General features: G+C 44.9%; 97 protein-coding genes and 1 tRNA gene. 35 read left to right on the top strand and 63 right to left on the bottom strand.

Annotation, left to right across the window (positions count from 1 at the left end; all coding sequences use genetic code 11):
* Positions 1-73 precede the first annotated feature (73 nt).
* The gene (locus AB4623_RS11360) at positions 74-2,200 is read right to left on the bottom strand and encodes a methyl-accepting chemotaxis protein (RefSeq protein WP_372102861.1); all 2,127 of its coding nucleotides are present in this window, start codon (positions 2,198-2,200) and stop codon (positions 74-76) included.
* Positions 2,201-2,393: 193 nt separating this feature from the next.
* Positions 2,394-3,314, bottom strand: a complete 921-nt coding sequence (locus tag AB4623_RS11355; RefSeq protein ID WP_136973525.1) for a histone deacetylase — start codon at positions 3,312-3,314, stop codon at positions 2,394-2,396.
* 262 nt (positions 3,315-3,576) lie between these two features.
* Here AB4623_RS11355 and AB4623_RS11350 point away from each other — a divergent pair, with 262 nt between their 5' ends.
* Complete coding sequence (locus AB4623_RS11350) at positions 3,577-4,263, top strand: SDR family oxidoreductase (RefSeq protein WP_102332520.1); 687 nt, start codon at positions 3,577-3,579, stop codon at positions 4,261-4,263.
* A 7-nt stretch (positions 4,264-4,270) separates the two neighbouring features.
* Positions 4,271-5,272: a DUF3080 domain-containing protein gene (locus AB4623_RS11345; RefSeq protein ID WP_372146407.1), complete on the top strand. Its 1,002-nt coding sequence runs from the start codon at positions 4,271-4,273 to the stop codon at positions 5,270-5,272.
* An 18-nt stretch (positions 5,273-5,290) separates the two neighbouring features.
* On the opposite strand, the gene AB4623_RS11340 is transcribed toward AB4623_RS11345, so the two are convergent.
* From AB4623_RS11340 to AB4623_RS11330, 3 genes are all read right to left on the bottom strand, one after another.
* Entirely contained in the window at positions 5,291-7,285 is a 1,995-nt protein-coding gene (locus tag AB4623_RS11340; protein WP_372146405.1) for a DNA topoisomerase III, read from the bottom strand.
* An 815-nt stretch (positions 7,286-8,100) separates the two neighbouring features.
* A complete protein-coding gene (locus AB4623_RS11335) occupies positions 8,101-8,649 on the bottom strand; it encodes an NAD(P)H nitroreductase (RefSeq protein ID WP_017059376.1) in 549 nt (182 codons plus the stop codon).
* A gap of 207 nt (positions 8,650-8,856) precedes the next feature.
* A complete protein-coding gene (locus AB4623_RS11330; RefSeq protein WP_372146415.1) occupies positions 8,857-10,866 on the bottom strand; it encodes an FAD-dependent oxidoreductase in 2,010 nt (669 codons plus the stop codon).
* Positions 10,867-11,145: 279 nt separating this feature from the next.
* Between AB4623_RS11330 and sppA the strand changes: the two genes are divergently transcribed.
* Together sppA and ansA are read left to right on the top strand one after the other, a co-directional pair.
* A complete protein-coding gene (sppA, locus tag AB4623_RS11325; RefSeq protein WP_372122685.1) occupies positions 11,146-12,996 on the top strand; it encodes a signal peptide peptidase SppA in 1,851 nt (616 codons plus the stop codon).
* Between the two features lie 118 nt (positions 12,997-13,114).
* Entirely contained in the window at positions 13,115-14,131 is a 1,017-nt protein-coding gene (gene ansA, locus AB4623_RS11320; protein ID WP_019823767.1) for an asparaginase, read from the top strand.
* A gap of 143 nt (positions 14,132-14,274) precedes the next feature.
* On the opposite strand, the gene AB4623_RS11315 is transcribed toward ansA, so the two are convergent.
* A complete protein-coding gene (locus tag AB4623_RS11315; protein ID WP_010437067.1) occupies positions 14,275-14,556 on the bottom strand; it encodes a YeaC family protein in 282 nt (93 codons plus the stop codon).
* A 113-nt stretch (positions 14,557-14,669) separates the two neighbouring features.
* On the opposite strand from AB4623_RS11315, the gene AB4623_RS11310 reads away from it, so the two are divergent.
* Entirely contained in the window at positions 14,670-15,476 is an 807-nt protein-coding gene (locus AB4623_RS11310; RefSeq protein ID WP_017059380.1) for a DUF2989 domain-containing protein, read from the top strand.
* A 175-nt stretch (positions 15,477-15,651) separates the two neighbouring features.
* Here the strand turns inward: AB4623_RS11310 and msrB are convergent, their stop codons facing one another.
* On the bottom strand, positions 15,652-16,089 hold the full coding sequence (gene msrB, locus AB4623_RS11305; protein ID WP_080582205.1) for a peptide-methionine (R)-S-oxide reductase MsrB: 438 nt from the start codon (positions 16,087-16,089) through the stop codon (positions 15,652-15,654).
* A 319-nt stretch (positions 16,090-16,408) separates the two neighbouring features.
* Between msrB and gap the strand changes: the two genes are divergently transcribed.
* The 6 genes from gap (at position 16,409) to AB4623_RS11275 (ending at position 23,126) form a co-directional block, all read left to right on the top strand.
* The gene (gene gap, locus AB4623_RS11300; protein WP_017059382.1) at positions 16,409-17,404 is read left to right on the top strand and encodes a type I glyceraldehyde-3-phosphate dehydrogenase; all 996 of its coding nucleotides are present in this window, start codon (positions 16,409-16,411) and stop codon (positions 17,402-17,404) included.
* Positions 17,405-17,646: 242 nt separating this feature from the next.
* Positions 17,647-18,531 carry a D-hexose-6-phosphate mutarotase gene (locus AB4623_RS11295; protein ID WP_017059383.1) on the top strand — a complete coding sequence of 295 codons (885 nt, stop codon included), beginning with the start codon at positions 17,647-17,649 and terminating at the stop codon, positions 18,529-18,531.
* Positions 18,532-18,642: 111 nt separating this feature from the next.
* On the top strand, positions 18,643-19,458 hold the full coding sequence (gene rlmA, locus AB4623_RS11290; RefSeq protein WP_017059384.1) for a 23S rRNA (guanine(745)-N(1))-methyltransferase: 816 nt from the start codon (positions 18,643-18,645) through the stop codon (positions 19,456-19,458).
* Between the two features lie 75 nt (positions 19,459-19,533).
* Positions 19,534-20,487, top strand: coding sequence for a ChaN family lipoprotein (locus tag AB4623_RS11285; RefSeq protein ID WP_017067181.1), 954 nt, complete (start codon positions 19,534-19,536; stop codon positions 20,485-20,487).
* Positions 20,488-20,763: 276 nt separating this feature from the next.
* Positions 20,764-21,117 (top strand): hypothetical protein, encoded by a 354-nt coding sequence (locus tag AB4623_RS11280; RefSeq protein ID WP_017059386.1) that lies wholly within the window; start codon positions 20,764-20,766, stop codon positions 21,115-21,117.
* Positions 21,118-21,239: 122 nt separating this feature from the next.
* Positions 21,240-23,126 carry a BCCT family transporter gene (locus AB4623_RS11275; RefSeq protein WP_017063436.1) on the top strand — a complete coding sequence of 629 codons (1,887 nt, stop codon included), beginning with the start codon at positions 21,240-21,242 and terminating at the stop codon, positions 23,124-23,126.
* Positions 23,127-23,231: 105 nt separating this feature from the next.
* On the opposite strand, the gene AB4623_RS11270 is transcribed toward AB4623_RS11275, so the two are convergent.
* Positions 23,232-23,669, bottom strand: a complete 438-nt coding sequence (locus AB4623_RS11270) for a YcgN family cysteine cluster protein (RefSeq protein WP_229647121.1) — start codon at positions 23,667-23,669, stop codon at positions 23,232-23,234.
* Between the two features lie 159 nt (positions 23,670-23,828).
* On the opposite strand from AB4623_RS11270, the gene AB4623_RS11265 reads away from it, so the two are divergent.
* The 3 genes from AB4623_RS11265 to AB4623_RS11255 all read left to right on the top strand — a co-directional run bounded on the left by AB4623_RS11265 (position 23,829) and on the right by AB4623_RS11255 (position 25,909).
* Positions 23,829-24,077, top strand: a complete 249-nt coding sequence (locus tag AB4623_RS11265) for a YkgJ family cysteine cluster protein (RefSeq protein ID WP_017059389.1) — start codon at positions 23,829-23,831, stop codon at positions 24,075-24,077.
* A 100-nt stretch (positions 24,078-24,177) separates the two neighbouring features.
* The gene (gene aqpZ / locus AB4623_RS11260; RefSeq protein ID WP_048610468.1) at positions 24,178-24,867 is read left to right on the top strand and encodes an aquaporin Z; all 690 of its coding nucleotides are present in this window, start codon (positions 24,178-24,180) and stop codon (positions 24,865-24,867) included.
* A gap of 373 nt (positions 24,868-25,240) precedes the next feature.
* On the top strand, positions 25,241-25,909 hold the full coding sequence (locus tag AB4623_RS11255) for an outer membrane beta-barrel protein (RefSeq protein ID WP_136981673.1): 669 nt from the start codon (positions 25,241-25,243) through the stop codon (positions 25,907-25,909).
* Positions 25,910-25,963: 54 nt separating this feature from the next.
* Here AB4623_RS11255 and recR read toward each other — a convergent pair whose 3' ends face one another.
* From recR to AB4623_RS11220, 7 genes are all read right to left on the bottom strand, one after another.
* Positions 25,964-26,563 carry a recombination mediator RecR gene (recR, locus tag AB4623_RS11250; protein WP_019823189.1) on the bottom strand — a complete coding sequence of 200 codons (600 nt, stop codon included), beginning with the start codon at positions 26,561-26,563 and terminating at the stop codon, positions 25,964-25,966.
* A gap of 77 nt (positions 26,564-26,640) precedes the next feature.
* A complete protein-coding gene (locus AB4623_RS11245; protein WP_017062338.1) occupies positions 26,641-26,970 on the bottom strand; it encodes a YbaB/EbfC family nucleoid-associated protein in 330 nt (109 codons plus the stop codon).
* 153 nt (positions 26,971-27,123) lie between these two features.
* Entirely contained in the window at positions 27,124-29,340 is a 2,217-nt protein-coding gene (dnaX, locus tag AB4623_RS11240) for a DNA polymerase III subunit gamma/tau (protein WP_372146402.1), read from the bottom strand.
* Positions 29,341-29,358: 18 nt separating this feature from the next.
* Complete coding sequence (gene apt / locus AB4623_RS11235; protein ID WP_017062340.1) at positions 29,359-29,904, bottom strand: adenine phosphoribosyltransferase; 546 nt, start codon at positions 29,902-29,904, stop codon at positions 29,359-29,361.
* A gap of 161 nt (positions 29,905-30,065) precedes the next feature.
* A complete protein-coding gene (locus AB4623_RS11230; protein WP_029225617.1) occupies positions 30,066-30,437 on the bottom strand; it encodes a YbaN family protein in 372 nt (123 codons plus the stop codon).
* A gap of 74 nt (positions 30,438-30,511) precedes the next feature.
* Positions 30,512-30,649, bottom strand: a complete 138-nt coding sequence (locus AB4623_RS11225) for a hypothetical protein (RefSeq protein ID WP_017067606.1) — start codon at positions 30,647-30,649, stop codon at positions 30,512-30,514.
* Between the two features lie 148 nt (positions 30,650-30,797).
* Positions 30,798-31,901, bottom strand: coding sequence for a response regulator (locus AB4623_RS11220; protein WP_102332530.1), 1,104 nt, complete (start codon positions 31,899-31,901; stop codon positions 30,798-30,800).
* Positions 31,902-32,129: 228 nt separating this feature from the next.
* Here AB4623_RS11220 and AB4623_RS11215 point away from each other — a divergent pair, with 228 nt between their 5' ends.
* A complete protein-coding gene (locus tag AB4623_RS11215) occupies positions 32,130-33,005 on the top strand; it encodes a LysR family transcriptional regulator (RefSeq protein ID WP_017062344.1) in 876 nt (291 codons plus the stop codon).
* Positions 33,006-33,105: 100 nt separating this feature from the next.
* Here the strand turns inward: AB4623_RS11215 and purF are convergent, their stop codons facing one another.
* The 10 genes from purF to fabB all read right to left on the bottom strand — a co-directional run bounded on the left by purF (position 33,106) and on the right by fabB (position 48,086).
* Positions 33,106-34,620, bottom strand: coding sequence for an amidophosphoribosyltransferase (gene purF, locus AB4623_RS11210; protein ID WP_017062345.1), 1,515 nt, complete (start codon positions 34,618-34,620; stop codon positions 33,106-33,108).
* 34 nt (positions 34,621-34,654) lie between these two features.
* Positions 34,655-35,146 (bottom strand): CvpA family protein, encoded by a 492-nt coding sequence (locus tag AB4623_RS11205; protein WP_009848678.1) that lies wholly within the window; start codon positions 35,144-35,146, stop codon positions 34,655-34,657.
* A 61-nt stretch (positions 35,147-35,207) separates the two neighbouring features.
* A complete protein-coding gene (locus AB4623_RS11200; RefSeq protein WP_017063432.1) occupies positions 35,208-35,783 on the bottom strand; it encodes an SPOR domain-containing protein in 576 nt (191 codons plus the stop codon).
* A complete protein-coding gene (gene folC, locus AB4623_RS11195) occupies positions 35,784-37,046 on the bottom strand; it encodes a bifunctional tetrahydrofolate synthase/dihydrofolate synthase (RefSeq protein WP_017062347.1) in 1,263 nt (420 codons plus the stop codon). It lies immediately after the preceding gene.
* A 42-nt stretch (positions 37,047-37,088) separates the two neighbouring features.
* Positions 37,089-38,015, bottom strand: coding sequence for an acetyl-CoA carboxylase, carboxyltransferase subunit beta (gene accD, locus AB4623_RS11190; RefSeq protein WP_017062348.1), 927 nt, complete (start codon positions 38,013-38,015; stop codon positions 37,089-37,091).
* Positions 38,016-38,191: 176 nt separating this feature from the next.
* A complete protein-coding gene (gene truA / locus AB4623_RS11185) occupies positions 38,192-38,986 on the bottom strand; it encodes a tRNA pseudouridine(38-40) synthase TruA (RefSeq protein WP_372146400.1) in 795 nt (264 codons plus the stop codon).
* Positions 38,987-39,180: 194 nt separating this feature from the next.
* Positions 39,181-44,007, bottom strand: coding sequence for a FimV/HubP family polar landmark protein (locus AB4623_RS11180; RefSeq protein ID WP_372146398.1), 4,827 nt, complete (start codon positions 44,005-44,007; stop codon positions 39,181-39,183).
* Between the two features lie 207 nt (positions 44,008-44,214).
* The gene (locus AB4623_RS11175) at positions 44,215-45,228 is read right to left on the bottom strand and encodes an aspartate-semialdehyde dehydrogenase (RefSeq protein ID WP_017062350.1); all 1,014 of its coding nucleotides are present in this window, start codon (positions 45,226-45,228) and stop codon (positions 44,215-44,217) included.
* Positions 45,229-45,240: 12 nt separating this feature from the next.
* On the bottom strand, positions 45,241-46,374 hold the full coding sequence (locus AB4623_RS11170) for a 4-phosphoerythronate dehydrogenase (protein WP_017062351.1): 1,134 nt from the start codon (positions 46,372-46,374) through the stop codon (positions 45,241-45,243).
* 485 nt (positions 46,375-46,859) lie between these two features.
* Positions 46,860-48,086: a beta-ketoacyl-ACP synthase I gene (gene fabB, locus AB4623_RS11165; protein WP_017070308.1), complete on the bottom strand. Its 1,227-nt coding sequence runs from the start codon at positions 48,084-48,086 to the stop codon at positions 46,860-46,862.
* Between the two features lie 56 nt (positions 48,087-48,142).
* On the opposite strand from fabB, the gene mnmC reads away from it, so the two are divergent.
* Positions 48,143-50,293: a bifunctional tRNA (5-methylaminomethyl-2-thiouridine)(34)-methyltransferase MnmD/FAD-dependent 5-carboxymethylaminomethyl-2-thiouridine(34) oxidoreductase MnmC gene (gene mnmC / locus AB4623_RS11160; RefSeq protein ID WP_080582254.1), complete on the top strand. Its 2,151-nt coding sequence runs from the start codon at positions 48,143-48,145 to the stop codon at positions 50,291-50,293.
* Positions 50,294-50,438: 145 nt separating this feature from the next.
* Here mnmC and AB4623_RS11155 read toward each other — a convergent pair whose 3' ends face one another.
* The 3 genes from AB4623_RS11155 to AB4623_RS11145 all read right to left on the bottom strand — a co-directional run bounded on the left by AB4623_RS11155 (position 50,439) and on the right by AB4623_RS11145 (position 51,940).
* Complete coding sequence (locus tag AB4623_RS11155; RefSeq protein ID WP_017062355.1) at positions 50,439-50,960, bottom strand: NADPH-dependent FMN reductase; 522 nt, start codon at positions 50,958-50,960, stop codon at positions 50,439-50,441.
* A 176-nt stretch (positions 50,961-51,136) separates the two neighbouring features.
* Entirely contained in the window at positions 51,137-51,400 is a 264-nt protein-coding gene (locus tag AB4623_RS11150) for a YfcL family protein (RefSeq protein ID WP_017063425.1), read from the bottom strand.
* A 9-nt stretch (positions 51,401-51,409) separates the two neighbouring features.
* On the bottom strand, positions 51,410-51,940 hold the full coding sequence (locus AB4623_RS11145) for an elongation factor P hydroxylase (protein WP_017063424.1): 531 nt from the start codon (positions 51,938-51,940) through the stop codon (positions 51,410-51,412).
* 298 nt (positions 51,941-52,238) lie between these two features.
* Here AB4623_RS11145 and AB4623_RS11140 point away from each other — a divergent pair, with 298 nt between their 5' ends.
* Positions 52,239-52,862: a trimeric intracellular cation channel family protein gene (locus AB4623_RS11140; protein WP_017062358.1), complete on the top strand. Its 624-nt coding sequence runs from the start codon at positions 52,239-52,241 to the stop codon at positions 52,860-52,862.
* 150 nt (positions 52,863-53,012) lie between these two features.
* Here the strand turns inward: AB4623_RS11140 and aroC are convergent, their stop codons facing one another.
* Together aroC and AB4623_RS11130 are read right to left on the bottom strand one after the other, a co-directional pair.
* The gene (aroC, locus tag AB4623_RS11135) at positions 53,013-54,098 is read right to left on the bottom strand and encodes a chorismate synthase (protein WP_017062360.1); all 1,086 of its coding nucleotides are present in this window, start codon (positions 54,096-54,098) and stop codon (positions 53,013-53,015) included.
* A gap of 269 nt (positions 54,099-54,367) precedes the next feature.
* Positions 54,368-54,444, bottom strand: a tRNA-Arg gene (locus AB4623_RS11130).
* Positions 54,445-54,655: 211 nt separating this feature from the next.
* Between AB4623_RS11130 and folD the strand changes: the two genes are divergently transcribed.
* Complete coding sequence (gene folD, locus AB4623_RS11125) at positions 54,656-55,513, top strand: bifunctional methylenetetrahydrofolate dehydrogenase/methenyltetrahydrofolate cyclohydrolase FolD (RefSeq protein ID WP_017062367.1); 858 nt, start codon at positions 54,656-54,658, stop codon at positions 55,511-55,513.
* Between the two features lie 125 nt (positions 55,514-55,638).
* Here folD and AB4623_RS11120 read toward each other — a convergent pair whose 3' ends face one another.
* From AB4623_RS11120 to AB4623_RS11100, 5 genes are all read right to left on the bottom strand, one after another.
* On the bottom strand, positions 55,639-57,453 hold the full coding sequence (locus AB4623_RS11120) for a cation:proton antiporter (protein ID WP_372146396.1): 1,815 nt from the start codon (positions 57,451-57,453) through the stop codon (positions 55,639-55,641).
* Positions 57,454-57,617: 164 nt separating this feature from the next.
* Entirely contained in the window at positions 57,618-58,817 is a 1,200-nt protein-coding gene (locus AB4623_RS11115) for a NupC/NupG family nucleoside CNT transporter (RefSeq protein ID WP_372146394.1), read from the bottom strand.
* 205 nt (positions 58,818-59,022) lie between these two features.
* A complete protein-coding gene (locus AB4623_RS11110; RefSeq protein WP_372146413.1) occupies positions 59,023-59,943 on the bottom strand; it encodes a LysR family transcriptional regulator in 921 nt (306 codons plus the stop codon).
* Between the two features lie 135 nt (positions 59,944-60,078).
* Positions 60,079-61,077, bottom strand: coding sequence for a lytic transglycosylase domain-containing protein (locus AB4623_RS11105; protein WP_372146392.1), 999 nt, complete (start codon positions 61,075-61,077; stop codon positions 60,079-60,081).
* Positions 61,078-61,107: 30 nt separating this feature from the next.
* On the bottom strand, positions 61,108-61,398 hold the full coding sequence (locus AB4623_RS11100; RefSeq protein ID WP_017062372.1) for a YcgL domain-containing protein: 291 nt from the start codon (positions 61,396-61,398) through the stop codon (positions 61,108-61,110).
* Between the two features lie 219 nt (positions 61,399-61,617).
* On the opposite strand from AB4623_RS11100, the gene minC reads away from it, so the two are divergent.
* From minC to minE, 3 genes are read left to right on the top strand one after another with little or no spacing between them, the layout of a single operon-like run.
* A complete protein-coding gene (minC, locus tag AB4623_RS11095) occupies positions 61,618-62,280 on the top strand; it encodes a septum site-determining protein MinC (RefSeq protein WP_017063419.1) in 663 nt (220 codons plus the stop codon).
* Positions 62,281-62,301: 21 nt separating this feature from the next.
* Positions 62,302-63,114, top strand: a complete 813-nt coding sequence (minD, locus tag AB4623_RS11090) for a septum site-determining protein MinD (RefSeq protein ID WP_009848498.1) — start codon at positions 62,302-62,304, stop codon at positions 63,112-63,114.
* 6 nt (positions 63,115-63,120) lie between these two features.
* Entirely contained in the window at positions 63,121-63,384 is a 264-nt protein-coding gene (minE, locus tag AB4623_RS11085) for a cell division topological specificity factor MinE (RefSeq protein ID WP_010436847.1), read from the top strand.
* 129 nt (positions 63,385-63,513) lie between these two features.
* On the opposite strand, the gene rnd is transcribed toward minE, so the two are convergent.
* The 8 genes from rnd to AB4623_RS11045 all read right to left on the bottom strand — a co-directional run bounded on the left by rnd (position 63,514) and on the right by AB4623_RS11045 (position 71,502).
* Positions 63,514-64,632 (bottom strand): ribonuclease D, encoded by a 1,119-nt coding sequence (gene rnd, locus AB4623_RS11080; protein ID WP_017062374.1) that lies wholly within the window; start codon positions 64,630-64,632, stop codon positions 63,514-63,516.
* Positions 64,633-64,775: 143 nt separating this feature from the next.
* Complete coding sequence (fadD, locus tag AB4623_RS11075; protein ID WP_017062375.1) at positions 64,776-66,470, bottom strand: long-chain-fatty-acid--CoA ligase FadD; 1,695 nt, start codon at positions 66,468-66,470, stop codon at positions 64,776-64,778.
* Positions 66,471-66,576: 106 nt separating this feature from the next.
* Positions 66,577-67,428, bottom strand: a complete 852-nt coding sequence (locus AB4623_RS11070) for an alpha/beta fold hydrolase (protein WP_065583833.1) — start codon at positions 67,426-67,428, stop codon at positions 66,577-66,579.
* 49 nt (positions 67,429-67,477) lie between these two features.
* A complete protein-coding gene (locus AB4623_RS11065) occupies positions 67,478-68,038 on the bottom strand; it encodes a Slp family lipoprotein (protein ID WP_017067373.1) in 561 nt (186 codons plus the stop codon).
* Positions 68,039-68,073: 35 nt separating this feature from the next.
* Entirely contained in the window at positions 68,074-68,379 is a 306-nt protein-coding gene (locus AB4623_RS11060) for a hypothetical protein (RefSeq protein ID WP_017062378.1), read from the bottom strand.
* A 72-nt stretch (positions 68,380-68,451) separates the two neighbouring features.
* Entirely contained in the window at positions 68,452-69,153 is a 702-nt protein-coding gene (gene tsaB / locus AB4623_RS11055; RefSeq protein ID WP_048615073.1) for a tRNA (adenosine(37)-N6)-threonylcarbamoyltransferase complex dimerization subunit type 1 TsaB, read from the bottom strand.
* Between the two features lie 59 nt (positions 69,154-69,212).
* A complete protein-coding gene (locus AB4623_RS11050; RefSeq protein ID WP_372097940.1) occupies positions 69,213-71,141 on the bottom strand; it encodes an ATP-dependent DNA helicase in 1,929 nt (642 codons plus the stop codon).
* Positions 71,142-71,301: 160 nt separating this feature from the next.
* A complete protein-coding gene (locus AB4623_RS11045) occupies positions 71,302-71,502 on the bottom strand; it encodes a hypothetical protein (protein ID WP_017062381.1) in 201 nt (66 codons plus the stop codon).
* A 301-nt stretch (positions 71,503-71,803) separates the two neighbouring features.
* On the opposite strand from AB4623_RS11045, the gene purU reads away from it, so the two are divergent.
* Positions 71,804-72,637, top strand: a complete 834-nt coding sequence (purU, locus tag AB4623_RS11040) for a formyltetrahydrofolate deformylase (RefSeq protein ID WP_372146390.1) — start codon at positions 71,804-71,806, stop codon at positions 72,635-72,637.
* Between the two features lie 315 nt (positions 72,638-72,952).
* Here purU and AB4623_RS11035 read toward each other — a convergent pair whose 3' ends face one another.
* The gene (locus AB4623_RS11035) at positions 72,953-73,549 is read right to left on the bottom strand and encodes a VOC family protein (protein WP_102398069.1); all 597 of its coding nucleotides are present in this window, start codon (positions 73,547-73,549) and stop codon (positions 72,953-72,955) included.
* 347 nt (positions 73,550-73,896) lie between these two features.
* On the opposite strand from AB4623_RS11035, the gene argS reads away from it, so the two are divergent.
* Positions 73,897-75,630 (top strand): arginine--tRNA ligase, encoded by a 1,734-nt coding sequence (argS, locus tag AB4623_RS11030; protein ID WP_017070297.1) that lies wholly within the window; start codon positions 73,897-73,899, stop codon positions 75,628-75,630.
* 383 nt (positions 75,631-76,013) lie between these two features.
* Entirely contained in the window at positions 76,014-76,442 is a 429-nt protein-coding gene (locus tag AB4623_RS11025; protein ID WP_017061937.1) for an HIT domain-containing protein, read from the top strand.
* 132 nt (positions 76,443-76,574) lie between these two features.
* Here the strand turns inward: AB4623_RS11025 and AB4623_RS11020 are convergent, their stop codons facing one another.
* The 5 genes from AB4623_RS11020 to znuA form a co-directional block, all read right to left on the bottom strand.
* Positions 76,575-76,805, bottom strand: coding sequence for a FeoC-like transcriptional regulator (locus tag AB4623_RS11020; RefSeq protein WP_017061938.1), 231 nt, complete (start codon positions 76,803-76,805; stop codon positions 76,575-76,577).
* Positions 76,802-79,075, bottom strand: a complete 2,274-nt coding sequence (gene feoB / locus AB4623_RS11015; protein ID WP_017067378.1) for a Fe(2+) transporter permease subunit FeoB — start codon at positions 79,073-79,075, stop codon at positions 76,802-76,804. The genes AB4623_RS11020 and feoB overlap by 4 nt, the downstream gene beginning before the upstream one ends.
* Positions 79,076-79,297: a FeoA family protein gene (locus tag AB4623_RS11010; RefSeq protein WP_004734203.1), complete on the bottom strand. Its 222-nt coding sequence runs from the start codon at positions 79,295-79,297 to the stop codon at positions 79,076-79,078. It abuts the gene before it with no gap.
* Positions 79,298-79,933: 636 nt separating this feature from the next.
* Positions 79,934-83,296 (bottom strand): helix-turn-helix domain-containing protein, encoded by a 3,363-nt coding sequence (locus tag AB4623_RS11005; protein WP_372146411.1) that lies wholly within the window; start codon positions 83,294-83,296, stop codon positions 79,934-79,936.
* A 269-nt stretch (positions 83,297-83,565) separates the two neighbouring features.
* Positions 83,566-84,456: a zinc ABC transporter substrate-binding protein ZnuA gene (gene znuA, locus AB4623_RS11000; RefSeq protein WP_017067380.1), complete on the bottom strand. Its 891-nt coding sequence runs from the start codon at positions 84,454-84,456 to the stop codon at positions 83,566-83,568.
* Positions 84,457-84,539: 83 nt separating this feature from the next.
* Between znuA and znuC the strand changes: the two genes are divergently transcribed.
* Positions 84,540-85,319 carry a zinc ABC transporter ATP-binding protein ZnuC gene (gene znuC, locus AB4623_RS10995; protein ID WP_017061943.1) on the top strand — a complete coding sequence of 260 codons (780 nt, stop codon included), beginning with the start codon at positions 84,540-84,542 and terminating at the stop codon, positions 85,317-85,319.
* Entirely contained in the window at positions 85,319-86,104 is a 786-nt protein-coding gene (znuB, locus tag AB4623_RS10990) for a zinc ABC transporter permease subunit ZnuB (protein WP_372146388.1), read from the top strand. The genes znuC and znuB overlap by 1 nt, the downstream gene beginning before the upstream one ends.
* A 113-nt stretch (positions 86,105-86,217) precedes the next feature.
* Here znuB and sucD read toward each other — a convergent pair whose 3' ends face one another.
* The 8 genes from sucD to sdhC all read right to left on the bottom strand — a co-directional run bounded on the left by sucD (position 86,218) and on the right by sdhC (position 95,833).
* A complete protein-coding gene (gene sucD / locus AB4623_RS10985; RefSeq protein WP_004734209.1) occupies positions 86,218-87,090 on the bottom strand; it encodes a succinate--CoA ligase subunit alpha in 873 nt (290 codons plus the stop codon).
* Positions 87,090-88,256 carry an ADP-forming succinate--CoA ligase subunit beta gene (gene sucC / locus AB4623_RS10980; protein ID WP_019820479.1) on the bottom strand — a complete coding sequence of 389 codons (1,167 nt, stop codon included), beginning with the start codon at positions 88,254-88,256 and terminating at the stop codon, positions 87,090-87,092. The genes sucD and sucC overlap by 1 nt, the downstream gene beginning before the upstream one ends.
* A 206-nt stretch (positions 88,257-88,462) precedes the next feature.
* On the bottom strand, positions 88,463-89,671 hold the full coding sequence (odhB, locus tag AB4623_RS10975; RefSeq protein ID WP_017056410.1) for a 2-oxoglutarate dehydrogenase complex dihydrolipoyllysine-residue succinyltransferase: 1,209 nt from the start codon (positions 89,669-89,671) through the stop codon (positions 88,463-88,465).
* A gap of 21 nt (positions 89,672-89,692) precedes the next feature.
* Complete coding sequence (sucA, locus tag AB4623_RS10970) at positions 89,693-92,509, bottom strand: 2-oxoglutarate dehydrogenase E1 component (protein ID WP_017061946.1); 2,817 nt, start codon at positions 92,507-92,509, stop codon at positions 89,693-89,695.
* A gap of 97 nt (positions 92,510-92,606) precedes the next feature.
* Positions 92,607-93,320 (bottom strand): succinate dehydrogenase iron-sulfur subunit, encoded by a 714-nt coding sequence (locus AB4623_RS10965; RefSeq protein ID WP_010436773.1) that lies wholly within the window; start codon positions 93,318-93,320, stop codon positions 92,607-92,609.
* 12 nt (positions 93,321-93,332) lie between these two features.
* Positions 93,333-95,099 carry a succinate dehydrogenase flavoprotein subunit gene (gene sdhA / locus AB4623_RS10960; protein WP_048606450.1) on the bottom strand — a complete coding sequence of 589 codons (1,767 nt, stop codon included), beginning with the start codon at positions 95,097-95,099 and terminating at the stop codon, positions 93,333-93,335.
* Positions 95,100-95,447 (bottom strand): succinate dehydrogenase, hydrophobic membrane anchor protein, encoded by a 348-nt coding sequence (gene sdhD, locus AB4623_RS10955; RefSeq protein ID WP_010436768.1) that lies wholly within the window; start codon positions 95,445-95,447, stop codon positions 95,100-95,102.
* Entirely contained in the window at positions 95,441-95,833 is a 393-nt protein-coding gene (gene sdhC, locus AB4623_RS10950) for a succinate dehydrogenase cytochrome b556 subunit (RefSeq protein ID WP_017061948.1), read from the bottom strand. Before sdhC ends, sdhD begins: the two co-directional genes overlap by 7 nt.
* A 417-nt stretch (positions 95,834-96,250) precedes the next feature.
* Here sdhC and AB4623_RS10945 point away from each other — a divergent pair, with 417 nt between their 5' ends.
* A complete protein-coding gene (locus AB4623_RS10945; RefSeq protein ID WP_017061949.1) occupies positions 96,251-97,540 on the top strand; it encodes a citrate synthase in 1,290 nt (429 codons plus the stop codon).
* A gap of 248 nt (positions 97,541-97,788) precedes the next feature.
* On the opposite strand, the gene AB4623_RS10940 is transcribed toward AB4623_RS10945, so the two are convergent.
* Positions 97,789-98,547 carry a Nif3-like dinuclear metal center hexameric protein gene (locus AB4623_RS10940; protein WP_372105235.1) on the bottom strand — a complete coding sequence of 253 codons (759 nt, stop codon included), beginning with the start codon at positions 98,545-98,547 and terminating at the stop codon, positions 97,789-97,791.
* Between the two features lie 90 nt (positions 98,548-98,637).
* Between AB4623_RS10940 and AB4623_RS10935 the strand changes: the two genes are divergently transcribed.
* Positions 98,638-99,396, top strand: a complete 759-nt coding sequence (locus AB4623_RS10935) for a DUF1853 family protein (RefSeq protein ID WP_017061951.1) — start codon at positions 98,638-98,640, stop codon at positions 99,394-99,396.
* A 122-nt stretch (positions 99,397-99,518) separates the two neighbouring features.
* On the opposite strand, the gene pgm is transcribed toward AB4623_RS10935, so the two are convergent.
* Both pgm and seqA read right to left on the bottom strand, forming a co-directional pair.
* Complete coding sequence (gene pgm / locus AB4623_RS10930; protein ID WP_017061952.1) at positions 99,519-101,165, bottom strand: phosphoglucomutase (alpha-D-glucose-1,6-bisphosphate-dependent); 1,647 nt, start codon at positions 101,163-101,165, stop codon at positions 99,519-99,521.
* Between the two features lie 92 nt (positions 101,166-101,257).
* Positions 101,258-101,797, bottom strand: a complete 540-nt coding sequence (seqA, locus tag AB4623_RS10925; RefSeq protein WP_017061953.1) for a replication initiation negative regulator SeqA — start codon at positions 101,795-101,797, stop codon at positions 101,258-101,260.
* A 93-nt stretch (positions 101,798-101,890) separates the two neighbouring features.
* Between seqA and AB4623_RS10920 the strand changes: the two genes are divergently transcribed.
* The 3 genes from AB4623_RS10920 to fldA all read left to right on the top strand — a co-directional run bounded on the left by AB4623_RS10920 (position 101,891) and on the right by fldA (position 103,571).
* Positions 101,891-102,652 carry an alpha/beta fold hydrolase gene (locus AB4623_RS10920; protein ID WP_372146409.1) on the top strand — a complete coding sequence of 254 codons (762 nt, stop codon included), beginning with the start codon at positions 101,891-101,893 and terminating at the stop codon, positions 102,650-102,652.
* 108 nt (positions 102,653-102,760) lie between these two features.
* On the top strand, positions 102,761-102,979 hold the full coding sequence (locus AB4623_RS10915; protein ID WP_004737900.1) for a DUF2788 domain-containing protein: 219 nt from the start codon (positions 102,761-102,763) through the stop codon (positions 102,977-102,979).
* A 58-nt stretch (positions 102,980-103,037) separates the two neighbouring features.
* Positions 103,038-103,571, top strand: a complete 534-nt coding sequence (fldA, locus tag AB4623_RS10910) for a flavodoxin FldA (RefSeq protein WP_010436745.1) — start codon at positions 103,038-103,040, stop codon at positions 103,569-103,571.
* 96 nt (positions 103,572-103,667) lie between these two features.
* On the opposite strand, the gene AB4623_RS10905 is transcribed toward fldA, so the two are convergent.
* Positions 103,668-104,174, bottom strand: coding sequence for a DUF4442 domain-containing protein (locus AB4623_RS10905; protein WP_017061955.1), 507 nt, complete (start codon positions 104,172-104,174; stop codon positions 103,668-103,670).
* A 207-nt stretch (positions 104,175-104,381) separates the two neighbouring features.
* On the opposite strand from AB4623_RS10905, the gene fcrX reads away from it, so the two are divergent.
* Both fcrX and AB4623_RS10895 read left to right on the top strand, forming a co-directional pair.
* Positions 104,382-104,828 carry a ferric iron uptake transcriptional regulator FcrX gene (gene fcrX, locus AB4623_RS10900; protein WP_017061956.1) on the top strand — a complete coding sequence of 149 codons (447 nt, stop codon included), beginning with the start codon at positions 104,382-104,384 and terminating at the stop codon, positions 104,826-104,828.
* A gap of 57 nt (positions 104,829-104,885) precedes the next feature.
* A complete protein-coding gene (locus tag AB4623_RS10895) occupies positions 104,886-105,503 on the top strand; it encodes a prepilin-type N-terminal cleavage/methylation domain-containing protein (RefSeq protein WP_372146386.1) in 618 nt (205 codons plus the stop codon).
* A 132-nt stretch (positions 105,504-105,635) separates the two neighbouring features.
* On the opposite strand, the gene glnS is transcribed toward AB4623_RS10895, so the two are convergent.
* On the bottom strand, positions 105,636-107,303 hold the full coding sequence (glnS, locus tag AB4623_RS10890; RefSeq protein WP_017063407.1) for a glutamine--tRNA ligase: 1,668 nt from the start codon (positions 107,301-107,303) through the stop codon (positions 105,636-105,638).
* A 299-nt stretch (positions 107,304-107,602) separates the two neighbouring features.
* Positions 107,603-109,153, bottom strand: coding sequence for an N-acetylglucosamine-specific PTS transporter subunit IIBC (gene nagE, locus AB4623_RS10885; RefSeq protein WP_032545860.1), 1,551 nt, complete (start codon positions 109,151-109,153; stop codon positions 107,603-107,605).
* 475 nt (positions 109,154-109,628) lie between these two features.
* On the opposite strand from nagE, the gene nagA reads away from it, so the two are divergent.
* Together nagA and AB4623_RS10875 are read left to right on the top strand one after the other, a co-directional pair.
* Positions 109,629-110,765: an N-acetylglucosamine-6-phosphate deacetylase gene (gene nagA, locus AB4623_RS10880; protein WP_017062193.1), complete on the top strand. Its 1,137-nt coding sequence runs from the start codon at positions 109,629-109,631 to the stop codon at positions 110,763-110,765.
* 2 nt (positions 110,766-110,767) lie between these two features.
* On the top strand, positions 110,768-111,982 hold the full coding sequence (locus AB4623_RS10875) for an ROK family protein (protein ID WP_017062194.1): 1,215 nt from the start codon (positions 110,768-110,770) through the stop codon (positions 111,980-111,982).
* Positions 111,983-112,025: the final 43 nt, after the last annotated feature.

The raw sequence follows: 112,025 nt of genomic DNA, 5'->3' as shown, positions 1-112,025 counted from the left end.
TTAAAGAAAGCCGCTGAGAAATCAGCGGCTTTTTTGTATCTGGCGTTTGCGTAAAGAACTTACGTATTTTCCACTACGCCACCTTTCGGCTCACTTCAAAACGCCCAATCAATTGGTCTAAACGGCTCAATGCATTGCCCATCAAGGACACTCGACGTGCGAGTTGCTTAGTAGACAGTTGTAAGTCAGATATTGAACGTTGGGCTTTATCTGCCGTTTGTCCATTTTTCTGACTGTTTTCATCTAAGTTAGACATCGTGGTAAAGAGGTCACTCACCGCTGATTGAATTTGCTCACTGCGAGCATTTGAGTCGACTGTTAAGTTTCCTTTACTCACATTCTCGACACCTCGCTCCATGGACTCAACAGCACTGCGAGACTTACTATGCAGCTCTTTCATTAGGTCACTAATATGGTTAGCAGCTTGTGAAGTTCGGTCAGCCAGAGTTCTTACTTCAGAAGCGACGACAGAGAACCCTCTCCCGTGTTCACCTGCTCTTGCCGACTCAATGGCCGCATTCAAGGCCAAAAGGTTAGTCTGCGCGGTAATGTCAGTAATGATATCTATAATGTCAGACACCTTAGTCATTTCATTATTTACCTCATTCACGCTATGCGCCGAGCTTTCTACGATATTGCGAACAATCTCCATGCCTTCGACGGACTGATTGTACTCCTTCTCTGCGCTCAGGACGGCTTGTTTCATCACCGTGTCCATTTGCGTTGCTGAGACACTCGCATGAGTAATTTCGCTCTGTTGATACTGACTCAACTGAAGCATATTGCTTAACGCTTGTGATGCATCATCACTGGTTTGCTTCATCACGACACTGCGACGAAACATCGATTCCGAAACCTCTCTAACTTCGTGACTCGCATGGATCAACTCACTCACCGTGTTATCTAAATTGTCGATAAAACTGTTAGTCCAGCGCCCTAAGTTGCCAAGTTCATTATGACTGAATGTGGTGGGATCAAGTCTCCGACTTAAGTTGCCATCACCTTCGGCTAAGGTCTGCATTACCCCGGTCATTTCATGAATCTTCTTCGCTAGTGGTTTGGCGCTAACTAAACGGAATAAGCCCAATGAAAGCAACGCGCAAGCGAACATAATACCACTCTGCATAAAAGGTGTGAGTGTATAAAGGTTGGCAAACAGTAATGGAACAAATAGAGGCAGTAGCATGCAGCTGATAAAGTGCTTAGATAAGGTATAACTTAGACTTCGGTCTCTGTAGACCTCTTCTAAATCGGACTCACACATCATGCCAAAGGTATCTGGTGAACCATCTAATTGAAAAGTGATACCTTTGCCAATAACGGGTATGTGGCGATAGTCAGAATACCCCGGATAACCAATAAACAAGTTATTGCCATTTTTAATGGTTTCTCTGACGCCTGGGTGAAGCTGATTAGTGGCTGGGTCTGTAAAGCGAATCTCAAATTCGGTGTGGTGCTGGATCTTAACCGTTCCCCAATCAGTATGAATCCCTTGCTTTAAGTTCTCGCCGTGTGAAAAGGTATTATCTTCAAAGCGAGAACGAGAGAGCGCAACACCCGGCTGAGTATTAGGATCATGAATGGAGTCGACCATAAAGATATAGTTATCACCCGACTCGCTATAAATATGCCCCGCTTCTCTTTGAATAATGTCACCAATAACATCATTTGGAACACGACCACATAGGAATTGCGGCGCCCCTTCATCCCGAGAAAAGGGGACATAAAACATCAGCGTTACTTGGTCATGAAACGATGAACTCGAAGCCCCTACGTTCAACGTGCGCTGATCCATATACGGCCCATGCAGATAACGCTTTGAAGCCCCTTCAACTAAAGCCTTCTTGTCTCCAAGGTTAACCCCTACATGCTCATGATAACTCGATGCTTGTGCTATCCCCTTAGCATCGACGATCGCCAACTCAGAAAAATCCGTACTGCGTTTAAGAAGGCTAGATAACGTCCCCTGTGCTTGCTCTTCCGTTCGACTTGCCAAATAAACAGCAGAGTCTTCTAAAAAGTCCCATTGATTCTTGACCCAGTTATGCAGAAGTTGAACTCGCGTGTGAGCAATACTTTCAAAAGCTTGTTCAAGCTCCTCCGTCCTACTTCGATTGAGGAAACAAGCTCTGCGCATAGCCAGTTTTCCTGTTGCGCCAAACCAATTAAGCCAACTACGTTCCTTGTCCGTCAGGTTCATTTTTATCCCTTGTGTTTTTATAGACACATGGGTCAAGCAATTTACAGACCGCAATTAACCACACAAATACGTAACTAATTAATAAAAAAGTACTTTATATGAGTCACAATGGTGCAAGCGTGTCTTTTATGGTGCAAAAGGCGCTTATTTCACACCATCATTTCAATGAACTATCAGCCGCTAATTTGAGAGGTTAACCGTGAACATGATAGGCCGCTTTTAACAGCTGCATGTGAATCGGCACCAGATCTTGGTGTTTAGTGCGGTACCCGCCACCGACTACGCAAGCCATCGGAATAGACTCTGATTTCGCTAATTCAATCATGAAACAGTCGCGCTCAAATATCCCTTGTGTCGAGACATTCAAATAACCCAGTTCATCGTCTTGATGAATATCTATCCCCGCATCATAAATAATCAGATCAGGTTGATGGTGAGCAATCGCTAACTTAGTGACTTGTTCAAAACAACGTAGGAACTCTTCATCTTCTGTTTCACGACTTAATGGCACATCTAAATCGGATAGCGGCTTTCGTGCAGGGAAGTTTTTATCGCAGTGGAACGACAGAGTAATGATGTCGTCGTTGTCTTGGCAAAGAGTTGCTGTGCCATCACCATGATGAACGTCGCTATCAACGATCAGCACTTTATCGATATGTTCAAAGGTCAGCGCGTGTTTTGCCGCTAAAACCAAATCGTTCAACAAACAAAAGCCACTTCCAAAATCATGATGCGCATGATGATAACCACCACTCAAATGAATCGCTAAACCAGTCTCTATTGCCATTTCAGCGGCCAAGCAGGTTCCACCACTTGAGTAGAGTGTTCTTTCGATAAGTTGCTCGCTCCACGGGAAACCGATACGTCTCATCTTTGCTGCAGGTAACTTACCAGACACGAGCAAATCAACATATTCGCTATCATGTACCTGTTTTACTTGCTCAACCGAAACCGGCGTTGGTTGGCACACTTCAAACTTGCACTTCCATCGAGGTTCGCTATTCATCAGCGCCTCAACAGCACTATGCAACAACTGATATTTGTTGATTGGGTAGCGATGACCTTCTGGTAAAGGTAACTGTGAATAGATTGGGTGGTAAATTAAAGGAATCATAATCAGGCTAATTGCGTATCTTTCTCAAAATCATAACAGCCTCAAACTTGGCGACAACCTTAATTAATGATAATGGTTATCATTGTTATTAATTATAAAGTAGAGACCATAATGAAAAACGTAATACTCATCTTTGGGGTGATCTGCGGCTCAGCGGCAGCAGTAATGATTTTTGTAGGAATGCTAATGGCCAGTTGGTGGAGCGTTGATTTTCTCGTGTTAAGCCATCAAACTTAACTAATTGAACTGAAAAGGAATCACCATGAGCGTTATTTTTATTACTGGAGCGAACCGCGGCATTGGCTTAAGCCTGACTCGACAATACTTGGAAAGTAATCACAAGGTGTACGCGACTTATCGTGATGACAATTCAGCAAAAGAACTGCTCTCACTCGCAGACCACAACACCAACCTTACCTGTATTCAATTAGAGATAACCGATTACCAAGCAGTAAGCCAACTCCCTTCGCAAATAGAGTCGATTGATATCTTGATCAACAACGCTGGCTACTATGGCCCTAAAGGCTATGGGCTAGGTAATACCGATGTCGAAGAGTGGCGTCGTGTATTCGAAGTTAACACTATTGCCCCACTCAAGCTTGTCGAAACGCTATTGCCTCTACTAGAAGGCAGCCATATCAAAAAGGTCGCTTGTTTATCCTCTAGAGTCGGCAGCATGACCGAGAACACCTCAGGCGGAGGTTATATCTATCGCTCCTCTAAAGCCGCTCTAAACTCCGTGGTTAAGAGCTTAAGCAACGACTTAACCGATAATGGCTTTACGGTGTTAGCACTGCATCCAGGCTGGGTACAGACCGAAATGGGTGGCCCTAATGCTCTGATCGATACCAACACTTCAGCTTCCGGCCTTATTAAAGTCATCGAGTCCGCGAATACCGGAGTAAGTGGTCACTTCTTCAATTTCGATGGCAACGAAATAGACTGGTAATCCACAGATGAATGCAGGCTCTCTCTCAAACCTAGTTAAGCACTCAACGCTGTTTTGTCTAACAGTGATGCTAGCTGGCTGTTTCAGTGATGGCCCCGGCGACTTATTCGACGACTATCAAACTAAGGTCGCTAGAGTACAAGATGCTGAAGAACTCAAAGAGGATTGGGAGTTTGAAAGCCTACCGAGAAAAAGAGAACTGCTGCTTGACGTGCCATCGCTTTCTATCGGTTTAATCGACAGTTACCAGCTTCGTCAGTGTGGACTGTTCAATCTGATAGCAGAAAGAAATTCGGTTCTGGGCAAGGTCGCGGATGAGTTTCGTAATTACGATTATCAAGTCGCGCTACTTGAAGGCGTGGGCAAATGTTTATCCAGTAATGAGTTAGAACCAGAGAGAGTAGAATTACTAAGAGAAATTGAGCAACAGAAACTCGCACAGTTTCCACTGCATCAATGGAATCTCATCTATACCAGCGATGCTATGCAGTCTCAGATGCGTGGTAGTCAGTGGTTACGCACTGATATCGGCGATCAGGTACGACAAACCAGTGATGCTTTAGAACATATCAACCAAGCGTTAAACGTTCCGCTCGTCTCGGGCAAGACTACTGAAGTTCAAGAAGTATTAGAGAAGAGTTCGACCCTTGGGGATTTATACTACTCGCTCACGCGAGCTTCGGCCGAACTTGATACCATCACCAAACAGCTGACAACTTTTGATGCCAACATCATCTGCGGCAAGCAGCGAGACACCACTAAGTTTCGCTATCTCAACAATGTGTTCGAGCAGCAATACATAGGTAAGGTTCAGCCCTACATGGCGCAGCTGGATGGCTACTATCAACAGTTAGCCCCGCAACTAGGAATGTTTGACGCGCAACCTGAACTGCACAGTTATTACTTTCCCATCCAAGATGCACATCAAGCCTTTCGATCATCCACTCGTCGCCATGTTGACTATTGGCAGCAACTGTTTAAACGTTGTGGGCGTAAAGTCGGTCGTTAATCCTAACCTCAATAAGTCTTAGCTTTTGGTGCTCTTTTTAGCGGAAGTACCTTTCTTAGCATACGAACCTGTCTTGGCATAAGACTTCTTCGCACCACCGCCTTTACGACGTTTAAACGCTGGTCTTTCGACTTTAGGAAGGTGGCGAAGTGATTCAGGAACTACTCCCGTTTTTACCTTGCCCATCAAACCATCAATTTTGCTTTCCAGCGCTTGCATAAAAGGTTGATACGCTTGATTGCGTTCTGCCATGCCTTGCAACTGGTGCTCCCAGTGCGCTGTCATGTCTGGAAAGGTAGAATCCTCAGGTAAGGCATGAATCAAGCCTCTGCCCGCAGGGCTACTGTGAATACTCTTACCTTGGCGCGTTAGCAGCTGCCTTTTGAATAAAGTATCGAGAATACCCGCACGGGTGGCTTCTGTGCCAAGGCCATCGGTCTCTTTCAAAATGGCTTTAAGGTCTTTGTTCGCAACAAAACGCGCGATACCTGTCATCGCTTGAAGCAATGTAGCTTCCGTGAAGTGCTTTGGTGGTTCGGTTTTCTTATCGCCAATCACGCCTTCACGACACGTCAACACGGTACCTTTATCCAATGGAGGAACCGTATCCGTGCCATCACCTTTCTCTTCGGTATCTGTTTTGCCCATCAACACCTTCCAACCCGGGTTGATAAGCTGACGCCCTTTTGCGATGAACACACCACCAGCAATATCAAAGACCAGCTTAGCATCAGCAAAAACCGCAGGTGGGTAAAACTGCATTAGATACTGGCGAGCGATTTGCTGATAGATCTTCATCTCATTAGCAGACAAACCATTCACCGATGATTTCTTCGGAGTAGGAATAATCGCGTGGTGAGCATCAACCTTGCTGTCGTTCCATGCTTTTGATTTAAGTGAAAGATCCGCGCCTTGAGCACCACTTTGCAGCTCTTTGGCATTGTTAGCGATAGCATCCACGACCGACTCTCTTTGTGAGTAGTGATCTTTAGGTAGATAGCGACTGTCAGAACGTGGGTAAGTGATGAGTTTATGTTTCTCGTACAATGACTGACACGTGTCTAACACCTGTTGAGCACTCATACCAAAACGCTTAGACGCATCAATCTGCAAAGCTGACAGCGAGTAAGGCAGTGGCGCAGCTTGTTTACTTTGCTTTTGCTCTGATTCCGTCACCGTCGCGGGTTGATTCGCAATTCGGTTAGCCACATTCTCAACCAGCTTTCGATTGAGCACGCGCCCTTCTTCATCTTGCCATGGTTTACATGCTTCGCTTGGCTTCCAACGCGCACGAATATCAAAGCTCTGGCCGTGATTTTGATAAGGGATCAAAGCGTGCAAAGTGAAGTAATCTTTCGGAATAAAGTTTTCGATCTCTTCATCGCGCCTTACCACCAAACCAAGTACAGGCGTTTGTACTCGCCCGACCGACAACACACCTTGGTAGCCAGCCTTTTGACCGAGTAAGGTATAAGCACGAGTCATGTTCATGCCATACAGCCAATCGGCTCTAGAGCGCGCTAATGCGGAAATAGAAAGCGGAATAAAGTCACGGTTGCTGCGCATTTGAGAAAGTGCACGTTTTACGGCAGGTAAGTTCAAGTCGCTGATCAGTAGCCTGTCCATCGACTCTTTCTTAGCCTTAGAGACTTTGCAGTAATCAATCACTTCATCAACCAGCAACTGCCCTTCTCTATCCGGGTCTCCGGCGTGAACAATTTGAGTGGCGTCCTTCAGTAGCTTTCGGATCACCGTAAGCTGTTTGCTGGATGTCTTACGAGGTCTTAGCTGCCACTGCTCTGGCACGATAGGAAGATCGGCCAAGTTCCATTTCTTATAACGGTCGTCATAAGCGTCTGGCTCAACCTGCTCCAATAAGTGTCCAATACACCAAGTCACCACATCACCATTACCACATTTGATAAACCCTTGGTCCTTCTTCTGTGGATTAGGCAATGCAGCGGCAATCGCGCGGCCTAGGCTTGGTTTTTCAGCAATAATAAGGCGAGACATGTTTTTCCAGATGCTACAAACAATTAGGGCCACATTATCTAATGTGGCCCTAATAAATCAAGAAAAACTGGTTGTTTATACAGTTAGCATTCAAAAAACTACTGACTACTAAATATGCACGACTAAAACATGCCTAATACAAGCTTTCGTAACTAGCTGCCTTGTTTTGTATCTCCCAATAACTACGCGGGCCACTGCCTGCAATGGCTCTAGAAAAAGCAACGATTTTGACACTATATAATTGGTTTTATTTATTTTTTCCTAAAGAGAGAACTAACGTAATAATAATGAATTGAACTTAGTCAGCTTGGGGCTTTTATTGACCTAAATCAATACTCAAAGTTGGTGGTTCTCGTTTAATTGGGCACAATATGTTGTATTAGAAGTGCAAGTTAAGGCTATATGTAGTCTAAGGACAAATCGAATTTAGGGAGGTAACATGACTTATTCTAAGCAATAAAAAAGCCCACTCAAAGCGGGCTAATTTATCTGTATCACTCACGTTGTAATAAGCAGAGTTCAAAGTCTTTGTAGGAGAAGACTTTAAACTTTAAGACAACGATTATGATGGCTTGTTTCACGGCGAATCATATCAAAGTCTATGTAAAAAACAACGTGCTAAACTTACTTAAACGAGTATATGGGCATGTTTCAAAAGTTAAACTCTTTACTAGATGTAATAGAATCAGTTTTAGCGATTATCGACTTCTTAGTTGCTGAAGACTTTCAACTACCTACAGCTATTATGGCTTTTATCACCAGATTTAGTTTTTAGATTTAGTTGGGCAGCCCTATCTTGGGCTGCTTTTGCTCACTTATAAAAACTCAACGAACTTAGAGAAGTCGCGCTCTGGCACTTTCATTGGTGTACAGCCTGGAGTGCCTAGGTATAGGAAGCCAACAATTTCATCGTCGCCTTCTAGGCCAAATGCTTGGTGTACTTCTGGGTGGAACATCCATTTACCTGAGCGCCAAAAGCCTTGGAAACCTTGTGCGACTGCGGCCATTTGCATCGCCTGTGCAGCACAACCCGCAGACAGATGTTGTTCGATAGCAGGCACTTTCTCGTGCTCAGTTACTTTGGCAATCACAGTAATCACCATCGGAGCTCGGAACGGCGCTTTTTTTACTTTTTCGATAACCGCTTCTTCGCTGTCATCCGCTTCAGCGGCGCGCACCAAGATGTCTGAAAGCTTTTGTAGGCCTGAACCTTGCGCGATAACAAAGCGCCATGGTGTTAGTGCACCGTGGTCTGGAGCACGCAGCCCTGCTTTGATGATGTTTTCTAACGCCACACCTTCAGGTGCCGGATCAGAGAGTTTTGCGATTGAGCGTCTGTTGAGCAATAGATCCAAAGCATCCATTTGAAGTCCTTACTATTTCTTTATTATTTGTATACTTGAACTTTAGCACAGAATACAAACGATAATAAATCTCAACGGCTGTCCATTTAGGCTAGATTAGAAACAATAAAGGCTCCTAAATCTATGACTTAGGAGCCTTGTTCAAAATCTAACTCAGCAAATTAAGTAACAATATCTACTGATAAGATTACAGTTTGATAGCTGATTCTATAACTTAATCGCTAGCTCAACACCTTGACGAATTGCGCGTACTGCATCCAATTCACCCGCGTAATCGGCGCCGCCTATCACATGCAGTTTGCCACCAAACTCTTGCCACATGTCTTCGAATGGACGAACTGACACCTGACCTGCACATACGATAACCGAGTCAACATCCAGCACCTGCTCTTTCTTACCAACGCTGATATGCAGACCTTGGTCATCAATCTTGTTGTAGCTCACGCCACCCAGTAGATTAACACCGCGTTTTTCTAGTGTGCGTTTGTGAATCCAGCCTGTAGTTTTGCCCGGACCTTTACCAACACGACCCGCTTTACGCTGCATCACCCACACCGTTTTATCGCTGAATGAATCAGGGTAAGGGTAAAGTCCGCCTGGGTGTTCCATATTCTTATCGATGCCCCACTCATGCAGCCAATCGTCTAGGCTGTGTGAAGTCGGTTCTGTCAGCATGGTTGCCACATCGACACCAATACCACCAGCACCAACAATCGCGACCTTTTCGCCTACTGGTGTCTTTTCACGAATCAAGGTTTGGTAATCGACCACGTTTTCTTGGTCAATGCCCTCAATATCGAGCTTTCTTGGCTCTACGCCAGCCGCCATCACGACTTCATCGTACTTCAACAACATCTCAAACGTTGCCTCAGTATCCAGTTTCAGGTTCACGCCTGATGCGTCGATTTGGTTAGCAAAGTAGCGAATCGTTTCTCTGAATTCTTCTTTACCCGGAATCTGCATTGCTAATCTAAACTGGCCGCCGATACGGTCATTTTTCTCAATCAAGTCAACCTTGTGTCCACGCTGGGCTAGTGTCGTCGCACAAGCTAAACCGGCTGGGCCTGCGCCAACAACCGCAATGGTCTTAGTCGCTTGCGCTGGCTGAACAACAATTTCAGTCTCGTAACAAGCGCGTGGGTTCACCAAACAGCTCGCACGTTTACCTTTAAACACGTTATCAAGGCAAGCTTGGTTACAACCGATACAGGTATTGATGAACTGAGCTTGGTCTTGAGCTGCTTTATTAACAAAATCCGGGTCTGCCAAGAATGGACGCGCCATAGACACCATATCAGCCTGCCCAGAGCTAAGAATACGTTCGGCCTCTTCTGGCGTATTAATTCGGTTACATGTCACCACTGGGATCGACACGTATGGTTTCACTTTTTCCGTCACCCAAGAGAATGCACCACGTGGTACTTGTGTCGCGATAGTCGGAACACGCGCTTCATGCCAACCGATGCCGGTATTGATAATAGTCACGCCTGCTTCTTCCAGCTTTTGAGCCAATAGAACAACATCTTCAAAGGTGCTGCCTTGCTCAACCAAATCCAGCATCGACAGTCGGAAAATAATAATGAAGTCGTCACCCACTGCTTCGCGAATCGATTTAACAATCTCCAGCGGGAAACGCATGCGCTTCTCATAAGAACCGCCCCATTCGTCGTAACGCATATTGGTACGTTTACAGATGAATTGGTTAATCAAGTAACCTTCAGATCCCATAATCTCAATGCCGTCGTAACCCGCGACTTGGGCGAGTTCGGCACTGTTGGCAAAGGCACCAATGGTCTTTTTAATTTGGCGAGGGCTCATCTCACTCGGAGCGAACTTGGCGATAGGCGCTTTAATGCCAGACGCACTTTGCGCGAATGGGTGCATCGCATAACGACCAGCATGCAATAGTTGAAGCGCAATTTTACCGCCGTGCTTGTGGACGGCTTCGGTAACAACTTGGTGCGCTTTAGCGTGCTTTACTTTACTGAATTCAGCACTGAATGGGGTTAATCTGCCACGTAAATTAGGAGAGAAACCACCGGTAACAATAAGGCCAACGCCTCCTTTTGCTCGCTCTTCATAAAACGCGGCGAGTTTGTGGAGACCTTCTTTATTTTCTTCTAAACCTGTGTGCATTGATCCCATCAATACACGGTTACGTAACTGAGTAAATCCAAGATCGAGTGGTTCAAGTAAATGTGGGTACATGGCAGACATCACTTCTATTATTTTATCCTTGTGGTCTGACCACAGTATAGTTCAATTACCAAAAGTTCAAACAACCGTTTACATTTTTGTAACACCGATCATAATGCAGAGCGTATTAATCGTTCAGAAGCCCTTAATTTGACTACACTTAATGAGAATATATATCGATTAACAATTCTTGGTGTAGTTTGAGCTTGGGAATTATCGTAGGATACTAAGCAGTTCATATTATTGAGATTAATGGTACTACGGCTTATTAAAGCGACGTGATCTCACTGCGGAGACAGAATGAAAAAAATATTCAAATTTATAGGCATGATCTTTAAAGGGATTTGGAAGCTCATTACGTTTGTACGTCTTGCGCTGGTTAACCTAGTCTTTTTACTCAGTATCGCCATCATCTACTTTGTGTACTTCCATTCAGATACGGCTCAGCCCACTGTTCCACAGGATTCGGCTTTAGTGCTTAACCTGTCTGGCCCTATTGTGGAACAAAGCCGCTATATCAATCCGATGGATTCGGTCACAGGTTCACTGCTTGGCAAAGACCTCCCAAAAGAGAACATCCTGTTTGATATCGTTGAAACGATTCGCTACGCAAAAGACGATGACAAGGTTACAGGTATCGTTTTAGCACTCAAAGAGTTGCCAGAAACCAACCTGACCAAGCTACGCTACATTGCTAAGGCATTGAATGAGTTTAAAGCATCAGGCAAGCCGATTTATGCGGTGGGTGACTTTTACAACCAAAGCCAATACTACCTAGCCAGCTATGCAACTAAGGTCTTCCTATCACCAGATGGTGGGGTTCTTCTTAAAGGCTATAGCGCTTACTCGCTTTACTACAAAACGTTGTTAGAGAAACTAGACGTAAACACGCACGTGTTCCGTGTGGGTACTTACAAGTCAGCTATCGAGCCTTTCATTCGTGACGACATGTCAGACGCAGCGAAAGAGTCCGCTTCTCGTTGGTTAAGCCAACTATGGGGTGCGTACGTTGATGACGTCAGCAACAACCGTCAAATAGACGCTAAGACACTGAACCCAAGCATGGACACCTTCTTGAAAGAACTTGAGTCTGTGGACGGTGACATTGCAAAACTGGCCGAGAAACTTGGCTTAGTGGATGAGCTAGCGACACGCCAGCAAGTTCGACTAGAGCTTGCCGATGTTTTCGGCAGTGACGGCCAAGACAGCTACAACGCGTTTGGTTACTACGAATACCGTACAACCATGCTTCCAAACATGACTAGTGAATCACACGACGTTGCCGTGATTGTAGCGAGCGGCGCAATTATGGATGGCAAGCAACCACGTGGCACCGTTGGCGGCGATACCACAGCAGCCCTACTGCGCCAAGCACGTAACGACGATAAAGTGAAAGCGGTTGTACTTCGTGTCGATAGCCCAGGTGGCAGTGCCTTTGCTTCTGAAGTTATCCGTAATGAAATAGAAGCGATCAAGCAAGCGGGTAAACCGGTTGTTGTGTCGATGTCGAGCCTTGCTGCTTCGGGTGGTTACTGGATCTCGATGGGTGCGGATAAGATCCTAGCTCAGCCAACCACACTAACGGGTTCAATTGGTATCTTCAGTGTTATCACCACCTTCGAAAAAGGGTTGAACGATATTGGTGTTTACACTGATGGCGTTGGCACCTCACCTTTCTCTGGTCTTGGTATTACAACTGGACTTAGCGATGGCGCGAAAGACGCGTTCCAAATGGGCATTGAAAACGGATACCGTCGATTCATCAGCCTAGTTGGAGAAAATCGCGGCCTGGAAGTCGATGCGGTCGACAAGATTGCTCAAGGTCGAGTTTGGACAGGTCAAGATGCGATTCAGAAAGGCTTAGTCGATGAGATTGGTGATTTCGATGATGCGGTTGCAGCTGCGGCTTCACTTGCAGAGCTTGAAAGCTACAACATCTACTGGGTAGAAGAGCCACTTTCGGCCACTGAACAATTTATTCAAGAATTTATGAACCAAGTTCAGATGTCGATTGGCCTAGATATTCAATCGATGATACCAAGCAGTTTACAGCCGGTTACTCAGCAGTTAGCTCAAGATAGCCAGCTGTTAGGCAACTTTAACGACCCACAAGGCCGATACGCTTTCTGCTTAAATTGCCAAGTTCAATAAGTTGAGCCAATAACTCAAGGACTAAGGGGTGCCTCTGTGTGAGGTGCCTCTTTTTATTGCATGATAATTCGCTATAATCGCCCCCCTGTTCCCTACATCACACTAAGTATTAATCGCCATGGAAAGAAAACACATCTATATCGCGTACACCGGCGGCACAATTGGCATGCAGAAGTCTATTGACCACGGCTATGTTCCAGTCGCAGGTTTCATGGATAAGCAGCTAGCTGGCATGCCTGAATTCCATCGCCCAGAGATGCCTGAGTACACCATTCACGAATACTCTCCATTAATGGACTCTTCAGATATGACGCCACTTGATTGGCAGACTATCGCTGATGACATTCGCGCGAATTACGATAAGTACGATGGTTTCGTTATCCTGCATGGTACAGACACTATGGCTTACACTGCCTCAGCACTGTCTTTCATGCTTGAAAACCTCGGCAAACCTGTGATTGTTACGGGCTCTCAGATCCCATTAGCAGAGCTTCGTTCAGACGGACAAGCAAACCTGCTGAATGCGCTACACATTGCAGCAAACTACCCAATCAACGAAGTGACACTGTTCTTCAACAACAAGTTGATGCGTGGTAACCGCAGCACAAAATCACACGCAGATGGCTTCAATGCGTTTACGTCTCCAAACCTGAATCCTTTGCTAGAAGCGGGTATCAATATCCAACTTAGCAATAACGTAAAGGTAAACGAACAACCTGAAGGTGCTTTCAAGGTTCATAACATTACTCCGCAACCTATCGGCGTAATCACAATGTACCCAGGCATCTCACACGAAGTTATCCGTAACACGCTATTACAACCTGTTAACGCGATGATTCTGCTTACTTTTGGTGTGGGTAACGCACCACAAAACCCAGAACTGCTTCAGCACCTGAAAGATGCCTCAGAGCGCGGTGTTATTGTGGTGAACCTAACTCAATGTTTGGCTGGTAAAGTCAACATGGGTGGTTACGCGACAGGTTGTGCACTAGCAGAAGCGGGCGTGGTGAGTGGTTACGATATGACACCAGAAGCGGCACTGGCGAAGTTGCATTATCTATTAAGCCAAAACCTAGGCTACGAAGAAGTGAAGGCTCAGATGCAACAAGTATTGCGCGGTGAGATGAGCTTATAACCTGTTCAAGGATTCACGTTAAAGCCAGTTATTCTATGAAAGTAACGGCGGCTTAACGTGAACTAAATCGTTTTATTGCTTATAAATAAACGAGTTAAACTAAAAGGGGTGGCACATTGCCACCCCTTTGTTGTAATTTAAGCTTAATGATTCGGGTTAACCCTAACAATGTCTTCTTGATCTGACTTAAACTGTTTCTTTAGTTCAGACTTAGATTTAAAGCTAATCTCACCACCAGCTGCAATTGTCATATGTTGAGCTTCAGAGTTATGTTTAGATTGGTATAACATAACCGCTTGCATACACGAGTCGCGCTGTTCTTTTGAGAGCGCCGTACCTTCTGGCCATTTACCCGTTTCAACTGCGTAGGTTAAACGTTCGTAGACCTCGGGTGTCATTGCGCTAAGAAGTTGTTCTGCATCCATGGTAAAGCCTTAGTTTTAACAATTTTCACCAGAAAATAACCCGTAACAGAATTGAGTCAAGAACCTGACCGATAATAAGTGCATCTGATCACAAGTGAAGGAATATGAAAATTATGAAATGGTTGGCGATTAGCCTATTGCCTTTCACTCTGGTTGGGTGTCTTGAAGGGAACAAAAATACCGATCAACTGTGCCAAAGCAATCCGGGTCTTCAGTGTGAACAATTGAACATGAACGATGGGCAATGTCGTGTCGCACGTACCGACCTCATCTGGCATCGATTTGAAGTTCAGAAGCAACCCACCGAAATCAACAAAATTAAAGAATTCGAATTAGTCACTGCCTACAAAAAGTGCCTAGAGCTCGCGGCACAGATCGAAACGATCGATCAATCTAAGCTGCAAGAGCGTCGCTTTACCTCTTTAATGCACAGTATCGAAGAGTCTGAGCGCATTGTTGATGAGCTATCGAAATCTGATACACCGGAAACGCTTTACTTCTTGTGGTCGCAAACTGGGGACACCAATGCCAGACGCAGTTTCCTACAACTAGAAGGCTCTGAAGCGTTAAACACAGCTGAGATGCAATATGCCTTGGCAACCTTCTATACCACCCGCAATCATATAAAGACACTTAAGCTACTCAATAATGCGCTAACGCTTTCTAATGGCTCGGTAGCCAACACTGAAATCTTCAAGTCGATGGCCAGTATCAACCACAGCCTGGGACATATGGAAAAAGCGTACGTTTGGGCAATGGTTGCCAAAGACTTTGACGTGCCGATTGCTTCTGAAGCCGAGCTCACGGTGTTGTACCATTTCGACAAGGCAACCTATAAGAAGCTAAATAAAGACGCAGATAACATCGTCGAAGCGATTGAGGATGGAATTTACAGCCCTTCAATCGTCCCGAGTTACTGATCGCTTCATTTATAGTGTTCTTACTTAAGCTTGTTATTCACCTGCTTTCAAATAAAAACAGCTACCTTTTTAGTAGCTGTTTTTATTTGTACTAGAGTTAAATCTGAAACCTTGGGCGTTTCAGCATTCCTAAATCGACAAATGCGACCTGTAAGGATTAGACAATAGTTACAAGTTATTTCGTACTTTCGTCATTTTTGTTGAAAATTAACGACACTGAATTAACACAGAACCGTTCACCTGTGGTCTTTGGGCCATCTGGAAAAACGTGACCTAAATGGCTATCACAGGCGGTACAACGGATCTCTACACGCTTCATTCCGTGACTTAGATCTTCTATATAGCGTACTGCTTCATCATTCACTGGGGCATCAAAGCTTGGCCAACCACACCCAGAGTCATATTTGTTATCCGACAGAAACAAAGGGCTTTCACAGCATGTGCAGCTATAGACGCCAGTCTTATGGTTGTGCAGTAACTTGCCGCTATATGGGGCTTCAGTACCACGCTCACGACACACTGAAAATTCGTCGTCCGTTAGGCGCTCACGCCAGTATTCATCAGGCTTTATCATATTTCCTCCCTTTTGAATCACGTTAATATCTCTCCACATTCTCAGTTATTATATTTACTTTTTTCTATAAAGGCTTGCATATGAGTCGTTTTGTAGCACATACTTTCTCACCAGGAAACATTGTACATATACACTCATAAGTGAATCATCATTTAGGGGTATTTTACCCAACTGGAAGGGTACAGAGCCACTTGCAATGGTCAATTTTCAATCACTTACACCCAATTGTTAAGAAAAGCGTCGCTTTTTTTTGACATTAAACAAGTTAAGTCGGATTATCTATTGCAGATGTATACTGGATTCTGTAATTTTACTACCAGTTATCTTTAATCAGAAATTAAGTTGTGGAGCAACTACAATGACTATCAAAGTAGGTATTAACGGTTTTGGCCGTATCGGCCGTTTCGTATTCCGCGCAGCTCAAGAGCGTGCAGACATCGAAGTAGTAGGTATTAACGATCTAATCGACGTAGAGTACATGGCATACATGCTTAAGTACGACTCAACTCACGGCCGTTTCAACGGTACTGTTGAAGTTGAAGGCGGTAACCTAATCGTTAACGGTAAAACTGTACGTGTTACAGCTGAGCGTAACCCAGAAGACCTTAAGTGGGATGCTATCGACGTAGACGTAGTTGCTGAAGCAACTGGTCTTTTCCTAACTGACGAGACTGCACGTAAGCACATCACTGCTGGCGCTAAGAAAGTAGTTCTTACTGGTCCTTCTAAAGATGCAACTCCAATGTTCGTAATGGGCGTTAACCAAGCATCTTACGCTGGTCAAGACATCGTTTCTAACGCTTCTTGTACTACTAACTGTCTTGCACCTATCGCTAAAGTACTTAACGATAAGTGGGGCATTGAGTCTGGTCTTATGACTACAGTTCACGCTACTACAGCAACTCAAAAAACTGTAGATGGCCCTTCTGCTAAAGACTGGCGCGGTGGCCGTGGTGCTTCTCAAAACATCATCCCATCTTCAACTGGTGCTGCTAAAGCTGTAGGCGTTGTTCTTCCAGAACTAAACGGCCTTCTAACTGGTATGGCTTTCCGTGTACCAACTGCTAACGTATCTGTAGTTGACCTAACAGTTAACCTAAAAGAAGCTGCATCTTACGAAGAAATTTGTGCTGCAATGAAAGAAGCTTCTGAAGGCGAAATGGCTGGCGTTCTTGGTTACACTGAAGACCAAGTAGTATCACAAGATTTCATCGGTGAAGTTCAAACTTCAGTATTCGATGCTAAAGCTGGTGTTGCTCTAACTGACAAATTCGTTAAAGTTGTATCTTGGTACGACAACGAAATCGGTTACTCAAACAAAGTTCTAGACCTAATCGCTCACATCTCTAAGTAATTTCTTTTTAGAAATCGCTTTAGATAAGCATTAGCGAAGGCTGTTTTGAGCAGACTTTGAAAAAGGCGACCTTAGTGTCGCCTTTTTAATGCCTGCTATCTTTTAAACCGCGTCTGTCTAAGCTCATCAAGATAGCCCAAACGCAAAATTCAATTCTAATACTGACTCTGCTTGTTACTCATGAAAACACAAGCATCACTCTAGTCAGCATTTGAATTCAATTTCCTTAGAAGGATCATGTAATGGATTTATCTACTCTACCTGCACTGGCGGTACTTTCTGACAACGTCACTATCGTTGAACACGAAGGTGTAAAACTGGTTCGCGTTATCCACGATAAAGCAAACGCAGCGATTTCACTGTTTGGTGGCCATGTGGTGTCATTCCAACCGCAAGGTCAAGAAGACCTAATTTGGATGAGCCAACAAGCTAAGTTCGATGGTAAAACGGCTCTGCGTGGTGGTATTCCAGTATGTTGGCCTTGGTTTGGTCGCATTGCAGCACCAGCACATGGTTTTGCCCGTTCAAGTGAATGGCAATTGGTTGAACACCGTGAAAGCGAAGCTGGCGTGATTGTTAGCTTAGGTCTGAAGCCAAGCGAAGAGACGCTAGCAGTATGGCCTCATCAGTTTGATGCTCGCTTGAATGTTGAGATCGGCGAACAACTAAAAGTAACGCTGGACGTGAAGAACACTGATTCTCAGCCATGGACTTTCTCTGGTGCACTACACACTTACCTAAACGTTGGCGATATCCACAACACAACCACCACTGGTATGGGTGCTGAGTACATTGATAGCCTGCAAGGTGGCAAGAACTGCCAAGGTGGATCTGAACTGGTACTGACCGACACGATTGACCGCGTTTACACGCAACCAGAAGCGCAAATCTTTGTTGCTGACAAGAAGCTGGATCGCACGCTAACAGTTGAAAACCACGGTCATAACTCTGCAGTACTGTGGAACCCGTGGGCAGAAGGCGCTGCAAGTATGGGCGACATGCAAGACGATGGTTACCTAACTATGATGTGCGTAGAATCAACACTGCACGCGCCAAGCCTAGAAGCCGGTAAAACACTCCGGCCGGGTGAAAACCACCAACTGATCACTGTGATTAGTGCCCAATAACCGTATAAATACAGTTATAAAAAACGATTTTTGAGCGGCTTTATGTCGCTCTTTTACTTTTTGGTTTTAGCTCGTTACACTTGCGCTGTCTATTCTCCTTTAGAGGTCTCCATGACTTACCAATGCCCTTTGTGTCACCAACCTTTATCTCAAAACGATCGTACGTTTAAGTGTGAAAAGAACCATCAGTTCGACCTAGCGAAAGAAGGCTACGTCAATTTGATGCCTGCGCACCACAAACGCTCAAAAGATCCAGGTGACAACAAAGAGATGATGCAGGCACGTCGTCGCTTCCTTGAAGGTAACCACTATGACCCAATGCGCCAAGCGGTGGTGACGTTGTGTTCTCGCTATCTACCAGAAGAGACGCCTAGCCTATTGGATATTGGTTGTGGCGAAGGTTATTACACCAACGAAATTGCTGTGAATCTTCAAGAAAAGAAAGGGGCTACTTTTGGCCTAGACATTTCTAAGATTGCTATCAAATACGCCGCTAAACGCTACCCTGCTGTCGACTTCTCAGTTGCATCAAGCCATCGCCTACCCTTTGCTGAAAACAGCTTAGACGGAATTCTACGCATTTACGCGCCTTGCAAGGCTGAAGAGTTACAACGCACCATCAAAGATAATGGTGTGGTGATCACCGTGACACCAGCTAGCCGACACCTGTATCAACTGCGTGATGCAATTTATGATGGCGTTCGCTTGCACGACGAAGATCCAGAAGTGATCGAAGGTTTTACGCTTGAGCATCAAGAGCAACTAAACTATATGATGGAACTATCGGGGTCAGATGCATTCGACCTGCTACAGATGACGCCGTTTGCTTGGAAGGCGAGTGAAGAGTTTAAACTACAACTCACCGAGGCAGAGCAATTCAACTGTGAAGCTGACTTTATGCTGCGAGTGTACCGCAAACAAATTTAATTGATATTGATTATCGTTTGCATTGAAATCTTATCTTGCCTCCTTTAGTATGCGTGTTCTTCAAGGAGGCATTTCATGCAACGTATTATTCTTATCGGATTAGCTACTCTTCTCACGGCTTGTGCTAGTCAACCTGCAAAAGACACTTCTCAAAAAGTGGCTCAAACGGAATCCGTTTCCACATTCTATGACTACCAGTTCGCTTCTCCACAAGGCGAAACACTTTCTCTCGATGCATTACCCGAGCAGCTGATTGACGCTGATGTGGTTCTAATTGGCGAATGGCACACGCATTCTGCCATTCACCGCTTCCAAACCGACTTCTTAAAAGCGCGCCGCAACTCAACATCAAACATTGCGCTTTCAATGGAACAGTTCACTCGAGAGCACCAAGCCACACTTGACCAATACTTAAACGGCGAAATTGGCGAACAAATTCTCATGTCTCAAGCGGCAGCTTGGCCAAATTACGAAAGTGATTACCGCGCGTTAGTTGAGTTCGCAAAAGCCAACGACGTCGATGTTATTGCGGCAAATGCACCAAAGCCATTCGTGCAGTGTATTGGCCGTAAAGGATTGCCTTACCTAGACCAATTATCGACCGAGCAACGCCAATGGATTGCTGCCGAAGTGGATACTGGCGATAGCCCTTACAAAGAAAAGTTCATGGCTTCTATGCATCACGGTACGCCAGAGCAAACAGAAAAGCAGTTTGCCGCTCAGGTTACCTGGGACGAAACCATGGCTGAGTCGATTGTGGATTACCTAGCATCAAACCCTGATAAACAAGTGATTCACGTGGCTGGAAAGTTCCACACCGAGGGTGGTTTAGGGACGGCGGCATCAATTCTACGTCGTAACCCTGATTTAAAAATCGCCATCATCAGCCCGGTTGAAGCGATCTCATCGGATAGCGGTGATTATCAGCTTGAAGTGCTTTCGCCGCCGGCTCGCTTTGTAAAGAAAGAGAACCGAATGAAGGCATACAAGCATCTGTCAAAACGTAGCGCTAGCCTAGAGTGTGAGTAGGATCTGTTGATCCACTCTTCTAAGCTAAAGAGTCGATGGGCTAATCCTAGATAATTAGCCCATCGTCACAACTTGATCACGTTCCCGTCATTCATCCTAACTCTATCTAAAATCAAACATTCTTATCGGCACAAGACTTGCTTAGTAAATAGACGATTTAACCAAGCAGACGAAAATGTAATGTGCGAATAAAAAAACATCACTATCGATGATTAATTGCACAAGTTTTTCACACCTCTGCCGATACTATATTTAAGGATAGGTAAGGAGAGCTATATGACGCCAGTAGGAACGAGTAATACTCAGCTGTATTCGCCTTCGCAGATGAACGCTAAGAGTTCAGCTAACGAAGCTGAAAAGCCGACACCGCTTAAGGTTGAGCAAAATACGGTTAGGCTTTCTGATGAAGGCAAAGCACTCTTATCTGCCCTAAAAGAAATTGATAAAGAAGCGAAGAAAGTCGAAGCAGAAAACGCGACAGTTACCGATAAAGTTGAGTCATTCGCTCATGGTGCCTTGGGTATGGATCACCCAGATAAGATTGAAGAAGAAGATGATGGTTCTTATTCAGCGGGGCAATACCTGTCCGCAGCGGCAACCGTAGGCGGTATTCTTCTCGCACTCATTTAGCCTTGCCAACCTATCGCATTCTCTAGAATAAAAGCGATTTATCGTTACGACAATAGACCCGATTAGGTCTAAAAAACGAGTTCATTCCATAATTCCGCTCTCATTTTAATGGAATAATACTCGTGAAAAACACTTTTGAGCTTATCGATAAGCCAACCTTTTTTGGTGCTATAGCACTCCTACTCACGATAGTTTTCCCGCTCATTTTGTTCCCTGCACAGGGCGCAGACTGGATTGCGGTTGCGAAAACATTCATGACTGATCAACTCGGATTCCTGTATCTTGCTCTAGGTCTCGCAGCCTGTGCATTTATGGTGTACGTAGTATTCAGTGATATGGGACAAATTAAACTGGGCGAAGCTGATGAAGAGCCTGAGTTTAAAACTGCATCATGGGCTGCCATGCTATTTTGTGGCGGTATCGGTGCAAGTATCTTGTATTGGGGCTGTATTGAGTGGGCTTACTACTACCAATCACCGCCTTTCCAACTAGAACCTGGCAGTGAAGAAGCAGTACGCTGGGCTGCGACCTACGGCCTATTCCACTGGGGACCAATCGCATGGTCTATCTACCTAATCCCGGCAATTCCTATCGCTTACTTCTTCTACGTACGTAAACAACCTGTTCTAAAGATTTCAAGCGCATTAATGCCTGTTCTTGGTGAACACCGTAGTAAAGGCGTACCAGGAAAGATCGTTGATATCCTATTCATTTTCGGTCTATTAGGCGGCGCTGCAACAACATTAGGTTTAGCCGCTCCTCTGATCACTGAAGGTCTAAATCACCTATTTGGTCTACCTAAAAATAACCTAACGCAAGTGATGGTGCTTTTAGTGTGTACTGCGATTTTTGCTTACTCATCTTATGCTGGATTGGAAAAAGGCATCAAGATCCTAAGTAACATCAACTTCTGGGGTGCGATGGGTCTACTGGCTTTCGTTCTGATCGCGGGTCCAACAATCTTCATGTTAGAAACAGGCTTAGACTCAATTGGTCGTCTACTGTCTAACTTCTTCGTGATGGCAACGTGGGCTGAACCATTTGGTGGTTACGGTACATTCGAAAACACTCACTTCCCACAAGACTGGACGATTTTCTACTGGGCATGGTGGCTAGTATTTGCACCGAGTATGGGTCTGTTTGTTGCGCGTATCTCTCGCGGCAGAACCATCAAACAAATGGTGTCAGGGTCGATCTTCTTTGGTTCTCTAGGTTGTTTCCTGTTCTTCATGATCTTAGGTAACTACGGCCTATCACTGCAGCTTTCTGGTGAGCTAGATGTCGTTGCCATTTTGAATGCGGAAGGCGCAACCAAAGCTATCTTCTCGATGCTTGCACAATTGCCAATGAGCACGCTGGTTATCGCTGTATTTACAATGCTGTGTATCATTTTCACGGCAACAACATTTGACTCTATCTCATACATCCTAGCGTCTGTTGTACAAAATAACGTGACCGAAGAGCCAATGCGCTGGAACCGTATGTTCTGGGCATTTACTCTGTCGTTCTTACCAACGATTCTAATGTTCTTAGGCGGTCTAAGTACGCTACAAACGGCGGCGATTGTTGGTGGCTTACCACTGCTTGCTATCTCTGTGATGCTGATGATTTCAGCGGTTCGTGCGACTAACCTCGACCTACGCCATCAAGATGCGTATATCGAGCCAACGATCAACATCGAAGAACTGCCAGACATGGACCCTTGGTCTGCTGAAGGTATGGCGTTGGCTCAGTTTGAGAAAGAAAGAGATGCAGCACAAGAAGCCGCAGAACTTGAGCGTGTTGCTTACACAGAACTTGCCGCAGTGAAGAAAGAAATTCGCGCTTATGTGCTAGAACAAGGTTCACAAATGGAAACTCACGAGTTACCAGAGAATCTACAACAAGCACTTGAGCAGGCCGAGAGTAATCTTAGTGCCGCACAAGCGAAAAAGATCGAGTTATCTGAGCAAGCTCAGAATGCTCGTATCACGTTCAATCAGGTGGTTGCAGACTTACCGCTTGCTTGACATTAGCCATGACACAGTCCATTGATTTGGACCCTCCTAAATAAGACAAAGGCTCACAGAAATGTGAGCCTTTTTTTATTCGGGTGATTGACTAGTCTTCGTTAACTAGCGGTTCGGGTGGTTCAAGATGTGTTCTTCCCAATCGACAACATCGATTTCGTATACCACTTTGTTACGAACGCTTTCACCTGCTGCATGCATCTCTGTTTTTGATCCGGTGATCAACGGGTGCCATTCAGGAATCGGCTTAGATTCTGATAAAAGGCGGTAAGCACAAGTGTCTGGTAGCCAGTGAAACTCATCGATCTTGTCACGAGTCAGCTTCAAACACTCTTCACCTGAAGTGAAGCGGTTCGGGTAATCTTTACACGAACATGTTTTGTCGTTTAACCAGCTACACGCCACATTGGTGTAGTAAACTTCATCGCTATCTTCATCCATTAGTTTATGTAGGCAGCACTTACCACAACCGTCGCAAAGTGATTCCCACTCATTCTCGGTCATCTGTTCTAGTGTCTTTTCTTGCCAAAATGGATTCGTCATAGGATTACTTCTTACTCTTTTACTGGGGTGCGTGTTATACCGCTAGCCCATAAAAAGTTCAAGGATAATAATTGTTCATTCTTTGATTCAATCAACAGCTGTCACTTTCATCATTTTTTGCTACTATCGCGCACCCTGTTATTTAGTGAGTTTAATTTGATGGAATGTCGCCTAGGTTGTGGAGCATGCTGTATCGCTCCAAGTATTACATCTGCTATTCCTGGAATGCCTAATGGTAAGCCTGCTGGGGTACGCTGCATCCAATTAAATGAGCAAGATCTCTGCAAATTATTTGGTCAACCTTCACGCCCGAAGGTATGTCACCAATTCAAAGCTTGCCCTGTCATTTGTGGTAAAACCGACCAAGAAGCCCTTGATAACCTGATCGAGTTAGAAGCCATTACCTAAGATTATCTGACCTTTTCTTCCTCTTATATATCTAAGATTTCACAATTCTTCGAAATCTAAACTATCTTGTTGATACTGGTACAGATTAATAAGGATCGTTATGAATAGGTATATCGCAGAAATGTTCGGTACATTTTGGTTGGTGTTAGGGGGTTGTGGTAGTGCCGTCTTGGCCGCTGCTTTTCCCGATGTAGGTATCGGCTTACTCGGGGTTTCCCTCGCGTTTGGTTTAACCGTACTCACCATGGCTTTTGCTATTGGCCATATATCCGGCTGTCATCTCAACCCTGCTGTGACAATAGGTCTTTGGAGCGGTGGTCGCTTTGATGCCAAAGACGTCGCACCTTACATTATTGCCCAGGTCATTGGCGGTATTATCGCGGGTGGTGTGTTATTCGTGATTGCTTCAGGCCAAGCAGGCTTTGACGCTGCGGCATCTGGTTTTGCTTCAAATGGTTACGGTGAACACTCACCGGGCGGCTATTCACTTACCGCTGCACTGGTCTGTGAAGTGGTCATGACCATGGTGTTCCTGTTCGTGATCATGGGCGCAACTGATTCAAAAGCGCCTGCTGGGTTTGCACCCATTGCGATTGGTCTCTGTTTGACCTTGATTCACCTTATCAGTATTCCTGTAACCAACACCTCTGTGAACCCTGCTCGAAGTACCGGCGTGGCTGTATTTGTCGGTGATTGGGCCGTTTCGCAATTGTGGCTATTCTGGGTTGCACCGATTATTGGTGCCGTGATTGGCGCGATGATATACAAAGCGGTAAGAGGTTCAGATTAGTGTACAACTAACTTATTGTAATCAGTTAAGTTTAATCTATTGAAGCAGCTTAACTGATTACATATTCCTAAAGAATCAACCACCTCTATCCGGCAACTCAATATTATCATCGCTACACAAGTGGATAGCAAAAGCCATTAGATACAAAGCTCTAACTTCACACTAATGAAATAGAATTATTATTCTAAATCACAAACTTTAAAACACACCTACAAACCATGCTCAATGTTGTATATATTTCTTTAGTATTCAAATACACATGAAATGACTCATTACAATAACAAAACCAAAAAAGCTAATAAAAACAAAATATTACCAGTATTATTCCGCTCAACCGCAGTGGTCGATATAACTAAAATTATCGGAATATACAGTGAAAAAAACAATTATAGCGCTAAGCACTTTGGCATTAGCTTCAACTTCAGTTTCTGCACTTGACCTTAACCCTGAGTTTTTTGTTGGTGGCGGTGTTGGTTATCACCATGCAAAGTTTGAAAGTAAATACTCTGAAGTTTACGAGGGTGATAGCTGGTCAGGTAAAGAGTCAAATACAGCAAAAGGTGCAGCTTTCAGTATTCGTACTGGTGCTTACTTAACACCAAACCATCGTGTAACGTTGACTGCAAATTTTACAGGTGACAATGAGCTTTACTCTGATAGTGATGAGTATGGTAAATATACTGAAAACCTAAAGCAGTCAGAGTACCTTGCGTCGTATGACTATTTACATTATCTGACTTCTGAATTTGCACTATTTGCAGGTGCTACAGCTGGCGTTGTACAAAATACTCTTACTTTTGAAGACAAATACAACGGAGAAACTTCTAAAGATAAATACAAAGAAACCGACTTCACATATGGTCTACAGGTAGGTGCTCAATATAAGATCAATTCAAATTGGTCTGCAGATCTTCAATACCGTCATATGTTTGAGTCAACTTCGGTTTCTCAATCAGAGTCTTGGGACAATGGTCACTACAAAGATACACACACTGTGAAAAACCACGGCGAGTTGACACTGAGCGTAGATTACCGTTTCTAATTTTCGCTAGCAATTCCCCCAAAAAAATAAAAAGCCGCTCAATGAGCGGCTTTTTTAGATCTTATGACGACCGAGTAAGGAGTGCGAAAGCGTGGTGCCATCCACCAGCTCTAGCTCACCACCAACGGGAACACCATGAGCGATACGGCTTGCGTTCACTTCATGGGCATTACATAGCTCAGCAATGTAGTGCGCTGTCGCTTCCCCTTCAACTGTCGGGTTGGTCGCTAGGATTACTTCAGAGATATCACCACGGCGTAAGCGGTAGTCCAGAACATCGAGACCGATATCACTTGGACCAATACCATCAAGTGGTGAAAGGTGACCCATAAGCACAAAGTAACGACCAGAATATTGGCCTGTTGCTTCGATAGCTGCAATGTCTGCTGGGCTCTCTACTACACAGATTTGACCATTTTCCTGACGTTTAGGATTGGTACAAATGTGGCAGGTATCTTCTTCAGTAAAAGTACGGCACTCATTACAGTGACCAATTTCGGTCATTGCTTGGCTAAGAGCTTCAGCCAACTGTAGGCCGCCTTTTCTATCGCGCTGTAACAAATGAAAGGCCATACGCTGCGCCGACTTGGGGCCAACCCCAGGTAGACAACGTAAGGCCTCCATCAAATGCTCCAGCATATGACTGGTACGCATATTTAACCGTTCTAATTTTCAAGTAACGATTTACTCAAGATAAACCGCAGCCTGAATAAACCTTTAGAAATAGTTTCTTAGAAAGGCATCTTCATACCTGGTGGAAGTTGCATTCCGCCAGTTACGCTAGCCATTTTCTCTTTTTGAGTTTCTTCAACGCGACGAGCCGCATCGTTGAAAGCAGCAGCGATAAGATCTTCAAGCATCTCTTTATCGTCTTCCATTAGGCTTTCATCGATATCAACACGGCGAACGCTGTGGCTACCAGTGATCGTTACTTTTACAAGGCCAGCACCTGACTCACCTGTAACTTCCATATTTGCGATTTCTTCTTGAAGCTTTTGCATGCGCTCTTGCATTTGCTGGGCTTGCTTCATCATGTTGCCCATACCGCCTTTACCAAACATGTTAATACTCTCTGGTCTAATTGGTTTATTAAAAATTAATTAAGCTATACGAGCTTAAATGGGGGTTAAAACAGTGTGATTCAACCCCTCGATGTTCAGTTCTCAGATTTGCTTATCTGGGATGATACGCCGGTCACTAAACAAGAAAACGTTCTAGATAGGACGAACGCTGTCTCTGTCGAGTTCAGCGGCAAAACGTCTTTCAATGAACTGTACGTTGGCATCGTTTTCTAAAGCGGTAAACGCGTCTTTCAACTTACCTTGATACAGTCGTTCTCGTAATTCTAGCGGCGTTTCTCCACCATCACCGATTTCAACACTCAAATGACACTCTTCTCCAAGCACAGTATTGAGAGACTGCAATAACTCACTCTGCGCGCGGTCGGTATTCAAGTGAGCTTGGCTCGCTCTTAACGTTAAAGTGATTGATGTGTCGTTTTTAGCAAACACTGAGTTCAATGCTAACTGTTCAACAAGCTTGGCTGTGTCTAGCTTTTGAATCGTGGCTGACCATTCATCTTGAGCAATCGACTCTTGAAGCAATTTATCGACCATTTCTGGTGTCTTAATATGCTCCAACGCACGTTTGATCTGAGTAGGTGTAAGCTCTTTGCTCACCTCTTTCACTACAGGTTTAGACGGTTTCCAGCGATAAGGTTCATTATCGTTGGTCACATTTTCTGTCGAAGAGGCTGATAAAGAAGCTGGCGACACCCGCTCAGAACCACCGTGTTGCTGAGCAACTCGATCAAGAACTGAAGTTTTAGCTGGTGTCGCTTTAGCCTTTTTTGGCGCCGAGCCTTTGTTTTCTGTTGCCGCGCTGCCTCTACGTTGAGAACGTAATTGGTGGCGTAAACCACTCACAGGCGAAGTTGCACGCGCCGGCTGCTCTTGCGGAGCAGAAGGTGCAACGCTTGGCTGTTGAACCGGGCTCTGGTTTTGATAATTCGTTTGTTGCTGCTGAGGTTGCTCTGCACCGTAGCTTGGACGCTCATCATAAGCAGGAGGCGCGTCATACTGGCTATGCGGGTAATCCTGCTCAGGATAACCTTGGTTGCCTGAATGTTCAGCGTAACCTTGCGAATCTGAATACTGTGCTGGATTCTGCTGCACGGGTGGCTGCTGCATAGCTTGCTGTTGAGGCGCCTGTTGTTGCATCTTAGGCTGTCTCGGAGCTGCCATTGGCGCAGGTTGACTCACTGACTGAGCAACGTTCTGAGCTTGAGCTGCTGGAACTGGCGCTGGGCTTGCCGACTGAGTCGAGATTGCCGTAGCAACCGCTTGTTCAGCTGGTCTAAATGCCAACATGCGTAAAACCACCATCTCAATACCAACGCGAGCGGTTGGCGACAATGGTAAGTCTTCACGACCTTTCAACACGATCTGGTAGTAGAGTTGAATGTCTTGTGGGCTAAGCGCTTTGCTCAGTAGTTCAAGCTTCTCAGCGTCAGGCTGTGCCTTATCTAGTGTAGATGGTAAAGCTTGGAACATCGCAAGACGATGCAGTTGAGTCGCAAGCTGATTCAGCAAACCATCCCACTCGACACCGTTCTCAGCAAGGCTTTGGATACACGCCATCGCTTGCTGTGGCTGCTTACTGCTAATCGCTTCAAGCAAGTGGATAGCTTGGTCGGTATCCAGTGTTCCTAGCATGTGAGCAACAGTATCTGTTACGACATTGCCGTTACCTAATGCGATAGCTTGGTCTGTAAGGCTTAGTGCATCACGCATACTGCCATCAGCAGCATGAGCAATCATTCCAAGCGCACGAGACTCAGACGTCACATCTTCTTGTTCAAGAATATGATCGAGCTGCTCGTGAATATTATCAACGCTGATCGGCTTAAGATGGAACTGCAAACAACGCGACAAGATCGTTACTGGAAGCTTCTGTGGATCCGTTGTTGCGAGCAAGAATTTCACATACTCAGGCGGCTCTTCTAAGGTCTTTAGAAGCGCATTAAAGCTGTGCCTAGAAAGCATGTGGACTTCATCGATTAGGTAAACCTTGAAGCGACCACGTGCAGGCTTGTACTGAACATTGTCCAGAAGCTCGCGGGTATCTTCTACCTTAGTTCGTGATGCCGCATCGATCTCGAGCAGGTCAACAAAGCGACCTTCATCGATTTCTTTACAGGTTGCACATTCACCACAAGGTGTTGAGGTAATGCCTGTTTCACAGTTGAGTCCCTTAGCAAACAAACGACCGATGGTTGTTTTACCAACACCTCGTGTACCGCTGAACAGGTATGCGTGGTGCAACCTATTCTGGCTAAGGGCATTCTCTAATGCTGTTAAAACATGGGCTTGACCAACCACTTCTTTGAATTTGGTTGGTCGCCATTTTCGCGCTAACGCAAGATAGCTCATGAATAATTCCGAAAAGGATTAATGACCGTCGAATTCGCAGATGCTAAACACTTCTAGACCTAAGCCTTGTAAGCGCTTGTCACCACCGATTTCTGGAAGGTTAATAACAAATGCAGCGTGTTCTACCACACCACCAAGCTGACGAATCAACTTTGTTGTTGCTTCAATCGTACCGCCCGTTGCTAGCAAGTCATCAACCATAAGCACTTTATCGCCTTCAACGATAGCATCAGTATGGATTTCTAGAGTGTCGGTGCCGTACTCAAGCTCATAAGATTGTGCCACAGTTTGACGAGGCAGCTTGCCCGGCTTACGAACAGGAATGAAGCCAACACCTAGCTCAAGTGCCAAAGGCGCACCAAATAGGAAACCACGAGCTTCAGTACCAACGATCTTAGTAAAGCCCATGTCCTTGTATGTTTCCGCTAGCAGGTCGATAGTCGCTTTGTAAGCTACTGGATCTTCCATCAAGCTTGTTACGTCACGGAACAAAATACCCGCTTTAGGGTAATCAGGAATGCTTTTGATGCTTGCTTTGATCAGAGAGATTTTTTCTGTGTTCATAATCTTATGCACTTCATTAGGCCGCTTTCCAAACTCTCGTTAACGAATCAAACATCAACGCTCGGAATTAAGGAAAGGTACGATTGGTATTCATTGCAACGAGAGTCATAACTCTGATTGCTGAAATAATAAACGCCCGCTATACAAGCAGGCACACTGGCTTAATGGTAGTGATTTTCTTTGCTGTCAGCAACCAACTCATGGGTTGGAAGTCGCATAAACCATGTGAGAAGAATAACAAGTACACAAATTAGGAAAGCCTTGACCCAAATGATAGGGGCAAAGTAGATGGATAACGCAAAACTCAACAAGATAAAGAATACGCCACGCGTTTTAACTTGTTTGGTGACGGCACCGTGTTGATACCAATTGTTCAGCAAAGGACCCAGCGTTTTGTGCTCATGCATCCATTTATGAACTTTCGGATTGCTTCGCATGAAGCATGCGCTGGCAAGAAGGAGAAAAGGAGTGGTTGGCAGAACGGGCAAAACTATCCCTAGAACTGCGAGAAATATACAAAGGCCACCAGCAATATTGAGGCTTAAAACTCGAACGCTAATTGTGGCCTCCTTGAGTTAGCTATCACCAATCGGCGACGACAGCTTAACTAGAATGTTGCGTAACCATTGAATACGCGGATCAACGTAAGTGTTGCTGGTAGCAATGGAATCATTAAAAATGCGGCTAAAAATCCTAAAAAGTAGAATACATTAAACGGGTCTTGAAAGTCTTTGTTATCTGCCATGATTGCTTCTTGTTTTTGTTAGTGAAGGTAAGTATCCGGCGAACCAAACCCGCTTTGCTAAATCGACATTTAACAAAAAAGGCATAGCCACACCATTTGCGCAACTATACCTTAATCAATTATTCACAAAAACCGAGGAAATATAGGGTTAATCAGTAGACCCTTGGTGTATGTCTAAACTAAAACTTGCCGCTCCAAGTAGGCTCAACGACAGTTGGCAGCCCTGTTCGATCGGAAGGTCCCGCGTAATAAAGTTCTTCTTGCAGTTCTCACCCAAGCGCTCACCTGCTGCAATATATTGATTCAATTCACCATTCGACCATTGCCCGTCTAGACCCGCAGGCAAAATGGAGATGGTTCCCTCGGCAAGGTCAGCAACACCAAACAAGGCATTCACTGGGGTGGAGCATTTAGAGCAACGAATCCCCTTCTCTAAGATTTCAGCAATATCTTTGAGATCAACATTAAAATCTTTTCTGTTTCTTATGTAATCGTGGAACAGCGCTCTCACTAACAATGTTGTCGCGGAGCCGCCATTATCAGACGACGATGAATCGACGAGGTAAAAAGCAAACTGCCCGTTCATCATCCACGCATAGTCAAACACAAGTGGCATCATCTCTGTTGATTGCAGTAACCGGTAACTGCAACGCCATGAGCCTTGTCGCGTATCTTTCTCTGGAAGCAGCGCATGCAGTAAGTCTTTTGCTGCGCTTGGGTTATCTTGAAGGTAATTCAGGTGCCAATGCAGTTCTTGGTCTTCAGGGATCTCTCCCCCATCATCCACACAGAACCATTGGCTCGAAAAATCTCGTTGGTCTGAAATGTTATCGAACGAATCTGTCAATGTATTCGCAATCGCACTTCCTAGGTGACGGTGATCCTCTAACGGCTTCGCCAAGAAGTCTTTAATACCAAATCGCAAGGCTTTCGCCACGTCAGACATATCATCAGTGCCAGACACAACGATCATAGGCAGTGACGGGTACTCTAAACTGAGCTCTTCCACAAGCTCTATGCCATCAAGTATTGGCATTGATAAGTCACACACAATTAAATCTGGCGCTGAGTCTCTAAGTTTCTGCAAAGCGTCCAGTCCATTTTCAGCCTCAACCACTTTATAACCGACCTTGTCTAGGTACGCGCTGGTTATACGGCGAAAAATAGGATCATCATCAACCAACATCACGCATTTCTGGTTAATTACTTCCTGAGCCGAGGTCATTACTGGCTGACTGTGAGTTTTGTACATAATCTATAACCTCACAAAACTAAGTCGAATTATTATTGTTATCTGTTCTAAGAACTAATATAAAACTTAGTAATAAAATGCTAAATACACAAATTTGCACTCTTTACTGGTAATTCGTGACGAGGGTTGGAATACTTGTAAATAGTGTAACGAGTTGACGTAACGCAAACATTGATCTCACTGTTACGTATAAATTAGATGAGATTGTAAACAAATGTGTCTGGATTTATGAAATTAGATGATTTAAACCTCTTTCGACTCGTCGTTGAAAATGGGAGCTACACCGCAACATCGCGCAAGACTATGATTCCGGTTGCGACCATCACACGACGCATCCAAGCCTTAGAAGATTCTTTGAACCTTAGGCTTCTCAATAGACACGCGCGTAAACTTTCTTTAACAGAGGCAGGCGAACGTTTCTTCAATGAATGCTCTCCGCTGTTGCAACGTCTCTCTTCTACTGCAGAAGAGTTAACTGACGTGTGCAAAGGCGCTTCCGGTAAGATTCGTATTACGGCACCCTCAAACCTGACCAAGCGCATGATGATGCCAATGTTCAGTGAATTCATGATTCAATACCCTGATATCAATATTGAGCTGATGATGAACAACCAAGCGGATCAGCTGGATCCAACGGAGTGGGACGTAATTTTCCGAGTCGGCCCTCAGCGTGATTCAAGCCTAATCGCTCGAAAAATCAGTGAAGTCAAAGATATTCTTATCGCGAGCCCTGAGTACTTAGCGAAGAACCCAGCTCCAAGCCATGCTGAAGAGCTAGCGAACCATTCGCTACTCAAAGGCTACCCGCTGATTAAGTGGCAGCTGAGTAATTCGAATGAAGAGACGGTGGTGAATAGCGAGAAAGGCCGTTTCAACGCCAATGCGCTTAATGTCGTAAGACAAGCGTGCTCAGAAGGCCTAGGTATCACCCTGATGCCTGACGTGATGATTCGTGAATACATTGAAGATGGCAGCTTAGTGCAAGTCTTAGAAGACTGGAGCGCTAACCCTCGTGATATTTACATGCTTTATAACCACAAAGACCATCTACCAGAGAAAGTGAGATTGTTTATTGATTTTGTGATCGCATACCACATTCATTAAGGTCAATCCCCTTCTCTATAAACAAAAAACCAGAGCCGATGCTCTGGTTTTTTATTTTCTGTATCGCTAGCGAAACTCTGTACGACTAACGAAACGCTAGTTAAGCGCCTTCGTTGTGTAACTCTAAGTTAGCAAGATCTTGTTGAATCTCACGCTGAACCTTTGAGTCGTCATTACGCAAAGAGTCTAGGAAATCTAGGTACACTTGGTCGATATCGCCCGTTACATACTCGCCGTTAAATACAGAAGTATCAAAACGAGAGATGTCTTGATTGCCCATGCCCACTGCAGAAATCAGATCTGGTAGCGTTTGGAAAATCAAGGCGTCTGCGCCAATCTGCTTACAAATCGTTTCGTTATCACGACCATGAGCAATCAACTCTGTCGCGCTCGGCATATCAATGCCGTAAACGTTAGGGAAGCGAACCTCTGGAGCAGCTGAAACCATGAAGACCTTATTTGCGCCAGAATCACGAGCCATCTCAATGATCTGCTCTGATGTTGTGCCGCGAACGATAGAATCGTCAACCAGAAGAACGTTCTTACCTTTAAACTCAGAGCGAATTGCGTTGAGCTTACGGCGAACCGACTTCTTACGTTGTTGCTGACCTGGCATGATGAATGTGCGGCCAACATAGCGGTTTTTCACGAAACCTTGACGGTATGGCTTATTGATCGCTTGAGCGATTCGTAGCGCAATATCGTTTGATGTTTCAGGGATTGGAATAACTACATCAATGTCTAAGTCTGCGTACTCTTCTTTAATACGCATACCAAGCATCTCACCCATCTCAACGCGTGCGCTGTAAACCGAGATTTTGTCGATGAATGAATCTGGGCGTGCAAAGTATACAAACTCAAAGATACATGGGTTTAGTTGTGGGTTGTCTGCACATTGCTTAGTGAAAAGCTCACCGTCAAACGTTGCGTAGATAGCTTCACCTGGTGCTACGTCGCGCATGAAGTCGAAACCAACAGCATCGAGTGCTACCGATTCAGACGCAACCATGTACTCTGTTTTACCTTGAACTTCACGCTTACCAAGACACAATGGACGAATACCATGTGGGTCACGGAATGCGATCATACCGTGGCCGATGATCATCGCCGTTACGGCGTAAGCACCACGAATTGTACGATGCACATTTGCCACAGCGCGGAAAACGTCATCTGAAGTTACGTTACCTTTAACAGTATCGATCTCATGAGCTAATACGTTCAGTAGAACTTCAGAGTCAGAGGTTGTGTTTACATGACGACGGTCTTTTTCGAACAACTTCTCACGAACTTCGTTTGCGTTCGTCAGGTTACCGTTGTGCGCCAACGTAATGCCAAAAGGAGAGTTTACGTAGAAAGGCTGAGCTTCAGACGCACTTGAACTACCCGCAGTAGGATAACGAACATGGCCAATACCAACTTCACCTTGTAGGCGCTGCATGTGTTTTGCTTCAAAAACATCTTTTACTAAACCGTTCGCCTTACGCAGACGGAAACGATTGCTTTCTATGGTACAAATACCAGCGGCATCTTGGCCACGATGCTGCAATACCGTTAAAGCGTCATAAATAGACTGGTTTACAGGTGTTGAACCCACGATTCCAACAATACCACACATGTCCTAATCCTCGATTTTTCGACATTAACTGGCGCTAGAGCGCGCCAGATAAGAAACTAGATGTTGCTTGTAAATGCTCGAAGAACGGCGCAATGATTCGACTAAATTCTGGAACCAATTGCGAATTCTTCCACCACTCAGAACTTGGGAATGCAGTAAACGCATCCATGAAAAACAACACTGCAGAAACAATCAAAACACCACGTAAGCCACCAAAGACGACACCGAGGATTCTGTCTGTACCTGACAGGCCTGTTTTCTGAACTAGTTGACCGATGACATAGTTAACTAAGGCACCCACAACTAACGTTGCAACAAACAATGCTGCTATCGCAGTTCCGTTTCGAAACATCTCATCTTCGATATTGGTGAAGTACATCGCTAATTTAGCGTAGTACTGGCTAGCAATAAAAAATGCTCCAAACCAAATAACGAGTGACAAGGCTTCTTTAGCGAAACCACGAACTAAACTGATCACGGCAGAGAAGCCGATCACGCCTAAAATGACAAAATCTAACCAATTCATGAATTCTTCATCTTAAGTTGGCGCGCATTTTAACAGAAAAAATGCTGACGCAAACGTTTTCTTATGGATTTAACGGTTTAAATTTGAGCAACTGGCCTTTTGAACCCGTAATTTTTTCTAATTCCTTAATTTGTCGCTCAAGTTTGGATTTAGAGACATCCGGGCCAATAATTACTCGCGTAAAAGTTTTTTCTTGCTTGGTGTGAGCCTGATAACCGCGCTTTTGCAGATCCTTAACAACGTTTTTTGCGTTGTCAGCATTCTTCAAAGCCATCAATTGAATAATCCAAGCACTGTCTTGGTATTCATTTTTTTCAGGTACCGGCTTAACCACAACTGCCACTTTGTCTGCTTCTTTATCATTAGAAGAAGACGCGGTTTGCGTGTTTGAATTATCAGTACGACCACTTTCAACCACTTGCTCAACCGGAGAATCCGGTAGCGCTATCTGATCTTCAACGGGATCGAGTACTTCAAACACTTCAACATTACTATCAAGCTCAGGCTTAATTGGAATGCTTGCAAACTCTTCTTTGTAGTGGAGCTTCTTACCATCTAGTACATCGGGCAATACAATCACACCAATGGCCACTAAAATGATGGTGCCGACTAACCGGCTTTGGAATTTACTTGCCATTTAGTTTCCTTTTTTCTGCCAATGCTCCAACACTTCACCCACTGTATGGAAAGAACCGACAACCAACACAACATCGTCACCTTTAACAGAAGCTAAAGCCGCTTCAAACGCTACAACAGGGTTTGAATACCGCTCTACACCTTCAGGTAAGCTTTGACACAATTCAGCGGCTGTTGCGGCTCGTGGGCCGTTCAGCGAAGCTGGGTACCAATGTGTTGTTATTGGAGCTAATACTTCCAATGTCGCGGGGATATCTTTGTCATGAAGCATGGCGACTACAACGTGTAAATTTTTGCCTGCATACTTCTTCGCGACTTGCTGCGCAAAGTACTCAGCAGAATGCGGGTTGTGTGCTACATCAAGCACAATCACCGGTTGTTCGCTAATTTGCTGCATACGCCCAGGAAGCTGCGCATTCTTCATGCCGTTAACCACGTTCACGTCGCTAATACTAAGCTCTGATGTGCCCAATGCCATCAACGCTGTTGCAGCGTTAGGTAACGGCAGGCTTGGAATAGGTAGCGATTCTAGTTGGAATGCACCACTGCGCCAGTTCCACGTATCACCGTCAACATCATAAGTGTATTGAATACCGACTTGGTAGAACTCAGCCTTAATGTCATCAGCGTGCGCTGCAACCGTAGCCGGTGGCTTGGGTTGACCACAGATAGCGGGTTTACCGCTACGATAAATGCCCGCTTTCTCAAAACCAATCACATTGATGTCATCACCTAGCCAGTCAACATGGTCGACAGCCAAACTAGTAATCACAGAAACATCATGCTCAACGATATTGGTCGCGTCTAAACGCCCGCCTAAACCCACTTCTAAAAGCACAACATCAACCGCTTCAGTTTGAAATGCACGTAACGCGGCTAAAGTGCCATATTCGAAAAAACTCAGGCTGATTTCGCCACGCTCTTTCTCAATGAAATCGAAAGACTGAACCATCTTTTCATCAGATAGATCTTGGCCGTTGATACGAACACGTTCGTTATAGCGAATTAAGTGAGGAGAGCTGTAGACACCAACTGAGTAACCAGCGTCCAATAGAATCGCTTCCATCAGTGCACATGTTGAGCCTTTGCCATTGGTTCCGGCAACAGTAATAACATGTTGAGCAGGTTTGGTGAGGTTTGCCTTAGAGGCGACGGCCTGAACTCGGTCTAATCCAAGATCAATAGCGCTTGTGTGGATGTTTGATAAATAATCAAGCCACATCTCCAAAGAGGATGTGGCTTGAGGAATAGGTTGTTGACTCATCTAACTCATAACCATAATTAAGTTGGTTTGTTAGAAGGTACTTTACCCTTTTTCTGGCGCTTCTGGTACTTCATAAGTAGCTTCATTCGGTGAATCGTTCACAGAAACTACTAATGGTGAAGGCTGGTTGGTCATTTTAGCAACAAGGCTTGCAACGCGCTGACGCATCTCACGACGGTCAACAATCATGTCGATAGCACCGTGGTCTAGTAGGAACTCACTGCGTTGGAAACCTTCAGGAAGGTCTTCACGTACCGTTTGTTCGATTACACGACGTCCAGCAAAACCGATCAGTGCTTTTGGTTCACCAATATTGATATCGCCAAGCATTGCCAAACTTGCAGAAACACCACCCATTGTTGGATCAGTCATAACTGAAACAAACGGTAGGCCTTTCGCAGATAAACGCTCAAGCGCAGCACTGGTTTTCGCCATTTGCATTAGAGACATCAATGCCTCTTGCATACGAGCACCACCACTTGCAGAGAAACACACTAAACCACAGTTGTTCTCGATAGCAGCATCTACCGCTTTCACGAAACGAGCACCAACAACAGAACCCATTGAGCCGCCCATGAATGAGAATTCAAAAGCACACGCTACGATAGGTAAACCCAATAGTTCGCCTTTCATTGCAACTAATGCGTCTGTTTCACCACTGTTCTTTTGAGCAGCAGAGATACGTTCTTTGTAACGCTTAGAGTCTTTAAACTTCAGCTTGTCTTGTGGCTCAAGATCAGCACCTAGTTCAACACGCTCACCTTTGTCTAGGAATGTATCCAGACGACGACGTGCTTTCATGCGCATGTGATGGTCACATTTTGGACATACTTCTAGGTTACGCTCTAGTTCAGCATGGTACAGAACCTGCTCACAAGAAGTACATTTCGTCCAAACACCCTCAGGGATAGACGCTTTACGAGATGTTACGATGTTGCTTTTTTCTAAAATCTTTTCAAGCCAACTCATGGAAGACCTTTTTGTTTCGATTCTTCCGCTTGATTGCGAAAGAAATAAATTTGGGAATTATGCGTGGGAATTAAAGCACATAAAACAGCGACTGTAGATAAAAAACTGGTTGTACCTATTTTCTGGGACTATCTTACGCACTAAACCGTAATAATTTTTGAACCTAAGTCTCACATTTAGTTCAAATTATCCGGTAAAAATAGAGGACCAATTGGCTCTCGTGGTAGCTCAAAATGTTCAGGATAATCAACCTCCACCAGATACAAACCTTCCGCTTTTGCAGTTGCGCCGGCTACTTTTCGATCTTTAGCTTCTAAAAGCCACTGGATCCACTCTGGTTTCTGCTCACCTTTACCTACGGCAATAAGGCTACCCGTAATATTCCTCACCATGTGGTGAACAAACGCATTCGCTTTAATATCGATCACAATGTAGTGTCCATGACGAGTCACGTTCAAGTGAATCATGTTTCTCCATGGGCTACGAGATTGACAGTGTGTTGCCCTGAACGAAGTGAAGTCATTCTCACCAAGTAAGTACTGACCCGCTTCATGCATTTTTTTCTCATCAAGATGACCATGATAATGGCTCACACCTGAATTCAAAATGCCTGGGCGTAGTGCATGGTTAAAGATAATGTAGCGATAACGGCGGGCAGTAGCCGAGAAACGAGCATGGAAATCCTCATTCACTTCTGTCGCCCAACGAACCGCAATATCTTTTGGCATGTTGGCATTCGCGCCCATTGTCCATGCCACCATTTTACGATCGACATTAGTTTCAAAGTGAACGACTTGTCCCGTACCGTGAACACCGGCATCTGTACGACCTGCGCACATAACTTCTACAGGGTGATTCGCGACAACTGAAAGAGCCTTTTCCAATTCTTCTTGGACACTTTTCACGTCTCGTTGGCGCTGCCAACCAAAGTAGTGGGTACCGTTATATTCAATACCTAAAGCAATTTTCATGTTCTTGTTCTCTTTGAAAATGGGCGAGAAGTATATACGGAAATCAGTGCTAGCCCAAATAGGATGGGGCTAAAACTTCAATAAACAATCAGCATCGACCGAGACGATGCTGTTGAAAAACCAAATGAAACGATAGCGCTCTGTATCGCCTTAAAATAAAGGGTAGCCAACGCTACCCTTTCTGATTTGTAAATTTATCGACCGTTTAACGTATCGATAAGATTTTTTGCCTCTCGACGAATATCATCGCTGCCGTCAACGATTGCCTCTTCTAGAAGCTTAATTGCCCCTTGCGAGTCACTCATCTCGATGTAGATTTTGGCCAAATCAAGCTTACCCGCAGCTTCTGCATTGCTGTCGACATCATAATTGCCAATATCACCGATAACATCAGGGAATTCGTTAAGACCCACATCCAGTTTAAGCTCTTCATCGTCTGGATTAATGACTTCTTCACCTTCTTGCTCGACTTGAGCCATTAGCTCATCAATCGTCATGTACTGCTTATCACGACTGTTGCCTGATTCGGTTAGATTGTCTTGTTCAGCCCAATTCTCTTCTTTGATTTTCGGTTCAGCTTGCTGTTCAGCCGATGCCCAAATCTCTTGTTGGTCATCAGGCACATCATTATGCATGCTCGATTGTTGTTCTGGCGCTAGGTTAAAGCCTTTCCAGTCTTCGCCGCCGACTTCAAGCATGGCGTCAATATCTAACCCTGCGCTATCAATCGAAGTTGCGTCCAATGGCTTATCGAACATGTTGTCGACAGAGTCTTGAACATCTTCAGAAAGCAACTCAGCTAATGCTGTCTCATCAAAGTCATCAAAGCCTTCTAGTGGCTCGTCTTGAACCGCTGCAGGCGTTGAGTTTGGCTCTGAAGCCGCGCTCAGTGATTGTTCTGGCTGTGCAAAACCAGCCGGTTCAGAGTCTTCAGCATTCGAGAAATCATCAGCCTGACTATAGCTCTGCGGATTTGAGAACAGATCATGCAACGCATCTTGCTCTTCGCCTTGTGGGCTGAAAGAAGTCAGTGGTGTTGGCTTCTCAGCAAACGCATCAGAGATGGCTTCATCTTCACCATATTCCGGTAAATCAAACTCATCGAACTCTACGCCTTGGGCTTCCGCCACCGGCTCGGCATTGCTTTGCTCAATATCATCTAAAACAGAGTCTGCTTTTGCGCTTTCTTCATCGTACTCCGGAAGATCAAGGTCATCGAACTCGAACTTCTCTGTGTCAGGCGCTAAGTCTTGCTCTAACTGTGCTTCATCTGGTTCACTCACCACTTCCGCTAACGCATCGTCTTCACCAAACTCTGGTAGTTCGAAGTCATCAAGCGAGAATTCTTCTTCGCTTTCTGGTTTCGCAGTTTCAACTTGTGGTGCAGCATCTAACTGAGGCTCAGCGGTAGGTTGCGATTCAACACTTGATTGAGAGTCTATAGCAGGCGTTGCTGGCTCTGTTGTTGATTCAGCATCAGCTTCCGCTAGTGCGTCTTCTTCACTAAACTCTGGTAAGTCGAAATCATCAAACGAAAACTCTTCGTCGTCTTGCGCCTGAGCTATAACTTGGGCTTCAGTTTGAGGCTCAACACTTGGTTGAGCATCAATAGCTGGCGTTACTGGTTCTGGTGTTGATTCAGCATCAGCTTCCGCTAGTGCATCTTCTTCATTAAACTCTGGCAATTCGAAGTCATCAAACGAGAATTCTTCTTCGCCTTCTTGTCCTAGAACTTCAGCTTGTTCTGCTACTTCCGCTTGTGGTGTAGCTTCAACTTTCGGTTCAGCGACAGGTGTCACTAGCTCTGGTGTTACGTCAGTTTCCGCTAATGCTTCTGGTTCAGACGCCTCATCTTCAATCAGCCAATCATCGTCTTCTGGCACACCAAATTCATTTGGAATGATCTCTGGCATGTTTGCAGCACGAACTGGCTCTGGCTCTGGCTCTGGCTCTGGCTCTGGCTCTGGCTCTGGCAAGGATTCAACGACATCTTCAAGCTGATCGCTACCTTGGATTTTCGGTTCAAAGTCAAAATCAGAGTCAATGTTCGCTGGCGACTCTACATCGTCGATGGCTTCAGCTAACCAGTCTTCAACCGTTCCTTCTTCATCTTCAGAGATATCGTTCAAAGACGATGGCGAAGCTTGCTCTTGTACGTCGGCTTCTTTCGGCTCTGGTTCTTGTTGTGCGGTTTCTTCTTTAACTCGCTCTTCAAAATCTGGTTTGTCAAAATCAGAATTCTCAGATAACAGCGAGTCGATATCCAGTTCATCATCTTCAACCGATGATGCGGTTTCTTGCGCTGATACTTCGTCGCTGTCTAAAAGAGACGCTTGCTCTGGTTCAACCGTATTGTCAATTGATGGTTCAACAGGCTCTTCTATTGCTGGCAACAAATCATTGTCATCAGAAGTCATTAACTCATCAATCAACGCTTCGTCTGTTGTTTCTAGCGAGTCATCAAGCAAAGCATCCGTTGCCGGTGCGACACCGAACAAATCATCGATAAAACCATCACGATTAAAGGCTTCATCATTTTCTGGCTTAATGTCAGAACTTTCTTGAGTCATTTCAGAATCTAACGATTCATCAGTAACGACTTCAGGTTGTGGTGTTTCACTAATGTCCGGATCTTGCTCAGGCTCACCTTCAGAGGTTAACGGAGTAAGCTCAACGTCTGAGTCCTTTTCAGGCTCCTCATTGGCGTTGTCCAAACCAAAGGCTGCGTCTAACTCTTTATCAAACGTCTTATCTTCAGATTCAAGCTCGTCTTCAATGCCACTTGTCAGTAAGTCATCAAATGGGTCTAGAGATTCTGATTTTGATGCATCCGCTAAAAGCTCATCATCTGACAATTCACTATCAAGGAAATCATCCAATAAGTCGGTACTTTCGGCGTCGAGTTCGAAATCATCCTCGTCAGAGTCACCTATTAATTCATCCAAGGTTTCCGTGCTGTCTTCTGCGATGTTGAGGTCATCATCGGTCGATAAACCAGAAAGCTCTTCAAGCTCAGACAGAGAATCAAAGCCAAGAGGTTCGCTTTCAGACTCATCATCCGAATCGTCCCCTAGCATCTCATCAAGAAGGTCTGTCGAGTTACTTAGGTCTACGTCATCGCCTGCCAGTTGCTCATCAAGCAGATCAACGCTGTCTTGAGGTTCTTCATTTACGATGGGCTTATCGAACTGAGACAGAATGTTTTCGATATCATCATCAGACGCCAAACCACTGTTTAGGTTAGTGGCAATCTCATCGTCGCTATCGAGGTTGAAAGGGTCATTCGCTTGATCGTTCTGAGCAGCAACTTGGGCAAAGATGTCATCAATATCATCATTCGCTGTCGGTGAAGCTGGCTCAGGGGACTGTTGTTCAGAGATTAGAGCATCAATATCAAAATCGTCATTGCTCAAATCAACAGGCTTAGTCTCACTTTGTTGCTCAGAGATAAGCGCATCGATGTCAAAATCATCGCTTGCTGGTGTTTCAGTGCTAGAAGGCGAATCACTTTGCTCTTCCGAAATCAGAGCATCAATATCGAAGCTGTCGTCATCTTCGTCATCAAGAGCAAACAGATCATCTAATAAAGATTGGTCTAGCTCGTTGGAACCGAGATCTTCAGTTTCAGACTCTTGAGATAGTAAAGCTTCAATGTCATCAGCAGACATTGCGTTATCATCAGAAAGATCAAAGTCGACATCATCAGTATCGACGGCGCTTTCCGCTGTTTTGTCTAGCGCACGTTCCATCTCTTCAAGGCCAAGCGCTTTCTCTTCACCATTAACACTAATGCCGTTGCTGCTGTCTAAATCTAGATCGTCGAAGTTGGTGTCTAAATCACCGTTTTCGCCAATGCTAGCAAATGGGTCATCGTCTTCACCATCTAGATTGAAATCGAGATCAGATTCATCTAAACCAGCAAAGACATCATCCTCTTCGGCTAGCGCTTGATCGTCAAACAGCTTGTTGGCGTCATCTTCCGTACCAAACAAGTCATCATCTAAAGACAGCTCGTTAAGGTCGTCCATCTCGTCGCCCAATGTAATAGGTGCAACGGTACTTGGTTCTGGCTGGAGCGGTTGTTCTTGAGTCGTCTGCTGTTGCTCATCATTTTTAGAACGACGGCCTAACAGCATCACAACGATCAAACCAATGAGCAGACCTGGAATAATCGCAAGAGCCGCCACTAACCAACCATTCGATAACAGTTCGTCCATGACACTTGGTGCCATCTTTTCAATTTCGGCGTTCTTTCTGCGCTCTTCATCAAGCAGCTTTTCCACTTCGCTACGAATGCGGTCTTCATCACTGAGCTCTGTTTTTAGCTCATCCACTTCCGATTGAACATTCGATAACATCAAACGAAGTTGGTGATTTTTCTCTTCAAGTGACAGCAGTTCAGTTTCTGAAAGCTCTAGCTGCTTCTCTAACTTGTTCATCTCTTGGGTTGGTGCAGATTGAGCTAGAGATGATTGAGTTGGAGACAATGGCTTTTTAGCAGTTTCAGTAGTGCTTACTTGCTTAGCAGGAGTAACATTTTTTGCATCAGAACTCGGCGCTTTGGGTTTTGAAGCGACAGGCTTACTTGCAGGAGCATCAAGCTTAGCAAGATGTGAGTTCATGATGTTGATAGCTTGCTGCGTCGAGCTTGCACGTGCTTGCTCTAAAGAAGGCACGCGTAGATTGCTCGCAGGCAGCAGGCTATGGATATTCTGGTTTTCAAACGCTTGTGGGTTTAAGCGATAAATAGCCAACAGAGTTTGTTGGACTGAAACGGAGTTATCAGGGCGTAACTTTGAGGCAATAGACCACAATGTTTCTGAGCCGCGAGTTGGACCATAGAAACGTGAAGGCTCAGCGCTATTTGATTGCGCACTTTGAAGTGGTTCTGAAAACGTAGGCGCTGATTGTATCTGGCCATTAGGCCCTACAACTCGAATGGAATCTGCACGAACAACGGAAATCTGAGTCGCAATGATAAAGGCAAAAGGCATTAACCACGGCTTGAAAATTTGAAACATAAAAGGCTCAGCTAGGTGCTTAAATTCGGAAAAGTGATGATCTATTAAATATATCGGATAAATGACGTAAAACTATAGAGATGAAAACAAAAAATGTGTTGCAGCAACAATATTCGCAGCAATTTCACACAATTTGACTAACAATATTTTTAATCGATTAAAAAAGCCCCACTAAAGAGTGAGGCTTTTTTATCAAAGCAATAAAGCTTAGAAGTAATCGCGAATCAGAACTTCAGCGATTTGAACTGCGTTTGTTGCTGCGCCTTTACGAACGTTATCAGCGACAACCCACATGTTTACGCCACTGTGATGGCTGATGTCGTTACGAATACGACCAACCATTACGTGGTCTTTACCACCTGCATCACGAACTTGAGTTGGGAAGTCTAGCGCTTGGAATACTTCAACACCTTCTGTGTTCTCTAGAAGCTGAACCACTTGCTCTGCACCGATTGGTGCGCGAGTTTCAATGTGTAGAGATTCTGCGTGACCGTAAAATACTGGTACGCGGACACAAGTCGGGTTCACTGTGATTGAAGAGTCAGCAAAGATTTTTTGAGTTTCCCAAACCATCTTCATCTCTTCACGCGTGTAGCCGTTCTCTGTAAATTCATCGATTTGAGGAATACAGTTGAAAGCGATTTGTTGTGAGAACGCTGAGTTTTCAGCTGGCATACCGTTAAGAAGCTTAGCCGTTTGACCCGCTAGCTCATCGATACCTGGCTTACCTGCACCAGACACAGATTGGTAAGTTGAAACGTTAATACGCTCAAGGCCCACTTCATCGTGAATTGGTTTTAGCGCTACTACCATTTGGATAGTCGAGCAGTTAGGGTTCGCGATGATGTTACGGTTACGGAACTCAGCAATCGCTTCAGGGTTCACTTCAGGCACAACCAGAGGAACATCGTATTCGTAACGGAAGCGTGATGTGTTATCGATGACAACCACACCTTCATCAGCCGCAATTGGAGCCCAACGCTCTGAAAGCTCGCTACCTGCAGAGAAAAACGCAATATGTACTTGAGACCAATCGAAGTCTTCTACGTTTTGTACTTGTATTGTTTTGCCGTTAAAACGGGAAGTTTTGCCTTCACTACGTTCACTTGCTAGTAAGTGCATTTCACCGACAGGGAATTTACGCTCTTTAAGTACTTCAAGAATGGTTTCACCAACCGCACCAGTCGCACCTAAAATAGCAATATTAAATTCTTGGCTCATTGTTTCTCTCTTTTATAAAGTTGGCTTTACCATAAAACCGAGTTTAGATAACGGCGTTAAATTACAAGATTCGTCGCCCGTTAACTCGACTGCACTGTACTCTCTGCGGTCCCAATATTCTTTACGCATCTTGTCAAAAGAACCCGGCGTAACGATATTGCGACGGAATAAGGCGTCGTCTTTGCGCACATCATAGATCAACTGAGTCAAATTGTGCAGTGTTGCTTCATCCCAAGCTCTATCTAATTTCATTTGAGGTACAGGCGCTGTCGGCAATAAGTCGCTTGCATACGCACGCTGTTCAGTACCTAAAAATTCACAATAACTGTTGAAGATCATCGTGGTACCACGCGCTTTACCTTCTAAACCGTAGCCCGCTACGTGAGGCGTTGCAAAAGCGAGTAACGGAAGAAGCTCAAAGTCGACTTCAGGTTCAAACTCAAACACATCAAGCACTGCAGTGAAACCATCGGCTTTTTGCAGGCGAGCTTTTAGCGCTTGGTTATCAACCACAGGACCGCGAGCTGCATTAATCAGGATTTGATCAGCACGTAAGTTGTTCAGCACTTGCTCACTGATCAAGTGATGCGTTGGATACTCACCCGTCTTAGTGATTGGCGTGTGTAATGTAATAACGTCTGATTGTTCAAGCAAAGTCTCTAACTCAGTAAATTCGCGAGTATCACCCTCTTGCTGTTTTAGAGGGTCGTTCAGCAGAACTTTGATACCAATACCTTCAAGGCACTTCGCTAAGTAACTGCCCACTTGACCACAGCCGATAATACCAACCGTTTTATCAAAAACAGAAAAGCCTTGTTGCTGCGCAAGCACCATCATCGCACTGAACGCGTACTCAGCAACACCCACCTTGTTACAACCAGGTGCCGCAGTAAAGAAAATACCACGCTCTTTCATCAACTCTTGGTCAACGTGATCCATGCCAGCCGTCGCAGTACCAACAAACTTCAGCTTATTGGCTTTGCTGATCAATGACTCGTTTACCTTGGTAACAGAGCGAATCATCAATGCGTCTACGTCAACTAGGTCGTCAGCTGTTAATGTGCGACCAGACTTCATTGTCACTTCCCCTAGCTGGCTAAAAAGCGCTTCAGCGTAAGGCATATTTTCGTCGATTAAGATTTTCATTTGGCGAGTACTTTTGTTGGGGTCTATCGACCTAAATGTGAATTGAAATGATTGTGCAAAATTCCACACACGGAGTCGAGTAGCAATTGGAATACATTATAAATAAAGGGCTGAATCACCTAACCTTGGCAGACAAGAACCGAAACCAGAGTGAACACCCAAGATCAAACGGCTAAAACGAAAAATGCCCGATTGAATAAACAATCGGGCAAACATCCAGAACAAAAGGATCCTATCTCGCTCTCCAGGAGACAGAGTCTTGCGTCTGTTCAACCAGTACTAACCAAAGTCAGTACTGGTCAAGCTCTGGAAACCTTTCAATCTCTAAACCCAGATTTAAAAACTATGTTCAAAAAACACGTTTACCAACCTGCGTCTAAAAACTTTGTTCTGATGGTCATTATTACTGGGTGACCTGTGCGTGTTGAATCGGCACTAGCGCAACCCTTTAACGATTAACCTTGTCTCTGTAACTCAAGCTTAAGTTAAGCTTGGTACTTTTTGATTACTAGCGTTGCGTTCGTACCGCCGAAACCAAAACTGTTAGACATAACTGTAGTTAGCTCTTGATCACGAGCTTCAGTTACGATGTCTAGGCCAGCAGCAGCTTCGTCTAGGTTCGAAACGTTAATGCTTGGAGCGATAAAGCCGTTATCTAGCATTAGCGTTGAGTAAATAGCTTCGTGTACGCCAGCAGCACCTAGAGCGTGACCTGTCATCGCTTTAGTTGCAGAAATTGCTGGGCTGTTGCCACCGCCATTGCCTTGAGAGAAAACTTCTTGGATAGCGCCAAGTTCTTTAACGTCACCAACTGGAGTTGAAGTACCGTGAGTGTTCACGTAATCAACGCCATCAACGTTTTGCATCGCCATCTTCATACAACGAACCGCACCTTCACCAGAAGGAGCAACCATGTCGTAGCCATCTGAAGTTGCGCCGTAGCCTACGATTTCACCGTAGATTTTTGCGCCACGAGCAACAGCGTGCTCAAGCTCTTCGATAACTAACATGCCGCCGCCACCAGAGATAACGAAACCATCACGGTCTGCATCGTAGGTACGAGAAGCCAGCTCTGGCGTGTCGTTGTACTTAGTAGAAAGTGCGCCCATTGCGTCGAACATCATAGTCAGAGACCAATCCAGTTCTTCACCGCCACCAGCGAATACAACGTCTTGCTTACCAAGTTGGATAAGCTCCATTGCGTGACCAATACAGTGTGCAGATGTCGCACATGCAGAGCTCATAGAGTAGTTCACACCACGGATTTTGAAAGGAGTTGCTAGACAAGCAGAAACCGTAGAAGCCATTGTACGTGGAACCATGTATGGACCAACGCGCTTCACGCCTTTCTCACGGATGATGTCTACCGCGTTTACTTGGTTTAGAGATGAAGCACCACCTGAACCCGCAACGATACCCGTGCGGTCATTAGATACTTGATCTTCAGTTAAGCCAGAATCAGCAATTGCTTGCTCCATTGAAAGATAAGCGAATGCCGCTGCATCACCCATAAAGCGCATTTTTTTGCGATCGATATGGTCAGCAGGGTTCATTTTTAGGTTACCCCATACTTGAGAGCGCAAGCCATTTTCCTTGAACTGCTCTGAAGCGGTAATACCAGATTTACCCTCTTTCAGTGATGCTAAAACTTCTTCGACGTTGTTACCGATACTTGAAACAATACCCATACCGGTGATTACGACTCGTTTCATGTGACATTCCTATAATTCTAAATTCAGCTAGATGATAACTAAGAAGCCTAACAAAAGTGGTCAGCTTTCCTAGAAATTCGTACAATCCCTACCAACATATCGCTTCAAATCACAAAATGATAGATTTTATGACTTCAATTACTAATGCAGAACTGGAATGGAATGAGTCTGGCACGCCAGTTTCAGACCAATTTGACGACGTTTACTTCTCCAATGTTAACGGTTTAGAAGAAACTCGCTACGTCTTTTTAAAGCAAAACCACCTTCCAGAGCGTTGGCTTGAACATGAACAACGCCGCTTTGTGATTGCTGAAACCGGCTTTGGCACAGGTTTGAACTTTCTTGCAGTTTGGCAATGGTTCGATGCTTTTCTTAAAGATAACCCACAAGCGATGACCAAAGAGTTACATTTCATCAGTTTTGAAAAATATCCTTTAAATAAAGAGGATCTGATCAAAGCACACCAATCGTGGCCAGAATTAGCCGAGTATGCGACGCAACTCCAAGAACACTACCCTATTGCTCTACCTGAATGTCACCGCATTGTGCTGGGCGACGGTGCAATCACGCTTGATTTGTGGTTTGGCGATATTAAAGATTGCATGCCCAACGTACCAACCCCGCGTGAAGGTTTGGTTGATGCTTGGTTCTTAGACGGTTTTGCTCCGAGCAAGAACCCAGAGATGTGGAATCAAAACCTATTCAACGGCATGGCTAAGCTCGCTAAGCAAGATTGTAGCTGCGCCACCTTCACCGCTGCTGGCTTTGTTCGCCGTGGCTTAATTGAAGCTGGCTTTGAAATGAAAAAGGTCAAAGGCTTTGGTACTAAGCGAGAAATGATCGCCGGCCGACTTGGCGAAAAGCACGCTCACACCAACATCAAACCTTGGTATGGCCTCGCTCAACACACTGAATCCCAAGACATTGCGATCATTGGTGGTGGTGTCGCCAGTGCTGCATTAGCCAAAACGCTAAGCCGTCGTGGTAAAAACATCACCCTTTATTGTGAACATCCACAAGCTGCGGGCAATGCCTCAGGTAACAACCAAGGTGCGATTTACCCGCTATTAAGCGAAGCGACCTCGAACGTGTCTCGCGTGTTTGGCCCGGGATTACTGTTTGCTCGTCAATTTATTAATCAAGCGGCTCAGTCTATTCAATTTGATCACAGCTTGTGTGGCGTGAACATCTTGATGTGGGATCAAGGCTCCACTAAAAAGCTCAACCGCATGTTGGAAGGCAACTTCCACACCGACCTGATTCAGCGTTTATCGCCAGAGCAAGCCAACGAAAAGATTGGCTTACCCGTCGATAAAGAGAGTGTTTACTTTCCGCTGGGTGGTTGGTTAAGCCCTCTTCAACTGACTCAAGGCTTGATTGGCAAGCTAGAAGAGAGCAACCAAGTGAGCGCACACTATCAACATCAAGTAACGCAACTTGAGTGGCTCGAAGCTGAAAAACAATGGTTACTGACGATTGAGGCACCTCAAGGTGAGATTCAAACTAAGCACGACCAAGTAGTTGTCGCAAACGGACACAAGTTCACTCAGTTTGAACAAACTCAGCCAGTACCACTGACTCCGGTTAAAGGCCAAGTGAGCCATATTCCGACCACGGAAAATCTCAGCCAGCTAAAAACCGTGTTGTGCTTTGATGGCTATTTGACGCCACAGAACCCCAACAATGGTCATCACTGTATTGGTGCGAACTACGACAAAACCAATATCGACCAAGAATTTGATATTGAGGTTCAGCAGCACAATGGCGAGCGCCTACATGGGTCACTACCAGACCAAGCATGGACAAAAGATGTCGATACCAGTGACAACTTAGCGCGCCAAGGTATCCGAAGCGTAAGCCGTGACCACCTTCCGTTTGTCGGAAACGTTGGTGACTTTGAAGCCATTAAGGAGCAGTACCAAGATCTCCACAACTTCAACCCGCAGCGTGACTCGGTTGAGGATGTAGAAACGGTAACAAGCTTCCCTAACCTTTATTGCTTTATCGGACTGGGTTCACGTGGTTTGAGCTCTGCACCATTATTGGCTGAAGTATTAGCATCACAGATCTGTGGCGATCCGCTGCCCTTGCCTGTTGATGTGCTTGAAGCGATTCACCCAAGTCGAATGTGGGTACGCAGACTGCGTAAAGGTAAGGCATTAACGGCTGGATGGGTTGCTGACAAGCATTCTAAATCAAAGCCGTAGTTTCTAGTTCAGCTATTTTGAACATCTGAAATTTCTGAATATCTGAAACTAATAAGTTAAAAGCTAAAAAGCCCGAGTTCATTGTGTCGCTCGGGCTTTTTGTTATTCGTGTTGCTCTAAACTGATGTTCTAAACGAAGCTGTATTTACAGCTTAGCAACCGCGTCTTTAATCTGTAGAACGATCTCTTCGTTGCTGATAGAACCAGATTCAAAATCAAAGTTATCGTAGAAGCTTGGTACTGAAACTGACGCTTGCACGTTTCCACCGAAGTAAGGTGCAGAACCTGTCGCTGCGCCAAGTACCGTTTGTGCGCCGCCAGGGCCTGGTGAAGTCGCTAGGTAAACCGCCGGCTTCTCGCCAAATACTGAACGCTCAATGCGTGTCGCCCAATCAAATAGGTTTTTATACGCAGCTGGGTAGTGACCATTGTGTTCTGCGAACGAGATAACAAACGCATCAGCTTCAGCTAGGTCGCGCAAGAATGCTTGAGCGCCTTCCGCTTGGCCAATCTCTTTTTCAGTGTCTTCACTGAACATAGGAACATTGTAATCGTTGATGTCTAGGACTTTAACTTCAGCACCTTCAATCAAGTTTGCTGCGTAAGTTGCTAGTGTTTTGTTGATTGAGGTAGAACTTGTGCTTGCGCCAAATGCGATAACTTTCATGATGTGACCTTTCTGTAATTCCGTTAAGTGGGATTAGAATAACGTAGTAAGAAAATGTAACCATCACAAGAAATGAACGGACTCATTCAAAAATTTCGAACGAGTCTCAAATAAACCAGTTCGCTCAGCAAAATGGGAAAGGAAGGGACTGAGCGGATAGTATTAATACATCGAGATTAAGCTTGGTTTTGTAGCTCAACCCAAAGGTCATTAACGATAGTGCGGTCTGCTGGTGTTAGTTCAGAGCGAGCGTCGTCTAGGCTCTGTTCAATACGAGCTTTTACTTCAGCCACATCTTCAATGCCTTCTTCTTCACATGAAGCCACTGAAAGAGAAATATGACCACGTAAGTAACCACCAGCAAACAGTTCATCGTCTGATGCGTTTTCAATGCGAGCATCAATTACTTCAAGTAGTTTTTCTTCAAATTCGATAATCATAATATTCTCTTATTTCACAATAAATTGGCTAGCACATAAAGGTTCTACATCGTAGAAGCTGCGTAATGCTTCAGAGAGCATTTTCACGCGAGGCGGAAAGCCTACTTCAAAGATACCCATAACTTCGCTATGTACTTTATTCATAAAGGCCAAACGATCTGGCTCAAAATCGCCGTGTAGATTGTCACAGCTGACATTAAAAGGAAAGCCTGCGCTCATCGCAATGATCCATTCATACGCTTGTGGGCGAATTTCTACTTTTTCAAACTCAGCTTGAACCGATTCCGTTCGACCGTCAGGTTCATACCAATAGCCAAAATCTTCCAGTAAACGACGCTCAGGCCCAGCAACGCACCAGTGTGCGATCTCATGGAGTGCAGAGGCGTAAAAGCCACGTGCGAACACGATTCGATGGTGTGGGATAGTATCATCAGCAGGCAAATAGATCGGCTCATCAGCCCCTAGCTCTAGTTTGGTATTAAAGCTTTCAAAAAAGGTCTGATTGAAGATATCGATAATGTCTGAGTATTGGTGTGTCATAAAATCAAATTTAAGTAAAAATAACTGGGGCATTTTGCTTTTTTTTAAGCGCTCGGTAAAGCCCTATCAAGCGTAATGACATCGGGTTCGCCATTATACTTTGCAGTGACAATCGATTGCCATTCCCAGATTACACCACTTTAAGGTGAATGATTAGTTTAGCTAATCTGAAACGCCCATTCACGGTACAAATATTCATTCGTCAACAAGCATTTTTACTACTACAATCGCGCTTCATTTTATATCCCTAAGGCCTATAAGACTCGAGTTTATAGACCTAAATTATAGAGCTACAGCAATGCTACTAAGTGTTTTGTATATCATTGGCATCACGGCAGAAGCCATGACCGGCGCTCTCAGTGCAGGCAAACAAAAAATGGATTGGTTTGGTGTAATGCTGGTTGCGAGCGCAACGGCAATTGGCGGCGGTACAGTACGCGATATCTTACTTGGCCATTACCCTTTAGGTTGGGTTGAAAACCCTCAGTATCTGGCCATCACCTGTATAGCAGGTGTTATTACAACCGGGTTGGCGAAATGGGTTATCAAGCTAAAAGGTTTGTTTATTCGCTTGGATGCCTTAGGCCTAATCGTATTCAGTATCATTGGTACCAAAGTAGCGATGACCATGGGTCTGCACCCGATGATTTGCATGGTATCGGCATTAGTGACAGGTGTCTTTGGTGGTTTGTTACGTGACCTTATCTGTCGTCAAACACCATTGGTGTTACATGAAGAGCTGTATGCCTCTGTCGCACTTGTCGCTTCAGGTTTGTACCTAGGTTTGCTTGAGCTTGGCATCAACGACGTCACGGCGACAATTGTGACGCTTGTAGTTGGTTACTTGCTGCGCATGGCGGCTGTAAGATTCAAATGGAGTTTGCCTTCGTTCCAGCTTGATCCTGAAAGTTCAGTGCATTAATGGATTAAGAGCCTTAAGCTGCTAGCTGTCTTTAATGACGATAGTCGCTAACCGGACGAATAATCCTGCTAATGTGAAAAAGGGTTACTTCATTACGAAGCAACCCTTTTTTGTTTCTACCAATTCTATTCTAAATAAAAAGAAGCAGAATTAGATTTGTGGTGTTTCAGTTGTCACACCAAAGTTTTGACCACGATGACGTAGCAAGTGGTCAAGCAGCACGATAGCCAGCATTGCTTCTGCAATAGGTACCGCACGGATGCCAACACATGGATCGTGACGACCTTTCGTGATTAGCTGCGTTGCTTCACCATCTTTCGTGATTGTGTCACCAGGTACAGTGATGCTTGATGTTGGTTTAAGCGCAATGCTTGCCACAATATCTTGACCAGTAGAGATACCACCTAAGATACCGCCAGCATGATTGCTGCTGAAACCTTCTGGAGTTAATGGGTCACGGTGTTCACTACCGCGTTGATTAACAACATCGAAGCCATCACCAATCTCAACACCTTTCACAGCGTTAATGCTCATTAGAGCGTGCGCGATGTCAGCATCTAGACGATCAAAGATTGGCTCACCAAGGCCTACTGGCACTTTAGTCGCAACCACTTGAATCTTCGCACCGATCGAGTTGCCTTCTTTTAGCAAGTCACGAATCAGTTGATCAAATTCTGGTACTTTGTCGGCATCTGGACAGAAGAAAGCGTTGTTTTCAATCTCGTTCCAATCCACTTTATCAATTGAGATATCACCCATTTGAGAAAGGTAAGCTTGGATTTCAACACCAAATTCTTGTTTTAGGTATTTCTTCGCAATTGCACCTGCAGCAACACGCATTGCAGTTTCACGAGCTGAAGAACGACCACCACCTCGGTAATCACGCACACCGTACTTTTGATGGTACGTATAGTCAGCGTGGCCAGGGCGGAACTTGTCTTTAATTTCGGAATAGTCTTTAGAGCGTTGGTCTGTATTTTCAATCAATAGACCAATAGAAGTACCCGTAGTTTGGCCTTCAAATACACCTGATAAGATTTTCACTTCATCCGCTTCACGACGAGCCGTTGTATAGCGAGAAGTACCAGGGCGACGACGATCCAAATCTCTTTGAAGGTCTGCTTCGGTAATTTCTAATCCTGGTGGGCACCCATCTACGATACATCCTAGTGCGATACCGTGACTCTCTCCGAATGTGGTCACTCGAAAGTGTTGTCCGATACTGTTTCCTGCCATTGCTTCCTCTAAATCAGCCATCAATCAGAAGGTTTGATTCCTAAACCGACTGGCTAATAGCTTTACTTGTCTATTCTTCGTGAATTCATAGTGGCTTTATTACCAAATGATGTAAACCCCAAAAAACGAACAATTTTAACTTTCCATTACATAAGCCGAATGAAACGAATAACAGAAGAAAATGAGTCGCGCTTGAAAAGAAGTGTTTTATGATATGTAAAATGCAAAAAACCCGACAACTCGGAGAGTTATCGGGTTTCTTTAAATAATGGCACGCCCTGAAGGATTCGAACCTTCGACCACCTCCTTAGAAGGGAGGTGCTCTATCCAGCTGAGCTAAGGGCGCGCTACAGGAACGAATTATACGAATTCGAATCAGTAAAGCAACGGCTTTATGTAACATTCTGATCTAAGTGGGTAAAAAAAGGCCAACAAACATATAAGTGTTGGAAAATAGAGCAAAGCAAACGTTTGCTTGATGGTAATCAAAAAGATTTTCTGGAATAATGCGCCAAAAACATCAGCCACTAACTTGAATATCAATACTAAGGAAATTCATGACTGCTCAAAATATTGATGGAAAGCTAATTTCTCAAACGGTTCGCTCCGAAGTTGCTGCACGTGTAAAAGCTCGTACTGAAGCTGGATTACGCGCTCCGGGCCTAGCGGTTGTTTTAGTGGGTGAAGACCCTGCTTCTCAGGTTTACGTTGGAAGTAAGCGTAAAGCGTGTGAAGAAGTTGGCTTCGTATCTAAATCTTACGACTTGCCAGCCACTGCGACAGAAGACGAATTGTTAACACTTGTAGACCAACTGAACGACGATCCAGAGATCGACGGTATTCTTGTTCAACTGCCTCTTCCAGCAGGCATTGATAGCACTCACGTTCTTGAGCGTATCACGCCAGAAAAAGACGTTGATGGCTTCCACCCCTACAATGTCGGCCGTTTGGCTCAGCGCATGCCTAAGCTTCGCTCTTGCACGCCAAAAGGCATCATCACGCTGCTTGACCGTTACAACATCGACTTACGTGGTAAGCACGCGGTTGTGGTTGGCGCATCAAACATCGTAGGTCGCCCAATGACGCTAGAGCTTCTTCTAGCAGGTTGTACGACGACAACATGTCACCGCTTCACCAAAGACCTTGAAGGTCACGTGCGTCAAGCAGACGTTGTTGTAGTTGCCGTTGGTAAGCCTAACTTCATTCCTGGCGCTTGGATTAAGAAAGGCGCTGTTGTGGTCGATGTTGGTATCAACCGTTTAGAATCTGGCAAACTAGTGGGTGACGTTGAATACGACGTAGCGAAAGAAAGCGCCAGCTTCATCACACCTGTGCCGGGTGGTGTTGGCCCAATGACGGTGGCGAGCCTAATCGAGAACACCATGATCGCTTGTGAGCAATTTCACTCGAAATAGTCCGCAGCGCATATAAATAAATTAGAAAGCCGCAACGTGATGAACGTTGCGGCTTTTTTGATGCTTTGGTACTTAGCTATTCGTTTTTAAAACGGGGTGACTCGCTTTTGATGAAGCGCTCGTTGCTACTTATCTGGACTCTCAACTTTTTCCGTCTGTTCAGAAGGCGGTAATAAACTAATAAGCTCACACTCCGTTGATATGAGTTTTTCCAACTCAGATCCTTGTGTCATTAAACGGAAATCACCGCCAGTGATCACCCCAAGAGGAATGGCTTTAGGATACAAAGCATTAAACTCTTTTAAATCAAATGCCTCGGTCAAACCTGTACTTTTAATTTGGCTACCCTGAGCCATCAGTGAGTTAAGCTTAGAATAGGTAATCCCTTCCGAGAACAGACTTCGATTGCCATTGCGGCTCACTTGATGTCTTTCATGCTTAGTCTCTGACGATTCAAGCTCAAACACCTTATTGGCACCAAACTCGTCTTGGTAATGCATGCTGACTAACGGGTTGGTTTGACGATAAGGCGAGACGATGATCGCACGCCCTATCCCATCGAGTTCCAAATTGTTTTCCGCGTGGCTTGAAGCTGGGTTACCAAAGTAAACATTCAAGTTATCCATACGAGCTAAGCGAATGCTTTCCCAGTTAGTATCAGCAAGCACACTGTTGATGTTGTGTGTGGCTAGCACCTTGGCAAATTGTCTTGCAAAGTGAGTGGCGCCAAAGAAGATAACCCCTTGCGCTTTCTCTTGAGTGACCCCTAGCCTTCTCGCCCACCAGCTCGCGGTTAAGCTCTGAATCACAACCGTACCAATAATGACTAAGAACACCATGGGCACGAGCAGATCTGCGCCTTCAATCAATTGCTTCTCTTGCAGTTTTATCGCAAACAGAGAAGAAACCGCGGCTGCAACGATCCCGCGCGGTGCCATCCAACTCAAAAACCATTTATCCGCCGAATTAAGATCCGTACCGATCCCGCTGATCCACACGCTTAACGGGCGAGCCACCAACATAACCACCGCTAGCAACCCAATACCACCCCAACCTATCGAGAGGAAGGTTCCGGAGTCGAGCCTGCTCGCTAACAGAATAAACAACGCAGAAATAAGTAACACGGTCAGGGTTTCTTTGAATTCGATGATGTCTTCGATATCCAAGCCCTTCACGTTGGCAAGCCAGATCCCCATGATGGTCACGGTTAATAAACCCGATTCTTCACTCAGATCATTAGAAAACGAGAACGCCGCCAACATTAGCGTCAGCACAGCCACATTACGTAAATAGTGCGGTACCCAATGCCCTTGCAGCATCTTGGCAATCAAATGGCCACCGATGATCCCTAAGCCTAAACCTATGACTAACGTCAGGCCCAGAGCTGACAGAACGTGTCCGGTAGGGTCGGCAGAAGAAACAATGTACTCGTAGACGAGAACCGCAAACAGAGCGCCAATCGGATCAATTACTATCCCTTCCCATCGCAAGATACTGCCTAACGAAGATTTAGGCTGAATACTGCGAAGCATGGGCACGATTACCGTAGGGCCAGTTACCACAACTAATGCACCAAACAGTGCGGCTAACGGCCAACTGAAGTCCACAAAGTAGTATGCCCCCACCACGATACACGCCCATGTAATCAACATGCCGAAACTCACGAGGTGAGTCACCATCCGGCCATGGCCTCTGATTTCTTTGAAATTTAGGGTCAATGCTCCTTCAAACAAGATGATGGCAACCCCTAAGGAGATCATAGGAAACAGCACATCACCGAAAATGGCATCGGGATTTAGAATATTCAGGCCGGGACCTAACAATAGGCCAACGATAAGGAGAGGGAGAATGGCGGGAAGACGTAAACGCCAGCCGAGCTGCTGACAAGCTAAAGACAAGAGTCCAATTAACGCCAAAGAAGAAGTAATCGACAAATCCATTTGTGCCCCTAAAAGGTTTGCACCACACCCTGTGGTACAAACTATTCAATGAAATAAGAAAGCCTACGTTCTTACACTATAGGCTCTCTTTTTCACGCTAACCGAATATTATTGTGATTAATCAGTCACTTTACTATAGGGGGAGTAAAGTCATGAGCAGTTAACTATAGAGAAAGTACAACACCAGCAATAGCAGCACTCATTAGGTTAGCAAACACACCTGCACAAATTGCTTTGAAGCCATATTGTGAGATGAAAGAACGACGCTCTGGAACTAAGCTGCCCAAACCACCGATAAGAATCGCCATAGTAGAGATGTTAGCAAAGCCACATAGAGCGAAAGTTACGATCGCTTGCGAGTGCTCACTTAGTGCCTCTTTAGCATCCATTAGTTGGATGAAAGCCACGAACTCGTTCACGACAATCTTGTTACCGATCAATGAGCCCGCAACCACAGCCTCAGACCACGGTACACCGATCAGCCATGCAACGGGTGCAAACACATAACCTAGGATAAGTTCGAAGCTTAGGTTTACGCCAAACCAGCCGCCAACGATACCTAGCAAGCCATTCAGCATTGCAATCACACTGATAAAGGCAAGAAGTGTTGCACCCACCGCAACGGCAATACGAAGTCCAGACATAGCCCCATCTGCCATCGCCTCAACTACGTTTGTTGCTCGTGGAATTTCAACGTCAGACTCAATATTTTCTTGAGCCTCATCTGCGCTACCTGGTACCAAAATCTTGGCCATCAATAGACCAGCAGGAGCAGACATGAATGCCGCAGCGATCAGGAAGTTTAGGTCAACGCCAAGCGATGCATAACCCACTAGCGTACCACCAGCTACAGACGCCAAACCACACACCATCACAGCAAACAGTTGTGAATCTGTCATGTGTTTTAAGTAAGGCTTAACCACCAATGGCGCTTCAATCATGCCGACAAAGATATTGGCAGTCGCAGACAATGATTCCGCACGACCTGTGCCCAAGAACTTCTGTAGCGCACCACCAATAAGGTTGATCACCTTTGGCATAAAGCCGATGTGGTACAAGCCTGAAATCAGTGCAGAGAAAAAGATAATGATGCCAAGAACATTAATCGCGAAAACAAATCCGTTATTAGTTAGGCCACCAAATAGGAAGTTAATCCCCTCTTGACCGTAGTTGATCAAGCTAGATACCGCACCCGTGGCTGCATTCAACGCTTCTTTACCCATTGGTACATACAGAACCAATAGCGCGAATGAGATTTGTAATAAGAAAGCCAAAGAGACTGTTCTTAGTGGAATATTTTTTCTGTCCGTAGATAGTAACCAAGCGGCAACTAAAATAGTGATAATTCCAAGTAGGGAAGCCATGTGCGTCAACCTAAAAGTTGTAGGTAGGAAAGGCGACGCATTCTATAGAGGAAATCGTTTGCGGCAAGCTGAGGTTGTTAATGTGATGTTGGGGTAATCACGATTTAACTATGAGTATAATTAAGTTATTGAATTTTAATAATTAACTTTGATTAAAAAGCGTACTTTTTCCATATGGAAATTATATTTATAGATTAGGAAACAGTTAGCGATGCAGTTCAACGCAAGTTTTGAGGTTTTTGTCCCAATACGTCGGCGACCCGATATGATCTTTAATGAACTCAATCACTGCCGAAAGCTTCTTCGGCATATTCTTTCGGCTCGGGTAAACGGCATAGAATGGCATCAGCTGACTGGCTCTCCACTCTGGCAATACTTGAATGAGCTTGCCCGTTCTAAACTCTTCTTTCACTAAGTAAGTCGCCAAATAAGCAACGCCCCACCCTGATACTGCCGCGTCTCGTACTGCCTCAGCCAAATCGACTGAGTAATCGCCCGCGACTTTGACGCTGAGGTTTTCTTGCCCGTTGTCAAACGCCCACGATGTGTAATCTCGTTCACGGCTGCGATAGATAAGACAGTTATGGTCAATCAAATCGGAAGGTACATGTGGCGTCCCAGCCTTAATCAGATAATCCGGTGACGCAGCCACCACAAACTGACTGTCGGCTAATCGCTGCGCAATGTAACCTTCAGGCAAATCTTCATTGTTGGTGATCCAGAGATCCAAGCGCTCTTCAATCATGTCCACCTTATAGTCGAACAAGTGGACCTCGATTCTCAACTGAGGATAAAGCTGTCTGAGTTGATCAATCGCCGGAATGATATGGAGTGTGCCAAATGACTGCGACAAACCGACGCGTAGTATTCCAGAGATATCATCGCGCTGGCTATCCATATCCATCTGAGCTGCTTTCAGCGTGTTAAACAGCTGCTCACAATGTTGATAGAACACGTCTCCCGCTTCAGTCAGCGTGAGGCTTCGTGTGGTTCGTTGTACCAACTTGATGCCGATTGAGTCTTCAAGCAAAGCGACTTGTTTACTGATATGAGACACCGAAACGTTCAAGCTTTTTGCAGCACTGGTAAAGCCTTCGTGCTTGATCAGCGCATGGAATATCACCATCTGTGCAGCTCTATCTGTTAGCACAAGATCACCTTATTAAATCTCTGAAATATAAAATCAAAAAGGACTCCGAAGAGTCCTTTAGTTCGTTCTGCCTATGATAGGCCAAATGCTATTCAAAGCGACTTAGGTCTGTTAATCAAACTTAATTCTGTCGGCTAGGTGGCTTACTGCCAAAGCAAAGTAGTAAGAACGATTCCACTTCATTAACACATTGTAGTTGTTATAAATGAGGTACGAACGTCCGGTTTCATCATCCGGCATGATTAACCAAGCTTTAATGTCTTCATCAAGTGTTGGCAGTGGGCGATCGTCATAGCGTTTAATACCGAGTTCAGACCACTCTTTTAAGTATTTCGCTTTGTCTTCGTCTCGACCTTGTAAATCGATCGACACAGTTGACGGAACATGAACCTGACGACCCCAAGTATATTTGTCATCCCACCCTGATTGGCTGAGATAATTGGCCGCCGAAGCAAATACGTCTTCTTCAGTGCCCCAAATGTCTTTCTTGCCATCATCACTGCCATCAGCGGCGTAAGCTAAGAATGAGCTTGGCATAAACTGAGGTTGACCCATCGCACCAGCCCAAGAGCCTTTCATCTCTTTTGGTGCAATATGGCCTTGATCAAGAATCTTCAATGCCGCCATCGCTTCGCTACGGAAGAAAGCTTCTCGGCGTCCTTCATAAGCCATGGTCGTTAGGGCGTCGATAACGCTGTAATTGCCCGTGAACTTACCAAAATTACTCTCAACGCCCCATAGCGCGACAATGAATCTTGGTTGAACACCATATTCATCACCAATACGCTTTAACGCGGTGTAATGCTCCTTGTAGAGTGACCTTGCTTGCTTCACTTTCCAATCTGGAACCGCTCGTGGAATGTATTCATCCAGAGTCAGTTTTTTCTCAGGTTGGTTTTTGTCGGCTTTTACCGCTCTTGGCTTAAACGTTACACCATCAAAGGCTTCATCAATGATCGCTTCAGAGATGCCTTCTTCACGGCCTTGTTGTTTTAGTTTTTCTACATATTGCTCGAAGCTCAGTTCTTCAGCTTGTACTGAACTTATGGTCAGGCTATTACCCAATAGTAATGCCGACACAGCCAATATGGTTTTCGAAAATTTACTCAACGATCACTCCTCCTTGAATTGAGGTGGCTATCACTCTTCGTCTTGAGATTTCTGTTGAGCTTTACGCTCTTTATGAAGCTCAAGTTCGTTAACTGGTGGTGGCGGAACCTGTAAAAAGAAACCATCGGTATTCAGTGATTCTTTCACTTTTTCGATGTTTACTTGAGCCAGTTTACGGCCATCCATTTTAATTACCATTACAAAACTAGGTTTACCAAACATTTGCATCAATGCGTCAGGAACTTGTGAAAAATCATCCTTCTTAGGGATATAAAGGTATGTTCCTTCTTTCTTTGAGCTTTTATATATAGAACACAGCATGACAAACCTTTTAATTGATTATGACTACAAAACTCTCACTTGCGAGATCAATAGTTTATGTTAGGGAAATATTGGGAACAAAACGTCCATTTGACAACAAGATTACTTGCTGTGCTTGGTTTGGGAATATAACATGATAAACCTAGTTTCAGGCAATGCCCTTTATTTTATTGATAAAGAAATTGTACCAATCCGCTATTGAGGTCCTGTAGTTTTTCGATGTCTAGTAACCCAGATCTAAAAGGTAGCAGCTTTACGCTATCTGTTTTGCACTTATCCGATGATCAAGTCGAAAATGCAGTCTCTTTTCTTCAAGAGAAAGTAGACCAAGCACCTACGTTTTTCGCTGCCGCACCTGTTGTTATCAACATCAGTAAAGTCGCGGGCGATATCGATTTTGTGCAACTTAAAAATGGTATATCTCAAGCGGGCATGATCCCGGTTGGTGTGGCAGGCTGTTCTGATAAGCGAATGCAAAACCTCGCTAAAGAAGCCGGTTTTGCAGTGATGACGGCAAGCAAGTCGCCATCTCAAGCTCCAGCGAAAATGGCACCAATCAAAGTGATTAGAACCCCTATTCGTTCTGGTCAGCAGGTTTATGCGAAAGATGGCGATCTATTGATACTCAGCCATGTGAGTGCAGGCGCGGAAGTGATTGCCGATGGCAGCATCCATATTCATGGCACTTTACGCGGCCGTGCGATTGCAGGTGCAAGTGGTCAAACTGAAGCAAAAATAATTTGTAATGACTTACAAGCCGAGCTGGTTTCCATTGCTGGAAATTACTGGCTCAGCGATCAAATTGAAAGCGAGTACTGGCAGAAGAAAACCATGTTCAGTATGGCAAACGATGTATTACACGTTGATGTCCTCGCAATATAAGAGAAATAAAAGGAAAACAGAATGGCACGCATTATCGTTGTAACGTCAGGTAAAGGCGGGGTAGGCAAAACGACCTCCAGTGCAGCTATTGCCTCGGGTCTGGCTTTAAAAGGAAAGAAAACCGCAGTTATCGACTTTGATATCGGTCTGCGTAACCTAGATTTAATCATGGGTTGTGAGCGTCGTGTTGTGTACGACTTCGTTAATGTTATCAATGGTGAAGCGACGCTGAACCAAGCGATGATCAAAGACAAGCGCACAGAGAACCTGTTCATTCTTCCTGCTTCTCAAACTCGTGATAAAGACGCACTAACAAAAGATGGTGTTCGTCGTGTATTTGATGAACTGGATGAAATGGGCTTTGATTTCATCATCTGTGATTCTCCTGCGGGTATCGAACAAGGCGCTCTTATGGCGTTGTACTTCGCTGATGAAGCGATTGTAACCACCAACCCAGAAGTCTCTTCAGTACGCGATTCAGACCGTATTCTAGGTATTCTTGACTCTAAATCTCGTCGTTCTGAAGACGGCTTAGAGCCAGTGAAAACACACCTTCTATTGACTCGCTACAACCCAGCACGTGTAACTCAAGGTGAGATGCTCAGTGTTGAAGACGTTGAAGAAATCCTGCACATCTCTCTACTGGGTGTAATTCCAGAGAGCCAAGCGGTACTGAACGCATCGAACAAGGGTGTTCCAGTTATCTTTGACGAAGCAACCGACGCAGGTATGGCTTACAATGATACTGTAGAGCGACTACTGGGTAGCCAAGTTGACTTCCGCTTCTTAACGGAACAGAAGAAAGGCATCTTCAAACGACTGTTCGGGGGCTAATGCACAATGTCATTATTAGAGTTTTTTAGACCACAGAAAAAGACAACCGCAAACCTAGCCAAAGAACGTTTGCAGATCATTGTTGCCGAACGACGCAGCCATGACGACCCAGCGCCGTCTTACCTGCCGCAACTAAAAGAAGACATCTTGAAGTGTATTGCCAAGTACGTTGAGGTCGATCCATCAATGGTTGATCTGACTTTTGAACACAAAGATGACGACATCTCAGTGTTAGAGTTGAATGTTAAGCTTCCAGAAGAAGATCGATAATCTTTCTGAACAAGATTGGCAGGTAATACACTTGCTTGTATTGATTGAATAAAAAAGAGAGCCTAGGCTCTCTTTTTTGTATGTGCAGTTTATAACTGTAACTAAGTTAGGCTTTAAAGCAGCAAGCGGTTATTTGATCGCTTTACTCAGCTTTTCGCCAACCACATCTAAACGCCAGCCTTGCATAACATCAGGCAGCTTTTCTGGGTTACGATCGTGCTTCCACACCCAGCTTAACATTTGGTTAAGTTGCTTCTTCGATGCCAAGAATTCCGTCGCCAAACCACTGTGTTGTGATGCTGTTTTCACTTCATCTTTCAGCACTTTGAAGAGTTGCTTGTAGCCAGGGAAGTCCATTAGACGTTCTACTGGTGCTGGGTACTCTTCTTCTGGTGTATGTTCCGCTAACTTTACGATTGAGCTGATCTTCGCACCATGGCGACGCACAGAGCGGTAATCAAAACCCTCTTGCTCCATGTGCTTGGGATCTTTCATCGCAAAACGCGCCACAGCCCATAGGTCTTGTTCTTTGAAGACAAAGTTCAGCGCTAAATCGCGCTTGATTGCTTCTTTTAGACGCCAAGTTGCTAGAGGTCGTAAGATCGCTAATTGCTTCGGTTTAAGCTGCCACGCCCCTTTAATATCAAGGTAGGCTGTATCTGGGTTTACTTTACGAATGCGCTTGGCAACTTGTAAATCAGACTCTTGCTGAGCCGCTTCCCACCAGCCAGCTTCCATCACTTTTTCTAGAAGCTTGTTGTACATTGGCATTAGGTAATGCACGTCTGCTGCTGCGTAGTCCAATTGTTTTTGAGAAAGCGGACGCGCTAGCCAGTCTGTGCGAGATTCACTCTTATCGAGATCGACACCGACAAACTCTGAAACCAGAGCAGCAAAGCCCGTTGATAAACCATGACCTAAGAAAGCCGCCATGATCTGTGTATCAACCATTGGTGTTGGTGTACAGCCAAATGCGTTCTGGAACACTTCCAAATCTTCACCGCACGCGTGCAGCACTTTCAATACTGATGCGTCTTTCAACAAGGTAACGAACGGTGTCATGTCATCAAGAGCAATAGGGTCAATCAGTGACAGCGTTTCACCATCAAATAACTGAATCAAGCCTAATTGAGGGTAATAGGTTCTAGTACGAACGAACTCCGTATCAAGCATAACGACATCGGCTTCACGTGCTTGTTGGCAAACTCGCTCAAGGTCTTTCAATTGGGTAATGATTTGATAATCCACAAAAACTCTCACAGGTTTCTATTTGATCGCCGGATACAAAAATGCCGACATTAACTGTCGGCATTCTAACACCATTTTTCAGCGCTCGCTTAGATTAAGCGCCTCAATGGTTTTGGTGCAGTACTTTCGCGCAAACGGGCTAATTATTCGCTAGCGCGTTTCGCAAGTTCTGCATCGTTTTCTTCACGCAGTACGCGGCGTAAGATCTTACCTACGTTAGTCTTTGGAAGATCATCTCTGAACTCGACTAATTTAGGGATTTTGTAACCCGTTAAGTGCTCACGACAGTGCGCGATAATGTCTTCTTTGGTCAGGCTAGGGTCACGCTTCACAACGTAGATCTTAACCAATTCACCAGACACTTCATGAGGTTGACCGATAGCTGCTACTTCAAGCACTTTACCATGCAGAGCCACAACGTCTTCAATCTCGTTCGGGTAGACGTTGAAGCCTGATACAAGAATCATGTCCTTCTTACGGTCAACGATGTACAACAAGCCTTCGTCATCAAACTTAACGATGTCACCTGTCGATAACCAACCGTCTTGATCGATCACTTCTTTGGTCGCTTCAGGGCGCTGCCAGTAACCTTGCATCACTTGAGGGCCACGAACTTGTAGCTCGCCTACTTGGTCATTAGCAATAACCTTACCTTCATCATCAACAATACGAACTTCTGTCGATGGTACTGGTAGGCCGATAGCACCTGTGTAGTCTTTCAGGTCGTATGGGTTACCCGTTACCAGTGGTGAACACTCAGTTAAGCCATAGCCTTCCAATAGGTGAATGCCTGTCGCTTTCTTCCATTGCTCAGCAACAGCGCGTTGAACCGCCATGCCGCCGCCAACAGATAGGCGTAGGTTACTGAAATCCAACTCGTGGAAATCTTCGTTATTAACTAGCGCATTAAACAAGGTGTTTACGCCGGTAATTGCGGTAAACGGAACCTTTTGCAGCTCTTTAATAAAGCCAGGAATGTCACGAGGGTTAGTAATTAGAAGGTTACGACCACCCATCTCAACAAACAGTAAGCAGTTCACCGTCAGTGCAAATACGTGGTAAAGCGGTAATGCCGTTACAACCAACTCGCGGCCTTCTTGCAGAACAGGACCGTAAGCCCCTTTCGCTTGAAGTACGTTCGCAATCATATTGCGGTGCGTTAGGATTGCGCCCTTCGCTACACCTGTTGTACCACCAGTGTACTGTAGGAACGCGATGTCATCACCCGCCATGAACGGTTTCACATATTGAAGACGACGACCTTTGTGCAGCGCTTTTCTGAATGAGATAGCACCCGGCAGATCATACTTAGGCACCATGCCTTTTACGTATTTCACTACAAAGTCGACAATTGTCCCTTTCGCGCGTGGCAGCATTTGCCCTAGGCTAGTTAGAACAACGTGTTTAACCGGCGTGTTATCAACGACTTTCTCTAGCGTGCTCGCAAAGTTAGATACGATAACAATCGCCTTTGCACCAGAATCGTTCAGTTGATGTTCAAGCTCACGAGGTGTGTACAGTGGGTTGACGTTCACTGCAATCATACCTGCACGCAATACACCAAATAGTGCAATTGGGTATTGCAGTAGGTTTGGCATCATTAGCGCGACGCGATCGCCCTTCTTCAGTTTCAAGTCATTCTGTAGGTAAGCGGCAAAAGCACGGCTGCGCTCTTCAAGCTTACGGAATGTCATAATCGAGCCCATGTTCTCGAATGCAGGTTGGTCCGCGTACTTCTGTACCGACTGTTCAAACATTTCTACAAGAGATGGGTACTGATCTGGGTTGATCGTTTCTGGTACGTCACTTGGATAACGTGAAAGCCAAGGTTTGTCCACTATGTTACTCCTCGTTTATCAGCTGACGACTGCTTCGCCGCTTTTTATCATTGCGGTATTACAGCACAGCTTTAGTGCATGAGCACTAAAAGGCTCAAACACTTGTTTAAATTTTGTTAACTACACCAAGAATTAGCTCTGAAACTAGCTCCGGGCTCTCTAAATGGCAATGATGTCCGCCAGGAACAGTCTCTATATTCAGAGAACTATGGGCTGATTTGTAGCGATTATGCTGCAAATGTCGGAATCCATCATTTCCTAAAACTATTAATTGAGGGCATTCAATAGCCGCCATGATCGCTTCAGCGTGCGCCTGTGACATTCGATATAACGAGTCACATTTTAGGTTAGGGTCGCATCGCCATTGCCAAGAGTTATCTAACTCGACAATTCCTCGCTCGACAATAGGAGCAATTAATTCAGCATTGATTTGATTGGCGTGAGCTCTCAGCTTAATAGCATCCTCAAGGCTTGCCAGAGGACGTGAAGGCTTTCTTCGCTGTCGAAGACGACTGAGTACCCCATCTCTCAAGCGAGAAACCGTTTCTTGGGGAGCTTCTGAAAGAGGTCCGTGACCTTCAATTTGAATTAATCCTGACACCTTTTCAGGAAAGGCGGCACTATAGCAACTTGCTATCAATGCACCAAGTGAATGTCCTACCAGTACCAGTCTGTTTGGCGATAATTTAGTCACCAACTGATGCAAGTCATCTATATAATCATGAAATGGGTAGTAACTTCCCGATTTGTGCGACGAGAAGCCGTGTCCGAAGAGATCGATAGCAACAAGGTGAGCATTGGGCGCAAACTTGGCGACTTGCTGCATAACCTGATTAAAGCTGGACGAATTATCCAACCACCCATGAATAAAAACGACCGTCGTTGCGGTCGTTTGTGGGTTGCCAATCTGTTGTGTTGCAAGCGTCCCGCTCGCGAGGGAGTATGACTTTTCAATCATCAAACATGTAGTTCCATCTGTTTGCGTAATCAACATCGGATAAAGTTAATTACTCTACGTCTTGTATCACTCGACCTTGTCTTGGCATCGTTTGAAAACTGCGACAATGTAAACTTCTGCACGAGTAGTAGGTTGGTGCAAAATCGTTAACAACAACACGCTCAGTGATGTTCCACAGTCGTTGGTTGTCCACTTTCATCACAGGGAAGATGTAAGGGTATTCCCCTATTTTTCCATCTTCACTTCCGCTTGACTGACCAACCAGTGTAATCAGACGGCCTTCTGCAAAACTTAGAGGCTCAACATACCCTTCAATATAACCAACAAAACGTCCGCTTGGCTCTGCGTCTAGGTCTGGCTTACCGCTACTCGAAATCGGCATATTAGCAACTTCGATTCGAGTCTTATCTTTCAAGTTGGTTACTTTAGAGATAACGCCACCCAATCGAACACTTTTCGCCTCCGGTAGTTGGTCGACCCACTGTTGGTAATCACTAATTACAGGCTCTGATTTTGCTTCAAGTTCGCTAGGAAGTGATGAACACCCGGCAAGTACCAAGACACCAAGAGAAAGGGCTATTAAGCGTAATTTAGAGAGATAATTTGACATGGTTCTGGTCCTTAAACAGGCATTAATAAGAAGCTCTAGATGTAGATATCGACACCGATAAGCTTTGCAAGTTCTTCTTTCTTCGCCTGATTCATTACATCCATATACTCTTCCATAGCCTTACGTCCTCGGCCTTCTGGAAGATCATACTGGATTTGAGCCTTGTGTAGTTCAGACTCTTTAACTTGACGAATAGAGTGAGAAACAGCATTAGCGACCTTAGTCGGTTGCCCAACCGCAGTGCTAGCATCAGATTTTTTTGCCTGCTCCTTCTTTTTAATTCGATTCGGCTTAGACGTGCTGCCTATCGAAGAAGGAGGTAAGTTGTTAATTGATACCATGACTAAATATCTGCCCTCTCAAATCTAAATAATACGCATTTAGACCTAATTTGCATCAGAACCTTGTAAAAATTATTCGCGACCTGGCAGTTTCTTCCAAGTCACTTTGTCACGAAGATAAACAGGCTCAGACTCTTCTGCTGCAACCGCTTTACCTTCTGCGTAAGCAAACTGAGCAAGGAACGCCATATCTTGAGCTTCTGGGAACAGCACTTCACACGCTTTGGTGTTGATCGCTAGTGTGTCCATATGCTCTGCATACGCTTCCCACCCTGTGCCGACTTTTGCCCATGTCTCAGAATCCGCTTCAAGCTGCGCAGCTAATTCGCTTGGTGGTGTAACACACTCAGCATCAACTGCAGTCCAACGACCATCTTGTTCACGGCTGTAACGAGCCCAGTACACTTCACTCATGCGAGCATCAATCGCTGTTGCTACGTGCGTTTCACCAAATTTACGGTAGCTGCCCTGCGCCATCGCTGCCAATGTAGACACACCGATCATCGGTAAATCAGCACCAAAAGCCAAGCCTTGAGCAATACCGATACCAATACGCACACCCGTGAAACTGCCTGGGCCTTGGCCAAACGCGATTGCGTCGATATCGGTTAAAGCGACATTCGCTTCTTTCAGTACTTCATCAACCATAGGTAGAATTTTTTTCGTATGGTCTCGAGGAGCCTCTTCGCTACGTGCGAACACCTGGTCACCCATTACTAGTGCAACTGAACAGTTTTCAGTTGCGGTATCTACTGCAAGAATTTTCGCGCTCATTCGTGTCTCAAATATTCGTTATCTAATCTAAAAATAATGGCTAAGCTCAACAATGCTAATTACTCAGCAGCGGTTGAATGGTCTTTAGCTAAGAATTCTTTAATAATCCCTAAGTCACGGGTACGTGGGATAGGCGGTAAACTCGCCAAAAATATGCCACCGTAATCGCGAGTCACCAAGCGGTTATCGCAAATAATCAAAGCGCCATTGTCGCGTTTATCACGTATCAAACGGCCAACACCTTGTTTCAAGGTAATTACAGCGTCTGGCAACTGCACCTGTGCAAAAGGATCACCCCCTTTTAACTTACAGTCTTCGATTCGAGCCTTTAACAAAGGATCATCAGGGGCTGTAAAGGGCAATTTATCGATGATAACACAGCTTAATGCGTCGCCCCTAACATCTATCCCTTCCCAGAAAGCGCCAGTGGCTACCAGCAATGCGTTACCTAATTCCATGAATTCGGCTAAGGTTTTTTGTTTACTTGTCTCACCTTGTAGCAGAACTGGAACCGAGAGCGTTTCACGGAATCTTTCGCCTAGCTCTTTCATCATGCTGTGAGAGGTACACAAGAAGAAACAGCGACCTTGGTTTTGCTCAATCACAGGGGTCAACATTCTTACTAGCTTATCCGCTAAGCCGGGACTATTTGGTTCGGGTAGATAGCGAGGCACACACAAACGCGCTTGATTCGGATAATCAAACGGGCTCGGCAGTGAAAACTGTGCCGACGGTTTTAACCCTAATCGAGAAGTAAAGTGTTCGAAATCATCCGACACAGCCAAAGTTGCAGAGGTAAACACCCAAGCACCCGGTTTTAGCTCAATCTGCTCATGGAATTTATCCGCAACCGAAAGAGGCGTGATGTGCAAAGCAAAGTGGCGTGGCGTGGTGTCATACCAATAGGAATAACCGGTAATCGACACATCACACACACGTTCGATACGCGACTTAATCATGGTTGCACGCTCAAAAGCCGTGTCTAACAACTGGCTTCGACCCAATGCTAATTTCAATACATCCACAGCCAGTTGCAACGCATCTTGTAAACGCACGAGCTCTCTCGCAATCGACTCTGACTTCAATGCTTCACGCCAGTTACCACGAAAGCCGGTGTCGCCGAGCACAATGCGTAAATCGGCGGCTGATTGAATGAGCCTCTCGCCAACCTTTTGCAGCTGCCGCATGTCTTTGGCTTCAGTGCGGTAAGCGATTTCAATGTCTTTGGCTAGTTCTTGGATTTGTCGGCTTGATACTGATTGTCCGAAATACTGACTGGCGATATCGGGAAGTTGATGCGCTTCATCGAAGATAAACACATCGGCTTCAGGTATCAGCTCACCAAACCCGGTTTCTTTGATCGCTAAATCCGCGAGGAATAGATGGTGGTTTACTACGACAACATCCGAATCCATCGCTTTTTTACGCGCCTTAAGCACAAAGCAATCAGTGTAGCTCGGGCATTCTTTGCCTAAGCAGTTGTCGTTAGTCGAGGTAATGGTTGGAATAACTGGGCTGTCTTCAGCGATATCATCACAATCGCCTAAATCACCCGTTTGAGTGGATGACGACCAACTACGAACTTTGACTAACTGAGCCAGCAGAGTTGGATCGGTATGAGCACCATGACTCTCGATCATTTGGCGGCTGAGTCTGTCCAAACACAAATAGTTTGAACGTCCTTTGAGCAACGCAACTTGACCATAAAAGCCAAGCGCATCGACCATCAAGGGTAAATCTCGGTGAAACAGCTGTTCTTGAAGGTTTTTAGACCCCGTACTAATGATGGTTTTCTTGCCACTAAGCAGCGCAGGCACTAGGTAAGCAAACGTCTTACCAGTACCTGTTCCAGCCTCAACAACCAACTGGCTTTGATTTTCAATAGCTTGTGAAACCGCTTCAGCCATGTCTAACTGAGCTTGTCTTGGTTGAAACCCAGGGATAGCTTTGCCCAGAGCGCCATCAGCAGAAAACGTTTTAGATATCATAGAGTACGAAGTTTAGAAAAAGAGAAGGAGAATTATGGCAGGTTTAGTGAGCCGGCGCGAATCAAGAATGACTTCGCACCGGAGGTGTTTGGTTTGGCTTGACGTGGCTTAAGTTACCTTGAAGGTAAGAATTGAAGAAGTAGGAATTAGAGAATCGTTTTTATTTTCGACTGAGATAACGTGATAGCCAAGGAGCACCTTCAAAATGGTTATCACCAGGCTGTATGGCTTTCGCTGCATCGGTTGGTGAGGTCTTACTTTCCCACATTTCATCTAGAACATGACCATCTAATTCGGTACCTCTCGCCAATGAATTCACTCGCTTGCAGTACAGTTTTTTGGCTAGTAACTCTTTATCCATAAGTATCACCTCTATTTTTGGCCAAGGCGTAAATGCCTCGGTTGAAGTTCAAATGCGTACTACGGTCAAAACTTTTAAAAATGAAGCTTCTGCCTGTTTTTCTATCTAAAAACTGATATTTCTATATCAAACAATTTATCAAAGCGATAAATCAGCAGCAGAATTTGTTGAAACCAACTTGATAATAGATTAATTATAACGGTGATATTGCGGCTCAGTTCACCGTTCGACGGCCTGCATTAAATTTGAAGAATCCCTATTTCATATAATAAGTGCAACATTTCATGGAAGTAAGATGCAAATGGAAAGAAAAACTTTACTAACACATTGTACTGATGCCCCGGGCCTCATCTCTAAGATCACCAATATTTGTTATAAGCACCAACTCAATATTATTCACAACAATGAGTTCGTAGATAACACAAGTGGCCACTTCTTTATGCGCACCGAGCTGGAAGGCTATTTCAATGATGAAACCTTGCTTGCCGATTTAGACCAAGCCCTGCCACCAAATACGAAACGTAAGCTTGTTGATTCGTCTCGCAAGCGTGTTGTGATACTCGTGACCAAGGAAGCACACTGCCTTGGCGACATTCTAATGAAGAACTTCGATGGCAGCTTAGACGTTGAAATTGCGGCCGTTGTCGGTAACTACGACATTCTACAAAGCCTAACCGAGCGTTTTGACATCCCTTACCACCATGTTTCTCACGAAGGGCTAAACCGTGAAGAACATGAGAAGAAGATGCTAGAAGTGATTGACCAGTACGAGGCGGATTACCTTGTTTTGGCTAAGTACATGCGAGTGCTGACACCAGGTTTTGTTGAAAAATACCACCACAAGATCATCAATATCCACCACAGCTTCTTGCCAGCATTTATTGGCGCGAAGCCATACCAACAAGCGTATGAGCGCGGCGTGAAGATCATTGGCGCAACGGCACACTTTGTGACGAATGATTTGGATGAAGGTCCAATCATCAAGCAAGATGTTACCCCTGTGGATCACAACTTCAGCGCGAAAGACATGGCACAAGCCGGTCGTGACGTAGAGAAGAATGTATTAAGTAAGGCGTTAAACAAGGTGATCAATGATCATGTGTTTGTTTACGGCAACAAGACTGTAATTCTGTAAATCGGATATTCGATTTCCGGTAAGACTTCCAGTTAGAACCCAATAAAAAACGCGCAATAGGGAAAGCCCATCGCGCGTTTTTTGTATCTGATGATCAGACTCGCTTTGAGAGATTCCCGACTACGCTCCTTCGTCGCTATCGGGAATGACGAACTCGGTGATGAACCTTCGAGCTATAGGCTCTAACATACGCTCTCGAACGCTCAGTCTGTCACTATCCAAAGATAGACTCTGGAAAATTTCATCGAACACCCCGTCATTCCGACGAACCAAGGCGAGATCAGGAATCTCTTTCCTAGCAACTCTCTATTCAAATTAAGCCTGTTCTGATTCCACAATCTTCTTCAAAGAGTGTGGATGCAGCTTGATGCAAATCCCTTGATGTTTAAAAGCCACTGTTGGGTTATTCAAGCGTTCACCCTCGCCTTTCGGGCTAGAGAGTTTGATCTTAACGCCTTGCTCACCCAGCGTTTCAAAGTTAGCAGCGAACTGCGGGTAAGTTTCTTTAAGATCCGCTAGATACTCATCAGCTGTTTGGGCATGAGAAGGAATCACAAACTCTACATGTTCCCAATCTTGGCTTGGGTAAATCTTACCTTCTGCTGGATATGGCAGCTCCAAACATTCAATTTTCCAGCCAAGGCTTTGCAAGGGTTCATCGAAAGCCAACACCACAATTGGACGACCATTAATCATCGCCTCAGAAATCGTAGAGCCGTACTCAGACCACGCTTGATGGGCAGATTTCGCTAGCTCAGTGTCATTGATTCGCAGCGCAATATGATCCGCTTGAGCAAAGCTTAAATCCAAACCTAATGTATTTCCTAGGCTCTCGATTTTTGCCATAAAAGTATCAAGGCGGGCGATCATTTGTTGTGGTTCTAGTTCAGCTTGCTTCAGGCTCATCATCATTGTCTGTGTTCTCCAAATAATGGCTGCATGTTATCAGTTTTGCCTTTTGCAACAAGCGTTGCTTTTACAAAAAACACTCAATAACTATGTTCTTTTCGCTCCTTAAACATGCAAACGCGTCTTGCTAAAAGTCGATTGTCAAAAACCACTCAGGAAATGTTAATTTTCTATCAATTCGACCTATAAGAAACCGCACAAAATTGGTATGATTACCGCCATTTCTGTGAACTTAAACAGAGTCTGCTGCTGATTTTGGCATTAAATCGTTAACTAGAAGCATAATTAACCAATTTAATGACCAAGAATTAACGGCCACTCTTATCATCCTTGAATTGAAGGAAACGCGTGTGAATATCCAAGCACTTATTAATGACAAAGTATCTCAGGCTCTAGAAGCCGCTGGCGCACCTGCAGGCTCTCCTGCTGCTGTTCGTCAATCTGCAAAACCACAGTTTGGTGACTACCAAGCAAACGGCGTTATGGGCGTTGCTAAACGACTAGGCACTAACCCACGAGAATTTGCTCAAAAAGTATTGGACGTTCTAAACCTAGACGGTATCGCGTCTAAAGTTGAAATCGCAGGTCCGGGTTTCCTAAACATCTTCCTAGATGAAGCTTTCCTAGCCAAACAAGCAGACGCAGCATTGGCTGACTCTCGCCTTGGTGTTGCCGTTGCTGAAACGCAAACTATTGTTGCGGATTACTCTGCGCCAAACGTTGCTAAAGAAATGCACGTTGGTCACCTACGTTCAACTATCATCGGTGATGCAGTAGTTCGTACTCTAGAATTTCTAGGCCACAACGTTATCCGCGCTAACCACATCGGTGACTGGGGTACTCAATTCGGTATGCTTATCGCAAACCTTGAGCGCGTTCAGGCTGAGTCTGGTGAAGTTTCAATGGAACTTGCTGACCTTGAAGGCTTCTACCGTGAATCTAAAAAGCTCTACGATGAAGACGAAGAGTTCGCAGTTAAAGCACGTGGCTACGTTGTTAAACTGCAAAGCGGCGACGAGTTCTGCGCAGAGATGTGGAAGAAGCTTGTTGACGTAACAATGATTCAAAACCAACGCAACTACGATCGTCTAAACGTGTCTCTAACACGTGATGACGTAATGGGCGAAAGCATGTACAACCACATGCTTCCAACTATTGTTGCGGACCTGAAAGAGCAAGGTCTTGCTAAAGAAGATGACGGCGCACAAGTTGTATTCCTAGACGAATACAAAAACAAAGATGGTGACCCAATGGGCGTTATCATCCAGAAACGCGACGGCGGCTTCCTTTACACAACAACCGACATTGCTTGTGCAAAATACCGTTTTGAAGAACTAGGCGCAGACCGCGTTCTTTACTTCATCGACTCACGTCAACACCAGCACCTAATGCAAGCTTGGACTATCGTTCGTAAAGCAGGTTACATCCCAGAATCTGTTTCTCTTGAGCACCACGCATTCGGCATGATGCTAGGTAAAGACGGTAAACCATTCAAGACTCGTGCAGGCGGTACTGTTCGTCTTGCTGATCTTCTTGATGAAGCCGAAGTTCGTGCAGCGCAGCTAATCGAATCTAAGAACCCAGAACTAGCAGAAGACGAGAAGAAAGCGATCGCGAACACTGTTGCTATGGCAGCGGTTAAGTACGCAGACCTTTCTAAGCACCGCACTACTGACTACGTGTTCGATTGGGACAACATGCTTGCATTCGAAGGCAACACAGCACCATACATGCAGTACGCATACACTCGTGTTGCTTCTGTATTTGCTAAAGCTGGCATTTCTATGGACTCGCTTGAAGGTGAAATCAAAATCACTGAAGAGAAAGAGAAAGCGCTTATCGCGAAACTTCTACAGTTTGAAGAAGCAGTACAGTCTGTTGCTCGTGAAGGTCAACCACACATCATGTGTAGCTACCTATTCGAACTAGCTGGTCAATTCTCTAGCTTCTACGAAGCTTGCCCTATCCTAGTTGCTGAAGACAAAGCTGTTAAGCAGAGCCGTCTGAAGCTTGCTGCACTAACAGCGAAGACGATCAAGCAAGGTCTATCGCTTCTAGGCATCGACACTCTAGAGCGTATGTAAGCGATTCGAGATTCGAGATTCGAGATTCGAGATTCGAGATTCGAGATTCGAGAAAATTAGAAAGGTTGACGTGAAAGCGTCAACCTTTTTTTGTCTGGAGGTTTGTTTACTCGATTATTTAAGCGATTAGCTAACCTACACAGCAAGAGATCTCCTATTACGCTCATTCGTCGCTCTAGGAGATGACGAGAATAGGTGTAGTGAATCCAAGACAACATCAATGATGCGCCATCAAACCACACCAAATCGTTATCCCTCTTCTCACCATCATTCCCTACAGTGAGGGACGAACGTGATAGGGAATCTGCTTATTGAGAACGTAAGCCCTAGCCACATTCAAACTCCGACCTTATACTCATGTAAAACAATTAATTGGAAAGATCATGAGCTTCGAACTTCACCCGCAACTTGCGAAAGACACCACACTTATCGGCGAATTTCCACTGAGCTTAGCCCTGCTACACAAAGATAACGCAGTGCCTTGGGTTATCTTGGTACCAAAACGTGCCAACCTAAAAGAGTTGCACCACTTACCAATGAAAGAGCAACAGCAGTTCCTACATGAATCTCAGGCGGTAAGCCAAGCATTAGAAGCAACGTTCCAACCAGACAAATTGAACCTTGGTGCGCTGGGTAATATGGTGCCACAACTGCACATCCACCATATTGCACGCTTCAAAGACGACATTGCTTGGCCCGGCCCAGTATGGGGTAATACAAAAGGCGAACAGCGCAGTGAAGAAGATCAAGCCGCTATCCTGACTCGTATCCAAAACGTTCTGTCACTGAGCTCTATCTTCAAGAAAGCATAATTCGAGTTCATCTCATTGAGCTTTAAAGCAAAACACTTCAGAAAAGACACATAACAAAAAGCCGCTCATCTTAGATAAGCGGCTTTGTCATTTTCTAATCTCGCCTTTTTCAACGAGAGTCTGAAGACCGAACTACATCATCACGTTAAGCGACAAACCATCTTGTTTGCTGATGGTGTAGCGAATACGCGTTGTATGACCATGCTTATTCGTATCGACCAAGCGAGAAACTTTCCCTTTCTTGACCCAAACACTCAGCATCGCATCGACGCCATCTTCACTCATGCCAAACTTTGCAGCGAGCTCTTTACGAGCCGCAACGCCGTGGCTATCAATGTATTGATGAAGTTCAGTTAAAATCATACTACTTGCACCTCTAGTGCTTTCTGCTTACTGCCCACTTTCTTGAAGACGCGATACGTCACCACAAAACCACCAGCAATCGCCACCATCCATACTGCACTTGTCACAGGATGCGCAGCAAAGTTTGCCGCTTGGTAGTAGAAAGTCGCACCAAAGTAACCAAGAGCCATCGTCCAAACCGCGATGAAGCGTGCAAACGTCTGACCAAATTCACGAACATAAGCACCCATCGCGGCCACACAAGGCGTGTAAAGCAGGATAAGAATCAAGTAAGCGAATGCCGCATGACCAGATACAAACTTGTCTTTCAAGTTACCAAAGATAGAGGTATCGACTTCTTGGTCAGCTGCTACAGAATTAGAGTCAGACAAGTCGCCAACTTCAATACCTAATGGATCTGAGTAGCTCAATCCGGCTAGGTTTTCAGGGATCGTCATTACCGCTTCTTGCAGGCTTGCTGCTAAGTCAAACTCAGCTGCTTCTTCATCAGAAGGCGTTGTATATAGGCTATTTAATGTACCAACAACGGCTTCTTTAGCGAAAATACCTGTGATGATACCAACCGTTGCAGGCCAGTTCTCTTCAGTAATACCAATTGGTTGGAATACAGGTGTTACAACTTGAGCTGCTCTAGACAGTACTGAGTTTTCGCTATCTTCGTTACCAAAGCTGCCGTCCATACCTAGAGAGTTTAGGAAGCTAAGAATAGCCACAACCATCACGATTGTTTTACCTGCACCAAGTACGAAACGCTTCAGCTTCTGCCAAGTTTTCAACATTACGTTTTGCACTGTCGGCAATTCGTAATCTGGCATTTCCATCACTAAGCTATCACTGCTACCTGGGTAGATCGTGTTTTTCAGGAACAAACCCGTAAATACAGAAGCAACGATACCCATGATGTACAGAGCGAATACTACGTTTTGTCCTGCACCTGGGAAGAACGCCGCCGCGAACAGTGCGTATACCGGTAAACGAGCACCACATGACATAAACGGCGCCATTGATGCTGCTAGTTTACGTTCGCGCTCTTGGTCAAGAGTACGAGTTGCCATGATTGAAGGCACGTTACAACCAAAGCCCAGTACAAGTGGGACAAATGCTTTACCCGGTAAACCAATCTTCTGCATCACTTTATCAAGTACAAATGCAGCACGAGCCATGTAGCCTGAGCTTTCTAGTACCGCTAAGAATAGGTAAAGCGCTGCGATCACAGGAATAAAGGTCGCAACCGTTTGGATACCGCCGCCAATACCATCAGCAAGTACAGTGACTAACCAAACTGGTAAATGGCCATCTAATAAGTGGTGTCCACCATCAACTAATATTGCTCCAACACCAATATCGAAGAAGTCGATAAACGCACTACCGATATTGATAGAGAACATGAACATTAGGTACATGATAACGAAGAAGAAAGGAATACCGACCCATTTGTTCAAAATGAATTGGTCTGCTTTCTCTGTAAAGTTACGGCTTAGTTTGCCTTCGCTGCGACGAACACGTTTACAAAGGTCATGTAAGAAAGTGTATTTAGCGTCAGCAACAGCAAGGTCAATATCGAAATCGGCACCAAGACGCACGCTATCAATTTGAGTGCGAGTTTGTGGGGCTAAACCATTCAATACCAAGTAATCATTTTCTAAAGCACGAATCGCTAGCGCTCGGTGAGATACGTCAGCATCATCAAATTGTGACTCAACAGAAGGGATAAGAGCTTCTAACGCGGCATCGTAATCAATAGAGATAGGGTCAAGGCTCACACCTTGAACAAGCAGTTTATGCAGACGCTCTTTAAAGCGAACCACTTGACCTTTATCGTTTGCAGACAAGCTTAGAACTGGGCAACCTAGCTCTTTCTCTAGTGCTTTAAGGTTAATCACCTGACGTTCGCGCTTTAATACATCCATTTTGTTCAACACAACGATCATTGGGCGACCCAACTCACGCAGCTGTAATGTCATATATAAGCTTCGTTCTAGACAGCTAGCGTCGACAACATTGATGATCACATCTGCTGGGTGAGTTAAAACAGCGCGAGACGCGATAGACTCATCGATGCTGTTCGCATCATTACCACTGTCTAGTGCGTAGATACCCGGTAAATCCGTTAGTTGAAACTGATCACCAGCGTGCGAGTATAAACCCGTCTTCTTTTCAACAGTGACACCAACCCAGTTACCAACGTGCTGCTTAGCACCAGTCAGTGCGTTGAACAGTGTTGTTTTACCACTATTCGGGTTACCAACGGTAAGAACTTGATAATCCATTTAGATAACCTCGATTTGTTCTGCAATGCTTTCACGAATGGCGATAGAAACACCTCTCACTTCAACTTGAAGCGGATCACCCATAGGTGCACGGCGGATAAGCGTCACCTCGGTTTTTGGCAACATACCCATGACCATAAGTTTCTTCCTTACGTCTGGTGTTAAACCTGTTAGTGCAACAATAGAAGCCGCCTTTCCTTGCTCTAGTTGTGAGAGTTTCATAAGTACCCAATTCGTGACTGATAATGAGAAAGATTGTTATTAACGCCATGATACACATACATGCCCACAATTCTATTGTGTGAAATCAATGTTTTCGAAAATACATACTCGTAAGTTTCGTTAAAAACGTTTACGTCAAAAACGTTACTTTCAACAACTAGCGAGAACTACCTCACTAGTACAAACCCTCCCAAACAAAAACAAATCATTAATTATCAACCACTTGAGGAAATGTCGGTTTTCTCATAGGTATCTGTCGTTAATTTTATAAGTAAAATAAGTAGCTGGACGTATAGTTACTCCATCGAAGAGAAACTACTTCTCTTTAATTTTATTCCAGAGGTGATATGGCTTTGCTATATCACTCCGGCAGCAAGCGAAGGTGTCGTTGGCACCCGTGGTATAGTCCCCCCGGCTATGCCACGATATTTTTTTTCTTCCCTTTGTTTTATCCCAACAACCTTTTTAAACTCCCCATTTATCTCGTATCTCGTATCTCGTATCTCGTATCTCGTATCTCGTATCTCGTATCTCGTATCTCGTATCTCGTATCTCGTAGAAGCATAAAAAAGCCCCAACACGAATGTCGAGGCTAAAGTATCTTTATTTATGTTCTAGCTGAGTATCCGCTGCGTGCTACTCTTCGTTGTTTTCAGCAAACTTAGATGGTGACATGCCAAAGTGGTGCTTAAACCTTTGACTGAAATAGGAAGGGTCATTGAACCCCGAATCAAACGCCACATCAGAGATCTTCTCTCCAGCGAGTAAGCGCTCACACGCATGCTCTAGACGTACTTCATTCAAGTGCTCTTTGAAGGTCTTGTTGTAAGCCGATTTAAAGCGTCTCTGTAAGCTTCTCTCAGACATAAACAAATACTTAGCGGCAGTTGCAGTACTGAACTCGGCATCAGCGTAGTTTTCACTCACAAGCTGCGACACTCTGTTCTTCCACTCTTGTTCCACTGTCAGTTTTTGTTGCTCTGGTGTTGAGGCGGCAAGCTTAATGGTTTCAATCTGTTCAATTGTGCTGGCTTCAAGATTGTCGAGTACTTGATACTCAATTGGCCACGAAAGCTGAACCTTATTTTGAGACTCCGAAACCAAGGCATTAAGCTCACCACCGCTCTGATTCATCAATAGCGGCAGCTTTTCGATGTTAAGGTCGGTCGACTTTCCGGTATTGTCACCCATGCTTGATGCCAGTTTAGGGAAAGGCATCCCATGATCTCGAATGGTCACAACAAGATGCTCCTTAACCTCTTCAACCAGAACCACCATACTCTGCGACTTAAAGTTTCTCTTGATGATGCTCGCAACCAAGCTATTGAAGATAATATCGAGATTAAAATACAGCAACGAGACATATCGTTGTTTTGTTTCGACTTTAATATCCAATTCAATACCGGCTTTGGTTAAGTCATCCTGCCAAGCTTTGAGTACCGCCTCTAAGATTAAAATTATATCGTAACAAACTTGCCCTTTCCCTTGGGGGGTATTGCTCAATTGCGCTAAGCCATTTTTCAAGGTTAGAATCGGCGACTTCCCGAGCTCGTCATTCCAATTCGGGAGCATCGCAGCAATATGATTCACTTCAGAAGAGAGTTCATTGGCAGTGTGAGACACAAGCGCATTCTTCACGGATAGCTGCTTTTTAAGCTGTTGATTAGTCGCGAGTAATATCCGGCTTTGGTGTCTCAATTGGTCTGTCTTCAGTGCAACTTGCGCTTTTAAGTGCCGGTTGGCAAAAGTGACATAACGCGAACGCCAAAAGACTAAGATAGTCACAACGCCAATCAGTAATATAAGAGAGCTTGCTGCAGCCCAATTGGTCAGATACCAAGGTTCTGCAATCGAAAAGCTTCGATTGGTTGACACAAAGCGATAATGGGAGTCCTTAACCGGCTTCACTTCAAGTGTGTAATCCCCAGGAAGAAGATGATCGAGCGTTAACAAGCCCCCTTCAAACTCACTCCAAGGTTCATCGTCGCTCAGTCGGTATTCCATCGCAGGTGCGAACGTTGCTGGTAAGATACCTAGCTTAAACCCCATCGATGAACCATAAGGAATCTCATCCAGCTCTGCCATTTTCCCGCCAAGTGATACCGTTTGTTGGTCGACACTTATCTTACTCAACAAGGCACGGCTATGAGGTGTAGTTGATACCAGTAACTCGTTAGATAACGCGCTGACTACACCATACTTTGAGCCGAAAACAAGCCTCGAAGGTTGGCTATCTTGACTGTAAAAAAGAGCACACGCTCCTGCCGCCAGTTCATTGGTGATCAAACCAAATGGCGAACCTATGTGTTTATGCAGTTGCCCATCCAATCCGTAATAACTGATGCCTTTCGAAGAGCCTAACCAAACACCATTGTCATCGCTTATCAGGCAGTTGGGGCTAATATTGTCTTCAACAAGAGTGATTTCTTGAATAATAGAGCTGTCATCCGGGATTCGATACACGCCATAACTGCTCGCAAACCACTGCGCTCCATCCTTCGCTTTTTCAATATCGACGACTTTGCCAAACCGTTCGCTGGAACGACTAAAGCTAATTCGTTTATCAATGAACGAGTAGAAGCCATGATCCGTTCCTATATAGATGCGACCTAGCAAGCCTACATTGAGAGCGGTGATCTTCGCAGGCAAGAACTTGTCGACTAACCAGTCAGTGCCATAACTCGTCAGTTTCATGGTTTCGATAGATAACGAATAGAGGTTTTGCCCAGAGGTCATCCAAAGAACGTTATCGGCTTGAAGCGCAAGGTTTTCAACACGCACTCCCTCAATTGGCCTTGGTAAATCAAGGGCTTCGGGTTGTAGTGTTTCCGTATTTAGACTGATGATACCTTGTTCGGTCGCCAACCAAATGGAAGAGCCAAAGATCTCAAAATCATTAACAGGGTTAGAGTAAACACGAATTGGGTTCTCTTCACTTTCAGAATCAACCAAGTAGAGCCCCATTGAAGACGCGACCCAAGATAACTGGTCACTGACAGGCAGTACTTTATTGATCACCACACTACTCGAATGCATGCCCATTCCAGTTAGGGGTGTTCTCGAGAAGGTTTTGCTGAACAGTGAGAAGTATCGGATACCGTTGTTTGTCGCAACCCACATACCACCAGCATGATCGTTTATCAACGAATATATTTTCTCACCCGGTAACGAGAAGTCTTGACTAGCGGCTTGTTCGAATGGAGTAATTTGTCCCGTAATAAAGTTGTAGCTAATAAGGCCGTGCTCTGTACCAATCCAATACTGGTCCGAAGTTTCGGCCAACGAGAGAACATGCGACCCTTTAACGATGGTCTCTTTGTCTGGGTTCGCGAGATCAACAATCACAGCACCATTTAAAGTACCGATCACTAACTCACGTCGAGCATTCGAAAAATAAACCGTCTCAATATGGTTTTTGTCTGATGCGGTGACATGGGTAAACTCTTGATTCTCTGAAAGGTAAACGCCAGAACTGGTCGCTAGCACCCACTTTGATAGTACCCACTCAGCGTCGTTAATCGCAATGTCACTGCTGTTATTGTATCGGTACAGTTTAAGTAGAGAGTAGGTGTTGAATTCTAAAGATTGAGTGTTGTAGGTATAGAAATTACTGCCGTCAGTAACCCAAATATAATCGCCTGATGCACCGATATTCGCTATTTCAGCGCCGGGACTTAGGCTAAACGCCAATTCGTTGCCAATTCCAGGGTTATGTCGATAGACCTCATTGTCGAAAAATGTCCAAAACTCATCGTTCAGAAAGGCGACTCTTTCCGAAGAAAATTGCAGTAAGCTTCCCTTGCGAGGGAATAGAGTTCGACCATCGTAAAAGAGTACTTTTCCATGCACATCATGAACCCAGAGCCCACCTCCGGCACCTAAATACAAGTTTTTAGCCGCAAGGAAATTCCCTTGCGCTTGAGCGGGCAAAGGATAGAAAACGGAGGGCGAGGTATTTACCGCTAGAACGCTAAATGAAATGCTCATTAACATGAACATTTTGAAGATAATTCGATACAACTCTTAATCCTGAACAGCAACAACACATGAAATTTTGGGTACCACAACGTCTTATCGTTGCTAAACCAAAAACTGAGTTTTTTTGTGCTTATTATTATCTTTCCATTTTAGCGGAAATTAGAAAAGGAGAAAGGAGGTTTGTTATTTGTTAGGAGGTTTTATCTTAGCGGTCACGAAAATGCCGCAAAAAGCGGCATGATTCATAAATTAACGAGAGCAAAGTAGAGTAAAGAATACTCGTTTATGACTTACTTCTCGTCTAAGCAACTTGTATAGCTATCTGTAAGTTGCTGAAGAAAATCGAAATAGCTTCCACTCTTCACTTCAACTGTTGAACCGATAGGGTCAAGCTGACCTTGTTTTGCGTTACTTCCGCGCGTCACTGATTCAATCACAGCAGGAGTGAATTGAGGCTCAGAAAACACACATTGAACGTTTTCACGTACTATCGTTTTCTTAATAGCGATCAGGCTTTTTGCACCCGGCTTACGCTCTGGGCTCACCGTAAAGTGACCTAAGTTATTTAGCTCAAACTCTTGCTCAAAGTAACCATACGCGTCATGAAAAACGTAGTAACCTTTGTCTTTCACGGGTGCAAGTTGCTCTCGAATAGACTGTTGCTTCTCTTTCAATGCAATCAGGAATGAATCGAGATTCTCTTGGTACGCCATTGCGTTGTCTGGATCAGATTCAATCAACTTAGCTGAGATGTATTTTGCAGCTACTTCAACTTGCTCGATACCTAACCAAAAATGCGGGTCATGGCTACCGTGGTGGTGCCCTTCATGTGCATCGTGGTCATGCTCTTCGTGTCCGAACTCTCGCAAGTTGATTCCGGGAATATCACTGATCTTGATAACATTTTCTTTTGAACCAATCACCTTAGTCAGAAAGGCTTCTAGGTCAGGGCCGAACCAGATGACCATATCGGCACTATGAACTTTTTTGACATCCGATGGCTTAAGCGCATAATCATGCGGCGAAGCATTGCTGTTCATCAACACATCCGGCTCACTAACGCCTTGCGTTAATTCTGTCACAATCATTTGAATTGGTTTAAAGCTTGTTAGAATAGTATTGGCACTTGCGACACTTGGCGCTAAAAGCAAAGTAGCAAGTATAAAAGATGAACGTGACATAATCCCTCGATAATAGAAAAGTAGCTTAGGCTTGAGGTAAATGTTACATTATAACATTAGCGAATTGCAAATGAGTTCTATTCATGGATAACTTAATCCAACTAGATTCTGTGAGCGTCGAATTTGACGGTCGAAAAGTTCTAGACAACATCTCTCTAAATTTAGAGCGCGGCAGAATCACCACCCTGATTGGGCCAAACGGTGCAGGAAAGTCGACATTAGTAAAAGTGGTACTGGGTTTACAGACCAAATTTTCAGGCACAATAACAAAAGCTAAAAAACTGAAAATTGGCTATGTACCACAAAAATTAAAGCTCAATGATTCCCTACCGCTCAACGTAGAGCGTTTTCTAAAACTCACTGGCAATTTCAGTCAGCAAGAGATCCTTGAAGCATTGAAGCTTGTTGGTGCTGAACATCTGCAGAAGAGTAACATGCACCAGCTATCTGGCGGAGAAAACCAACGTGTGCTCATTGCTCGTTCATTGCTAAGAAGACCAGATCTACTGGTTCTCGATGAACCGGCTCAAGGCGTCGACGTTCAAGGGCAAATAGACCTTTATGACTTGATTGACACCATTCGCCACCGCTTTGGTTGTGCCGTATTTATGGTTTCACACGATCTGCATTTAGTGATGGCAAAAACAGACGATGTTATCTGTTTACACCACCACATCTGTTGCTCAGGCGCACCTGCAGACATCAAACACCATCCTTCGTATATTGCGCTCTTTGGCACCGCGACCCAAGAGACGCTAGCGTTTTATCATCACCAACACGAACATCACCATCATGATCTCGCAGGCCAGCCTGTCGAAGGCGACGTGCATGAATGTTCAAACCATAAACACGGACACCACTAATGCTTGAGTTTCTTCTTCCCTCTATTTTGGCGGGTTTGGGTATTGCACTAATTGCAGGCCCACTAGGTTCATTCGTGGTGTGGCGTAAGATGGCTTACTTTGGTGACACGCTTGCTCACGCTTCTTTGATGGGCTTAGCACTTGGCTTTCTGTTCAACATTAACTTGTATTTCGCGCTGCTGATTTGTTGTTTGATGCTGGCCGTGTTGCTAGTGACTTTACAAAAACAAAAGCTGGTCGCGACCGATACCCTACTCGGTATTTTGGCGCACAGTGCGCTATCACTTGGTTTGGTTGCTGTCAGTTTCTTAGATAACGTTCGTGTTGACCTAATGAGCTACCTATTTGGTGACTTGCTGGCAGTATCTCCAACGGATTTAGTGTTCATCTATGCGGGTGCTGCTGTGATTGGATTAGTACTTGCTATCTTTTGGCGACCACTACTATCAACGACGGTTAACGAAGATCTCGCGGCGGTTGATGGCATCAACATTGATTTAATGCGTCTGATTCTGATGCTATTGGTCGGTATCGTGATTGCTGTCGGTATGAAGTTTGTTGGTGCGTTAATCATGACATCGCTACTGATTATTCCTGCAGCAACGGCAAGGAAGTTATCGAGCACACCTGAGCAGATGGCCTTCCTTGCATCAATTATTGGCTCTATCGCTGTATTCGGTGGATTAAGCTTGTCTTGGTTCTATGATACGCCTGCTGGCCCGTCTGTGGTTATCAGTGCGGCAGCAATGTTTATGCTATCTCAAATGGTTAGAAGTCGAGCTTAGCACTTAGCAGTACGATCTCGTATCTCGAAAACATAAAAAAGGCTTGGTCAGTGACCAAGCCTTTTTAATATCGTTTCAATTAACTTCTATCTCAATCGATAAAAGCCAGCTGATTACCAACCCGTGATTTCACGTAGGCCTTTACCGATGTCAGCAAGAGACTTAACAGTCTTAACGCCTGCTGCTTCTAGTGCTGCGAATTTATCTTCAGCAGTACCTTTACCGCCAGAGATGATTGCGCCTGCGTGGCCCATACGCTTGCCCGGAGGAGCAGTAACACCAGCGATGTAAGATACAACTGGCTTAGTTACGTTTGCTTTGATGAACTCAGCCGCTTCTTCTTCCGCAGTACCACCGATTTCACCAATCATTACGATTGCTTCAGTTTCTGGGTCTTCTTGGAAAAGTTTTAGGATATCAATGAAGTTTGAACCTGGGATAGGGTCACCACCGATACCAACACATGTAGACTGACCAAAGCCTTCATCTGTTGTTTGCTTAACTGCTTCGTACGTCAGAGTACCGCTGCGAGATACTATGCCTACTTTACCCTTCTTGTGGATGTGACCAGGCATGATACCAATCTTACACTCGTCTGGAGTGATAAGACCTGGACAGTTAGGACCGATCATGCGAACGCCAGTTTCTTCTAGCTTCACTTTAACGTCGATCATATCTGTTGTAGGGATACCTTCAGTGATCGTTACGATCAGTTCGATACCTGCATCAATCGCTTCTAGGATTGCATCTTTACAGAAAGGAGCTGGTACGTAGATAACTGTTGCTGTTGCGCCAGTTACTTCTACCGCTTCACGTACTGTGTTGAATACTGGAAGGCCTAGGTGAGTTTGACCACCTTTACCAGGTGAAACACCACCAACCATTTGCGTACCGTATGCGATAGCTTGGTCTGAGTGGAATGTACCTTGACCGCCAGTGAAACCCTGACAGATTACTTTAGTGTCTTTGTTAATTAATACAGACATTATTTAGCCTCCGCAGCAGCAACAACTTTCTGAGCAGCATCTGTTAGAGATTCAGCTGCAATGATATCAACATCAGAATTAGCAAGTACTTCGCGACCTAGGTCTGCGTTTGTACCTTCTAGACGAACAACTACAGGAACTGTTACGCCGACTTCTTTAACTGCACCGATAATACCTTCAGCGATCATGTCACAACGAACGATGCCACCGAAAATGTTTACGAGTACTGCTTTAACATTGTCATCAGAAAGGATGATCTTGAATGCTTCAGCTACACGCTCTTTAGTCGCGCCGCCGCCTACATCAAGGAAGTTTGCTGGCTTGCCGCCGTGTAGGTTTACGATATCCATCGTACCCATCGCAAGGCCTGCACCGTTAACCATACAGCCAACGTTGCCATCTAGTGCTACGTAGTTCAGTTCCCACTGTGCTGCGTGTGCTTCGCGCTCATCTTCTTGAGATGGATCGTGCATTTCACGTAGTTTAGGCTGACGGTACATCGCGTTTGAGTCGATGTTGATCTTACCGTCTAGACAAAGCAGGTTGCCTTCGCCAGTAATGACAAGCGGGTTGATTTCTAGTAGAGCTAGGTCGTACTGAGAGAACATTTTGCCAAGACCCATGAAGATCTTAACGAACTGTTTGATTTGATCGCCAACTAGACCAAGTTTGAACGCAAGTTCACGGCCTTGGTAAGCTTGAGGGCCTACTAGAGGATCGATCGCTGATTGGTGAATCAACTCTGGAGTTTCTTCAGCGATTTTCTCAATGTCCACACCGCCTTCAGTTGACGCCATGAATACAATTTTACGCGTTGCGCGGTCAACAACAGCACCTAGGTAAAGTTCGTTAGCAATGTTTGATGCTTCTTCAACTAGGATCTTTGTTACAGGCTGACCATTAGCGTCTGTTTGGTAAGTCACTAGGTTTTTACCTAGCCACTTTTGTGCAAACTCTTTAACGCCTTCTTTGGTGTCATGTAGCTCTACGCCGCCCGCTTTACCGCGGCCACCAGCATGTACTTGACACTTAACGACTTTCTTGGCTGTACTGATACGACCTGCAGCTTCGAAAGCTTCTTGTGCAGTATCACATGCGAAACCTTCTGGTACAGGCAAACCGAATTCTGCAAACAGCTGTTTGGCTTGGTATTCATGCAAATTCATTTTGATATTCCGTTTATTTTCCCTTAAGGGATTATTATTTCCATAACGACACAGTTTCCTGTGTTACGTCTGTAGGGTCTTCTCAAAACAACTGCTGTCCATTTTCTAATGGCTTTACAGTTCAATTGAAGGCCAGACGTTGAGCAGCCTAGCCTTTGCAACTTTTTACGTCTAGCTAACGGGGTTAACTAGACGTTTTAGCGATACTAAACGTCTAATAGCAGACGTGCAGGATCTTCTAGAAGCTCTTTGATGGTCACTAGGAAGCCAACTGATTCACGGCCATCGATTAGACGGTGGTCGTAAGAAAGCGCTAGGTACATCATTGGTAGAATCTCTACCTTGCCATCAACAGCCATTGGACGGTCTTGGATTTTGTGCATACCCAAAATTGCCGCTTGAGGTGGGTTGATGATTGGCGTAGACATTAGAGAACCAAATACACCACCGTTTGTGATAGTGAAGTTACCACCCATCAGTTCATCAACCGTTAGCTTGCCGTCACGGCCTTTGATTGCTAGCTCTTTGATGCCTTTTTCGATATCAGCGAAACCTAGTGTGTCACAGTCTTTAAGTACTGGAGTCACTAGACCACGTGGCGTAGATACCGCCATGCTGATGTCGAAGTAGTTGTGGTAAACGATATCTGTACCATCAATAGAAGCGTTCACTTCTGGGAAACGTTTTAGCGCTTCTGTTACTGCTTTCACGTAGAAAGACATGAAGCCAAGACGCGTGTCGTGACGCTTCTCGAATTGGTCTTTGTACTGCTTACGAAGGTCCATGATTGGCTTCATGTTCACTTCGTTGAAAGTAGTCAGCATTGCTGTGCTGTTTTTCGCTTCTAGAAGACGGTTTGCAACTGTCTTACGTAGGCGAGTCATAGGCACGCGTTTTTGGCTGCGAGCCGCTGCTGGCGCTTCAACTGCTGGTGCAGATGCTGCTGCCGGAGCCGCTTTCGCTGCTGCTAGGTGTGCGTCGATGTCTTCACGAGTAATACGACCACCAACACCAGTGCCTTTAACGTCAGCTGGTTGTAGGTTGTGCTCAGCAAGCAGGCGACGAACAGCTGGGCTTAGCGCGTCGTTGTTCTCTTCTGTTAGCGCAGCTTTATGGCGCTTATCAGGAGATGCTTCTGTATCTTCAGTGGTGTCTTTCGTTGGTTCACCAGCGACAGCACCCGGCTTGATTTTAGCCAGAAGCTGCTTAGAAAGTACCGTAGCACCCTCTTCTTCGATGATAGCTTCCAGAACACCCGCTTCAGGAGCCGGTACTTCTAGAACTACTTTATCTGTTTCGATATCTACAATGACTTCATCACGTGCAACCGCTTCGCCCGGTTTTTTGTGCCAAGTAGCAACTGTTGCATCAGCCACAGATTCAGGTAAATCTGGAACCAGAATTTCAATTGTCATGTGCGTATTTTCCTTTTACTTCTAGTTCTTAAGTAGGGTCAAAGCGTCGTCAACTAACGCTTTTTGTTGTTTCAAGTGTACTGACATATAGCCAACAGCTGGTGATGCTGATGCAGGACGACCTGCGTATTGAATATCAGCACCTACTGGGATAGCAGCTCGGAAATTATGTTGGCTACTGTACCAAGCACCTTGGTTTTGTGGCTCTTCTTGACACCAAACGTAATCGACTACATTTGTGTATTGTGCGATGGCAGCTCTCACATCCTCATAAGGGAACGGGTAAAGTTGCTCAATACGTACAATAGCGACATCGTCTTGCTCGTTCTTACGTCTTTGGTCAAGCAGGTCAAAGTAAACCTTACCTGAACAGAACACGACGCGTTTTACGTTCTCAGGCGCCAGGTCATCAATTTCTGCGATAGCTGGTTGGAACGTGCCTTCTGCCAAATCTTCAAGAGAAGAAGTACACAGAGGGTGACGAAGCAATGACTTAGGTGACATTACAATCAGTGGACGACGCATTGGTCGAACAACCTGACGGCGAATCATGTGGTAAACCTGAGCTGGTGTTGAAGGAACAACAACCTGCATGTTTTGTTCAGCACATAACTGAAGGTAACGCTCAAGACGTGCAGAAGAGTGCTCCGGGCCTTGGCCTTCATAACCGTGAGGAAGCAGCATAGTTAGACCACATAGACGTGCCCACTTTTGCTCACCTGATGAAATGAATTGGTCGATAACAACTTGTGCACCGTTTGCGAAGTCACCAAATTGAGCTTCCCAAAGGGTTAGACCGCTTGGCTCTGCTGTCGCGTAACCATACTCAAATGCGAGTACCGCTTCTTCAGATAACACAGAGTCAAACACTTGGAATGGCCCTTGTTTATCATGAATGTTCGCAAGAGGAACATACGTGCTTGCATCTGATTGATTGTGCAGTACTGAGTGACGGTGGAAGAACGTACCACGACCTGAATCTTGGCCTGAGATACGAATACGCTTACCGTCGTCAACAAGTGTTGCGTATGCCAGAGTTTCAGCCATACCCCAATCGACTTGTTTCTCACCATTCACCATGGCAGTACGATCGTTGTACAGTTTATTTACTCGGCTTTGCAGCTTGTGGCTGTCCGGGTATTGACAAAGTTTGGTACCAAGCTCTTTCAGGCGCTCGATATCAATCTTGTTATCCCACTCGATGTTCCAGTCGTGACCTAGGTAAGGAGACCAGTCTACTGAGTGAAGTGCCATTGGACGCCACTCTTTAACCACAACTTCACCGTGATCAAGTGCATCACGATATTCGTTAACTAGCTGAGTTGCTGTATCAATACCAAACTCACCGCGCTCCATTAGCACGTCAGCGTAAAGCTTACGTGGTGTTGGGTGCTTCTTGATTTTTTGGTACATCAAAGGCTGTGTTGCATTCGGCTCATCGGCTTCATTGTGACCGTGGCGACGGTAACAAACCAAATCAATAACAACATCACGCTTAAACGTATTACGGTAATCCAATGCAAGACGCGCAACAAACGCAACCGCTTCTGGATCATCAGAGTTAACGTGGAAAATCGGAGCCTGAACCATCTTCGCGATATCGGTACAGTACATCGTAGAGCGTGTATCGCGAGGGTTAGACGTTGTAAAACCAACTTGGTTGTTTACAACGATACGAACCGTACCACCTACACAGAAACCACGAGCTTGAGACATGTTAAACGTCTCTTGTACTACACCCTGACCAGCGATAGCTGAGTCACCGTGGATAGTAATTGGAAGTACACGGCTACCATCATTATCACCAAGGCGATCTTGACGTGCACGTACTGAACCGATAACTACCGGGTTTACGATTTCTAAGTGAGATGGGTTAAATGCTAGTGCTAAGTGAACGTTGCCGCCTGGCGTTGCGAAGTCCGCAGAGAAGCCTTGGTGATATTTCACATCACCAGTACCCCACGTGTCATCGTGCTTGCCCGCAAACTCGTCAAACAGGTCTTGTGGCTTTTTACCAAGCACGTTGACCAACATGTTTAGACGACCACGGTGAGCCATACCAACAACAACTTCACGCATGCCTTGTCCGCCAGCATGACGAATAATTTCTTTCGTCATTGGGATAAGAGCATCACCACCTTCCAACGAGAAGCGTTTTGCGCCTGGGAATTTCGCACCAAGATAGCGCTCAAGACCTTCAGCAGCAGTTAGCTCTTCTAGGAAAGCTTGCTTTTCTTCTTTGTTGAAAGAGGGTTGACCAGATACAGACTCTAAACGTTGTTGGATCCAACGCTTTTGCTCTGTATTTGTCATGTGCATGTATTCAGCACCAATAGAGCCACAATACGTTTGCTTTAGAGATTTGTAGAGATCTTTAAGCACCATCGTCTCTTGGCCAATGGCGTAAGAGCCGACGTTGAACGTCTCATTGAGGTCATCTTCGGTAAGAGTGTGGAAAGAAGGGTCCAGTTCATCAACTGTCGCTCTTTTCCATAAACCTAGGGGGTCTAGATTTGCTGCTTGATGCCCTCGGAATCGATAGGCATTAATAAGTTGCAGAACCTTTACTTGTTTCGCATCGACATCTGGATCACTAACTTGGACACTGTAATGCTTTGTTTCTTGAGCGAGTCGACGGAAGTATTCACGAACACGAGAGTGTGGTTGTTCCACTGTCTCTGAAGCTTGCACAGGCAGTTCTTCAAAAACACTTCTCCATTCGTCACTTACCGAATCTGGGTCACTTAGATACAGTTCATAGAGTTCTTCTACGTACGTTGCATTGGCGCCAGCCAAGTGTGAAGACTCGAGCCATGCCTTCATCACGCCGTTGTGCATATTTTCCCTTAACCAGTAGTTTTCACGTTTGCTGCGGTCTATGCCGAGCTATTAAAAGGCCGCCCCAAAACTTCTAGGGCGGCAATTTTTATATAACTTAAACCGAACGATTCACTAGCATGGTCTTGATGTGACCAATCGCTTTCGTCGGATTTAATCCCTTAGGACAAACACTTACACAATTCATGATGCCATGGCAACGAAAAACGCTAAATGCATCATCAAGATCGGACAAACGTTCGTCTGTCGCTGTATCTCGGCTATCAATTAGCCAACGGTACGCTGCAAGCAGGCCTGCTGGTCCGATGAATTTGTCAGGGTTCCACCAGAATGATGGGCATGACGTTGTACAACATGCACACATGATACATTCGTACAATCCATCTAAATGAGCACGCTCATCAGGGCTTTGTAAGTTTTCACGAGCCGGTGGCACATTGCCATCAGACACTAAGAATGGCTTCACTTTTTCGTAGTTATCGTAGAACTGAGTCATGTCTACAATCAGGTCACGAACAACGGGTAAGCCAGGCAGTGGGCGAATCACAATCTTGTCTTGGCCCGAAAGCGCAGACAATGGCGTGATACACGCTAGGCCATTTTTACCGTTCATGTTCAAACCATCCGAGCCACATACACCTTCACGGCATGAGCGACGGAATGAGATTGTTGGATCTTGCTCTTTCAACAGAATAAGCGCATCCAAAAGCATCATGTCTGAACCTTCATCCACTTCTAGAGTGTATTCCTTCATATAAGGTTTCTGGTCGACATCTGGATTGTAACGATATAAAGAGAAATTCAGTTTCATGGTCATATCTCCTTAGTACGTACGTGCTTTTGGTGGGAACGCTTCACGATGGATAGGTTCCATGTTTACACCACGCTTAGTCATGCTCTCTGACTCTGGGTTGTAAAGTGAGTGGCATAGCCATTGCTCATCATCACGGTCAGGGAAATCGAATCGAGCGTGTGCGCCACGGCTCTCTGTACGGAAATTTGCAGCAACAGCCGTTGCGAATGCCGTTTCCATCAAGTTTTCAAGCTCTAGACACTCGATACGTTGAGTGTTGAACTCTGTAGACTTATCAGATAGGTGTGCATTTTTCAGACGCTCGCGAATCGCTTTTAGCTCTTCTAGGCCTTCAGCCATTGCTTTGCCTTCACGGAATACTGAGAAGTTGTTCTGCATACATTGCTGAAGATCTTTACGGATTTGCGCTGGATCTTCGCCGTCTGTGCTGTTTTCCCAACGGTTGTAACGCTCTAGTGAACGCTCAATGTCAGCTTCAGTTGCAGGTTTCGCTTCGTCTTGCTTCTTCAGTGTCTCACCTAGGTGTAGACCTGTCGCACGACCAAATACCACCAAATCAAGCAGTGAGTTACCACCTAGACGGTTGGCACCATGTACTGATACTGATGCGATTTCACCACAAGCAAAGAGACCTTGGATTTCAACATCGCTGCCGTCTTCGGTTTGCTTAATAGCTTGACCAGAAACTTGTGTTGGAACACCACCCATCATGTAGTGACATGTCGGGATTACTGGGATTGGCTCTTTCACTGGATCAACGTGAGCAAAGGTACGAGAAAGTTCACATACACCAGGAAGACGAGATTCAAGCGTCTCTTTACCTAAGTGATCAAGCTTAAGCTTAATATGTGGCCCCCAAGGGCCATCGCAACCACGACCTTCACGAATTTCAACCATCATTGAACGAGCAACAACATCACGACCCGCTAAGTCTTTAGCGTTTGGTGCGTAACGTTCCATGAAGCGTTCGCCGTCTTTATTGAGAAGGTAACCACCTTCACCACGACAACCTTCCGTTACCAATACACCTGCACCAGCGATACCCGTTGGGTGGAACTGCCACATTTCGATGTCTTGCATAGGAACGCCAGCACGAATCGCCATACCAACACCGTCACCAGTATTAATATGTGCATTGGTTGTTGATGCGTAGATACGACCAGCACCTCCGGTAGCAAGGATTGTTGCCTTCGCTTTGAAGTAGCAAACCTCACCGGTTTCCATGCAAAGCGCAGTAGTACCTAAGATTGCACCATCTTCGTTCTTAACAAGATCCAGTGCATACCACTCAGAGAAAACAGTCGTTTTGTGTTTAATGTTTTGTTGGTAAAGCGTGTGAAGCAGAGCGTGACCAGTACGGTCGGCTGCAGCTGCGGTACGAGCCGCTTGCTCACCACCAAAGTTTTTAGATTGACCACCGAAAGGACGCTGGTAAATAGTACCGTTCTCAAAACGAGAGAAAGGTAGGCCCATTTTTTCGAGTTCGATTACCGACTCAGGACCGTTTTTACACATGTATTCGATAGCGTCTTGGTCACCGATGTAATCAGAACCTTTTACTGTGTCATACATATGTTGTTCCCAATGGTCTTCATGCGCGTTACCAAGAGCAACAGTGATGCCGCCTTGCGCTGAAACCGTATGAGAACGAGTAGGGAAAACTTTAGAAAGCAATGCACAAGAAAGGCCTTGCTCAGAAATTTGCAGTGCGGCACGCATACCTGCACCACCAGCGCCGATAACTACGGCATCAAACTCACGAACAGGAATAGTCACTTACGCACCCCACAAAATAAACAGACCAGAGAAGAAATATCCAAGAAGAACTGCAACAACACCGACTTGAAGACCAACACGCAGTTTTGCGCATTTGATGTAGTCAGTTAGTACTTGCCATAGGCCGATCCACGCGTGAACCAAAACAGAAGTAAGCGCTAACATGGTGAAGACTTTAGTGAAGGTTCCACCAAAGAATTGCGTCCAAGATGCGTAAGAGATATCACCAGAGAAAGCACAGAAGCTAACTAGGTAGATAGTGTAAAGCGTCATAATGATGGCAGTTGCACGAATCAATAGATAATCGTGGACACCATTACGACCAAAAGTAGAAACGTTGTTTACCATACTAAGATCCCCGCTAGTAGAGACAATACCGCTGTTGCTGCGAATGCAACCTTAGCGCTCTTAGCGCCAGATTCCAGCTCTTCAAAGTGACCAAGGTCCATAAGAAGGTGACGAATACCACCAGCAATGTGGTAAGCCAAAGCGGTTAAAATGCCCCACAGAATAAACTTCACGAAGAAACCATCGACAATGTCGCTAGCTTCGGCAAAGCCTACTGGGGATGAGAGGGAAATGGATAGTAACCAAAGCAGAATTCCAATCGCGACAAAAGTTATCACCCCAGACACACGGTGTAGGATGGAAGCTATTGCTGTGATTGGAAAGTGGATGGTCTGTAAATCTAAATTAACAGGTCTTGTCTTTCTTTCTTTCACGGGCTTGCTCACTCAGCTCCATTGAGCATTATGGTCATTAAATAACCTTATGATATTGTTATGGACAAAATTTGATTGTAAACCTTCAAAATTTAACATTAACTTAACAAATAACTGAAGTTGAGCCTTAGATAATTGTAAAATAATTGTTAACTGCTCGATTAAGAAAGACACCTCACATTTCTTCTTAGCCTTGCATTTATAAGGTTTTAACCAAACTTTTCAGCGTCACTATACGACTGGCAACATTCTAATACAATTGATGTAACAAATAATGCTACACAGACCAGATTTTTAACGAATTTAATGTAAAAAACACTAACAAGTGCACACAAAGCTTCAGAAAAATTGACTTTCCCACGTAAGACCAGTAAAAAAATGGCACATAAACATCCTGGACGGATTAAATAATAAACAAAGGAGATTGTTATGGCGGATAAGAAAGCTACCCTTCACATTGAAGGTCAAGCGCCAATCGAGCTGCCGATTACAGAAGGTGTACTTGGTACTCCAGTGATCGATGTTCGTACACTAGGTTCTAATGGTTTTTTCACTTTTGACCCTGGTTTTCTTGCCACTGCATCCTGTGAGTCTCAAATCACTTTTATTGACGGTGGAAAAGGCATTCTTTTACATCGTGGTTATCCAATCGACCAACTTGCCAATAACGCTGATTACTTAGAAGTATGTTACATACTTCTTTACGGTGAAGCCCCATCTCGAGCTGAGTACGAAAAGTTCAAGACTACCGTGACACGTCACACTATGGTGCACGAGCAAATCGCTAGTTTCTTCCACGGCTTCCGTCGTGACGCTCACCCTATGGCTGTAATGTGTGGTGTTGTAGGCGCTCTAGCGGCGTTCTACCACGACTCACTTGATGTCAACAACGATACACACCGTGAAATTGCGGCATACCGCCTGATTTCAAAAATGCCAACACTGGCTGCAATGTGTTACAAATATTCAATCGGTCAGCCGTTTATCTACCCACGTAACGACCTAGGCTACGCAGAAAACTTCTTACACATGATGTTTGCAAACCCATGTGAAGAGTATGAAGTGAACCCTATCGTTGCTCGTGCAATGGATAAGATTTTCACTCTACATGCTGACCACGAACAGAACGCTTCTACGTCTACAGTGCGTCTTGCTGGTTCATCTGGTGCTAACCCGTTTGCGTGTATCGCAGCAGGTATCGCATCACTTTGGGGCCCAGCTCACGGCGGTGCAAACGAAGCTTGTCTGCGCATGCTTGAAGAGATCGGTAGCGTAGATAACATTGAAGAATACGTTGCGAAAGCAAAAGACAAAGATGACCCATTCCGTTTGATGGGCTTCGGTCACCGTGTTTACAAGAACTACGACCCACGTGCAACAGTAATGCGCGAAGCGTGTCACGAAGTGCTTAAAGAGCTAAACATCCAAGATCCACTACTAGACGTAGCGATGGAACTTGAGCGTATCGCTCTTTCTGATGAGTACTTTGTTTCTAAGAAGCTATACCCGAACGTAGATTTCTACTCAGGTATCATTCTGAAAGCAATCGGTATTCCAGTATCTATGTTTACAGTAATCTTCGCGATGTCTCGTACCATCGGTTGGATTGCTCACTGGAACGAAATGCACAGCGATCCGACGAACCGTATCGGTCGTCCTCGTCAGCTATATACTGGTGAAGAACAACGTGACTTTAAAGCACTTCACGAACGTGAATAGTTGCTATAAATCATAATGTTAAAAGGGGTTGATGTGAGAACATCAACCCCTTTTCTTTTGTACGCTCTCAACCCCGTCATCCTCAAGAATGCGAAGTGAACGAATAAAATAATATCGTCATCCCCAAGAACGAGGGACGAATGAGTTGGGGATCTCCTTAAGCGAGCAGATAAACTATACAGGTTACCTGCTCAATTCTAGAGAACGACGCATACACTCGACTCGTACCCCTTATCTCGCATCTGCTCTTAAACTGGGTTATCGATATCGATAAACTCAACATCCAAGCAGTGCTCTTTTGCTAACCACTCACCTAGTGCCTTCACGCCGTAGCGTTCTGTCGCATGGTGACCTGCAGCAAAATAATGGATGTCTTGCTCGCGGGCCGAGTAAGTTGTGCGCTCAGAAATTTCACCAGAAATAAAAGCATCAATGCCTTGAGAAGCCGCTAGCTCAATGTAGTCTTGACCACCACCAGTACACCAACCGACGGTCGTTATCATTTTGTCTTGATTTTCTGGAGCGATATGCAGTGGTTTGCGATTTAGCACTTGATCGATTTTTGCTGCAAATTCAGTACCTGTCATTGGCGCTTTTAATTTACCAAACATAGCAACCGATTGTGGGTGCCCTTCCAAGCCGCCTTCAACTTCTATCTCAAGTAACTCTGCCAATTTTGCGTTGTTGCCAAGTTCAGGGTGGATATCAAGCGGCAAGTGATAACCTAAAAGGTTGATGTCATTTTTAATTAGGGTACGAATACGCTTGCCCTTCATGCCACGAATCGCTTCTGACTCGCCTTTCCAGAAAAAGCCGTGATGGACTAACAAAGCGTCTGCGTTCAGTTCTACCGCTTTATCAATCAAGGCTTGAGAAGCTGTTACACCAGTAACGATTCGCTTCACTTCTGTCGCGCCTTCAACTTGAAGACCATTAGGACAGTAATCTTTAATCTGCTGTGGCTGCAGTTTTTCGTTAAGTAGCTTTTCTAATTGTAAGTTAATCATTTTTCTTTCCAGCTTACCTTTATAATAACGTCGTTATATCAATTTACGGGTAGAATGTCGAAAGCCCCACGATGAGTTTATGAGGAAGAGATGACAGCACTGCAACGTTTTTACCAATGGGTCATCGACTCACCGCCATTACTAGAAATCAAGCCACCGGTTTCGGATCTCAGTGCATTCTCTAGCAACCATGCCATCGACTCATCACATACTTATGAGGGTAATCCTAGATTAGGTTTCCTCTACCAATATCTATGCGAGCAAGTGATCGCTGCCTCACCGAATTACTCGATAAAGCACGACGAGATTCAGATCAATGTGGAAGGCAGAACTCTCGGTGCAATCGACTTTATTCTTAAAGAGGAGAGCAGCCAAAAGCTGGAACATTGGGAAGTGGCGATTAAGTTTTATCTGCTCCACGAACAAACATGGTTTGGACCCAACTCTCACGACCAATTGGATAAGAAACTCGACAGGATGCTCAGCCACCAACTCGAAATGTCCTCTTCTGCCGCCTTTGTTGAGCAATATCCAGAAATCGATGTCGACTCAAAACACTTACTGATGCAAGGTCGTCTATATACCAACCCTTTCTTAGAGCAAAACATACCGACAAAATGCTTGGGCTATGACATTAACCCAAGCCAAGTAAACGGCTTTTGGTGCTATCAAGATCAGGCTCATTTAATCAGTGAACCACTGTATCCACTCACCAAAGAGCAATGGGCAGCAGGGACGGATGATTTCAGCAGTCAGCCGATCACCGAGTTCGGTGATCGCTTCGTCCATGGGCAAACAAAGTCGGGGCAATTCTGGTTTGTGATGCCACAAAGTTGGCCACACGGTTAGTCGTCTGAGCTAACTCATTTACCTTTTCCCGCTTATACGTAACTAACACAAACAAAAAGGGTTGATGCTTTCACATCAACCCTTCTTCTATTTACTTAGCAACTCTAGTAATCGAGATTCGATTATAGGCCAGCGGCTGCAAATACTTGGTTAACAATCTCTTGAGCTTCTGCTTCGATTGCTTTCAGGTGCTCTTCACCCTTAAAGCTTTCACAGTAGATCTTGTAGATGTCTTCAGTGCCTGATGGACGCGCAGCAAACCAGCCGTTCTCAGTTGTCACTTTCAAGCCACCAATCGCAGCACCGTTACCTGGAGCGTGTGTTAAGCGTGCAGTAATTGCATCACCAGCCAACGTCTCAGCAGAAACCATCTCTGGAGATAGTTTCTTCAGCACGTCTTTCTGTGCACCATTTGCTACCGCTTGAATACGGTTGTACTTAGATTCACCGTGTTTAGCGGCAAGTTCTTCGTAGTATTCTTGTGGGTTCTTACCTGTCACTGCTGTGATCTCAGCCGCAAGCAAGCAAAGAATCAGGCCGTCTTTATCTGTTGACCAAGGCGTACCGTCTTTACGTAGGAAAGAAGCACCTGCGCTCTCTTCGCCACCAAAACCAAACTGGCCGTTGTATAAGCCATCAACGAACCATTTGAAACCAACTGGCACTTCACAAAGTTCGCGACCTAAGTCAGAAACTACGCGATCGATTAACGCACTTGATACTAGTGTCTTACCAACAGCAACGTCTTTACCCCAACCTTCACGGTTACGGTATAGGTAATCAATACAAACCGCTAAGAAGTGGTTTGGATTCATCAAACCTTTAGGTGTCACGATACCGTGGCGATCGTAATCTGGGTCGTTACCAAATGCTAGAGCGTACTCGTCTTTAAGCGCCAGTAAGCCTGCCATTGCGTATGGAGAAGAACAGTCCATACGAACTACGCCATCTTTATCTAGAGACATGAATTGGAATGAAGGGTCAACCGCTTCACTTACCAGAGTAAGATCTAGATTGTACGCTTTACCAATTTGACGCCAGTAATCAATACCGCTGCCACCCAGTGGATCAACACCAATCTTGATGTTTGCTTTCTGGATCGCTTCCATATCCACGACGTTAACCAAATCAGCGACGTATGGCGCGACTAGGTCAACTTCTTTTACTAGCTCAGACTGTTTAGCCTGTGCGATAGGCGTACGCTTAACACCTTGCATTTGCTCAGCAATGATCACGTTCGCACGGTCTTCAATCGCTTGAGTCAGTTCAGCTTCAGCTGGGCCACCGTGTGTCGGGTTGTATTTAATACCGCCGTCTTGAGGTGGGTTATGTGAAGGCGTGATAACAATGCCGTCGGCTTTTTTGTCATTCACTAGGTTGTGCGTAAGAATCGCGTGCGAGATACCAGGTGTTGGAGTAAAGCCGTTGTTTTCTTGAATAATAACTTCAACACCGTTCGCTACAAGCACTTCGATAACCGTAGAGAACGCAGGCTCAGATAGAGCGTGAGTATCTTTACCTAAGAAAAGAGGGCCAGTTGTACCTTGCTCGGCACGAACTTCAGCAACCGCTTGTGCAATTGCTAGAATGTGGTTTTCGTTAAATGTTGATTTGTCTGCTGTACCGCGGTGACCTGAAGTACCGAAAAGTACTTTATGATCTGGGTTCGTAGCATCCGGTTGCTGTAAGAAATAGTTAGCAACTAAAGCCGGGATATTATGAAGATCTTCCTGCTGAGCTTTCTGCCCAGCACGAGGGTGCATAGCCATTTTTCGACATCCTTATATATAAAATTTTAAAACAAAAAAACCTCATAATATCTTCTTATCCATGGATATTATGAGGTTTAAATCAGATTTCGTTAAATTGAACCTGTTACTTTTTCTATCAATTCTGCTTGGAAATTCATGCGGCTCATAAGCTGCTCAACCATCTGTCTTTTTCGGCTTGTATTGTTATTAGTAATAACCCAAAAAGGACTTTGTGGAATAGCTTTAGGCTTAGTCGTGTTGCCGTTTGCTAGCAACGTCGCTTCGTTATCTGCAAAGTAAACGCGCTTACGGCCTTTTACTTGAGTTGCTTCTGAAAAGCTTAAAGGGTCGATTTTATGCAGTGTTGATAACACAAGCATGAAACGATCAATGGCTTTCTTTAGTGATGCAAACTCATCTGATATTAGTAGTGAGCGCATTTCTTTAACGCCATCGAACTTCTCTGGAGTAAAGCCTACCTCTTTGCTAACAACGATACCTTTTGGCTCAACGATCTCTTCGATCGGAGCCATGCCTTGGCTATCAACCTGTAACAAGCGGCGCAGAATATCTGAAGCGCTTTCGCCAATACGTTCTGTCTGACCCGCAATAAAACGGTATAGGTCCTCATCAACCTCAATTGTTTTCATTCGCTTTTCACAATCTCAATGTTTAAACTCTGGGGGATTATAGCGAGATCCGCGCGGATACTCTACGTCAAACCCACCATGAATAAGATAAAAATGTCAGTACAGCTCAACTATAAAATTGAAGGTGAGGGTCACACCATTGTTTTGATCCATGGATTATTCGGTAATCTGGACAACCTTGGCTTGCTCGCTAGAGATCTAAAAGCCGATCATCAGGTACTTAGTATCGATCTCCGCAACCACGGTCAATCCTTCCATAGTGACACTCATAACTATCAAGCGATGGCACAAGACGTGGCTCAACTGCTGCATGATCTTAAGTCAGAAGACGTCACTGTGATTGGTCACTCGATGGGTGGCAAAGTAGCGATGGCACTGACACAACATCTTGCGCTGCATAAATTGATTGTCTTGGATATGGCTCCGGTCGCGTACACTCAGAATCGCCACGACAACGTATTCGCAGGCCTGCAAGCCGTGATAGAAGAAGAGCCGACTTCACGCTCAGATGCACTCAAGGTTCTCGCAAAACATATCGAGATCGATGGCGTTCGCCAGTTTTTAACCAAATCTTTGTTCAAAACAGAGCAAGGCATCATGGAATGGCGCTTCAATGTTGCTTCGTTATTGAGCAACTACCCACATATTATTGGTTGGGAACCGATCGAGAAAACCTCGGTCAAAACCTTGCTCATTAAAGGTGGGGATTCAGATTACCTCACCGCAGAACATCAAGCAGCCGTTCAGCAGCAATTTTCTAACGCAAAAGCGCATGTCATTGCCAACACAGGTCACTGGCTGCATGCTGAAAAACCAGCAGAAGTACTTAGAGCAATTAGAAAATTCATCGCTTAACTGCGCTTTTTCGTGCAGATAAATGAGAGCTGTGTAATTACTGCAGATTAACTTTATCTCACAACAGTGATATAGTGCGCCCAAGCAAAATTGGTATATAAGGTTCCCATGCTTTACGACTACATGAACATCATCGAATCTGTTGGTTTAGATCTCCTGTTTGCCGCGATTTTCTTTTTAATCGGTATGGCAATTAAGGACGTTCTCAAGCAGGGAAATGTTCCTCCATTTGGTCGTCGCATCGTATGGTTAGTACTTTTCCTTGGCTGTGCGGGTTTTATCGCCAAAGGGATAATCCAACTAAGCTGGGAAGGAACTGGGATCTAACGATTCTCTTCCGAACTTTATTACACCGACAACAGACAAAATGAAAGGTAATGATTCTATGGCAAGTGTAGGTCTCTTCTTTGGTAGCGATACAGGTAACACTGAAGCTGTTGCTAAGATGATTCAAAAGCAATTGAGCAAACAGCTCGTTCACGTTCAAGACATTGCAAAAAGCAGCAAAGAAGATATCGATAACTTCGATCTACTGCTGCTTGGTATCCCTACGTGGTACTACGGCGAAGCACAATGTGATTGGGATGACTTTTTCCCAGAGCTAGAAGCTATTGATTTCTCAACTAAGCTTGTTGCTATCTTTGGTTGTGGCGACCAAGAAGATTACGCAGAATACTTCTGTGATGCTATGGGTACTATCCGTGACATCGTTGAAGCGAAAGGCGGTACTATCCTAGGTCACACATCAACTGAAGGCTACGAATTCGAAGCATCGAAAGGTTTAGTTGAAGGCGATGACAGCCAATTCGTTGGTCTATGTATCGATGAAGACCGTCAACCTGAGCTAACTGATGAGCGCGTATCTAACTGGGTTAAACAAATCCACGAAGAGATGTGCCTAGCAGAGCTAGAAGACTAATTCTCTAGTGGTTGTTAATTGTTACAGTTAATAACCATTATGTAGATATGAAAAAACCTCCTTATAGGAGGTTTTTTGCTATTTAAAATCTATTAATTAGCACTCAGCCTCTAATGCTTCATCATCATCTCTAAATTGCGGCTTCTTTCTTACATAGAGGGTGCGTTGAATTTCTGAAACCACATTACCCTGCTTATCTTTCACGTGAATAATAAATTCGGGGAAGCACTTTTCACCGAGTTGCGTCTGACGATAGATATCGTCAAGCTGCCCTTGCCTTATCTCAAAATCTGCATACAAGTCCGATTGCCCCGGCTTGATGAAGTTAATGCTCGCTTCTTTATCCCAAACATAATATCGTTCACCTAAAATTCCCATTAACATCAATGAGTAAACGGGATCGGTAAGAGAAAAGATACTGCCGCCATATTGAGTACGATTGGCGTTCTTATTCCACCAGCGTAGCTTAAGTACTGTCTTAACAACCCTAAAGTCAGTGCTAATGTGGGCTATTCGAATACCCGCTCCCCAAAAGGGAGGCCAAATATTAAGAGCAAATTTTACAATGTTGGGTTTATATATTTTTGCGAGTTGCTTATTCATAACAACATTCCATGTTCATATCAGAAACACCGTCACCTTGACTGGTCGTACCTCCACTATAAGTGAGATACTTCCAATTTACAAAACAGATTGTGATGTCAGTAAGTAACCCTTTGAAGTTCGTGGTTTATTGTTATGCCTGACTAAACTATAATGGTATTAATATTGAATTCTGTTAATTGCTGCAGATCATCAACAGGAAAGTATATGTCAGACAATAATCAAGCGCTAAAAGATGCAGGTCTTAAAGTGACCCTTCCACGGCTCAAAATTTTAGAAGTATTACAACAGCCAGACTGCCAACATATTAGTGCTGAAGATTTATATAAGAAGCTGATCGACCTAGGTGAAGAAATCGGTCTTGCAACCGTTTATCGAGTACTTAACCAATTCGATGACGCTGGCATTGTAACTCGTCACCACTTCGAAGGCGGCAAGTCTGTATTTGAACTTTCTACACAGCACCACCACGACCACCTTGTATGTTTAGATTGTGGCGAAGTGATCGAATTCTCTGATGACATCATCGAAGAAAGACAGAAAGAGATTGCTCAGCGTTACAACGTGCAACTAACAAACCACAGTTTGTACTTGTACGGCAAAAGCATTAACGGAGATTGCAAAGGCAATCCAGACGCGCATAAAGCGAAGTAGTAATACAGAACGCTGGCTTAGGCCGGCGTTTTTTATATAGGGCATCATAAAGTATCCATGAAAAGAATCCCGCTAGTTAAGGCTTTTACTTTAATTGAGATGTTGGTTGTTGTAGTGATTATTGCAGTGCTTGCTATTGTTGCCCTTCCCCGTTTTCTTAACATTCAAACCGATGGCCGTATCGCTCTGTTTGACGCTGCTCAATCTCAATTTCAAACTGCGATCACGTTTGCTCACAGTAAATGGCTGGTCAGCGGCGGCGGCAACGCTGAAATGAATGACATGCCAGGTTTTGGGGAAGACGGAGACGGCAATGCTCAATTGGACATAAATGACGTCGGCTACCCACTCGGCGTCGATAAAGGCAACCCTATGGGGCAGCCTTACAACATAGGTCAAGGTGACCAAGGGGGTGTGTCAATATGGAATGCCATTATGACAACCGACCTGACCGCTACTACAGACCCGAACCAGTCCAACAATTTTGATTTTATTACCCGCCGTCAAAACCATAGTTTTGTTGCCAAAGACGGTACTCCTCAAAACAAACTCGCGCTTTGCTACTTCATCTACACTGGAGTCGATTTCGACAGCGATCCTGGTAATGCAGGTTATGTTTTCTGGTACAACTCACGCACGGGTGAAGTAACCCAACAAGACCCTAATAATCCCTAAAACTCTGGCTCTAGTGCTTAAAACGCTAGTTGGTCACTAGAAACACCTTGGTAATCAAATTTAAGACACAAAAAAACCGGCTCTAAGCCGGTTTTTTATTGGGTCGTTTTTAACAAACTAAATACTCAAGCATTAAGCTTCAGTTTTACCCCATGTGTCACGTAGACCAACCGTGCGGTTGAAGACTAGTGCATCTGCTTTAGAGTCTTTCGAATCCACACAGAAGTAACCTGTACGTTCAAACTGGTACGCTTGCTCTGCCACACCTTCTGCTAAGCTAGGTTCAACAAAACCATTTAGCGTAACAAGAGATTCAGGGTTTAGCGTTGCAGCGAAGTCATCAGCAGCGGCTGGGTTTGGCACTGTGAATAGACGATCGTACAAACGAATCTCAGCAGGCAGTGCTTTATCAGCAGATACCCAGTGGATAACGCCTTTCACTTTGCGGCCATCTGCAGGGTTCTTACCCAATGTTTCATTGTCGTAAGAACAGAAGATAGTCGTAATGTTGCCTTCTGCATCTTTTTCGATACGTTCAGCTTTGATCACGTAAGCACCACGCAGGCGAACTTCTTTACCTAGAACCAAACGCTTGTACTTTTTGTTTGCTTCTTCACGGAAGTCGTCACGTTCGATCCAAACTTCGCGTGTAAATGGAACTTCACGAGTACCCATTTCTGGCTTGTTCGGGTGGTTTGCAACCGTTAGCGTTTCTACTGTATCTGCTTCGTAGTTTTCGATAACGATCTTAACTGGATCCAGAACAGCCATTGCACGAGGTGCATTTTCGTTCAGATCATCACGGATGCAAGATTCAAGTGAACCGAACTCAATCATGTTCTCTTGCTTAGTTACACCAATACGCTTACAGAATTCACGAATCGAGCTTGAAGTAAAACCACGACGACGTAGGCCAGAAATAGTAGGCATGCGTGGGTCATCCCAACCTTGAACTAGGTTTTCAACCACAAGTTGGTTCAGCTTACGCTTAGACATCACTGTATATTCAAGATTCAGGCGGCTAAACTCGTACTGACGAGGTTGGCAGTCAATCGTGATGTTATCTAGAACCCAATCGTACAAACGACGGTTATCTTGGAATTCAAGCGTACAGATAGAGTGCGTAATACCTTCCAGCGCATCAGAGATACAGTGAGTAAAGTCGTACATTGGGTAAATGCACCACTTGTCAGCCGTTTGATGGTGGTGAGCAAAACGAACACGGTAGATAACAGGATCGCGCATAACCATGAACGAAGAGCTCATGTCGATCTTAGCACGTAGACACGCTTTACCTTCTTCAAAGCCACCGTCACGCATTTTTTCAAACAACGCTAGGTTCTCTTCAGGGCTGCGGTCACGGTATGGGCTCGCTTTACCAGGCTCTTTTAGCGTGCCACGGTACTCACGGATTTGATCAGGACTTAGCTCGTCAACATACGCTAAGCCTTTATTAATTAATTCCACAGCATAAGCGTAAAGCGTATCGAAGTAGTTTGATGAGTAACAAATATCACCAGACCATTCGAAGCCTAACCAGCTTACATCATTCTTAATTGACTCAACGTATTCAACGTCTTCTTTTTCAGGGTTTGTATCATCGAAACGAAGATTACATTGTCCCTGGTAGTCCTGAGCAATACCAAAGTTCAAGCAAATAGATTTAGCGTGACCAATGTGCAGGTAGCCATTTGGCTCCGGCGGGAAACGAGTATGCACGCTACTGTGTGTACCATCCGCTAAATCTTTATCAATAATTTGGCGAATGAAATTCGATGGACGAGCCTCAGCTTCACTCATCTATAGCACCTCTATGTATTTAGTATTGTCAGAGAAAGTTATCTTTCGTCCCCAAGAAAACGGTCGCTTATAGCGCCAGTCAAAGATAGAAAGATCATTGTTGCTAATCATCCACAATTCTTAGCCTTTGCACAATAAGAACCGTCCGTTAATTGCGATTATTTCTGCTATTCGATGAAGAATAGAACGAACCGTGTTCGCTGGTCTTAAACTGCAGGCACAAAAAAGCCTCCCATGTGGGAGGCTTTCAATTTGACACTTACTTAAGAGTAACTTTACGTCTTAACTAAGTACTTCCCTTACTGTGGAAGTTTTACATCAGATAGGTCTTCGCCTGCACCAATAGCTTTCATTTCGCCAGCTACGATTTCAGCTAGTGGGCCTAGGATAACCTGTAGGTTGTTTTCACCTAGTTTAACCACACCTTTAGCACCAAGTTTCTTAAGAACAACTTCATCTGCAACAGAGCGGTCTTTAAGAGTTAGACGTAGACGAGTGATACAAGCGTCGATTGAAGTTAGGTTGTCGTGACCACCTAGAGCTTTCAGGTATTGACGTGCAAGGTCGCCCTTTGGTGCTTCGCCAGCAGGAGCTGCAACAGCTTCGTCATCATCTTCACGACCTGGCGATTTCAAGTTGAAAGCGCGGATTGCGAAAGAGAAAGTGAAGAAATATAGAGCACCGAAGCCAAGACCGATTAGTAGTAGTACGAATGGTTTAGTTGCTAGACCCCAGTTCAATACGAAGTCGATAAGACCAGCAGAGAAACCGAAACCGTGCAGAGTACCAAACATGTTAGCAACTACTAGAGACAAACCTGTAAATACAGCGTGCATTGCGTATAGAGCAGGAGCTAGGAATACGAACATGAATTCTAGCGGCTCTGTGATACCTGTTAGGAATGAACAGAATGCAACTGAGAATAGTGCGCCACCAACTTGGCTACGTTTTTCAGCAGGAGCAGCTAGGTACATTGCAAGTGCAGCACCTGGTAGACCGAACATCATTACTGGGAAGAAACCGTTCATGAATACGCCAGCGCCTTTATCGCCGCCGAAGAAACGGTGTAGGTCGCCAGATTTAACTGTTTCAGTTACTTCTTTAACAGTTGCAACAATTTCTGGGTTAACTGAGTTAGCAAATTCAAATGTGTACTCTTGACCAACAACTAAAGTTTTAGCTAGTGCAGGGTCAACACAAAGTTGAGAGAAGCCTTCTGCAGCAACTACGATCTCTTGACAAGAGCCCATACCGAACCAGAAGTACGAGTTCAGTACATGGTGTAGACCTACTGGGATAAGTGCACGGTTAAGAGTACCGTAAACAAATTGACCGATAGCGCCAGACGTTGAAACTGCGTGAGCAAGTGCATCTAGACCAGATTGAACAGCAGGCCATACAACACCAAAGATTGCGCCAGCAACTAGAGCAAATAGACCAGCCATAATAGGAACTAGACGTTTGCCAGAGAAGAATGCTAGCCACTCTGGAAGACGAGTCGCGTGGAATGCATTGTAAGAGTGACCTGCGATGATACCTGCAAAGATACCGCCGAAGAATGACATATTTACACTAGCATCGATGTTTGTTGCGGTTGCTGTCAGAACAAAGTAAGCAACTGCACCAGCAAGACCTGCTGCGCCGTTACCGTCTTTAGAAAGACCAATAGCTATACCCAAACCAAACAATAATGGTAGTTGACTGAAGATTGCGTTACCAGCAGATGCCATGAATGCGATATCGAGTAAGTCTGGTTGACCCAGACGTAGCAGCAATGCCGCAATCGGAAGCGTTGCGATTGGTAGCATTAACGCCTTACCAAGCTTCTGCGCATATCCTAGAATATTCACCAGTTGTTTCCCCCTATAGGATTTTTTAGAATTCGTTTGAGAAACTTATTTTAGTCGCTCAATTTAGTCCTATTCAGTGTATTCAATTAATTTTGCTCCGCAAATTAAAACCTTACCATTTGTGATCCTAATCACCAGTTTTTACCAAATCCAGAGGTTTTTGCTAGCGAGATCATAAAACTTATTTTATCATTCAAAAAAATGAACATTTATGGATAAAATCCAAATCTAATCATTAGGCAAAAAGATGGTAACTCCGGGCTTATAGAGCACCGTGAATAATCATTATTGATGGACCTAAATGTATAATAAAAATCAATTGTTCATATTTTTTTCAACAACTTAAATCGCTTCTCATTTTAAAGCCGTTTGCCCATAAAAGATAAATCGTTACGTAAATGATGCTCGCAAACTAAGTCCGCATTTAGGTAACGAACGAATTTAAAAGATCTCACGAAATAAGGATTAGCTGACTATGTACGCGCTAAGTAACTGTAAAATTTACACTGGTAGTGATGTTCTAACCGATCATGCTGTTGTAATCGAAAACGAACTGATCAAAAAAGTCTGTCCTATCTCTGAATTGCCAGAAGGAATCGAGCTTCGCGACCTAGACGGAGCAAACCTAAGCCCAGGTTTCATTGACCTACAACTGAATGGTTGTGGCGGTGTAATGCTTAACGATGAGATCACTGCAGAAACCATGCAGATCATGCACAAAGCAAACCTGAAATCTGGCTGTACTAGCTTCCTACCAACGCTTATCACCTCTTCAGACGAAGATATGCGTGCGGTTATTACGGCAGCTCGTGAATACCATAACCAGTACCAAAACCAATCTTTAGGTCTGCACCTTGAAGGCCCTTACCTAAACGTTGCGAAAAAAGGCATCCATAGCGTCGATCACATTCGTAAATCTGACAACGAAATGATTGAGCTTATCTGTGAGAACCGTGACCTTGTTGCAAAAGTAACATTGGCTCCAGAGCTTAACGACCCTGAACACATCGAACGCCTGCACAAAGCTGGCGTTGTCGTTTCTATCGGCCACACCAACGCAACTTACGCAGAAGCGCGTCAAGGTTTCGAATCTGGTATCACGTTCGCCACTCACCTGTTCAATGCAATGACGCCGATGGTTGGTCGTGAGCCTGGCGTTGTTGGCGCGATTTACGATACTCCTGAGGTTTACGCTGGCATTATTGCCGACGGCTTCCACGTTGATTACGCAAACATCAGAATTGCGCATAAAATCAAGGGAGAAAAGTTGGTATTAGTGACGGATGCCACAGCTCCTGCAGGTGCTGACATGGAATACTTTATTTTTGTCGGTAAGAAAGTATATTACCGTGATGGTAAGTGTGTTGATGAAAACGGCACACTGGGCGGCTCAGCTCTGACTATGATTGAAGCAGTTCAGAATACAGTTGAGCACGCTGGTATCGCTTTAGACGAAGCTCTTCGCATGGCTACGCTATACCCAGCTACGGCTATCGGTGTAGAAAGCAAGCTAGGTCGAATCAAAAAAGGCATGGTTGCAAACCTAGCTGTATTTGACCGAGACTTTAACGTTAAAGCGACTGTTGTTAACGGACAATACGAGCACAATTAAGTATGAATGGCGGACAAATAGGTAACGTAGACTTAGTTAAACAACTAAACAGTGCGGCGGTATACCGACTTATAGACCAACAGGGGCCTATCAGTCGTATACAAGTGGCTGATGTAAGCCAACTCGCACCGGCAAGTGTTACAAAAATTACCCGCCAACTTTTAGAGCGCGGCCTAATTAAAGAGGTTGCGCAGCAAGCGTCTACTGGCGGTAGACGCGCTATCTCCCTAACCACAGAAGTAGAGCCTTTTCATTCTGTTGCTGTGCGTTTGGGTCGAGACTACATTCAAATAAGCCTGCATGACCTTGGTGGTCGTGAATTGGCTTTCCAACAGCAAGACCTGAATTATTCAGACCAATCAGACCTTACCCAAGGCTTGGTCAATAACCTCAAAGCTTTCATTGCTGAGCATCAACCAAAGATCGATCAACTGATTGCTATTGGTGTCACGCTTCCAGGCTTGGTTAACCCAACGACCGGTGTTGTTGAGTACATGCCGAATACCGACATCGATAACCTCGCATTAAGCGACATTATTCGCGATACATTCCATGTTGCTTGTTTTGTTGGTAACGATGTTCGTGGAATGGCGCTTGCTGAGCACTACTTCGGTGCAAGTAAAGATAGCCAAGATTCTATTTTGGTCAGTGTTCACCGTGGTACAGGTGCAGGTATTATCGTTAATGGTCAGGTTTTCCTAGGTCATAACCGTAATGTGGGTGAAATTGGTCATATCCAAATTGATCCGCTAGGCGAGCAATGCCAATGTGGTAACTTCGGCTGTCTTGAAACAGTAGCGGCAAACCCAGCTATCGTTGAACGCGTGCAGAAGCTGATTAAACAAGGCTATGAGTCTTCTTTAACAGAGCTTGAGCATATTACGATTCAAGACGTTTGTGACCACGCGATTAATGGTGATGAGCTAGCCAAGCAAAGCTTAGTTCGAGTAGGAAACCAGTTAGGTAAGGCTATCGCGATGACGATTAACTTATTTAACCCTCAAAAAGTTATCATTGCTGGTGATATTACCAAGGCACAAGAGATTGTTTTTCCTGCAATTAAGCGCAATGTAGAGAATCAGTCGTTAACGACTTTCCATAGCGGCCTGCCTATTGTAGCATCACAGATCGATAAACATCCTACGATGGGAGCTTTTGCTATGATTAAGCGCGCCATGCTTAACGGCGTGTTACTGCAGAAGCTTCTCGAAGACTAGAGAAAACAATTCTGATTTTCCGCGGGCCGTGTTTGTATAAACA

Source organism: Vibrio sp. 10N.222.52.C12, from assembly GCF_041474215.1.
GTDB classification, from domain to species: domain Bacteria; phylum Pseudomonadota; class Gammaproteobacteria; order Enterobacterales; family Vibrionaceae; genus Vibrio; species Vibrio crassostreae_C.
Note: the sequence above shows the minus strand (reverse complement) of the source record. Positions and strands in the feature narration are given on the sequence as shown.

Coding starts and splice junctions, on each gene's coding strand:
- AB4623_RS11360 (WP_372102861.1), bottom strand. CDS start 2,200: ATGAACCTGACGGACAAGGAACGTAGTTGGCTTAATTGGTTTGGCGCA.
- AB4623_RS11355 (WP_136973525.1), bottom strand. CDS start 3,314: ATGATTCCTTTAATTTACCACCCAATCTATTCACAGTTACCTTTACCA.
- AB4623_RS11350 (WP_102332520.1), top strand. CDS start 3,577: ATGAGCGTTATTTTTATTACTGGAGCGAACCGCGGCATTGGCTTAAGC.
- AB4623_RS11345 (WP_372146407.1), top strand. CDS start 4,271: ATGAATGCAGGCTCTCTCTCAAACCTAGTTAAGCACTCAACGCTGTTT.
- AB4623_RS11340 (WP_372146405.1), bottom strand. CDS start 7,285: ATGTCTCGCCTTATTATTGCTGAAAAACCAAGCCTAGGCCGCGCGATT.
- AB4623_RS11335 (WP_017059376.1), bottom strand. CDS start 8,649: ATGGATGCTTTGGATCTATTGCTCAACAGACGCTCAATCGCAAAACTC.
- AB4623_RS11330 (WP_372146415.1), bottom strand. CDS start 10,866: ATGTCTGCCATGTACCCACATTTACTTGAACCACTCGATCTTGGATTT.
- sppA (WP_372122685.1), top strand. CDS start 11,146: ATGAAAAAAATATTCAAATTTATAGGCATGATCTTTAAAGGGATTTGG.
- ansA (WP_019823767.1), top strand. CDS start 13,115: ATGGAAAGAAAACACATCTATATCGCGTACACCGGCGGCACAATTGGC.
- AB4623_RS11315 (WP_010437067.1), bottom strand. CDS start 14,556: ATGGATGCAGAACAACTTCTTAGCGCAATGACACCCGAGGTCTACGAA.
- AB4623_RS11310 (WP_017059380.1), top strand. CDS start 14,670: ATGAAATGGTTGGCGATTAGCCTATTGCCTTTCACTCTGGTTGGGTGT.
- msrB (WP_080582205.1), bottom strand. CDS start 16,089: ATGTGGAGAGATATTAACGTGATTCAAAAGGGAGGAAATATGATAAAG.
- gap (WP_017059382.1), top strand. CDS start 16,409: ATGACTATCAAAGTAGGTATTAACGGTTTTGGCCGTATCGGCCGTTTC.
- AB4623_RS11295 (WP_017059383.1), top strand. CDS start 17,647: ATGGATTTATCTACTCTACCTGCACTGGCGGTACTTTCTGACAACGTC.
- rlmA (WP_017059384.1), top strand. CDS start 18,643: ATGACTTACCAATGCCCTTTGTGTCACCAACCTTTATCTCAAAACGAT.
- AB4623_RS11285 (WP_017067181.1), top strand. CDS start 19,534: ATGCAACGTATTATTCTTATCGGATTAGCTACTCTTCTCACGGCTTGT.
- AB4623_RS11280 (WP_017059386.1), top strand. CDS start 20,764: ATGACGCCAGTAGGAACGAGTAATACTCAGCTGTATTCGCCTTCGCAG.
- AB4623_RS11270 (WP_229647121.1), bottom strand. CDS start 23,669: ATGACGAATCCATTTTGGCAAGAAAAGACACTAGAACAGATGACCGAG.
- AB4623_RS11265 (WP_017059389.1), top strand. CDS start 23,829: ATGGAATGTCGCCTAGGTTGTGGAGCATGCTGTATCGCTCCAAGTATT.
- aqpZ (WP_048610468.1), top strand. CDS start 24,178: ATGAATAGGTATATCGCAGAAATGTTCGGTACATTTTGGTTGGTGTTA.
- recR (WP_019823189.1), bottom strand. CDS start 26,563: ATGCGTACCAGTCATATGCTGGAGCATTTGATGGAGGCCTTACGTTGT.
- AB4623_RS11245 (WP_017062338.1), bottom strand. CDS start 26,970: ATGTTTGGTAAAGGCGGTATGGGCAACATGATGAAGCAAGCCCAGCAA.
- dnaX (WP_372146402.1), bottom strand. CDS start 29,340: ATGAGCTATCTTGCGTTAGCGCGAAAATGGCGACCAACCAAATTCAAA.
- apt (WP_017062340.1), bottom strand. CDS start 29,904: ATGAACACAGAAAAAATCTCTCTGATCAAAGCAAGCATCAAAAGCATT.
- AB4623_RS11225 (WP_017067606.1), bottom strand. CDS start 30,649: ATGGCAGATAACAAAGACTTTCAAGACCCGTTTAATGTATTCTACTTT.
- AB4623_RS11220 (WP_102332530.1), bottom strand. CDS start 31,901: ATGTACAAAACTCACAGTCAGCCAGTAATGACCTCGGCTCAGGAAGTA.
- AB4623_RS11215 (WP_017062344.1), top strand. CDS start 32,130: ATGAAATTAGATGATTTAAACCTCTTTCGACTCGTCGTTGAAAATGGG.
- purF (WP_017062345.1), bottom strand. CDS start 34,620: ATGTGTGGTATTGTTGGAATCGTGGGTTCAACACCTGTAAACCAGTCT.
- AB4623_RS11205 (WP_009848678.1), bottom strand. CDS start 35,146: ATGAATTGGTTAGATTTTGTCATTTTAGGCGTGATCGGCTTCTCTGCC.
- AB4623_RS11200 (WP_017063432.1), bottom strand. CDS start 35,783: ATGGCAAGTAAATTCCAAAGCCGGTTAGTCGGCACCATCATTTTAGTG.
- folC (WP_017062347.1), bottom strand. CDS start 37,046: ATGAGTCAACAACCTATTCCTCAAGCCACATCCTCTTTGGAGATGTGG.
- accD (WP_017062348.1), bottom strand. CDS start 38,015: ATGAGTTGGCTTGAAAAGATTTTAGAAAAAAGCAACATCGTAACATCT.
- truA (WP_372146400.1), bottom strand. CDS start 38,986: ATGAAAATTGCTTTAGGTATTGAATATAACGGTACCCACTACTTTGGT.
- AB4623_RS11180 (WP_372146398.1), bottom strand. CDS start 44,007: ATGTTTCAAATTTTCAAGCCGTGGTTAATGCCTTTTGCCTTTATCATT.
- AB4623_RS11175 (WP_017062350.1), bottom strand. CDS start 45,228: ATGAGCCAAGAATTTAATATTGCTATTTTAGGTGCGACTGGTGCGGTT.
- AB4623_RS11170 (WP_017062351.1), bottom strand. CDS start 46,374: ATGAAAATCTTAATCGACGAAAATATGCCTTACGCTGAAGCGCTTTTT.
- fabB (WP_017070308.1), bottom strand. CDS start 48,086: ATGAAACGAGTCGTAATCACCGGTATGGGTATTGTTTCAAGTATCGGT.
- AB4623_RS11155 (WP_017062355.1), bottom strand. CDS start 50,960: ATGAAAGTTATCGCATTTGGCGCAAGCACAAGTTCTACCTCAATCAAC.
- AB4623_RS11150 (WP_017063425.1), bottom strand. CDS start 51,400: ATGATTATCGAATTTGAAGAAAAACTACTTGAAGTAATTGATGCTCGC.
- AB4623_RS11145 (WP_017063424.1), bottom strand. CDS start 51,940: ATGACACACCAATACTCAGACATTATCGATATCTTCAATCAGACCTTT.
- AB4623_RS11140 (WP_017062358.1), top strand. CDS start 52,239: ATGCTACTAAGTGTTTTGTATATCATTGGCATCACGGCAGAAGCCATG.
- aroC (WP_017062360.1), bottom strand. CDS start 54,098: ATGGCAGGAAACAGTATCGGACAACACTTTCGAGTGACCACATTCGGA.
- folD (WP_017062367.1), top strand. CDS start 54,656: ATGACTGCTCAAAATATTGATGGAAAGCTAATTTCTCAAACGGTTCGC.
- AB4623_RS11120 (WP_372146396.1), bottom strand. CDS start 57,453: ATGGATTTGTCGATTACTTCTTCTTTGGCGTTAATTGGACTCTTGTCT.
- AB4623_RS11115 (WP_372146394.1), bottom strand. CDS start 58,817: ATGGCTTCCCTACTTGGAATTATCACTATTTTAGTTGCCGCTTGGTTA.
- AB4623_RS11110 (WP_372146413.1), bottom strand. CDS start 59,943: ATGGTGATATTCCATGCGCTGATCAAGCACGAAGGCTTTACCAGTGCT.
- AB4623_RS11100 (WP_017062372.1), bottom strand. CDS start 61,398: ATGCTGTGTTCTATATATAAAAGCTCAAAGAAAGAAGGAACATACCTT.
- minC (WP_017063419.1), top strand. CDS start 61,618: ATGTCTAGTAACCCAGATCTAAAAGGTAGCAGCTTTACGCTATCTGTT.
- minD (WP_009848498.1), top strand. CDS start 62,302: ATGGCACGCATTATCGTTGTAACGTCAGGTAAAGGCGGGGTAGGCAAA.
- minE (WP_010436847.1), top strand. CDS start 63,121: ATGTCATTATTAGAGTTTTTTAGACCACAGAAAAAGACAACCGCAAAC.
- AB4623_RS11070 (WP_065583833.1), bottom strand. CDS start 67,428: ATGATTGAAAAGTCATACTCCCTCGCGAGCGGGACGCTTGCAACACAA.
- AB4623_RS11065 (WP_017067373.1), bottom strand. CDS start 68,038: ATGTCAAATTATCTCTCTAAATTACGCTTAATAGCCCTTTCTCTTGGT.
- AB4623_RS11060 (WP_017062378.1), bottom strand. CDS start 68,379: ATGGTATCAATTAACAACTTACCTCCTTCTTCGATAGGCAGCACGTCT.
- tsaB (WP_048615073.1), bottom strand. CDS start 69,153: ATGAGCGCGAAAATTCTTGCAGTAGATACCGCAACTGAAAACTGTTCA.
- AB4623_RS11050 (WP_372097940.1), bottom strand. CDS start 71,141: ATGATATCTAAAACGTTTTCTGCTGATGGCGCTCTGGGCAAAGCTATC.
- AB4623_RS11045 (WP_017062381.1), bottom strand. CDS start 71,502: ATGGATAAAGAGTTACTAGCCAAAAAACTGTACTGCAAGCGAGTGAAT.
- purU (WP_372146390.1), top strand. CDS start 71,804: ATGGAAAGAAAAACTTTACTAACACATTGTACTGATGCCCCGGGCCTC.
- AB4623_RS11035 (WP_102398069.1), bottom strand. CDS start 73,549: ATGATGATGAGCCTGAAGCAAGCTGAACTAGAACCACAACAAATGATC.
- AB4623_RS11025 (WP_017061937.1), top strand. CDS start 76,014: ATGAGCTTCGAACTTCACCCGCAACTTGCGAAAGACACCACACTTATC.
- AB4623_RS11020 (WP_017061938.1), bottom strand. CDS start 76,805: ATGATTTTAACTGAACTTCATCAATACATTGATAGCCACGGCGTTGCG.
- feoB (WP_017067378.1), bottom strand. CDS start 79,075: ATGGATTATCAAGTTCTTACCGTTGGTAACCCGAATAGTGGTAAAACA.
- AB4623_RS11010 (WP_004734203.1), bottom strand. CDS start 79,297: ATGAAACTCTCACAACTAGAGCAAGGAAAGGCGGCTTCTATTGTTGCA.
- AB4623_RS11005 (WP_372146411.1), bottom strand. CDS start 83,296: ATGTTCATGTTAATGAGCATTTCATTTAGCGTTCTAGCGGTAAATACC.
- znuA (WP_017067380.1), bottom strand. CDS start 84,456: ATGTCACGTTCATCTTTTATACTTGCTACTTTGCTTTTAGCGCCAAGT.
- znuC (WP_017061943.1), top strand. CDS start 84,540: ATGGATAACTTAATCCAACTAGATTCTGTGAGCGTCGAATTTGACGGT.
- znuB (WP_372146388.1), top strand. CDS start 85,319: ATGCTTGAGTTTCTTCTTCCCTCTATTTTGGCGGGTTTGGGTATTGCA.
- sucD (WP_004734209.1), bottom strand. CDS start 87,090: ATGTCTGTATTAATTAACAAAGACACTAAAGTAATCTGTCAGGGTTTC.
- sucC (WP_019820479.1), bottom strand. CDS start 88,256: ATGAATTTGCATGAATACCAAGCCAAACAGCTGTTTGCAGAATTCGGT.
- odhB (WP_017056410.1), bottom strand. CDS start 89,671: ATGACAATTGAAATTCTGGTTCCAGATTTACCTGAATCTGTGGCTGAT.
- sucA (WP_017061946.1), bottom strand. CDS start 92,509: ATGCACAACGGCGTGATGAAGGCATGGCTCGAGTCTTCACACTTGGCT.
- AB4623_RS10965 (WP_010436773.1), bottom strand. CDS start 93,320: ATGAAACTGAATTTCTCTTTATATCGTTACAATCCAGATGTCGACCAG.
- sdhD (WP_010436768.1), bottom strand. CDS start 95,447: ATGGTAAACAACGTTTCTACTTTTGGTCGTAATGGTGTCCACGATTAT.
- AB4623_RS10945 (WP_017061949.1), top strand. CDS start 96,251: ATGGCGGATAAGAAAGCTACCCTTCACATTGAAGGTCAAGCGCCAATC.
- AB4623_RS10940 (WP_372105235.1), bottom strand. CDS start 98,547: ATGATTAACTTACAATTAGAAAAGCTACTTAACGAAAAACTGCAGCCA.
- AB4623_RS10935 (WP_017061951.1), top strand. CDS start 98,638: ATGACAGCACTGCAACGTTTTTACCAATGGGTCATCGACTCACCGCCA.
- pgm (WP_017061952.1), bottom strand. CDS start 101,165: ATGGCTATGCACCCTCGTGCTGGGCAGAAAGCTCAGCAGGAAGATCTT.
- seqA (WP_017061953.1), bottom strand. CDS start 101,797: ATGAAAACAATTGAGGTTGATGAGGACCTATACCGTTTTATTGCGGGT.
- AB4623_RS10920 (WP_372146409.1), top strand. CDS start 101,891: ATGTCAGTACAGCTCAACTATAAAATTGAAGGTGAGGGTCACACCATT.
- AB4623_RS10915 (WP_004737900.1), top strand. CDS start 102,761: ATGCTTTACGACTACATGAACATCATCGAATCTGTTGGTTTAGATCTC.
- fldA (WP_010436745.1), top strand. CDS start 103,038: ATGGCAAGTGTAGGTCTCTTCTTTGGTAGCGATACAGGTAACACTGAA.
- AB4623_RS10905 (WP_017061955.1), bottom strand. CDS start 104,174: ATGAATAAGCAACTCGCAAAAATATATAAACCCAACATTGTAAAATTT.
- fcrX (WP_017061956.1), top strand. CDS start 104,382: ATGTCAGACAATAATCAAGCGCTAAAAGATGCAGGTCTTAAAGTGACC.
- AB4623_RS10895 (WP_372146386.1), top strand. CDS start 104,886: ATGAAAAGAATCCCGCTAGTTAAGGCTTTTACTTTAATTGAGATGTTG.
- glnS (WP_017063407.1), bottom strand. CDS start 107,303: ATGAGTGAAGCTGAGGCTCGTCCATCGAATTTCATTCGCCAAATTATT.
- nagA (WP_017062193.1), top strand. CDS start 109,629: ATGTACGCGCTAAGTAACTGTAAAATTTACACTGGTAGTGATGTTCTA.
- AB4623_RS10875 (WP_017062194.1), top strand. CDS start 110,768: ATGAATGGCGGACAAATAGGTAACGTAGACTTAGTTAAACAACTAAAC.